Annotated in this window: 94 protein-coding genes and 1 tRNA gene (1 of these 95 cut by a window edge); 54 read left to right on the top strand and 41 right to left on the bottom strand. The window is 62.7% G+C overall.

Annotated elements, in window-relative coordinates; genetic code table 11:
- Positions 1 to 49 precede the first annotated feature (49 nt).
- From HD883_RS20170 to HD883_RS20140, 7 genes are all read left to right on the top strand, one after another.
- Positions 50 to 1,078 carry an amino acid ABC transporter substrate-binding protein gene (locus HD883_RS20170; RefSeq protein WP_179582168.1) on the top strand — a complete coding sequence of 343 codons (1,029 nt, stop codon included), beginning with the start codon at positions 50 to 52 and terminating at the stop codon, positions 1,076 to 1,078.
- 76 nt (positions 1,079 to 1,154) lie between these two features.
- Complete coding sequence (locus HD883_RS20165; protein ID WP_257022336.1) at positions 1,155 to 2,306, top strand: amino acid ABC transporter permease; 1,152 nt, start codon at positions 1,155 to 1,157, stop codon at positions 2,304 to 2,306.
- A gap of 2 nt (positions 2,307 to 2,308) precedes the next feature.
- A complete protein-coding gene (locus HD883_RS20160; RefSeq protein WP_179582170.1) occupies positions 2,309 to 3,406 on the top strand; it encodes an amino acid ABC transporter permease in 1,098 nt (365 codons plus the stop codon).
- Positions 3,407 to 3,473: 67 nt separating this feature from the next.
- Positions 3,474 to 4,199 carry an amino acid ABC transporter ATP-binding protein gene (locus tag HD883_RS20155; protein WP_218863307.1) on the top strand — a complete coding sequence of 242 codons (726 nt, stop codon included), beginning with the start codon at positions 3,474 to 3,476 and terminating at the stop codon, positions 4,197 to 4,199.
- Positions 4,200 to 4,205: 6 nt separating this feature from the next.
- Entirely contained in the window at positions 4,206 to 5,120 is a 915-nt protein-coding gene (locus tag HD883_RS20150) for a LysR family transcriptional regulator (RefSeq protein WP_179582174.1), read from the top strand.
- Positions 5,121 to 5,233: 113 nt separating this feature from the next.
- Positions 5,234 to 6,217: a Bug family tripartite tricarboxylate transporter substrate binding protein gene (locus HD883_RS20145; protein WP_179582176.1), complete on the top strand. Its 984-nt coding sequence runs from the start codon at positions 5,234 to 5,236 to the stop codon at positions 6,215 to 6,217.
- A gap of 6 nt (positions 6,218 to 6,223) precedes the next feature.
- Positions 6,224 to 7,174 carry a succinylglutamate desuccinylase/aspartoacylase domain-containing protein gene (locus HD883_RS20140; protein ID WP_179582178.1) on the top strand — a complete coding sequence of 317 codons (951 nt, stop codon included), beginning with the start codon at positions 6,224 to 6,226 and terminating at the stop codon, positions 7,172 to 7,174.
- A 489-nt stretch (positions 7,175 to 7,663) separates the two neighbouring features.
- Here HD883_RS20140 and ftsY read toward each other — a convergent pair whose 3' ends face one another.
- Complete coding sequence (gene ftsY / locus HD883_RS20135; protein WP_179588428.1) at positions 7,664 to 8,800, bottom strand: signal recognition particle-docking protein FtsY; 1,137 nt, start codon at positions 8,798 to 8,800, stop codon at positions 7,664 to 7,666.
- 2,204 nt (positions 8,801 to 11,004) lie between these two features.
- Between ftsY and rsmD the strand changes: the two genes are divergently transcribed.
- The 3 genes from rsmD to HD883_RS20120 all read left to right on the top strand — a co-directional run bounded on the left by rsmD (position 11,005) and on the right by HD883_RS20120 (position 12,810).
- Complete coding sequence (rsmD, locus tag HD883_RS20130; protein ID WP_179582180.1) at positions 11,005 to 11,610, top strand: 16S rRNA (guanine(966)-N(2))-methyltransferase RsmD; 606 nt, start codon at positions 11,005 to 11,007, stop codon at positions 11,608 to 11,610.
- 385 nt (positions 11,611 to 11,995) lie between these two features.
- On the top strand, positions 11,996 to 12,496 hold the full coding sequence (coaD, locus tag HD883_RS20125; RefSeq protein ID WP_179582182.1) for a pantetheine-phosphate adenylyltransferase: 501 nt from the start codon (positions 11,996 to 11,998) through the stop codon (positions 12,494 to 12,496).
- Positions 12,497 to 12,543: 47 nt separating this feature from the next.
- Complete coding sequence (locus HD883_RS20120; protein WP_179582184.1) at positions 12,544 to 12,810, top strand: YfhL family 4Fe-4S dicluster ferredoxin; 267 nt, start codon at positions 12,544 to 12,546, stop codon at positions 12,808 to 12,810.
- Positions 12,811 to 12,901: 91 nt separating this feature from the next.
- Here HD883_RS20120 and HD883_RS20115 read toward each other — a convergent pair whose 3' ends face one another.
- Both HD883_RS20115 and HD883_RS20110 read right to left on the bottom strand, forming a co-directional pair.
- Positions 12,902 to 13,774: an MOSC domain-containing protein gene (locus HD883_RS20115; protein WP_179582186.1), complete on the bottom strand. Its 873-nt coding sequence runs from the start codon at positions 13,772 to 13,774 to the stop codon at positions 12,902 to 12,904.
- Between the two features lie 23 nt (positions 13,775 to 13,797).
- On the bottom strand, positions 13,798 to 16,302 hold the full coding sequence (locus HD883_RS20110) for an AsmA family protein (protein WP_179582188.1): 2,505 nt from the start codon (positions 16,300 to 16,302) through the stop codon (positions 13,798 to 13,800).
- Positions 16,303 to 16,577: 275 nt separating this feature from the next.
- Here HD883_RS20110 and HD883_RS20105 point away from each other — a divergent pair, with 275 nt between their 5' ends.
- The 3 genes from HD883_RS20105 to HD883_RS20095 all read left to right on the top strand — a co-directional run bounded on the left by HD883_RS20105 (position 16,578) and on the right by HD883_RS20095 (position 19,276).
- Positions 16,578 to 17,456, top strand: a complete 879-nt coding sequence (locus tag HD883_RS20105) for a pirin family protein (RefSeq protein ID WP_179582190.1) — start codon at positions 16,578 to 16,580, stop codon at positions 17,454 to 17,456.
- A 15-nt stretch (positions 17,457 to 17,471) separates the two neighbouring features.
- Complete coding sequence (locus tag HD883_RS20100) at positions 17,472 to 18,380, top strand: DMT family transporter (RefSeq protein ID WP_179582192.1); 909 nt, start codon at positions 17,472 to 17,474, stop codon at positions 18,378 to 18,380.
- Positions 18,381 to 18,448: 68 nt separating this feature from the next.
- The gene (locus HD883_RS20095) at positions 18,449 to 19,276 is read left to right on the top strand and encodes a DUF72 domain-containing protein (RefSeq protein WP_179582194.1); all 828 of its coding nucleotides are present in this window, start codon (positions 18,449 to 18,451) and stop codon (positions 19,274 to 19,276) included.
- 106 nt (positions 19,277 to 19,382) lie between these two features.
- Here the strand turns inward: HD883_RS20095 and HD883_RS20090 are convergent, their stop codons facing one another.
- Together HD883_RS20090 and HD883_RS20085 are read right to left on the bottom strand one after the other, a co-directional pair.
- Positions 19,383 to 19,838, bottom strand: coding sequence for a MarR family winged helix-turn-helix transcriptional regulator (locus HD883_RS20090; RefSeq protein ID WP_179582196.1), 456 nt, complete (start codon positions 19,836 to 19,838; stop codon positions 19,383 to 19,385).
- Positions 19,835 to 21,730, bottom strand: a complete 1,896-nt coding sequence (locus HD883_RS20085; RefSeq protein ID WP_179582198.1) for an FAD-dependent oxidoreductase — start codon at positions 21,728 to 21,730, stop codon at positions 19,835 to 19,837. The genes HD883_RS20090 and HD883_RS20085 overlap by 4 nt, the downstream gene beginning before the upstream one ends.
- A gap of 388 nt (positions 21,731 to 22,118) precedes the next feature.
- On the opposite strand from HD883_RS20085, the gene HD883_RS20080 reads away from it, so the two are divergent.
- Entirely contained in the window at positions 22,119 to 23,732 is a 1,614-nt protein-coding gene (locus HD883_RS20080; RefSeq protein WP_179582200.1) for a methyl-accepting chemotaxis protein, read from the top strand.
- Between the two features lie 136 nt (positions 23,733 to 23,868).
- Here HD883_RS20080 and HD883_RS20075 read toward each other — a convergent pair whose 3' ends face one another.
- From HD883_RS20075 to HD883_RS20055, 5 genes are all read right to left on the bottom strand, one after another.
- A complete protein-coding gene (locus tag HD883_RS20075) occupies positions 23,869 to 24,603 on the bottom strand; it encodes a transporter substrate-binding domain-containing protein (RefSeq protein ID WP_179582202.1) in 735 nt (244 codons plus the stop codon).
- A 6-nt stretch (positions 24,604 to 24,609) separates the two neighbouring features.
- On the bottom strand, positions 24,610 to 25,383 hold the full coding sequence (locus tag HD883_RS20070; protein WP_179582204.1) for an MBL fold metallo-hydrolase: 774 nt from the start codon (positions 25,381 to 25,383) through the stop codon (positions 24,610 to 24,612).
- Between the two features lie 53 nt (positions 25,384 to 25,436).
- Positions 25,437 to 26,417 (bottom strand): Bug family tripartite tricarboxylate transporter substrate binding protein, encoded by a 981-nt coding sequence (locus HD883_RS20065; RefSeq protein WP_179582206.1) that lies wholly within the window; start codon positions 26,415 to 26,417, stop codon positions 25,437 to 25,439.
- Between the two features lie 117 nt (positions 26,418 to 26,534).
- A complete protein-coding gene (locus HD883_RS20060) occupies positions 26,535 to 27,584 on the bottom strand; it encodes an Ldh family oxidoreductase (RefSeq protein WP_179582208.1) in 1,050 nt (349 codons plus the stop codon).
- 93 nt (positions 27,585 to 27,677) lie between these two features.
- On the bottom strand, positions 27,678 to 28,688 hold the full coding sequence (locus HD883_RS20055) for a Bug family tripartite tricarboxylate transporter substrate binding protein (RefSeq protein WP_373563406.1): 1,011 nt from the start codon (positions 28,686 to 28,688) through the stop codon (positions 27,678 to 27,680).
- A 105-nt stretch (positions 28,689 to 28,793) separates the two neighbouring features.
- On the opposite strand from HD883_RS20055, the gene HD883_RS20050 reads away from it, so the two are divergent.
- Entirely contained in the window at positions 28,794 to 29,681 is an 888-nt protein-coding gene (locus tag HD883_RS20050) for a LysR family transcriptional regulator (protein WP_179582210.1), read from the top strand.
- Between the two features lie 89 nt (positions 29,682 to 29,770).
- On the opposite strand, the gene HD883_RS20045 is transcribed toward HD883_RS20050, so the two are convergent.
- The 3 genes from HD883_RS20045 to HD883_RS20035 are packed head-to-tail and all read right to left on the bottom strand — an operon-like array spanning position 29,771 to position 34,824.
- Positions 29,771 to 30,610 (bottom strand): phosphoadenosine phosphosulfate reductase family protein, encoded by an 840-nt coding sequence (locus HD883_RS20045; RefSeq protein WP_179582212.1) that lies wholly within the window; start codon positions 30,608 to 30,610, stop codon positions 29,771 to 29,773.
- The gene (locus tag HD883_RS20040) at positions 30,603 to 33,908 is read right to left on the bottom strand and encodes an ATP-binding protein (protein ID WP_179582214.1); all 3,306 of its coding nucleotides are present in this window, start codon (positions 33,906 to 33,908) and stop codon (positions 30,603 to 30,605) included. Before HD883_RS20040 ends, HD883_RS20045 begins: the two co-directional genes overlap by 8 nt.
- Positions 33,901 to 34,824: a DUF4007 family protein gene (locus tag HD883_RS20035; RefSeq protein WP_179582216.1), complete on the bottom strand. Its 924-nt coding sequence runs from the start codon at positions 34,822 to 34,824 to the stop codon at positions 33,901 to 33,903. The genes HD883_RS20040 and HD883_RS20035 overlap by 8 nt, the downstream gene beginning before the upstream one ends.
- Before the next feature lie 1,451 nt (positions 34,825 to 36,275).
- Between HD883_RS20035 and HD883_RS20030 the strand changes: the two genes are divergently transcribed.
- The 5 genes from HD883_RS20030 to HD883_RS20010 are packed head-to-tail and all read left to right on the top strand — an operon-like array spanning position 36,276 to position 52,640.
- The gene (locus HD883_RS20030; RefSeq protein ID WP_179582218.1) at positions 36,276 to 40,337 is read left to right on the top strand and encodes a protein kinase domain-containing protein; all 4,062 of its coding nucleotides are present in this window, start codon (positions 36,276 to 36,278) and stop codon (positions 40,335 to 40,337) included.
- Positions 40,338 to 40,339: 2 nt separating this feature from the next.
- A complete protein-coding gene (locus tag HD883_RS20025) occupies positions 40,340 to 41,974 on the top strand; it encodes a hypothetical protein (protein ID WP_179582220.1) in 1,635 nt (544 codons plus the stop codon).
- Complete coding sequence (locus HD883_RS20020) at positions 41,971 to 47,265, top strand: ATP-binding protein (protein WP_179582222.1); 5,295 nt, start codon at positions 41,971 to 41,973, stop codon at positions 47,263 to 47,265. Before HD883_RS20025 ends, HD883_RS20020 begins: the two co-directional genes overlap by 4 nt.
- A gap of 8 nt (positions 47,266 to 47,273) precedes the next feature.
- Positions 47,274 to 48,110: a hypothetical protein gene (locus HD883_RS20015; protein WP_179582224.1), complete on the top strand. Its 837-nt coding sequence runs from the start codon at positions 47,274 to 47,276 to the stop codon at positions 48,108 to 48,110.
- Positions 48,111 to 48,137: 27 nt separating this feature from the next.
- Positions 48,138 to 52,640 (top strand): hypothetical protein, encoded by a 4,503-nt coding sequence (locus tag HD883_RS20010; protein WP_179582226.1) that lies wholly within the window; start codon positions 48,138 to 48,140, stop codon positions 52,638 to 52,640.
- A 261-nt stretch (positions 52,641 to 52,901) separates the two neighbouring features.
- Here the strand turns inward: HD883_RS20010 and ychF are convergent, their stop codons facing one another.
- Both ychF and HD883_RS20000 read right to left on the bottom strand, forming a co-directional pair.
- Complete coding sequence (gene ychF / locus HD883_RS20005; RefSeq protein WP_179582228.1) at positions 52,902 to 53,993, bottom strand: redox-regulated ATPase YchF; 1,092 nt, start codon at positions 53,991 to 53,993, stop codon at positions 52,902 to 52,904.
- A gap of 247 nt (positions 53,994 to 54,240) precedes the next feature.
- Positions 54,241 to 55,377, bottom strand: coding sequence for a porin (locus HD883_RS20000; RefSeq protein WP_179582230.1), 1,137 nt, complete (start codon positions 55,375 to 55,377; stop codon positions 54,241 to 54,243).
- Positions 55,378 to 55,779: 402 nt separating this feature from the next.
- On the opposite strand from HD883_RS20000, the gene HD883_RS19995 reads away from it, so the two are divergent.
- The 4 genes from HD883_RS19995 (at position 55,780) to HD883_RS19980 (ending at position 59,748) form a co-directional block, all read left to right on the top strand.
- Entirely contained in the window at positions 55,780 to 56,766 is a 987-nt protein-coding gene (locus HD883_RS19995; RefSeq protein WP_179582232.1) for an ABC transporter substrate-binding protein, read from the top strand.
- 40 nt (positions 56,767 to 56,806) lie between these two features.
- The gene (locus tag HD883_RS19990) at positions 56,807 to 57,583 is read left to right on the top strand and encodes an ABC transporter ATP-binding protein (RefSeq protein ID WP_179582234.1); all 777 of its coding nucleotides are present in this window, start codon (positions 56,807 to 56,809) and stop codon (positions 57,581 to 57,583) included.
- A gap of 2 nt (positions 57,584 to 57,585) precedes the next feature.
- The gene (locus tag HD883_RS19985) at positions 57,586 to 58,515 is read left to right on the top strand and encodes an ABC transporter permease (RefSeq protein ID WP_179582236.1); all 930 of its coding nucleotides are present in this window, start codon (positions 57,586 to 57,588) and stop codon (positions 58,513 to 58,515) included.
- Positions 58,516 to 58,644: 129 nt separating this feature from the next.
- Complete coding sequence (locus HD883_RS19980; protein ID WP_179582238.1) at positions 58,645 to 59,748, top strand: helix-turn-helix transcriptional regulator; 1,104 nt, start codon at positions 58,645 to 58,647, stop codon at positions 59,746 to 59,748.
- 64 nt (positions 59,749 to 59,812) lie between these two features.
- Here the strand turns inward: HD883_RS19980 and HD883_RS19975 are convergent, their stop codons facing one another.
- From HD883_RS19975 to HD883_RS19935, 9 genes are all read right to left on the bottom strand, one after another.
- Positions 59,813 to 60,598, bottom strand: coding sequence for an SDR family NAD(P)-dependent oxidoreductase (locus HD883_RS19975; RefSeq protein ID WP_179582240.1), 786 nt, complete (start codon positions 60,596 to 60,598; stop codon positions 59,813 to 59,815).
- Between the two features lie 13 nt (positions 60,599 to 60,611).
- The gene (locus HD883_RS19970; protein ID WP_179582242.1) at positions 60,612 to 61,610 is read right to left on the bottom strand and encodes a CPBP family glutamic-type intramembrane protease; all 999 of its coding nucleotides are present in this window, start codon (positions 61,608 to 61,610) and stop codon (positions 60,612 to 60,614) included.
- Entirely contained in the window at positions 61,603 to 62,196 is a 594-nt protein-coding gene (gene pth, locus HD883_RS19965; RefSeq protein ID WP_179582244.1) for an aminoacyl-tRNA hydrolase, read from the bottom strand. Before pth ends, HD883_RS19970 begins: the two co-directional genes overlap by 8 nt.
- A 121-nt stretch (positions 62,197 to 62,317) precedes the next feature.
- A complete protein-coding gene (locus HD883_RS19960; RefSeq protein ID WP_179582246.1) occupies positions 62,318 to 62,962 on the bottom strand; it encodes a 50S ribosomal protein L25/general stress protein Ctc in 645 nt (214 codons plus the stop codon).
- Positions 62,963 to 63,108: 146 nt separating this feature from the next.
- The gene (locus tag HD883_RS19955; protein WP_179582248.1) at positions 63,109 to 64,059 is read right to left on the bottom strand and encodes a ribose-phosphate pyrophosphokinase; all 951 of its coding nucleotides are present in this window, start codon (positions 64,057 to 64,059) and stop codon (positions 63,109 to 63,111) included.
- Between the two features lie 108 nt (positions 64,060 to 64,167).
- Positions 64,168 to 64,244: transfer RNA gene (locus HD883_RS19950), tRNA-Gln, on the bottom strand.
- A gap of 143 nt (positions 64,245 to 64,387) precedes the next feature.
- Positions 64,388 to 65,359, bottom strand: a complete 972-nt coding sequence (ispE, locus tag HD883_RS19945) for a 4-(cytidine 5'-diphospho)-2-C-methyl-D-erythritol kinase (protein WP_179582250.1) — start codon at positions 65,357 to 65,359, stop codon at positions 64,388 to 64,390.
- An 87-nt stretch (positions 65,360 to 65,446) separates the two neighbouring features.
- Complete coding sequence (locus HD883_RS19940; protein WP_179588430.1) at positions 65,447 to 66,028, bottom strand: outer membrane lipoprotein LolB; 582 nt, start codon at positions 66,026 to 66,028, stop codon at positions 65,447 to 65,449.
- Positions 66,029 to 66,189: 161 nt separating this feature from the next.
- Entirely contained in the window at positions 66,190 to 67,995 is a 1,806-nt protein-coding gene (locus HD883_RS19935) for a tetratricopeptide repeat protein (RefSeq protein ID WP_179582252.1), read from the bottom strand.
- 344 nt (positions 67,996 to 68,339) lie between these two features.
- Here HD883_RS19935 and mutM point away from each other — a divergent pair, with 344 nt between their 5' ends.
- Positions 68,340 to 69,164: a bifunctional DNA-formamidopyrimidine glycosylase/DNA-(apurinic or apyrimidinic site) lyase gene (gene mutM / locus HD883_RS19930; protein ID WP_179582254.1), complete on the top strand. Its 825-nt coding sequence runs from the start codon at positions 68,340 to 68,342 to the stop codon at positions 69,162 to 69,164.
- Positions 69,165 to 69,294: 130 nt separating this feature from the next.
- On the top strand, positions 69,295 to 70,386 hold the full coding sequence (mutY, locus tag HD883_RS19925) for an A/G-specific adenine glycosylase (protein ID WP_179582256.1): 1,092 nt from the start codon (positions 69,295 to 69,297) through the stop codon (positions 70,384 to 70,386).
- 135 nt (positions 70,387 to 70,521) lie between these two features.
- On the opposite strand, the gene HD883_RS19920 is transcribed toward mutY, so the two are convergent.
- Entirely contained in the window at positions 70,522 to 71,487 is a 966-nt protein-coding gene (locus tag HD883_RS19920; protein WP_179582258.1) for a LysR family transcriptional regulator, read from the bottom strand.
- A gap of 150 nt (positions 71,488 to 71,637) precedes the next feature.
- Between HD883_RS19920 and HD883_RS19915 the strand changes: the two genes are divergently transcribed.
- From HD883_RS19915 to HD883_RS19875, 9 genes are all read left to right on the top strand, one after another.
- Positions 71,638 to 72,663 (top strand): amidohydrolase family protein, encoded by a 1,026-nt coding sequence (locus HD883_RS19915; protein ID WP_179582260.1) that lies wholly within the window; start codon positions 71,638 to 71,640, stop codon positions 72,661 to 72,663.
- Positions 72,664 to 72,894: 231 nt separating this feature from the next.
- The gene (gene cnbCb, locus HD883_RS19910; RefSeq protein WP_179582262.1) at positions 72,895 to 73,815 is read left to right on the top strand and encodes a 2-aminophenol 1,6-dioxygenase subunit beta; all 921 of its coding nucleotides are present in this window, start codon (positions 72,895 to 72,897) and stop codon (positions 73,813 to 73,815) included.
- A 32-nt stretch (positions 73,816 to 73,847) separates the two neighbouring features.
- On the top strand, positions 73,848 to 74,660 hold the full coding sequence (locus tag HD883_RS19905; RefSeq protein ID WP_179582264.1) for a tRNA U-34 5-methylaminomethyl-2-thiouridine biosynthesis protein: 813 nt from the start codon (positions 73,848 to 73,850) through the stop codon (positions 74,658 to 74,660).
- A gap of 215 nt (positions 74,661 to 74,875) precedes the next feature.
- Positions 74,876 to 75,667 (top strand): IclR family transcriptional regulator, encoded by a 792-nt coding sequence (locus HD883_RS19900; RefSeq protein WP_179582265.1) that lies wholly within the window; start codon positions 74,876 to 74,878, stop codon positions 75,665 to 75,667.
- A gap of 26 nt (positions 75,668 to 75,693) precedes the next feature.
- On the top strand, positions 75,694 to 77,088 hold the full coding sequence (locus HD883_RS19895) for an amidohydrolase family protein (RefSeq protein WP_179582267.1): 1,395 nt from the start codon (positions 75,694 to 75,696) through the stop codon (positions 77,086 to 77,088).
- Positions 77,085 to 77,828 carry an ABC transporter permease gene (locus HD883_RS19890; RefSeq protein WP_179582269.1) on the top strand — a complete coding sequence of 248 codons (744 nt, stop codon included), beginning with the start codon at positions 77,085 to 77,087 and terminating at the stop codon, positions 77,826 to 77,828. The genes HD883_RS19895 and HD883_RS19890 overlap by 4 nt, the downstream gene beginning before the upstream one ends.
- Positions 77,825 to 78,610, top strand: a complete 786-nt coding sequence (locus tag HD883_RS19885) for an ABC transporter ATP-binding protein (protein ID WP_179582271.1) — start codon at positions 77,825 to 77,827, stop codon at positions 78,608 to 78,610. The genes HD883_RS19890 and HD883_RS19885 overlap by 4 nt, the downstream gene beginning before the upstream one ends.
- 52 nt (positions 78,611 to 78,662) lie before the next feature.
- A complete protein-coding gene (locus HD883_RS19880) occupies positions 78,663 to 79,655 on the top strand; it encodes an ABC transporter substrate-binding protein (RefSeq protein WP_179582273.1) in 993 nt (330 codons plus the stop codon).
- Positions 79,656 to 79,671: 16 nt separating this feature from the next.
- Entirely contained in the window at positions 79,672 to 80,553 is an 882-nt protein-coding gene (locus HD883_RS19875; RefSeq protein WP_179582275.1) for an alpha/beta hydrolase, read from the top strand.
- A gap of 78 nt (positions 80,554 to 80,631) precedes the next feature.
- Here HD883_RS19875 and rodA read toward each other — a convergent pair whose 3' ends face one another.
- The 5 genes from rodA to HD883_RS19850 all read right to left on the bottom strand — a co-directional run bounded on the left by rodA (position 80,632) and on the right by HD883_RS19850 (position 86,311).
- The gene (rodA, locus tag HD883_RS19870) at positions 80,632 to 81,717 is read right to left on the bottom strand and encodes a rod shape-determining protein RodA (protein ID WP_179588431.1); all 1,086 of its coding nucleotides are present in this window, start codon (positions 81,715 to 81,717) and stop codon (positions 80,632 to 80,634) included.
- 73 nt (positions 81,718 to 81,790) lie between these two features.
- A complete protein-coding gene (mrdA, locus tag HD883_RS19865; protein ID WP_179582277.1) occupies positions 81,791 to 83,689 on the bottom strand; it encodes a penicillin-binding protein 2 in 1,899 nt (632 codons plus the stop codon).
- 18 nt (positions 83,690 to 83,707) lie between these two features.
- Complete coding sequence (mreD, locus tag HD883_RS19860; protein WP_179582279.1) at positions 83,708 to 84,250, bottom strand: rod shape-determining protein MreD; 543 nt, start codon at positions 84,248 to 84,250, stop codon at positions 83,708 to 83,710.
- Positions 84,251 to 84,260: 10 nt separating this feature from the next.
- Entirely contained in the window at positions 84,261 to 85,142 is an 882-nt protein-coding gene (gene mreC, locus HD883_RS19855; protein ID WP_218863070.1) for a rod shape-determining protein MreC, read from the bottom strand.
- 125 nt (positions 85,143 to 85,267) lie between these two features.
- Positions 85,268 to 86,311: a rod shape-determining protein gene (locus tag HD883_RS19850; protein ID WP_179582281.1), complete on the bottom strand. Its 1,044-nt coding sequence runs from the start codon at positions 86,309 to 86,311 to the stop codon at positions 85,268 to 85,270.
- Between the two features lie 211 nt (positions 86,312 to 86,522).
- Here HD883_RS19850 and gatC point away from each other — a divergent pair, with 211 nt between their 5' ends.
- The 4 genes from gatC to HD883_RS19830 all read left to right on the top strand — a co-directional run bounded on the left by gatC (position 86,523) and on the right by HD883_RS19830 (position 90,538).
- Positions 86,523 to 86,831 carry an Asp-tRNA(Asn)/Glu-tRNA(Gln) amidotransferase subunit GatC gene (gene gatC / locus HD883_RS19845; RefSeq protein WP_179582283.1) on the top strand — a complete coding sequence of 103 codons (309 nt, stop codon included), beginning with the start codon at positions 86,523 to 86,525 and terminating at the stop codon, positions 86,829 to 86,831.
- A gap of 3 nt (positions 86,832 to 86,834) precedes the next feature.
- On the top strand, positions 86,835 to 88,373 hold the full coding sequence (gene gatA / locus HD883_RS19840; RefSeq protein ID WP_179582285.1) for an Asp-tRNA(Asn)/Glu-tRNA(Gln) amidotransferase subunit GatA: 1,539 nt from the start codon (positions 86,835 to 86,837) through the stop codon (positions 88,371 to 88,373).
- 96 nt (positions 88,374 to 88,469) lie between these two features.
- Positions 88,470 to 89,933, top strand: a complete 1,464-nt coding sequence (gene gatB / locus HD883_RS19835) for an Asp-tRNA(Asn)/Glu-tRNA(Gln) amidotransferase subunit GatB (protein WP_179582287.1) — start codon at positions 88,470 to 88,472, stop codon at positions 89,931 to 89,933.
- Positions 89,934 to 89,935: 2 nt separating this feature from the next.
- Positions 89,936 to 90,538 carry a histidine phosphatase family protein gene (locus HD883_RS19830; RefSeq protein ID WP_179582289.1) on the top strand — a complete coding sequence of 201 codons (603 nt, stop codon included), beginning with the start codon at positions 89,936 to 89,938 and terminating at the stop codon, positions 90,536 to 90,538.
- A 144-nt stretch (positions 90,539 to 90,682) separates the two neighbouring features.
- On the opposite strand, the gene HD883_RS19825 is transcribed toward HD883_RS19830, so the two are convergent.
- Complete coding sequence (locus HD883_RS19825; RefSeq protein WP_179582291.1) at positions 90,683 to 91,396, bottom strand: IclR family transcriptional regulator; 714 nt, start codon at positions 91,394 to 91,396, stop codon at positions 90,683 to 90,685.
- A gap of 264 nt (positions 91,397 to 91,660) precedes the next feature.
- On the opposite strand from HD883_RS19825, the gene HD883_RS19820 reads away from it, so the two are divergent.
- Both HD883_RS19820 and HD883_RS19815 read left to right on the top strand, forming a co-directional pair.
- Complete coding sequence (locus tag HD883_RS19820) at positions 91,661 to 92,425, top strand: RraA family protein (RefSeq protein ID WP_257022333.1); 765 nt, start codon at positions 91,661 to 91,663, stop codon at positions 92,423 to 92,425.
- A 143-nt stretch (positions 92,426 to 92,568) separates the two neighbouring features.
- On the top strand, positions 92,569 to 93,624 hold the full coding sequence (locus HD883_RS19815) for a Bug family tripartite tricarboxylate transporter substrate binding protein (RefSeq protein WP_179582293.1): 1,056 nt from the start codon (positions 92,569 to 92,571) through the stop codon (positions 93,622 to 93,624).
- A gap of 56 nt (positions 93,625 to 93,680) precedes the next feature.
- Here HD883_RS19815 and pyrE read toward each other — a convergent pair whose 3' ends face one another.
- Together pyrE and HD883_RS19805 are read right to left on the bottom strand one after the other, a co-directional pair.
- Positions 93,681 to 94,352 carry an orotate phosphoribosyltransferase gene (gene pyrE, locus HD883_RS19810; RefSeq protein WP_179588434.1) on the bottom strand — a complete coding sequence of 224 codons (672 nt, stop codon included), beginning with the start codon at positions 94,350 to 94,352 and terminating at the stop codon, positions 93,681 to 93,683.
- 426 nt (positions 94,353 to 94,778) lie between these two features.
- A complete protein-coding gene (locus HD883_RS19805) occupies positions 94,779 to 95,561 on the bottom strand; it encodes an exodeoxyribonuclease III (protein ID WP_179582295.1) in 783 nt (260 codons plus the stop codon).
- Between the two features lie 196 nt (positions 95,562 to 95,757).
- On the opposite strand from HD883_RS19805, the gene HD883_RS19800 reads away from it, so the two are divergent.
- The gene (locus tag HD883_RS19800) at positions 95,758 to 96,072 is read left to right on the top strand and encodes a HigA family addiction module antitoxin (RefSeq protein ID WP_179582297.1); all 315 of its coding nucleotides are present in this window, start codon (positions 95,758 to 95,760) and stop codon (positions 96,070 to 96,072) included.
- Between the two features lie 92 nt (positions 96,073 to 96,164).
- Here HD883_RS19800 and HD883_RS19795 read toward each other — a convergent pair whose 3' ends face one another.
- The 4 genes from HD883_RS19795 to HD883_RS19780 all read right to left on the bottom strand — a co-directional run bounded on the left by HD883_RS19795 (position 96,165) and on the right by HD883_RS19780 (position 100,735).
- Positions 96,165 to 97,508: a hydantoinase/carbamoylase family amidase gene (locus tag HD883_RS19795; RefSeq protein WP_179582299.1), complete on the bottom strand. Its 1,344-nt coding sequence runs from the start codon at positions 97,506 to 97,508 to the stop codon at positions 96,165 to 96,167.
- A 20-nt stretch (positions 97,509 to 97,528) separates the two neighbouring features.
- Positions 97,529 to 98,515: a dihydroorotate dehydrogenase gene (locus HD883_RS19790; RefSeq protein WP_218863072.1), complete on the bottom strand. Its 987-nt coding sequence runs from the start codon at positions 98,513 to 98,515 to the stop codon at positions 97,529 to 97,531.
- On the bottom strand, positions 98,515 to 99,417 hold the full coding sequence (locus HD883_RS19785) for a dihydroorotate dehydrogenase electron transfer subunit (RefSeq protein WP_218863074.1): 903 nt from the start codon (positions 99,415 to 99,417) through the stop codon (positions 98,515 to 98,517). The genes HD883_RS19790 and HD883_RS19785 overlap by 1 nt, the downstream gene beginning before the upstream one ends.
- Positions 99,418 to 99,496: 79 nt before the next feature.
- Positions 99,497 to 100,735: an MFS transporter gene (locus HD883_RS19780; RefSeq protein ID WP_179588437.1), complete on the bottom strand. Its 1,239-nt coding sequence runs from the start codon at positions 100,733 to 100,735 to the stop codon at positions 99,497 to 99,499.
- Positions 100,736 to 101,055: 320 nt separating this feature from the next.
- On the opposite strand from HD883_RS19780, the gene HD883_RS19775 reads away from it, so the two are divergent.
- The 5 genes from HD883_RS19775 (at position 101,056) to HD883_RS19755 (ending at position 104,923) form a co-directional block, all read left to right on the top strand.
- Positions 101,056 to 101,940, top strand: coding sequence for a helix-turn-helix domain-containing protein (locus HD883_RS19775; RefSeq protein ID WP_179582301.1), 885 nt, complete (start codon positions 101,056 to 101,058; stop codon positions 101,938 to 101,940).
- A gap of 22 nt (positions 101,941 to 101,962) precedes the next feature.
- Entirely contained in the window at positions 101,963 to 102,637 is a 675-nt protein-coding gene (locus HD883_RS19770; protein ID WP_179582303.1) for an orotate phosphoribosyltransferase, read from the top strand.
- 81 nt (positions 102,638 to 102,718) lie between these two features.
- Positions 102,719 to 103,033 carry a hypothetical protein gene (locus tag HD883_RS19765; protein WP_179582305.1) on the top strand — a complete coding sequence of 105 codons (315 nt, stop codon included), beginning with the start codon at positions 102,719 to 102,721 and terminating at the stop codon, positions 103,031 to 103,033.
- Positions 103,030 to 104,301, top strand: coding sequence for a muropeptide transporter (locus HD883_RS19760; protein ID WP_218863076.1), 1,272 nt, complete (start codon positions 103,030 to 103,032; stop codon positions 104,299 to 104,301). Before HD883_RS19765 ends, HD883_RS19760 begins: the two co-directional genes overlap by 4 nt.
- Positions 104,302 to 104,350: 49 nt before the next feature.
- Positions 104,351 to 104,923 carry a trimeric intracellular cation channel family protein gene (locus HD883_RS19755; RefSeq protein WP_444964353.1) on the top strand — a complete coding sequence of 191 codons (573 nt, stop codon included), beginning with the start codon at positions 104,351 to 104,353 and terminating at the stop codon, positions 104,921 to 104,923.
- A 192-nt stretch (positions 104,924 to 105,115) separates the two neighbouring features.
- On the opposite strand, the gene HD883_RS19750 is transcribed toward HD883_RS19755, so the two are convergent.
- The 4 genes from HD883_RS19750 to HD883_RS19740 all read right to left on the bottom strand — a co-directional run bounded on the left by HD883_RS19750 (position 105,116) and on the right by HD883_RS19740 (position 108,587).
- Positions 105,116 to 105,550 carry an Abi family protein gene (locus HD883_RS19750; RefSeq protein ID WP_373563405.1) on the bottom strand — a complete coding sequence of 145 codons (435 nt, stop codon included), beginning with the start codon at positions 105,548 to 105,550 and terminating at the stop codon, positions 105,116 to 105,118.
- 22 nt (positions 105,551 to 105,572) lie between these two features.
- Positions 105,573 to 105,827: an abortive phage infection protein gene (locus HD883_RS27775; protein ID WP_257022332.1), complete on the bottom strand. Its 255-nt coding sequence runs from the start codon at positions 105,825 to 105,827 to the stop codon at positions 105,573 to 105,575.
- A gap of 202 nt (positions 105,828 to 106,029) precedes the next feature.
- A complete protein-coding gene (locus HD883_RS19745) occupies positions 106,030 to 107,514 on the bottom strand; it encodes an alginate lyase family protein (protein WP_179582311.1) in 1,485 nt (494 codons plus the stop codon).
- 134 nt (positions 107,515 to 107,648) lie between these two features.
- Positions 107,649 to 108,587, bottom strand: coding sequence for a LysR family transcriptional regulator (locus HD883_RS19740; RefSeq protein WP_179582313.1), 939 nt, complete (start codon positions 108,585 to 108,587; stop codon positions 107,649 to 107,651).
- A gap of 88 nt (positions 108,588 to 108,675) precedes the next feature.
- Between HD883_RS19740 and HD883_RS19735 the strand changes: the two genes are divergently transcribed.
- The 7 genes from HD883_RS19735 to HD883_RS19705 form a co-directional block, all read left to right on the top strand.
- The gene (locus tag HD883_RS19735; protein WP_179582315.1) at positions 108,676 to 109,863 is read left to right on the top strand and encodes an FAD-dependent monooxygenase; all 1,188 of its coding nucleotides are present in this window, start codon (positions 108,676 to 108,678) and stop codon (positions 109,861 to 109,863) included.
- A gap of 107 nt (positions 109,864 to 109,970) precedes the next feature.
- Positions 109,971 to 110,696 carry a class II aldolase/adducin family protein gene (locus HD883_RS19730; RefSeq protein ID WP_179582317.1) on the top strand — a complete coding sequence of 242 codons (726 nt, stop codon included), beginning with the start codon at positions 109,971 to 109,973 and terminating at the stop codon, positions 110,694 to 110,696.
- A gap of 96 nt (positions 110,697 to 110,792) precedes the next feature.
- Positions 110,793 to 111,785 carry a tripartite tricarboxylate transporter substrate binding protein gene (locus tag HD883_RS19725; protein ID WP_257022566.1) on the top strand — a complete coding sequence of 331 codons (993 nt, stop codon included), beginning with the start codon at positions 110,793 to 110,795 and terminating at the stop codon, positions 111,783 to 111,785.
- Positions 111,786 to 111,870: 85 nt separating this feature from the next.
- Positions 111,871 to 112,989, top strand: coding sequence for a Bug family tripartite tricarboxylate transporter substrate binding protein (locus HD883_RS19720; RefSeq protein WP_257022331.1), 1,119 nt, complete (start codon positions 111,871 to 111,873; stop codon positions 112,987 to 112,989).
- A complete protein-coding gene (locus HD883_RS19715) occupies positions 112,989 to 113,987 on the top strand; it encodes a 4,5-dihydroxyphthalate decarboxylase (protein WP_179582321.1) in 999 nt (332 codons plus the stop codon). Before HD883_RS19720 ends, HD883_RS19715 begins: the two co-directional genes overlap by 1 nt.
- A gap of 26 nt (positions 113,988 to 114,013) precedes the next feature.
- Positions 114,014 to 115,048 (top strand): gentisate 1,2-dioxygenase, encoded by a 1,035-nt coding sequence (gene gtdA, locus HD883_RS19710; protein ID WP_218863078.1) that lies wholly within the window; start codon positions 114,014 to 114,016, stop codon positions 115,046 to 115,048.
- A 97-nt stretch (positions 115,049 to 115,145) separates the two neighbouring features.
- On the top strand, positions 115,146 to 115,343 hold the 5' end (the start) of the coding sequence (locus HD883_RS19705; protein ID WP_218863523.1) for a fumarylacetoacetate hydrolase family protein. It continues 663 nt past the right edge of the window; the window shows 198 of its 861 coding nt (coding positions 1-198); it begins with the start codon at positions 115,146 to 115,148; its stop codon lies off the right edge, out of view.

Raw genomic sequence — 115,343 nt, 5'->3', positions numbered from 1 at the left:
CAGACGGGTGATTTATAGTCCACCCCCTGCACGCAGAAAGGAAAACGAGATGAAATTGTTGAAATCAGCCGTAGCCGCGATCGCCATGCTGGGCGCCGTCCAGGTGGTCCAAGTCGCGCATGCGGGCGCCACGCTGGACGCGGTCAAGAAAAAAGGCTTCGTGCAATGTGGCGTGTCCACGGGCGTGGCCGGTTTCAGCAATCCCGACAGCAAGGGTGTCTGGACGGGCATCGACGTGGACCTGTGCCGCGCCGTGGCGGCCACGCTGTTCGGCGACGCCACCAAGATCAAGCTGACACCGCTCAACACGCAGCAGCGCTTCACGGCCCTGCAATCGGGCGAAGTGGATGTCCTGCCCCGCAACACGTCGATCACCCTGCAGCGCGACACCGCGCTCGGCCTGAACGGCGCGGGCGTCAATTTCTACGACGGCCAGGGCCTGATGGTGGCCAAGAAGTTGAACGTGAAAAGCGCCAAGGACCTGAACGGCGCGGCCATCTGCATGCAGCCGGGCACGACCACCGAACTGAACCTGGCTGATTATTTCCGCGCCAACAAGATCACCTTCAAGCCGGTAGTGATCGACAAGTTCGATGAAGTCATCCGCGCCTTTGCCGCCGGCCGCTGCGATGCCTACACCACCGATGCATCGGGCCTGAACGTGATCCGCACCACCAAGCTGCCCAATCCCGACGACTACATCGTCCTGCCCGAACTGCTGTCCAAGGAACCGCTGGGCCCCATGGTGCGCCAGGGTGATGACCAGTGGCTGGATATCGTGAAGTGGACGCTGAACGCGATGATCGAGGCCGAAGAATACGGCGTCACGTCCAAGAATGTGGACCAGATGCTCAAGAGCCCGAACCCGAACATCCAGCGCCTGCTGGGCGTGGTGCCGGGCGTGGGCAAGAACCTGGGCGTGGACGAAAAGTGGGTCTACAACGTGGTCAAGCAGGTGGGCAATTACGGCGAAAGCTTCGAGCGCAACCTGGGCCAGGGCAGCCCCATGAAGATGCCGCGCGGCGCCAACGCGCTACATACCCAGGGCGGGCTGATGTACGCGCTGCCGCTGCGGTGATGCCCGTGTCGATGCGCGCACTGAACGCCGCAGCCGATGCCAGCGGCGCGGGGGCACCGTTCATCGCCGCCGCCTCATGCGCGTGAGCTGGAGCAACCCGGCGGTCCGCGCGATGGTCTATCAGATCGTCGCGGTGGCCCTGGTCGTGCTGGCCGTGGTCACGCTCGTGTCGAACACGCGGGCGAACCTGAACGCGCTCAATATCCAGTCGGGCTTCGGCTTTCTGGATGCCGAAGCGGGCTTTGCGATTGGCGAAACGCCGATCGCCTACGGCCCGCAAGACACGTACGCGAAAGCGATTGCCGTCGGGCTGCTCAACACCTTGCGCGTCGCCGCGATCGGCATCGTGCTGGCCACATTGCTGGGCACCCTGATCGGCATCGCGCGGCTTTCAAAAAACTGGTTGGTCGCCAAGCTGGCCAGCGGCTACGTGGAACTGTTCCGCAATGTGCCGCTGCTGCTGCAACTGTTCTTCTGGTATTCGCTGATTACCGAAAACACGCCGGGGCCGCGGCAGGCGGTCGCCCTGCTGCCCGGCGTGTTCGTGTCCAACCGCGGGATCAAGCTGCCTTTGCCGGCCGAAGCGCTGGCCTTTGACCTGGCGCTGGGCGGCTTCGCGCTGGCTATCGTGGCGTCGCTGGCGTTTGCGCATTGGGCGCGGCGCCGGCGGGATGCGGCCGGCAAGGCGCCGCCGGTGGGCCGCTGGGTCGTGGCGATGCTGATCGGCTTGCCGGTGCTGGGATGGCTGGCGGGCGGCGCGCCGCTGGCACTGGACATGCCGACGCTGCAGGGCTTCGATTTTGTGGGCGGCGCAACCCTGACGCCGGAATTTGCGGCGTTGCTGATCGGGCTGGTGATCTACACGGCCGCCTTCATTGCCGAAGTCGTGCGGTCGGGCATCCAGTCGGTCAATGCCGGCCAGTGGGAAGCGGCCGAAGCCATCGGCCTGCGGCGCGGCGCCGCGCTGCGTCTGGTGGTGCTGCCGCAGGCGCTGCGCGTGATCATCCCGCCCATGACCAACCAGTACCTGAACATCACCAAGAACAGTTCGCTGGCGGTGGCGATCGGCTATCCCGACATCGTATCGGTCGTGAACACCACGCTGAACCAGACCGGCCAGGCCATCGAAGGCATCCTGATCATCATGGGCGCCTACCTGGTCGTGAGCCTGACGATCTCGATGCTGATGAACTGGTACAACCGCCGCATGGCGCTGACCGAGCGCTAGCCATGGCCCCACCTTCGTCTTCTCCCGTCATCGACGCCACCGCGCCCACGCAACGCGTGTCGCCGCTGGCCTGGGTGCGCGCCAATCTGCTGTCGTCACCGCTCAACATCCTGCTAACGCTGCTGGGGGTGTGGGTCCTGGTCATGGTGCTGCCGGCAGTGATCGAATGGGCGCTGATCCGCGCCACGTTCGTCGCGCCGTCGGCCGACGCGTGCCGCGATACCGGCGGCGCCTGCTGGGCCTTCATCGCCGAAAAGCATCGCCTGATCTTGTTCGGCCTGTATCCGTACGACGAGCAATGGCGCCCACTGATCGCATCCATCGTGCTGATTGCGGCGCTGATCGTCAGTTGCCTGCGGCGGTTCTGGAACCGCTGGCTGGCCGTGATCTGGGCCGTCAGCATCGCGCTGGTCGCGGGTTTGATGTGGGGCGGCTTTCTGGGCCTGTCGTATGTCGAGACGACCAAGTGGGGCGGCCTGCCGCTGACCCTGATCCTGTCCACCGTGGGCGTGGCCTTTGCGTTTCCGCTGGGCGTGTTGCTGGCGCTGGGACGGCGGTCCAGCCTGCCGGTGATCAAGGCCCTGTGTGTCGTCTACATCGAACTGATCCGCGGCGTGCCGCTGATCAGCCTGCTGTTCATGTCGTCGGTCATGCTGCCGCTGTTCTTTCCGGAAGGCTTCGGGGTCGACAAGCTGCTGCGGGCGCAGATCGCCATCATCCTGTTCGCGGCCGCCTACCTGGCCGAGCTGGTGCGCGGCGGTCTGCAGGCGATCCCCAAAGGCCAGTACGAAGGCGCCGACGCCATCGGCCTGAGCTACTGGCAGCAGATGCGGCTGGTGGTCCTGCCGCAGGCGCTGAAGGTGGTGATCGCCCCGCTGGTCAGCCTGTTCATTGGCGTGTTCAAGGACACATCGCTGGTCGTCATCATCGGCATCTTTGACCTGACGCAATCGACCAAGGCCGCCCTGACCGACGCCGCCTGGCCCGGCTTTTCGACCGAAGCCTATGTGTTCGTCGCGGCCATCTACTTCGTCTTCTGCTATTCCATGTCCAAATACAGCCAGGCGCTGGAACGCCGATTGGAGAACCGTCGTGACTGATGTGCCCAAGCCGGCCGATGCCGACGGCGTCTCTGCTGACCGAGTTTCGGCCAACTCCGACAAGCCGCTGATCGAGCTATCCGGCGTCAACAAATGGTTCGGTCCCTACCACGTGCTGCGCGACATCGACCTGACGGTCGCGCGCGGTGAACGCATCGTGATCTGCGGGCCGTCGGGCTCGGGCAAGTCGACCCTGATCCGCTGCATCAACCGGCTGGAACAGCATCAGCAAGGCCGCATCGTGGTTGATGGCATCGAACTGACCAACGACCTGAAGCACATCGACGCGGTGCGCCGCGACGTGGGCATGGTGTTCCAGCACTTCAACCTGTTCCCGCATCTGACGGTGCTGCAGAACCTGACGCTGGGCCCGATCTGGGTGCTGAAGCAGCCGCGTGCCGAAGCCGAAGCCACTGCCATGCGCTACCTGGAACGCGTCCGCATTCCCGAGCAGGCCAACAAATATCCCGGCCAATTGTCAGGCGGGCAGCAGCAACGCGTGGCGATTGCGCGGTCCTTGTGCATGGCGCCCAAAATCATGCTGTTCGACGAACCGACGTCGGCGCTCGACCCCGAAATGGTCAAGGAAGTGCTGGATGTGATGACGTCTTTGGCCGACAGCGGCATGACCATGTTGTGCGTCACCCACGAAATGGGGTTCGCCCGCCAGGTGGCCGACCGGGTGCTGTTCATGGACCAGGGCCGGATCGTGGAACAGAACACGCCCGAGGCATTCTTTACCCACCCGCAGCACGAACGCACGCGGCTGTTCCTGAGCCAGATCCTGCATTGACGGGCCATGGACCTCAAGCTGTTTGAAGACCTGATCGCCCTGGCGCGCACGCAAAGTTTTGTGCGCGCGGCCGAACTGCGGCATGTGACGCATCCCGCATTCGGCCGCCGCATCCGGGCACTGGAAACGTGGGCCGGCGCGCCGCTGGTGGAACGCAACCGCACGCCGGTGCAATTGACGGCCGAAGGCGAAGTGCTGCTCAAGACCGCGGAACGCACGGTGGAAAGCGTGACCCAGGCGCGCACGCAACTGCAGCAGCATGGCGGCGCGGCCGATACGCGTGTCCGGCTGGGCACGGGCCGTACCCTGGCCCGCACGCTGGCCGCCGACTGGCTGGCGCGGCTGACCCACATGCCGCGCAGCCCGATCCGCGGCAAGGCCCAGATCGATATCCTGACCGGCGCCACGCAAGACCTGGCCGTGCAACTGGAACAGGGCAAGGTCGACCTGCTGTGCTGCTACGAACACCGCGCGCTGTCGATCCCGATCAACGGGCACCGGTACCGCCACCTGACCCTGGCCCATGAAAAGCTGGTGCCGGTCAGCATTGCCGATGCGCAGGGCGCGCCGCGTTTCGCCCTGGGTCATACCGAACGCGCCGCGCCGTTGATCTCGTACGGCCAGACGCTGGCCATGGGCCGGCTGCTGTCCGACCACTTCGAACGCAACGGCGCGCCCATCTCGCTCACCCCCTTCGTGCGCTGCGATTCGGCCGACGCCATCTACGAATTCGTCCGCAAGGGACTGGGTGTTGCGTGGTTGCCATGGTCGATGGTCGCCAGCGACTGCCGCCGCAAGACCATGGCGGTGCTGGGGGGACGCAGTGACGAAGTCCCCTTCGAAGTCCGCCTGTACCGGGCGCGGGCACGGCAGAGCGACATGCTGGAAGCCATCTGGGCCGCCACCGAATCGCATCGCTAGCCGCGGGGCCTGAACCGATACGGCACGGCATCGTGCCGAAACGGCACATTGGCAAAATCGTCCTTCGGCAGCATAGACGTTTCTGAAATCTGCCTTCCCCATCCGGAGTCCTCATGTCCCCCTGCTTTCGCCGCCGCGCGCTGGCCGTCGCCCTCGCCCTGACCTCCGTGGCTGCCGCCCCGGCCGCCTTCGCCCAGGGCAACTACCCCAGCCGCCCGATCACCATCGTGGTCGGCTATCCGGCAGGCGGCAGCACCGACCTGACGGCCCGCCTGTTCGGCGCCGAGCTGTCGAAAAAGATCGGCCAGCAGGTCGTGATTGAAAACGTCGGCGGCGCCGGCGGCGTGATCGGCGCCCAGCGCGTCATCAAGGCCGCTCCCGACGGCTACACCCTGCTGGTGGGTGCATCGAACGAAATGGCCATCGCCAAGCTGATCAACAAGGCCGTCAAGTACGACGGCCTGAAAGACTTCACGCCGATCGGCCTGATCAGCACCCAGCCGCTGGTGCTGGTGTCGTCGCTCAACTCGGGCGTCAAGACCGCGCCGGAATTCCTGGCACAGGTTCGCGCCAACCCGGGCAAGTACAGCTTCGGTTCGTCAGGCGTGGGCACCGGCCTGCATCTGGGCGGCGAAATGGTCAAGGAAGCGGCCAAGCTCGACCTGGTGCACGTGCCTTACCGCGGCGTTGCGCCCCTGACCAACGATCTGGTCGGCGGCCAGCTGCAATTCGGCGTGTTCGTGCTGTCGAGCGCCCTGCCCCAGATCCGCGCCGGCAAGGTCCAGCCGATCGGCCTGCTGCAGACCAAGCGCACCCCGCTCGCGCCTGAGATCCCCACCATGGCCGAAACGCCAGAACTCAAGAACGTCAACATCGACCTGTGGTTCGCCCTGTACGGTCCTGCCGGCCTGCCCGAGCCTGTCGCCCAGAAGCTGCAGCAGGCCCTGAACGAGGTCGTCAACACGCCTGAATTCCGCACCAAGATGCAGGAAACCGGCGCCAGCGTTGCCGCTGCCGGCTTCGACCTGGCCAAGTTCCAGGCTGCGGAAACCGCCAAGTACAAGCGCATCGTCGACGTCGCCAACATCCAGGAGTAACCCACCATGGCCAGCCACGAATTCCTGCTGCCCTATCCCGATCTGAGTGTCGAGCGGGCCGGCAACACCGGCGTCGACGGCGTCTGGCATTTCGACTCCGGCGTGCCTGGCCGCAACGTCATGATCAGCGCGCTGGTCCACGGCAACGAGCTGTGCGGCGCGTGGGCGATCAAGGACGCCCTGGCGCTGGGCCTGCGCCCCCGCCGCGGCACCCTGACCCTGGTGTTTGCCAACCTGGGCGCCTTCGACACCTTCGATCCGGCCCAGCACGACAAATCCCGCTTCCTTGACCAGGACATGAACCGGGTCTGGAGCGCCGACAAGCTGGCCGACCCGAACACCCGCGAACGCCAGCGCGCCGTGGCCCTGCGCCCATTCGTCGAAAAAGCGGACTGGCTGCTGGACCTGCATTCCATGCACGAACCGTGTGCGCCGCTGCTGCTGACCGGCATGCAGCCGCGCAACCTGGAACTGGCCCGCGAGATGGGCGCCCCGCGCCACGTCATCGTCGACGCCGGCCACAAAGACGGCGTGCGCATGCGTGACTTCGGCCGCTTCGGCGAACTGGAAGAGAACGGCACGCGCAGCCTGCTGATCGAATGCGGCTTTCACGGCGCCCTCGAAAGCCGCGACGTGGCCCGTGATCAGGTGGCGCGTTTCGTGAAAGCGTCCGGCATCGTGGACGACGGCGATTTCCCGGCCGACTGGTTCATGCCCCTGCCCGCCGAACAGCTCGCCATCCAGGTGACCGATGCGGTCGTGGCGCGCAGCATGGACTTCACCTTTTCACAGGACTGGCAAGGTCTGGAAGAATTGGAAAAAGCCGGCACCGTGATCGGCTGGTCGGACGGTGAACCCGTCGTGACGCCTTATGACAACTGCACGCTGGTCATGCCGTCGCTTCGGCAGCTACTGCCGGGCGTGACGGTGGTGCGGCTGGCGCGCCGCGTGGCGTGATGGTTTGATGCGTTGATGTTGTGATGCTTGATGCGTTGATGCTTGATGCTTGATGCGTTGATGTAGATGAGGCGGTTCAGGACCTTGCGTCGTGAACCGCACAGTTTCCCCAGGCCCTGGCGAGTCGTTCACCGACTTTCCGGGGCCGTCATGTTTTTGGGGACCGATTTGTGGGATCGATTCGGGGGATCGATTTGTGGGATCGATTTGGGGATCGATTTGTGGGACGAGGTCTGGGCGCTGGACGGCGGGCGCTGGACCCGCCAGGCCACGCACTGCGGCCAGCCGGATAGGGGCGCGGCACTCGCATAGGCATGACGGCTGAAGGCGGCGGCAAGCTGACCGGCGTGAGGGGCCTGAGGGGCCTGGAGGGCCTTGCTGGGCGAACTGCCGCCCGCACTGATTCACTGTGGCGACATGCCCGGCGCATACGGACAGCTTCTTGACGCGAGCAGCTTGGCCGCCAAGCTGGCTCGCCAATCGAGCCGTTTACAGCCCGAGCACCGCGCCCGCGAACTCGTCAGCCACGAACGGCTGCAAATCCTCAATCCCTTCGCCCACGCCGATCCAGTACACCGGAATCGGCCGCACGCCCTGCGCACCCGCCGCCACGGCGGCCAGGATGCCACCCTTGGCCGTGCCGTCCAGCTTGGTCACGATCAGGCCGGTCAGGCCGATCGCCTGGTCGAACGCCTTGATCTGCGCCAACGCGTTCTGGCCCGTATTGCCGTCGATCACCAGCAGCACTTCGTGCGGCGCGGTAGGGTCGGCCTTGCCGATCACCCGCTTGATCTTCTTGATCTCTTCCATCAAGTGCAACTGCGTCGGCAGCCGGCCCGCCGTGTCGATCATCACGACACCCATCCCGCGCGCCTTGCCCGACTGCACGGCGTCAAACGCCACCGCCGCCGGATCCCCGCCGTCCTGCGCGATCACCGTCACGTTATTGCGGGCGCCCCACTCCACCAGCTGCTCGCGCGCCGCCGCCCGGAACGTATCGCCCGCGGCCAGCAACACCTTCTTGCCCTGGTTCTGGAAGGTACGCGCCAGCTTGCCGATCGACGTCGTCTTGCCCGCGCCATTCACGCCCGCCAGCATCGTCACCACCGGGTAAGGACGGTCCAGCGCAAAGGTCTTTTCCAGCGGCCGCAAATGCGCCGCCAGCACTTCCCGCAGCACCACCTTCACCTGCTGCGCATCCTCGATCCGCTCCTGCTTCACCCGGGCACGCAGACTTTTCAGCAGCGACACCGCCGCATCCACGCCCGTGTCCGCCATGATCAGCGCGGTTTCCAACTCCTCGAACAGATCCTCATCGACCTTCACGCCAATGAACAGCGACGTGAAGTTCTGACCCGTGCGCGACAACCCCGTCTTCAACCGATTCAGCCAGCTCGCCTTGGCCGCCTTCGCGGCAGCGGGCGAAGGCTCGGGAACCGGGGTGGGCGGCACCGGCGTGATCGCGATCGGCGTCGACACGGCAGGCGCCGGCGCAACGGTCGGCGCGGGTGCCGGCACGGTCGGCGTGACCGCATGGTCCGGAAGCACCGGCGTCGGCGCTGCAACCGGCGGCGCTTCGCGCGCCGGTTCGGCCGACGGAGACAGCCGGGTAAAGAAGGAACGCACGGCGGAGACGGCGCCGGCGGGGGCGGGGGCTTGCGCCGGGGTGGGAGTGGGTGCGGGTGCCTGCGCCGGGACGCGCGCCGGAGTCGATGCAGCGGTCGCAGCCGGGCTGGGCGTGGGCGTCTGCGCCGGGGTCACTACAGGTGCCTGCGCCGGAGTCGATGCCGCAGTCGATGCCGCAGTCGCGGCTGGGTTCGGCGTGGGGACCGCCGTTGGCGCTGCTGCTGGGGCTAGCTTTGACGTGGCGGATGACGTCGACGATGACGTTGCGGCCGGAGCCGGAACGCCCGTCGAGGTTCGCGTCGCAGCTGGCGCAGGCGCCACCGGCGCGGCTGGCGTCGCTGTTACGGGCGGCGCCGAGTCAGCAACCGCGGCGGCCGACCGCTGGGGTGATGCGGGCGCTTGGACCGGGGCTACAGCCGGTGTTGCCGCTTGCCCGGGCCGCGCTGCGGCAGGAGCTGAAGGGGCTGCCGAAGGAGCCGAAGGCGCGACAGCCGGTGCCGGCGGTGCCATAGGCGGAGTACGAGCCGCCGGAGCCGCAGATGGCGCGTCCACACGGGGTGTCTGGGCCGGTGGCGCCGCAGGCGTCGGACGCGCCGTGGGGGCAGTCGGCGCAGAGGGTTCCGCACGCGAGGCGGGCGACGCAGGCGCAACAGGCGAAACAGGCGGTGCAACAACGGCCGGTTGCGCCGATGCCGGGGTCACGGGCTGAGCCGGCTGAGCGGGCGCAACGCGCGGGACTGAAGGCACCGGTTCTGCGGGCGCTGGCGCCGTTGGGGCAGCGGCACGATCCCCTTGCACCGGAGTCGCGGCGGGCGCAGCAGGCGCGGTCTGCTGAAACGGCGCAGCGGGGGCAACAGGCGCAACAGGAGTGGCGGGCTCAACGCGCGGCGGAGCCACCGGCGGTGTCGACGGAACGGGCTCGCTGCGTGCGAGTGGCGCATCCGGCGCGGCAGGTGCCGAGGGAGCAGGAGCAGAACCCGGTGTTGCCGCGGGTCGCGAAACTCCCGGTGTCGGTGCTGCGACTGGCGTCGCTGCGGGCGCGGATGCCGGTGTGGCTGTTGGCGTAGGTGCCGGCGTCGCTGCGGGCGCAGATGCCGGTGTTGCCGCAGGAGCAGCTGCGGGCGCAGGCACTGGCGTCGCGGCAGGCGCAGGCACTGGCGTCGCGGCAGGCGCAGACGCAGGTGGCACCGAGGGCGCTGCTGCCGGCGTGGACGTCGGAACGAAGGCCGACGGGGCCGGAGCTGCGACGGCAGGCGCTGCGGCCGCAGACGTGACGCTCGCCGGTGCGGGAACGGGAGGCGGGGCATGCACCGGGGCCGAGGTTGATGGCGCCGAAGGTGCAGGCGTCGGCGCGGCCGGTGGCAGGAAAGACTCGGTTGCCGGAACGTCTGGCAACGGCGAAACCGGCGGAAGGAAAGACTCCGTAGGCGCGACGATGTCAGGCGTGGGCGTCACCGGCGGCAAGAACGATTCCGCGGGTGCCTCGGCCGGCATGGGCGTAATCGGTGGCAGGAACGACGTCGGCGCTGCAGTCGGAGCCGGCGTCGGCATCGCAGTCGCGGGCGTAGCAGCCGGCATCACCGGAGAGGACCCGCCGGTCGCCAACCCGGCAGGCAGGCTAGTGGCGGCTGGCGCAGGGGCGGGAGCAGCGGCTGGCGGCGCCGTTCGCGTCAGTCCGGCCGGTGCGCCGTGTACGGCTGGCGCACCAGGCGAAGTCGCACTGCCCGTATCGGTCGCCGCACGCGCGGCAGGGGCACCCGGCGTCGCAGAGGCGGGAGCAGGAGCTGGGACTGGCGCCGCAGGCGCAACCGGTGCAGCACCCGGCCGCGGGCCTTCAGCAGCAGGGGCAGGGGCAGGCGCCGTAACTGGCGCGGGCGTCGAAGCGGGAGCAACCGTTCCCGCCGAAGCAGGAGTCGAAGCAGGCGCCGCCCCCTCACGCGCTTCCACCTCGCGCCGCTGCGCGTCCTGATCCTGAGTGACCTCGTCGGGCGCTTTGGGCTCCGGCGTATCGGTCTTGAAGATTTTTTTCTTGAAGAAACTGAACATGAAAACCTGTCTGATAGAGCGTCACGGCGGGCCTGGCGGGCGGCGGTCGCGGCGGATCAACCTGTCCGCGCCCCTACCCTCCGCCAGCCGCCCGGTCGTCGCGCCAGCACGCGCGGCGCATACGACATAGAATCCCCTGATTCTACCGGTCAGACATCATGCCACCATCCACCAAGCCGCGCGTCCGGCCAAAAGCGGTCATCCCGCACAAAATCCGCATCATCGGCGGCCAATTCAAACGGACGACGATCCCGGTCATCAATCGCGACGGCCTGCGTCCCACGCCCGACCGCGTGCGCGAAACGCTATTCAACTGGATCACCCATCTGTGGGACGGCGAATTCGACGGCCGGCAGGTACTGGACGCGTTCGCCGGCACCGGTGCGCTGGGGCTCGAAGCCGTGTCGCGCGGCGTGGGCAGCGTGGTCATGGTCGAACATGACCGCGGCGCCGTGGCCGCGCTCAAGGCCATCTGCGACAAACTCCACATCACGAACGTTACCCTGATCGCCGCCGATGCCATGGTCGCCATCCCGCGCCAGGCGCCGACCCGCTTCGACCTGATCTTTCTGGATCCTCCTTTTGGGGGAGACTGGCTGGAACGCGCGATCCCCAAGGCCTTGGCCGTGCTGGCCGACGACGGCCTGCTGTACATCGAAGCCGAATCCGTCATCCCGCCGCCCGCCGGCATGGAACTGCTCCGCATCGACCGCGCGGGCGCCGTGCATTCGCATCTGTTCCGCCGCGAATCAACGGCTGAGTAAGCACCCGCTATCAGCGATAGGCCCAAAGGCCGCCATCCGCTCAACGCGGGCCCCACGTCAGCACACCAAGTGGCGTCACCCTGCGCGGGCCTGCGGCGCAACGCTCCACCGACCGGGCGGTGTACTCCCCCGCCTGCGGACTGACCCTTATAGCGGCCCGGGGATGGTGCCGCCTTAACCCAATAGGTCTAGAATCTGCCGGATGGCGGGCCCGATTTGCTGCAACGCGGAAATAAGGAAATAATCCGGGTAAAGTGCTGACCGGCCCCTGACGGGTGTCCTGGCCGGTCATGCCCGAATCCGCCAAGCAGACGCGCCCACAGCGTCTTCATACGCGAGTCCGCATTACAAGAGGCAGCATGCCCCATCCCCTCGGAGCCTACGCATGATCATCGCCGTTTATCCCGGTACGTTCGACCCCATGACCCGCGGACACGAAGACCTCGTCCGCCGCGCCGCCGGCCTGTTCGACAAGCTGGTGGTGGGTGTCGCGGTCAGCCGCAACAAGGCGCCCTTCTTCACCGTGAGCGAGCGGGTGGAAATTGCGCGAGAGATCCTGGGCCATTACCCTAATGTGCAGGTCGCCAGCTTTTCCGGCCTGCTGAAGGATTTCGTCCGGGAACAGAACGCCCGTGTGATCGTGCGCGGCCTGCGTGCCGTGTCCGATTTCGAATACGAATTCCAGATGGCAGGAATGAACCGATACCTGCTGCCTGATGTCGAAACCATGTTCCTCACGCCGTCCGATCAATACCAGTTCATTTCCGGGTCGATCGTGCGGGAAATCGCGCAGCTGGGCGGTGACGTGAGCAAGTTTGTGTTCCCGTCCGTCGAGCGTTGGCTGCAAGCCAAGGTCACCCAGTTGGGCGGTCGCGAAATCGTCTGAATCCGCTTTCCGGATTCAGCAGGGATTGCCCCGAAGGATTGCCGCATATGGCACTGCTCATTACCGACGAATGCATCAATTGCGACGTCTGTGAACCCGAATGCCCCAACGACGCCATCTACATGGGCGAGGCGATCTACGAGATCAACCCTGGCCTCTGTACGGAGTGCGTCGGCCATCACGCCGAACCGCAATGCCAGGTGGTGTGCCCGGTCGAGTGCATCGAATTCAACCCGGCATGGCGCGAAGACCAGGGCCAGCTGATGGCCAAGTATGAACACCTGACGCAGCGGCTGGAACAAAGCAATCCCTGACGGGTGCAGGCGCGGGCCGCCCGCCAGGGCACCGGATGCGCCCTGATACCCCCTGATACCCCCCTGCGGGGCCGTTCCGGTCCGCGCCTCCTCAAAACTCCAGCGTCACCTCGACGGCATCGCCCACGGCAATGACGGCGTGCGCCGGCGCGTCCACGATCGCGTTTTCGCCAAACGTCACGCCCCCGCCCCGCTGGCTGCGAAAGCCGGTCAGGGTCGTCATGGGTTCGGCATGGCGCTGGCCGGTGACCTGATCGGTGTTGGGCACTTCGCAGCGCACGCAGGGCTTGACGAGTCCGAAGCGGATGTCGCCCACCTGCAGCATGGCCACGTAGTCTTCTTCGAAGGCATCCAGCCCGCTCAGCACGACGTTGGCCCGGAAACGGTCCATACCCACGGCGCCCTGCCCACGGTCGACCAGGCGGCGGTTCAGTTCCACCAATGACGCTTCATTGGCCACCAGCACCGGATAACCATCGGCAAACGCGTACACATGACGCGGCGCGAAGCCTTCCGTTTCCGGGTGGGCCGCCAGCCAGTCGCTGACATAATCCACGCCCGCCACCCGATGCGCCTGCGGATGCACCTTGACCAGACGGCAGGGCGTCTGCAGCGCGGCGCTGAACCATTGGGCCGCCAGATCGCCTTCGTCCACCGCGTCCACCGCATCGCGCCACACGGTCACCTGCAAACGAACACTGTCGTCGTCTTCGATCACGTCGATCGGCACGTCCAGCCGCGGCATGCCCGGGTAGGTGACCGTCAGGAACCCGTTCCGGATGTCGGTGCCGATGCGTGCCATGGCGGGCAGGCCGCGCTGTGTCAGGAACAGGCCGTCGGGCGTGGTGAGCATCCAGCGGCGATCGTTCTGCAGTCCCGCCATCCCGATGGCGCTCTGTTGCAGCGGGATGCCGCCGCACGACTTGATCGGATAGATGGTGAGCCCGGAAACGGTGACAGTCATGAATTCGCTGATGCCTGGTTCGCCTAACGATTGAAAAGACCCTTGAGCCGCTCTCGCAGCGGTTCACGGGATGGACTGCCGCCGTCCGTTGGCGCGCCATCGCCCTGGCCGCCCTGCCCCGCTGGCGCCGGCACGCCGTCGAGCAGCCGGTCGACGCCCGCGCCGAGGGCACCGCGCAGCGCGTTGCCCCCCACCTGGCTCCACCGGATACGGGTGGTCGGCTGGTCGATCGGCCCGCTGACCTGCACCGGTATCGCCAGGCCGCGCAATTGAGCCAGCTCCTTGCCTTCCTGGCCGGTCGACGTGGCCACGACATTGACGCGCAGCATCAGGTCCAGGGCGCCCGCCGGCACATCGATACGCGCCGGATCGCCTTCGGTCACCCGCAACAGCGGCGATTTCAGGTTCAGGTCGCGAACGGTGCCCAGGCCGTTGGCAAAGATCACGTGCGCGGTCATGTCCGTAAAGTCGGTGCGCCGGGCCGCGTCCTGCTGGGCCGTCATGTCGCCAGCGCCGGCCAGGCTTCCACCCCCTGCCAGCGCCCTGAATTCGCGCAGTGACTGGGCCAGGTTCACGCCCTGGATCGCCCCGTCGCGCACCTGGGCCTGCACGGTGCCTTCCAGGTTGCGTTTCAGGGCGCTGACGGTCTTGCCGGCCGCGGCCAGACTCACTGTCAGCGTACCGCGGCCCGCCAGCGTGTGGGTACCCGTCAGGTCAGACAGTAGCGGCTGCAGTTGCACATTGGTCAGGGATCCGGACGCACCCACCCGCTGCGCGTTGCTGTCCGCGAACAGGCTGCCATTCAGGCGTCCGCCATACATCGCCGCCCGCACACTGGACAGTTCGGCCCGCCCGCCGGCAATGCGCAGGTTGGCGCCGACCTCTTTCGCCTTGATGCCGCGCGCCACCAGAGACTTGAATTTGACCGATCCATTGACGGTCAGCCCCTGCAGGCCTGACAGATCCACCGGCTCGTCGACCTCGGGCCGGAGCGGCGCGGTGGCGGCGGCGGACGCCGTGCCGGCGCGGTTCCGCGCCCCGGGCCATAGCGCATCGAAGTCGAAGGTGTCGGCGATCATCGAAAAACTGATGCGCGGGGCGTCCCATTGCGCCGCGTCGGCCACCACGGAAAAGGCATCCTCGCCGATCCGCCCATCCAGCCTGGCAGCAAGCGCTTGCCTGCCGAGATCGCCCCGCAGCGTGCCGGTCAGCGGAATCTGCAGGGTCTTGGCGGGCAGCGCCGGGTCATCGATCTGCACCTGCGCGGCCACCGCCGGCAGCGTCAGGGTGCGCTGTTTCAGGCTGGCTTCGACCGGCGAATCGCCCGTCACCCGCACCACGCGCGGGCCTTGCCGGAATTCCGCATTCACATGAAATTGGTCCAGCTGCAGCTTGTCGCCGGTACCCGATATGCCCGCCAGGGAAAACCGGGCATCCATCCCGGGTTGGCCTGTCAGGCGGGCGCGGCCGGTAATGCCTTCGCCGCTGGCCTGCTGCTCGGTAATCGACAGGCGCGGCGCGCTCAGGGATGCCTCGAACGGGTCGTTGTCGGCCTTGCCCTGGGCCGTGACCGATAGCTTGTCCACCTCGAGCCGGCCGGCGCCCAGCTCGACGGCGGCGCGGGCTGCGTCGATGCGTGTTTCGATCCCGGTCAAGGGGGTCGTCCCGGCCACATCGCCCTGGAACAGGACGGCCACGTTGGTCGCGGCGATGGCCGACCGGCGCACGTCGTAGGTCACGTCGCCGCGCGCGGTGAAGGCCGTGGCGCGGACCGAGGGCAGCACGCCCGTCGCCCGGAAGTCGAGGTTGCTCACCGCCACATTGCGGCCCGACGGATCGAACAGCATCGTGCCCTGGCTTTCGACGGCGGCATCGAGCCGGGGCGATTGCCCCAGCACCCGGGCCGACGCATCGAACGCAAACGGCACGCCGGGGGCCATGCGCCCGGTCGTGGCGGCCACGCGCTCGAAGCGCAAGGACGTGCCGGTGGCAAAGTCGCGGTAAGCCAGTTCGCCGCCCGTAAAGTCCATGCCCGCCACGTCCAGCTGCACCGACGTGCCCTCGGCCGCGATCGCGCCTGCCGTGGCTTCGCGCATCGGCACGGGCGCCGTCTGCAGGTCGTTGTTCTGCGCCGTGGCGATCAGGTCGTCAAAATTGAATTTGCCGTTGCGGTTGCGGACGATGTTGGCCTTCAACCCGCTGACCCGGACATGGTCCAGGACGATCTGGCGCGACAGCAGCGGCCACAGGGCGACCGATACCCGCGCGGAATCAATCACGGCAAAGGTCTGGGCCGAGTGTGGTTCGGACAGCGACAGCTTTTCGACATACACGCCCAGCCGCGGGAACAGCGCCAGCTTCAGGTCGCCGTCGATCCGCAAGGTGCGGCCGTAGCGCTGCTTGATGGTATCGGCCACAGGCTTGCGATAGCTGTCGGGGTCGACCAGGACCAGCAGCGCAATAACGCCTATCGTCACGAGCACCGCTACCGCCACTGCGCCGATCGCGATGCGCCGGAACCACCGCATGAAATTCTCCAGGGTCAACGCGGGCCGGCGCCTTGCGCGCTCCACCCGGTGTAACCCCGAAATCATACCCACTTTCCATCCGGGCCCTCGAGCAGGGCCAGGACAAAGATGTCCGCCATGCCCGGCCGCCGTGAGAATGCAGGTATGCTTTTTCACTGGCAGCCACACGAACATGGTGACCACGGACTCTGCGGGTCCCCTGCGTGTTCACATTGCCGTCTTCCTATTTTCTTTACGATGGCGCCGCCCGTCGTACCCCCTCAGGAACGCCCGCCATGCCCTCTTCCCCGCAACGCCTGACCGCCCGCGAAGCCGACATTGGCGGTGGCCTGAAGGTGCACCGCCTGATTCCGTCCCGACAGCGCCGGCTGATCGGCGCCTGGTGTTTTCTTGACCATGCCGGCCCGGCGGTGTTCGAAACGGGCGGGGGCATGCGGGTCGGTCCGCATCCGCACATCGGCCTGCAGACATTCACCTGGATGCTGGAAGGCGAAGTCCTGCATCGCGACAGCCTGGGCAATGAGCAGGTGATCCGTCCGGGCCAGGTCAACCTCATGACGGCGGGACACGGCATCAGCCATACCGAAGAGTCGCTGCCCGACCAGGAACGCCTGCACGCCGCCCAGTTGTGGATCGCGCTGCCCTACGACGATCGCAATGTGGCGCCTGCCTTCGACCACTACCCCGACCTGCCGCAATGGACCGACCAGGGCGCCACCTTCACGCTGCTGGCCGGCGAAATGAATGGCGAACGCGCCCCGGCGCGCATCTATTCGGACCTGCTGGGTGTCGACCTGGCCAGCACCGACCGGGTCACGCTGACCCTGCCCTTGCGCACCGACTGGGAATACGGCTTTTTGCCGCTGCAAGGCGGAATCGAGATCGATGCCGACCCCTTCGGTCCCAATGAACTGGCGTTTTTGGCGCCCGGGACCGACCATGTCACCGTCACCCTGGCGCCGGGCTCGCGCATCCTGCTGGTAGGCGGCGCGCCGTTCGGTCATGAGATCGTGATGTGGTGGAATTTTGTCGGCCACAGCAAGGAAGAAGTGGCGGACGCGCAGCACGCATGGGAAGCGGAATCGCCCAGGTTTGGGACGGTCACGGGCTTTGACGGCCCCCGGCTGGTGGCGCCGCCGCTGGCCTGGCGCTGACGGGCCGAGGTCCCGATGTCGATATCGCATCCCGCCGCCCCGCGCCGTACGTCGTCCTGGCTGCCGCTGGCCATTCTGCTGCTGGTTGGCGTGCTGCTGGGCCTGAACGCGAGCCTGGTCAAATTGGGTATCGCGGCGGGTTGGCCGCCGCTGTCCTTCCTGTTCTGGGGGGTGCTGGGCGGCGGTGTGCTGCTGCTGGGCGCTGCCCTGGCCATGGGCGAGCGGCCCGGCACCCGGCCGCAAGATTTCGTCTACTACCTGATCGCCGCCCTGGTCAGCATGGCGCTGCCCAATGCCTTGTCCTACAGCGCCGTGCCGCATGTGGGCGCTGGCTTCGTCTCTTTGTGCATGGCGTTCCCGCCCTTGCTGACCTACGTATTCGCGCTGGGCCTGCGCATGGAAACGCTGCGCGTCGTGCGCGGCGTGGGCATCGTGCTGGGCCTGATCGGCGCGCTGATGCTGACCTTGGGCAAGGCGGGCCAGGGGCCGGTCGAACCGCTGTGGATGGCGGCCGCGATGGTCGGCCCGGTGTTCCTGGCGATCGGCAATATCTACCGCACCAAGTGGTGGCCCAAAGGCGCCAGCGCCATGTCGCTGGCGCCGGGCATGCTGCTGGGCGGCGCGCTGCTGGTGCTGCCGTGCGCGATCCTGACCGGTTCGCCCGTGCTCGACCTGCCCTGGAACGGCGCTGGCGTGGGGATCGTGATCACCCAGATGGTCACTTTTGCCACCACCTACGCCCTGTACTTCGTGCTGCAGAAGATCGCCGGGCCGGTGTACATGAGCCAGATCGGGTCGATCGGCGCGGTGTCGGGCGCAGCAATTGCTGTGTTCGCGTTGGGCGAACGGGCCAACGTGTTGCTGGTGCTGGCCGCCGTCGTCGTGCTGGCAGGGGTCGTGCTGGTCAGCCGCAAACCTGCCTGATATCGACGCCCTGATCATCAACACCCAAAGCATCACCACCCTAAGCATCACCAACCTGAGGACCTGCCATGGCTGCATCGCGTTCGTCTGCTCCCGCTCCGATTCGTGTCGGTATTGGGGGATGGACGTATGAGCCCTGGCGCGAGACCTTCTACCCCGACGACGTGTCGCAAAAAAACGAGCTGCACTTTGCCAGCCGGCAGGTGACCGCGATCGAGATCAACGGCACCTATTACAGCGGCCAGAAGCCGGAAACCTTTGCCAAATGGCGCGACGACACACCCGATGGCTTCAAATTTTCGGTCAAGGCGTCGCGTTATGCCACCAACCGGAAAGTGCTGGCCGAGGCGGGCGAATCCGTGGAACGTTTCGTCAACGGCGGGGTGACCGAACTGGGCGACAAGCTGGGGCCTGTCCTGTGGCAATTCGCGGCCACCAAAAAGTTTGACCCGGACGACTTCGGCGGTTTCCTGGACCTGCTGCCGGATCGGGTCGCGGGCGTGCCGATGCGGCATGTCATGGATGTGCGCCACGCCAGTTTCATGACGCCCGAGTACCTGGCGCTGGCGCGCAAGCACAAGGTGGCGACCGTATTTACCGACTCCGACGAATTCCCATCATTTGCGGACCCGACCAGCGACTTCGTTTATGCACGCCTGATGCAGGCGCAGAGCCGGCTCAAGACCGGGTATGGGCCCAAGGCGCTGGACCAGTGGACGGCCCGGGCCCGCGCGTGGGCGGCGGGGCCGTTGCCCGATGACGTTCCGTACGTGCCGGACGCCAAGCCTGCAAAGGCTGGCAAGCGTGAGGTGTGGATGTTTTTCATCAACGGCGCGAAGGAACGGGCTCCCGCGGGGGCGATGGCGCTGATCAAACGATTGGGGAAAGCGGGCTGAGCGGGGAGCGGGGAAGGCGGGGTGTTGGGAGGGGAGAGTGCGGGGGTGCGGGGTGTGCGGGCAATGCGGAACGCAGGCGGGCCGCCCCCCTCTGCGTTGCGCCCGGTCAGATCCCCCGCGGCGGCGTTCCGGCATAAATCGCCAGCCCGGCCTTGAACGCATCGTACCGGGTCGCGCCCAGCTCATGACGCACTTCGTCTTCGGCCGCTTCGACCGCCGCACGAAAGGCGGTCAGCCACGCCAGGCCTTCCGGCGTGAACGACACGATCCGGGCGCGGCCATCGGTCGGATCGTCGTGCCGCTGTACCAGTCCGATGGTTTCCAGTTCGGCCACCAGGGCGCCCATGGATTGTTTGGTAATGCCCGCCCGTGCCGCCAGATCGGTCAGGCGGGTGCCGTCGACATCCAGATTGCGGGTGACCTGGATGTGGCACGGTTTGCATTCGCGATGACCGGCATCCGCCATGAACGCCAGGATGCGGGATTCGAAACGCGCGACGGCATTGTTGAGAAGACGGCCGACGTTATGTCGACGCCATTGATCGGATCGAGGCGACGTCATCGCATGGCTCCGGGCGGGGTCCCAGCGTGGGCTGGAACGGCAGACGCGGGCGCGAAGGCGGAAGCCGCTGCGTCCGGGTGCGTGGCTGCTGATACGGATGCTGCGGCGGACGAGTGCGTGGCTGCTGATACGGACGCCGCGGTGGACGAGTGCGTGGCTGCTGGCACGGATGCCGCTGCGGCCGGATGCGCGGCTGCTGACACGGATGCCGCGCCGGACGCCACCTGACTACGCGCCGCCGCGCCCCCCAGCGCCTGCCCCAGCACCCCCGCCGCATCGGTGTCAGCGTTTCCGCGCCACGCCACGATCTGGTCAGGCCGGATCAGCGCCAGGTCGGCCCCGTACAGCGCGCGGGCGTCCGGGTGTTCGACATCCACCACATCCAGCGACACCCCCCGGCGTTCCGCCGCGTCCAGGAAGGCCTGGGCATTGGGCGCCGAGTCGCTCAGGCGCAGCACCGTCCAGTCGAAGCCGAACGTGTCGTACAAGGACCGCCCATCGTCCAACCAGAGATGCGGCGGACGGCCCCCCGGGCAGGCGGTGGGCACGTAATCGTTCGGCACATCAGGCGGCGGCGCGGTGCCATCGGACACGATGATCGGCGACCCGTCATATCGGCCTCCAAAGGTGATCCCGGGAATATTGAACTCGCGGCGCCCATGCTCGGACAGGTACGCGCCAGCGGTGGCGCGCGCCGCTTCGCCGGCAGCCGTGTCGTCTTCGATTTCAGCCGCGGGCGCGAACAATCCCAGCGAATCGGCAAACGTGCGGGCGTACGCAGTATTGCGTAGCGCCAGCGGACGACGCTCGATCGCGTAGCTGTCCAACAAGGCAGCGGGCGCCTGCCCCCGCAGCACCGCCGCCAGCTTCCATGACAGGTTCACGGCATCTTCAACCGCCGTGTTGTAGCCCAGCCCGCCCGTGGGCGTGAACAAGTGGGCGGCATCACCCGCCAGGAACACGCGGCGGGTCGACAACGCATCGGCCACCAGGCAATGCCCCGCCGTCCAGGTCAGCCGCGACAGAATGGTGACGTCGAACGTCGCTCCGGTCGCGGCGTGCAGCATGGCCTTGGCGTCGTCTTCGGTCAGTTCGGCTTCGTGCTCGTCCGCGTGCAGTTGCGTGTGGAACGCAAATTCACCCTTCCCGTCGACAGCCGCCATGAAGGCCCGTCGGTCGCGATTGAAACTCACGTTCATCCAGGCCGGCGCATGCGGCACCACCTTGTAAAAATCCGGCGCGCGAAAGTAGATGGCGTACATGCGCCCGCCCATGAAGTCACGCTGCACCCCGGTTTCGCCACCGTAGCGGATGCCCAGATGCTGGCGCACCCCGCTGCGGGGTCCGTCAGCGCCAATGGCATAGCGCGCGCGTACGGTCTGCCGGTGGCGGGTCGCGGTTTCTTCCAGGTCCACTTCGACGCCTTCGTCGTACTCGCGCAGCGCCACCATCCGCCATCCGTAGTGCACCGACACACCATCCAGGCTTTCGGCATGGCGCCGCATGACGGCTTCCACGTATTTTTGCGAGACGCGGTGCGGCAGTTCGGCCGCGCTCCAGGCGCCGCGCAATGACTTCACCAGGGTGGTGGCGTCGCGGGCAGAGGGCAGCCTGAAGCGGGCCAATTCATGCCGTGCGTAGCGCGTGAAGTAGGCAATGTCCGTAGGAAAGTCTGGCGACAGGCCTTGCTGCCGGACTTCGTCGGCAAAGCCCAGGCGCCGGTAGTGTTCCATGGTGCGGGCCTGCGTGGCATTGGCCTGGGGGTTGAAGGCGGTGCCGGGCTTGTCGTCGACCAGCAGCACACGGACGCCCCGGCGGCCCAGCTCGTTGGCGGCCATCAGCCCGCAGGGGCCCCCGCCAATGATCACGACTTCGGTCTGTGCTGGAACCATGGATGTCTCCGGTACGTGCCGGCCTGGTGGCCGATCTGGGAATGAATGCAGGTGCGGGCGGGCGCGACAGTGATGGGTCACTGCATCGCGACGTTCGCCGTGACCGTGATCGTAAGCCGATCTTATCAATATGCCCCACCGGGGGAACCCTCGATAGTGCCGCCGCTCGACGTCATGAGACCCCTGTCAGACCTGACAGCCTCATGTTTACGCCATGACGCCGCCGCAAGGGTCCGGCGGGCGCTGCGGCGACCCCTCGGTTTCCCCTTACTCACGTTCCCCAGCCAGGGGCCGACAAGCTGGAACACCCTGCAGGGCGCGCAACCGGCGCTGCCTCAGGCGCATCGTCCAGCCCCCGCCCGCCGGCGGACCCACAAGGCCTCTTTTCATGAAACTCAAACACCAGCTCTGTGCCGCCTTCGGCGGCATGGCATTGATGGTCCTGGCCACCGGCCTGCTCACCTACTGGAGCGTTGCGTCGATCGAAGCGCGCACCGTCGACATGGACGCGGCCGCGTCCAACACCCAGCTTGCCCTGAAGCTGCCCGACCAGATGGACCTGATCCGTGAACGCGGCATCAAGACCTTGTTCATCGACGACGCCAACGACATCCGCGCGCTCGACGCCCTGCGGGAAGCCGGGATCCGGCAGAACGACGCCACGCTGCAGGCCCTGCAGCGCTCCGTCACGACCGACCGGGGCAAGGCCCTGCTCGAGGCCGCCAGCGCCGCGCGCAAGTCGTATCGGGAACGCGAGACCACCCTGTTGCGCGGCGCCCGCAGCGCGGACCGCGACACCCTGATGGCGTCGATTGACCGGCAACTGGGCGACAGCGTCAAAGCCTATCGCACCGCCTTTGACGCGCTGAGCGAATTCCAGGCCACGCGCTTCCAGAACAGCCGTGATGCCGCGCATGCCACCGTCAACCAGGCCCAGACGCTGGCCGTCGCCAGCCTGCTGGCCTCGATCGTGATCGCGGTCATGCTGACCGCGTGGATCCTGCGATCAACCCAGCGCACCATCGGCGGCGACCCGCAAGACGCCGCGCGCAGCGTGGCCTTGATCGCCAGCGGCGACCTGGCCCAGCACATTCCGTCGGCCCACCCCGACAGCCTGCTCGCCAACATGGAAAGGATGCGGGTGGAACTGAACGCCGTCATCGGTCGCCTGAAGCTGAATGCCAAACAGCTCGTCAGCTTCGCCAATGAACTGGCGACGGCGTCCAACGACGTGGCCGCCGGCGCCGGGCGCGGCAGCGAATCGGCGTCCAGCATGGCCGCCGCGATCGAAGAAATGACGACCAGCATTACCGAGCTGTCCCACAACGCCGCAGCGGCCGCCACGTCTACCCAACAGACGGGAACCGTGGCTGCGTCCGGCAGCGCCAAGGTCATGCGCCTGTCCGACAGCATGACGGTCCTGACGGCCAGCGTTACCGATGCCGCCAGCAAGGTGACCGAACTGGGCGAACAATCCGAAGAAATCCGATCGATTGTGGACCTGATCAAGTCGATTGCGGATCAGACCAATCTGCTGGCGCTCAACGCGGCCATCGAAGCGGCCCGCGCCGGCGACGAAGGCCGCGGCTTTGCGGTCGTCGCCGACGAAGTCCGCATGCTGGCTGAACGCACCGCGCAATCCACGCAAGACATCTCGGCCAAGATCCGCAACATCCAGGGCAACGTCGAAAGCGTGATCGGCATGATGTCGGCCACGGTCGCCCAGGTCGCGCAAGGTGAACAACTTGCCACCGACGGCGCCAAGGCCATTACCGACATCGAAACCGCCACCCGCAGCGTCATCACGATGGTTCACAACATCAGCGACGCCATCCGCGAAAATTCCATGGCCAGCGAAGACATCGCCAAGACGGTGGAGCACATCGCCATGCAGTCTGAAGAAAACAGCCAGTCGTCGTCTGTCGTGGCGCGGACGGCCACACAGTTGAGTGGACTGGCAGGCGAACTGAACGACATGTCGGGGCAGTTCAAGACGCGGTGAGCGGTGGGCGGTGATCGATGAGCGGTGAGCGGTGGGCGGTGAGCGGTGATCTGTGGGCGCATTGACACGCTAAATGGAGCGCATGTCAAAGCGCTGCCTTCATGCCGCCCCGCTCCCTACGAAGCGCGGCGCAGTGTCAAACCAACGGCGCGACCGCGGCCCCTTCAATGCCGTGGCGTTTCAAAGCATCTGCCACGAAGCCGCTCGCCTTCATGGACTCGACAAATGCAGCCAGGTGCCGCGCCGCCGCCGCGTCACGCGACTTGGGCAAGCCCATGGCCTGCCGGATCTCCATGAAGCGCCCGGGCAGCACCCGCAATCCGCCCACGCGCTGCGCATCGCCTTCCAGTTGCTGCCTGACTCCGGCAGCCGCGTCGGCGCCTTCCGCCAGAAAGGTATCGACCACCGACGGCGACGTGGGGGCACGCACGATGCGCGCCTCCTTCAGCGCGCGGGTCAGGTACAGGTCGTACGCACTGCCCTTACCGACCACCACCGAATGCGCAGCCTGGTCGACCTCGTCATTGCTGTTCAGCGGCGATGCCTGGCGTACCAGGTAGCAGCCTTCGATCAGCACGTACGGTTCCGTAAAGGCGATCGCCTCGCCACGCAGCGGATCGACCGCAAAGAAGCCGACATCGGCCGCATTGGCCGATACCGCCGCGACGGATTCGCCGGCACTCTTGAATACGACCAGTTCATGCTCGACCCCCAATTGCCGGGCAAGCTCGCGGGCCAGGTCCACCGACACTCCGAACGGTTCTCCACTGGCCGGGTCCAGGTTGGCAAGAATCGGATTGCCGACGTTGATCGACACGCGCAAGCGGCCGGTCGGTGCAAACGCATGAAGCAAAGAAGCATCGATAGACATAAGAATTCATTCCACGGAAGGGGTCAGAAAACCGGGCCTGGGGCCACAGCACAAATCAATCGGTGTTGCCGTTTCCAGCGTTTCGGAAAACCAGGCAGATATCGCGGCCTGCCGCGTCCCCAGGTAGACAGGTTGTCCCTCGTCATCCAGGTTCATGCTCAGGTCGTGACCCGGGACAAGCACCGTGCCGTCCCGGCGGCGCCACCACTGCCAGATCGTGTCCAGGCTGTCGAGACTGCGGGCGCGGTCATCGGTATCCGCAACATTGCGCGACAGCAGCTCCGCGCGATTTTTGGCGGCATCGCCGGTGAACAGCACGTCGCCGGCGTCGCTCGTCCAATAGAACAGCAGGTGGCCCGGCGTGTGGCCTGGGGCGTCGATCGCCTGCAAGCCGGGCAGGAATGCGTCCCCGCCCTGCAGCCTGCGAACGGATGGCGATGCCTCCAGTTCCCGCACATACAGCTCGGGCAGCGGATTGAAACCCGGCGGTTGTTCGGCAGCCCACGCCAGTTCCCGCGCGCCGATCCATACCGTCGCGTTCGGGAACAGTACAAAGTTCACCGCATGGTCGTAATGCGCATGGGTCAACACGACATCCGTCACGTCAGCCGGCGCAACACCCCGCGCCTGCAGTTGTTTGAGCAAGGGCTTGCGCACGCCAAACGCCCCCACGTCGATCAGGATGACCCGCCCTTCGGTGCGCAGCAACGTGATCGTGCTCCAGCCCAAACCACCGTGGAACACGGCGCGGCCGGGGTAGCCCTGGATAAGGACGTCCATGTGTAGGGAAGTCGGGCTGGGTGCCCCGACGGGTGTCGGTGTCGCCGCCATCCTCATTCCGCCTTGATGCCGGCATCGCGCACCAACGTGCGGTACTGCGTCAACTCATCCCGCATCAGCTTCGCAAAATCCGCCCGCGTGCCGCCCACGATATCGTTGCCGCCCTCGTCCGCCAGCCGGCGAATCACGTCGGGGTCCTTCAAGGCGGCCACCGCGGCCGTCCGGATGCGTTCAAGAATCGCCGGATCCGTCCCGGCCGGCGCCAGCAGTCCCTGGAACTGCGTCACCTTGAAATCCTTGAAGCCCAGTTCCTTCATCGTGGGCACGTCCGGCAAGGCACTTGCCCGCGTCTCCCCCGTCACCGCAAACGGCCGCAGCTTGCCACCCCGGATATGCGGCACAGCCGTCACCACCGTATCGAAACCAAACGACAGCTGCCCGCCCAGCAGATCCGCCAGCGCCTGCGCGTTGCCCTTGTACGGGACATGCGTCATGCCGGCCTTGGCCGTCAAGGCCAGCAACTCGCCCGCCAGATGTCCGCCCGACCCGATGCCGGCCGACCCATAGGTCAACTTGCCCGGCTCGCGTTTGGCGGCCTCCACCAACTCGTCCAGCGACTTGATCGGCGACGCGACCGGCACCACCAGCACGTATTGGTAACTCGTCAGCTGCGTGATCGGCGCCAGGTCCTTGACCGGGTCGTACGGCACCTGCTTGTACAGCACCGGATTGACCACCAGCGGGCCACTCGCATCCATCAACAGCGTGTAGCCGTCGGGCTTCGCCTTCGCAACCTGATCCGTGCCGATCTGCCCATTGGCGCCCGGCTTGTTTTCCACCACAAAGGTCTTGCCCAGCGAGTCGGACATTTTCTGCGCAACCACCCGCGCCGTAATGTCCGCCGCCCCGCCCGCCACGTAGGGGACCACCACCGTAACCGGCTTGGTGGGATAGGTCGATGCGTCCGCTGCAACGCTGGTCGCGCTGGTCGCCGCGAGCGCCGTCAAAGCCACTGCCAACAGGCATGTCTTCATATCTTCCTCCGATGATGCTTATGATTCGTGCCGACGTGGATGTGCGGCATCGTGGTCGGGGGCAGGGACGACGCTTGACGACGTCGCCGCGCGCCCCGCCCCTGGCCCAGGTTCAGCTCACTTGGTCAACGCGGCGCATTCCTGCAGCTGCGCCAGCACGGCCGGATCGGGCACAAACCCTTCCGCGCGATGGCGCGCCAGCTTCTTCAGCTCGATCTCGCCCGGCACGATCACCGGCTTGTCCGCTTCCACCGCCGGGCTGCCATGCAGGATCGACGCAAAGTCATTCATGCGATCCGTCAGCCACGCCGTGGACCCCAGCACAGAGGTATCGATCAGAATGAAAAAGTGCCCCAGGTTCTGCGGCTCGTCGGGCGCATCGACCCACGACTTCACATGCGTCAGGTAGGCCGCGTTCGACAGCAGCCCGGCAAACAGGTCCACCATCAACGCCAGGCCATAGCCCTTGTGGCCGCCCACCGGCAACAGGAATCCATCCAGCGCCGCCTTGGGATCGGTCGTCGCGCGGCCGTCCTTGTCGGTCGCCCACGTGTCCGGAATGGCGGCGCCCTGCTTCAATGCATTGCGGATCTTGGCGCGGGCCACCACGCTCATGGCCATGTCGAGCAGGAAGGGTTGACCGCCCGGGTTGGGCACGCCAAAGCCGATGGGACTATTGCCCAGGCGCGCATCGCTGCCGCCCCACGGCGCAATGGTCGTGGTGGCATTGCTGCCGATGATGCTGGCAAAACCGGCCTCGGCCGCGATCAAGGAATACGGCGAGATCGGCCCAAAATGGTTGCTGCCGCGGGCAAACGCCACGCCCACGCCGCACGCCTTGGCCGCCTCCATGGCCGCCCGCAGGGCATGCATGCCCACCAGCGGGCCCACACCGTTGTCACCGTCAACCAATCGGATGGCCGACGCCACGGCGTTCACGCTGACCTGCGCGGTGGGATTGATGCCGCCCACCTTCAGCCGGTCGCCGTACGATTCGATGCGGCTCAAGCCATGCGTGCTGAGGCCGAACAGATCGGCAAGCACCAGCACCTTGGCCACGTCTTCGGCGTCCGCCTGCGGCAGGCCAAGGCCCTGGAAGGCACGCGTGCCCAGGGAAATAAGGTCGTGTTCAGACATCGCCGTCGCGGCGTTCGTTTGCGGAGTCATGGCATTTCCTGATGATCGATAGGTGACAGGGCGTCGTGGGCGTCGCAGCGTGCCGCGTGGCCAGGCCGACTTCCCTGGAAAGACGCGGCAGCGTCAGTTGGCTTGCAGGCGCGCGGCCTGGACCACCTTGGCCCAGCGCTCGCCTTCCGTTTTGATGAAAGTGGCGAATTCGGCGGGGCCCTGCCCCATCGTCTCGCTCGAATCGTGTTCCAGCCGGTGCTGAACCGCGTCCGACCGCAGCGCCTTCAGCGCTTCTGCGTTCAGGCGCGTGATCACCTCGGGCGGCGTATTGGCAGGCGCAAGCAGCCCGAACCATTGCGAACTTTCAAAGCCCGGATAGCCCAGTTCCGCCACGGTGGGCAGGTCAGGCAGCACCGGCAAACGTTTGGCCGACCCGACCGCAATCAGACGGATCTTTTGCGCCTGCACGTGGGGCAACAGCCCGGGCGTGCCCGCCGCCGCGGCATCGATGTGCCCCGCCAGCAGATCGGCAATCTGCGCCCCCGTGCCCTTGTACGGCACGTGCGTCACGTCAACCCCCGCGGCGGTCTTCAACATTTCAAATGCCAGATGCCCCGCGCTGCCATTGCCCGCGGACCCATAGTTGAGCGCCCCCGGCTTGGACTTGGCCAGCGTCACGAATTCCGCCAACGTGTTCGCCGGCGTGCCACTGGCGACGGCAAACACCATCGGCAATCGCGCCAGCAACGTGATCGGCGCAAAGTCCTTGTTCACGTCATAGCTCAGGTTGGGCATCGTCGCCGGGTTCACGGCAAACGTGCCCACATGGCCCAGCAGCAACGTGTAGCCATCGGGCCGTGCCCGCGCCACTTCCTGCGTCGCGATCGTGCCCTGCCCGCCGCCCTTGTTCTCCACGACCACGGCCTTGCCCAGCCCCTTCGCCATCTCGGTCGCAATGGCCCGGGCGATCACGTCGGAACTGCCGCCCGGCGCATACGGCACCAGCAAACGGATGGGGCGGCTCGGCTGCCACGTCTGCGCAACAGACGGCGCCGACACGCCGATGGCGGCGGCGGTGATCGCCGTCGCCACGCACCAGAAAGGAATGCGGCCATGGCTGGCCGTCACGGTTGAAACTTGCACTGTCGTCTCCAGAAAGCACCGGTCGAATCGGTTTGTGCAGTCATTCTCGGGACGGTCGAATATGCTGTAAAGTGCAAAGATTCGATCAACTCTTGTGCAAAACGCGTGAATTTCGATCTCGCCGATTTGCGGGCCTATCTTGCCGTGGCGGACCTGGGCAGCTTTCGGGCCGCGTCCGACGCCATGCATCTGTCCCAATCCGCGCTCTCCCGCCGCGTGGACAAACTGGAAGATGCCCTGGGCGTAAAGCTGTTCCAACGCACCACCCGGCGCGTCGAACTCACCACCATCGGCCGCGGCTTCGTCCCCAAAGCACGCAACGTGCTGAACGAGCTGGAGACGGCCCTGCTCGGCGTACAAGACGTCGCCGAAAAAATCTCGGGCGAAGTCACCATCGCCTGCGTCCCTTCCGCCGTCGCCTACTTCCTGCCCGACGTCATCCGCCAATATCACGCGCGCTACCCCCGCATCCGCATCCGCGTCATCGACGAATCGTCATCAGTCATCCTGACCGCCGTCGCGCGTGGCGAAGCCGACTTCGGACTGACGTACATCGGCACACAAGATGCCGATATCGACTTCCATTCCTTGTTGCGCGAATCGTTCGTCGTGGCCCTGCGCGCCGACCATCCGCTAGCGCGCAAACGCAAGCTGTCCTGGGCCGACCTGACCGGCCACGACTTCATCAGCCTGGCGCAAGGCAGCGGCAACCGTTTTCTGGTGGACCAGGCGCTCGCCAACAGCCCGCATCGGCCCAGATGGTTCTGCGAAGTGCAGCACGTGCCGGCGCTGGTGAGTCTGGTCGAGGCAGGGGTGGGAATCGGCGTCGTGCCGCAACTGGCCATGCCGCCCAAGGGGCATGCCACGCTGGCGACCGTGCCCTTGGTGAATCCGGACGTCAGCCGCGAGATCGGGCTGATACACCGGCGCGGGCGGGCATTGAGCCCGGTCGCGCAGTTGTTGTTTGATTTGTTGGTGGAGATGCGGCGGTGATGTATGGCAGCTGATCCTGTTGCCGCGCTAATACCCGATCGCGTTGCGGATCGCCTTCGAACCCCGCAAAACGTACGCCTGCTTCGCTGCTACTTGTGGCAAATGTTGCACGATCCGCCGCCCTCGTCCTCGCCATACAAATCATCGATGTCGATCGGTTCGTCCCATTGGCGCAAGGGATTCACGGGACGACGGGCCTTCTCTCGTTCTAAGCGAACTTCGTAGTCCTTCTTGATCTGTATGACTCGTGCCGGCTTTTCAAGCTCGGTCAAGGCCTCGCCTTGCGTCCACGTGAACGGCGAACCACTGTCCAGAGCGGTCTTTTCGTAGCTCTTAGCTTCCTCATACGCGTCGGGATGCAGTTCGCGCAGGCGCACCCATTCGATCTTCTGCTGGAAGAAGCAAAACGTGCAACCCGATCGGCTACGCCAATCATAGTACCTAGGCATACCCACGCCCGAGGATTCCAGAATCTCGATGACACCTGGCTTGTCTATGCCGGCCTCGCGGAATGGGAGTAAAACCTTGAGATTGGCCTGCTTTGCGGAATACCCCTCGCGGTAGTCCTCGTCGGAGCGAATCGCGACATACGAAAACACATTATCGCCTGCCGCAAGCATTGGCCGCACATACTGCTCGAACGGTGCGAGTTTCAGCTGCCGCGTGCACCACCGCGTTTGGGGCGAAGGCAAGAAATTACCGTACTCACGCAGCCAAAAATCAAAGTCGCGCCGCGGGTTCAGTCTGAGAATTGGCTTACCGAGATAGCCCTCGAGACGACCCAGGAACTCATATACCTCGGGTAGCTCCTTGCCGGTGTCGGTGAAGAAGTACTCGAACTCCACCTCGGGCATGGTCTGCCGCACGTGCACCGCCAGTGCAGCGCTATCACGCCCGCCTGACAAACCCAATACATGGCGTTCAGCCATTGTTCAATTCCTTTTCGTACAAGGCCGAACTGGCCTTGGCCAACGCGGCGAACAGCAGGTCGCCCTTCAGTCCCAGTTTCTCAAGACGGCTGAGCACGTCCAATGCGGCCTCTTCGACGACTCGCTTGTCGCGGCTCGCCAATTCAAAGGTCTTAGTTATCACCACGGAGACGCCGCCGGTTCCCACCACCACGGAGATCGCTTCGCGGCCGAGTGCACGGCCTTGAACATTTACAAGGGCTTCCGCCCGGCGGAAGGCCAGCGCCAGATCGGAGACGGCCAATAAAGCACTGTCGATGTCGAGATCGGTCCAGTCACGTGGCGGCTTGTTCGCCGCCAAGCTCAGAATGCCCTCGATCGCCTCGAGGGAGCCGTCTCGCTTCATCAAACGAGATGCAAAACTTTGGAGACGAAGATCGGCGCCCAGCTTCGAAATTGGCGCTGCGCGTTCGCGCAGTTCTAAGTCCTCACCTTCGTTTGTATCGAGCGCCTCGGCCATTGCCCTATCGACCCGCTGGAGCATCTGCGGATACGCATCGAGCAGCTCCTTCAACAGCAGCTCGATCATTGGCCCAACCTCGATCATTGGGACGCCGAGCGTCGTTGGCAGATCAATCATCAGAAGACGGTTGGGATCACTTGCACGCAGCAAAATATCGCGCACCGACTTTGCTTGTTTCGACACGTTGTGGGTGCGTTTGGCCCAAGCCGGCAAAGTAAACACCAGTTTGACAAGACCACGTGAAACGTCGAGAGGCGAGTGCCCAGCAGGCGGGAAACCACAGGCATTCAGCGCTGCCGCGATCGATTTAAGAGCGACGGCATGATTACTGTCTTTGTCGACCCAACGCAAATTAAAGCGGCGCGCATCTTGCAGAAGTTCATCTGCATCGACATCGGTCAATTTTGGCTCGAACATGCCGTCGCGGTAAACAGCGATATGATCGGAATGAGTTAGCGCGAACACAAGTAGCAAGACCGGCATTAAGCCAGCTTTGACGCCATGCGGTGCTTTACCCCAAGTATCATAGATCTCGGTAGCCGTAAGCCCCTTGATGCCGCCATCAACAATTAACTGTTTAGTCGCATTCCAAAGGCCGTACATGCACGCTTTGTCGTTTGGAAGGGGGGCCTTAAAACCCCAGGCATTTTCGCCGACTGCTCCGTGCAGTCCCGGCTCAGACAAAACTGTTTCATATAAACCGCGTTCAGCGGGGAAGCCTTCAATGCCTAGATGTTGTTGGTCGCCATTGTTGACCATTCGGTGCATGAGATCGCGTCGAGCTTTAACGCTGTTGGTGGACAACACGTCTCGATTGATCAGCTCACTCCAGACCTTCGGGCCCTCCGCGAATCGTGTGTTCGCCATATCAGAGGTCAGCGCGGCAAGACTTTTTACTCTTTCAGCCTTCTCTCCAAGTACCCATTGAGCCTTTGCAACCGCTTCGCGCAACGACTCTTCAAGCGCGCCTTTGACGGCCAACAGTCGAGCCGCTACTTCACGCCTTGCCACCGAGTCGCCATCGAGTTCGGGGCTCGTTTCTTCGACGATTCGCAGCGATAATAGTTCTGCCCCGAGGTCCGCAATAAGCTGGTAGTTAGGCGGCACTCCAAATACTACAGCCTTGTCTCCGTCTTTCTCCAAAGCGGCGAGTTTCGCTATCCCGTCTTGCTGGACCGATTGACGGTCGGGTAGCACCAAGGCAAAACGCCCAAACTCTCCCCCCTCGCCGGTATAGTTTTCGGCAAGGCGCTCGGCTTCTTGCAAGGTATGCAGGGAAACGCCCATCCACCGAAACGAGCCTGTCTGATGATAGTGCTGTTTGGCGACTACAGGATGCAAATTTGCCATCCCGGTCAAGACGGCGGTATCGACACCCACAAAGCTAGAACGCGCCTTTGCAACCGCTTGGTCTATATCAAAGTCGCTGCCCTCAAACACGGTCCACGAGGCGATGTGCTTCCTAAAGACCGCAACGCGCCAATGGCTCAGTTTTTCGAGTGCCGCAAGTACTTTTTTCTCAGGCGTTCCCGGGATGGCAGTGCGCAGCACGTCCTCAGTCGCCAGCAATCCAGATGTTCCACGGAAGATATCGATTAAAGCAAGAACCTTGGCCAGCGCCAACTCAACAACGTCAGCACCCTTGGCCTCGGCGCGCTCGACTGCTTCAACTGCTTGTGCCCAGCGATGGCCATCCGGAGACGCCAAAATCGCATGCTCAAGGTTCGCTCTCAAATAATCCCAGTGACGATCGGGACCGTATGCGGCCCTCCTATCCCACGTCTGCAAGAAATCTTGGAAACCATGCGGTTCGAGCGAAGACAAAAAACCGAAAACGCTGCGCTCATTCTGGCCAAACTGCCGACGAGAAGCAGGGCCGAGCAAGGCAGCTGTGATCGGATGCAGCGGCCAACACTGATCGAGCAGTTGGGTCATGCCCTCACCAACGCTAGGACGGCGATTGGCGATTGCTGCTGCGATGGTACGAGCGGTATCAACACTTAGAGGATGCTTGATGTGGCACTCGATCGCGTTGCCGATCAGTTGCACAACCTCGTCCCCGGAGCCAACAAAGGAAATATCGCCATACCGCCCCTGAATTTTCGCCCATTCCTCGCGTGCTTCAATGCCTAACCGAGAGGCATATTGGCGGAATGACTGGTGCAATAAGCCGACAATGACGAGCTTGCCTTTGCAGTGTCCTGCCTTCTCTGCAAGGTCCTGGAAGAAATGGATATCCTCACCACCGGCCGCGGCAGCTTCTAAGAATTTGCCCATCTCATCTACGAGTAACAGCACACCATCGAAACGACCTTCTTCAGCCAAGCTAACGAGTGTCGTTGTCACTTGGCTTGCTTCATGCGCTGCCGAACAAGGAAGAGCTTTGTCTAAAGCTTTTGCGACCTCGACAGCGATGCTGGCACGCTTACCGACGACCGGCAGAATGAGCCATCCCTTGGAGGAAACCGGAAAAGCCTTAGCAAAGCCCGGCACTTCGTTGGCAAGAATTGCGGTCGCGCGTGTACGTACCCCACTATTCGCCGACAATGCAGATGCCAGAACGACGGCCAAGGACGACTTGCCGCCACCGTAAGGTCCCGTCCATGTAAACGCACGATCTTTAGATCCATTGACTTGCCGACACATAATAGACAGCGCGTTGCAAGCGGTGTTGGTTAGCACATATCCATCGAGTGCGTCAGCCCGCCCAATATCCGCATCAATGCGCACAGAACGGCGATAATGGCGGGCAATCTGAACTGCTTGGCCTACTTGCATTTCCAGGGCTTTACTCATACGACTTTTCCATCATGGCCCGCTTGAAATTGCCGACATCTAATTCGCGCCGGTAGATTTGACGCAGTCCCGAAGTGTCCGACCAATTCAATCTACCTTCCGTTAGACTCGACAGTCCAAAAAGGCGCTCTGCGATCGACTCTTCATCTAGCTTAAATACCCGGCCGGGCGAACCTAGTCCATAAGCAATGGACTCAAAGGTTAAAGAAGTTTCGCCGGGATGATATCGGTCCCAAAAATCAATAAGAGCCCAAGCAAAGAAGGCGTCGGCAAGGGAGGACTTCGGACCACGGCGGAACGAATAGACGCCTCTGCGTTCTTCTTGGATCAGCCCCAATTCGGCGAGCATAGGCTCAGCCGCCTCCTCAACTGAACTAGAGGCCGAGCGCGGCGCGTATCCTCGAACGCAAGTTTCCAGGTCACGTGCAAGCGTCGCATGAGATAGGTTTTTTTTACCCGCAGAGATCGACTGAGCAAACCTCGCCAACGTTGGCATGATCTCGTCGCGCGTGAAGGTCTGCACATTCAGGACATTAAAAAGCCAAAACCATGTACTCGAACGAGTTCCACGCCCAGCGAGACACCAATGTGCATACCACGCCGTCGTTGGGTACTGCGAATACGGGTCGTAACCATCATCCACATAAATTTTGCGCGCAACGTCGTTGATGACGAAGTTTTTCTTCGAAGCTTCTTCACGCATCACTTCACAAGCGAGCGCCCAATGTTTGATGGATGAGACCATGTTTCGACCAACGCCAAAGGTGGCGATAGCCTTCTCATCAGAAAATGTCTCTTTAGAAACGGTCCATCGCGAATCGGCGCAGTCAAAAGCCTTCTTCAACCACATCTGACGAAGCGGAAAGGTTTCGTGCCCAGAAAAGTGGGCTTCGATTTGCGGTTCGTTATAGGCCATAGTTCGAATCATTTGTTGAACTGGAGAGCTAATCCAGTCACTTCACATGCGGACTGGAGACAAGCGCCAGTCTGATTGAATTGATTGTAGCTCGTCCTTAGGTACCTGTATGTATTTACAGTGAGTTCGATTAGTGGAACGCTTAGCCGACAGTAGAACGAGTGATAGGGGGCACTAACGCTGCCTAGCAACAGAGGTTTATAACGCTCGACTATCTCATCCCAGCTGCGATAGCCACATGCTACTCCTTCGCTGTCCAATTCACTACAGGGCATCTGCACGGCGGGACGACGATCCAATTTCTACATTGCAAGGTCATAAAAAATCCGTAGAAATGCGAATCAAATCGGCGTGACCGTAGCTTTTAGGACAGTCAACGCACGAGATTTCAAGCCGAAAAAATTGTTCGGATGTTCAGCAAAACACTGGTAGAGATGAAAAACGCAAGACGTCTTTTTCATCCCAAACCCGACTGGCCCCAGTGGGCCTACTTGAAAGACCAAAAACCGTATTTAGCTAGAGTAATTATTTGTGTCGCTGTCGCACACCGCTTGTCCGCCTAGTTAGCCAGCGTCGCAAGTGGGATAGCGTGGAGCGGGCGACTAACACCGCCGCGCTATCAAACGCAGAAAGGCGTAGCGTCTGTTCAACCAGCGCTTTACGTCTCACGGCCGAATGCTGCGCTCATAGCGTTTCCGCTCAGTGCTTAGCCTTTGACCCGGCAGCACATTCAACCTACAACAAGCGGCATCCCTTGTTGCGGCGACCTCTCAAAATCCACACCAACCAATGCGACGTGTACACCTATAGCTCATTGGCCATTAATGCTGTTGTTCCGCTCGTACAGCGAGTACAACAAATTAGTCAGCTGGAGATTCAGTCTTTCAGAAATTTATCGTAATATTGCTAATTGTAAGCGGATTTCCGCAGAACGAAAGTCTCGCTTTGGCGACACCCGCTAACTTGCAGCCACTTCTTCGCAGTAGAAAAATTGAAACGTTCACCTGAAGTTCTGCAATGAGGTGGGCGCATAGGAAAGGCAGGACCGCGGCGACCAATTTTCCATTGATCTACTTCGAAACGACCTAAGCAATGTTTGCTGGCTCGGCGGTGAGCATAGGCAATGGCGCGCTGTTTGCCGTACGAATGGTATGAACCATTCGCTCGCCTACTGCCCGAGCCTACTACGTGCAGGTTTTGGACGACTGTGCTTGCTGAAGACAACTTACGCATCAGGCCCGCCATCTTTGCGGTTTGTCCCTGTTTTTATCGCTCAAAGAGCGTTTCTATTAGCGCTCGGATGCAAGCTGTGATGCACGGCGTACCGCGACGGTCTAACCGCGGTTCTATCTGTAAGGTTTGGGCCGCAGCCCGACACTCATTTATGCTTATCTCACTGCAATTGGTCTCGCGCGCACGCGACTCCGATGAGCGGTAACGGAGTCAATCCAGTGATCCACGATTTCAGCCACTGTCAGCACGAAACGGAACGGAAAGTATTCGATTTTCTTGAACAAGCGTTGCCGAAGACGACTGATATTATCGTTTACCCGAATATCGAGTTGTACGATAGGTCAAGAGCTCTGTATGTCGAGTGCGACGCAATTGTGGTCACTAGGTCATTTATCGCCGTTGTCGAGCTTAAAGACTGGTTTGGCGAGATCATGGTGGGAGAACCGAAATGGCGTCGTGGCAGCAACTTCGTCGACAGCCCGCATGTCGTCAACAACCGCAAGTGCAAGGTCTTCAAAAGCTATATCCAGCACGTACTGAGCGGTGTTCCCGAACACAAACTGCCATTCGTTCAGTCTGTTGTTGCTCTGACGAATCAGAAAGCTAATGTCGACGGTGCTTCATCGGCTGGCCAGGCGAACTTGAACGGTGGCCTTATCACGCTGGACGGCATCGACGAGCTCGCGCAGTACCTTAAGCGACGCTTGCATTCTCGAGAGGAGCTTGACCGCGTGCTCACCGACAGTCAACTCCACCGTTTAATAGATCAGCTCAATAAAGACAAGCAAGCGGTTAGTGTCAGCTACGAAGACCAAATTCCTGGCTACCGCATCAGGGAAGACCGTGGATCCGCGCCCAACTACATCACCTATGTCGCCGAGCGAAACCCCAACTTCGACAACCGTCTCTATCGTTTACGCGTATTTGGTGAATTGAGCAAAGACGCGGCGACTGCAGAGATTCAGATCCGCAGCTTGAAGGCAGCCGCAGCCCTGCCCCATCACCCTTGCATTCGACCGGTTGCCGCACACCCGAACGACCGCAAGCTCATCGTTGAAGTGTCAGATTGGACAGACACGCACTCGCTCGATGATTTACTGGCAGAACAGGGTCGGCTCGACTGGCGTCGTGCGGCCGCGGTCGTTAGCGATATAGCACAGGCCCTGGATTGTGTTCATGAATCGACAGCTAGTCTCATTCATCGCAACGTCCAACCGCGAAGTATACTTCTTGGTGCAGACGGTCACGCCCAACTAACTGATTTCGATTTAGCCTTCGATCCTGGCGCTGACTTGTCGGTGCTCGGAGCCAACTACGAAGATCACCTTTTTGCGGCCTTTACAGCGCCCGAGCTCCTGCTGGGCCGTACAGACTTCAAATCGGACGTCTACTCGCTAGGTGCAGTGTTTTTCCGTGCACTCGTCGGAAAGAATATCGGCAGCAAAGTCGACCTCGAACATGAACTTGAGCAGGCCCTTCAAGATTCAGCAGGGGGCGAAGAACAGCACGCCCGATTGTGCGAGTTAGTCCAGGGCATGTTGGCTTCAGACCCGTCGGAAAGGCCGAATGCACGCGACGTGGTCGCGACCGTTGCGGTTCTGCTCAACACGATTCCCGACAAGCGCCACGATGTGCTTGAAGAGATGCCCGATTCGCCGGCCTATACCAGCAGGGCCCTCCTTGCCGAAGGTGCGACAGCGCAGGTTTTCCAGGTTGATAACCATGGCGAACTTTTCATCCATAAAATATTTAAGGCGCATGTCGCACGCGACCAAGCCCTACAAGAGCGCGACATATTGCGGCTTGTCGACCGTCTGGATCTGCCTGTGCTCTTTCCGCGGGTTCGACACTTCTCGGAGGTCGCAGGACATCGTTGGTGCCTAGCTACTGACTTAGTTCCAGGCAAATCTATTTGTGAATTGATCAGAGCTGGAACGCGGCCGTCCATGCATCAGTTCCTGAGCGTGGCGCGTGTCTTGTTGTCCGCATTGGCCACCCTACACGCCACGCGTCGGCAAGACACACAAGCAGTCATCCATAACGACCTCACGCCCCACAACGTCTTTGTCGATATGCAGAGTAATGCGGTCGGCATCATTGACTTTGGGTGCGCCTCTGGTACGGGCGTCGTCAGCCTGCGTGGTACACCGGGCTACGTGCATCCGGCCTTAGTCTCCCGAGGCGATATGAACGCATGTCCACAAGGCGACCTTTACGCAATTGGAAAGACCCTTAGCCAGTGGCTGCTTGGCAATTCTGAGCTGAGCGAAAAGGCCCCTGAGTTTTACCGCAACGAGGAGGCACAAAACGCACGTGTGTTGGCTTGGCTCGAAGGCGCGACGACGGCGGAAGGCGACTGCTACGCGGATGCCGACGCGATGCTTGCGAAACTGGACGCGGCCTTGGGTGTGCCCGAACCTCACGCCCCCTCTCTGATCGAAGCGCGAGGAGAGGCAAGCGAGGAATCGGTAGCGGCACCGACTTTGCAGGTTGATGCCCCCAAACGACCTGAGCCAGATGCCAACAGCTCCTACCTTGATAATCCGTTCGTCGACTATCTGAACACGTTACACAACATCGGCGCGGGCAACGCAAATGCACTCGCCGAGTACCAAGCCACGAACAAGTACTTCCCCACCATTTATGAACCCACGCAACTGGCAGCGGATATCTACCAGCGCCTCACCAGTGGCAAAGAGGTCGTCATTGTCCTTTCAGGCCACGCTGGCGATGGTAAGTCGACCGTAGCACTAGAGGTGCTTAAGCAACTGCGTCGCATGACGTCGGAAGAAACGCTTTCAAGCCCGCCGAAGCCGTACGAAGTCGAAAACATCGACGGCCTGCGCGTCTCAATTTTAAAGGACATGAGCGAGCACACCGCCGACGAGCGTCTCGCTAAATTCAAGGAAGCGTCAGTTGCCGGCAGTGGTAGTTGGCTGATAGTTAGCAATACAGGCCCCCTCCTCAATACCTTGAGCAGGATGCGAAATGCCAACGAGGAAATTGAGCAAGAAGTGTTGAACCTGCTCGACCGGCCTATCGTCGGCACGCTCAATGACTCGGCCCATTGCATCAGCAATTTCGAGAAGCCGATTTATATTGCGAACTTGAGCAAACTCGATAATGTCGAGACCGCAGTCAACGTGTTAACGAAGATTTCGAACCATTCATCTTGGCAGGAATGTGACGCCTGCTGCTTGCAAAGCGTATGCCCCATCCGCAAAAACGTGTGCGCGATTCAACAGGCGCCGCAACTGAAACAGCGTGTGTCATCCATGTATCGTCTGCTGACCGCCTATGAGCGACGGTTGACGATGCGGCAAATGACGGCCCACCTTGCGTACAGCATCACAGGCGGAGCAGGATGCGCAGAGGTGGCAGACAAGATTGACCAACACGGTGTCGACCCTACTTTACGACAACATCTGTTCAGCGAACTCTTTTTTGGGTTCTCGGATCGCCAACGCAGTTTGCAGACTAGTAGCCTGTATTGCGTCGAGCAACTAAATGCCCATGTCACCTCGGAACGCACCCGTCCGGCTGTTGAGCTCAAGCTTCAACATGAACCATTAAACAGCTTCGCACCGGTTCCTGAGGTAGTGCACCCTCCACTTCTGTATTGGCAAAGCAAATCGGCCGATGGGATTCATGGCGGAACGGCTCGTAGTGCGATTCGCCGTCTAGCCTTCATGTTTGGTACCCGGTTGGATAGTCGATGGTGGGAAAGTTTCACTCAAGATTTCAGCGGTTCGCCTGTTTTAGAAGCTTGGGAGAAATGGCATGTTAGCGGGTTCCAGCATACGTCCATTAGCGAGCGCCGGGCATTGGTTCGTCAAATACTGTCGGTGCTAAGCGAACATTGCATTGGCGCCGTACGCACCGCCAGCATCAAGGACAAGCTATATATCACGCTTCGCCGAGACGACATGGAGACTACGCAACCGGTTCAAGTTGTCATTGGTGAATACGATGAAAACGATTTCCGTATGGAGTTCAACGATTCAGAAAAAATGCCGCGCCTAGTATATTCTCCTGCCAACGGCGCAGTCTTTATGAAACTGCCCTTGCCCTTACTCGACTTCGTAAGCCATCGCAGCACAGGCGACTTCGGGCAAGACCTCGATCCGATCCATATTAATCAACTTGACCTGTTTTGTTCTCAGCTCGTCGCTTGCAAACGGCTTCCGGAAGATGACCTTCGTCTACTAAGTATTAGTATAACCGGCGAGCAAAATGTATATCGCGTAGCGATTGATAAATCTACAATGGAAATTTATTAAGCATGCCGCGATTCCCAAATTCTAGTCTCTCGGCAAAGTCACGAATTAAATCGGTCTCCATAGAGGACGATAACCCAGCCATTCAAGTTTTTGGCCGTCGATTTCATCGGGACCAAACACCGGTTGAATACCTAGCTGAATTTCTGTTGGTCTTTGCCGCCCCGAAAGATGACAACGAAGGGAATGCGTACGCGTTTCCCTTGTATGGATCTGCGCCCAGCAAGCTGTCCTACCACCCGCGCTGTCGCCTTGCACTCAAATTATTTTCTTTCCTGGGTGCATCCAAGCTTGAAACTCGCCACCAGAGTCATATCAATTCCTTCAAAGTGGGCATTGAAGAGCTAGAGCAGCGCATCAATTCCGGATCGAAAATTAGCGGCAATGACGCTGTCCGACTAATACAAGGCGTATTTTCCGGATTCGTTGGCGTGGCCGGTGATCGCACGTGGACTGCGCATACTTTCTTGCCGGCCTCCGAAACATTATTGGCGCGTGAAACCCTTTGGAAACATGGTGGCACTAAAGGTGCTGCGAAGACCCCCGGTTTGACCTGGGATGAAGCGGTCGATGGCCACTATTTCGACACCAGCGCACATAGTTTCATGGCCCGCGGCGGAGAGCTACTTTACTTGCAACTCGCCAGTCTGTTCAACACTCAAGAGGGTCTGGGGGGGCTACACACCTTGTTTTCATTCGGCGAAGGTGCAGCTTGCTACACCCACTTACGCAGTATTGCAGATCTCGAGACTTTGCGCGGGAGACTGCAATCGGGCCTTCAGCAAGTATTGCGTGAGAGCGAACAAGCAATCGGACCACTTGGGGAATTTGTAGATCAGACGTTTGCCGCCGCCGGCATAACAAGTGAAGGTAAGAGATTGCCAGCGGCCCTAGGGTGGGTGCCCATTGAAACGGCGACGGAAGCATCCTTATTTGGCTGGGAGATCGATAACATCTGTAGTGCACAACGCAGCGGTTTGCAAAAAATTTCACTGCTGAAGGATCTCTGCGTCCTGCACGTTATGCGAACCTTGTGCTTCCAAAGCGCACGCGTTACAGGTTCTTCGGGTACCAAACCATTCGTTGGAAACTACGCTTGGATTGTGAGTCCGTCAGGCGACCAAGCTGGTGATAATACAAAGAAGATCGCGGTCAATGCCTATGCTGAAATCGAAAATTTGCTTTACGAATCGCTTCGCGCTTTTGATGACTACGACACTGGCGTTGAAGGGGAAGTAGCCGCCACGCGCGAAGGCTGGCTGAACCGCGGCGATGACAACGTGCTGCGTTTGTTTCGCAAGATCGGCAAGCAAGTCGGCGTTATTGTCCCTCGGAACGGCTCCGGGATGCGTATTACGTTGCCGCCACCCATGGTGCGTTTGCTGGTTGCTGCGTTGGTGCCACCAGGAACAAGAATCCAACTCGACAAGTTCTACGAGCGAGCCTACGCCCATTTCGGTTTAGCTATTAATCAGGACCTGATACAGCTCGCGTTAGCAAGCTCTCGGACGCAACACGCATCAGACGCCTTCGGTATCGATTCTTCCTGGTTTGAAGAAGAGTTGCGTCGTGGTGGTTACCTGATCCCGCTTTCGGATGCCGTAGCGCTTGTACTTAATCCCTACGAGGCGAAAAAGTGAATTTGTTCGTCGATGAATTATCGCACTACCTCATTGGCAAGTGTACCGACGTGCTGGACGCAGACACAGGCCACTCGAATAAAGTTACGCTTGTTGTACAGAGCTTGCCGTTAGCTGAGACTCTGGCCGTTTTCAAACGAGTTGACGATTTTTTCCTCACTCAGTTTCCCGGTACAGAAAAAACTTTAAAAATATCAAAAGGTCTCTGGCAAAGCTGGAGCGCAGCAGAAAAAGCAGCCTTAGTACAAGCGAATATTATTCAAGAAAACTGGGTCGATATGGACGACCAGTTGACAACCTTTCGTAACAAGGGGCACTGCGTCTTCTTTGGTTTTGACCACGCATCTGATAAAGGAAGCTTGAAAGATTTTCACCTTGTCGGCGAAGACTTATTATGGCGCCGCGTCCTAGAGCAGCGCTACCGCATTTGGGTGGAACGTATTGCTGAGCATCTTTGTGACCAAAACACGTCAGCCATCGATGCCCTAGTGGGATTTTTGGATACTGTTGAAAAATTTAATGCGGGCCGCCTATTGCGCGTCGCCAACTTTTTCCAAGACATATTAGCTCGTCGCCCCGACAATTTACGCGACGTTGTCGCCGAATGTTATGCAAGTTTGGCGAGCTGGGGGGCACTGCCGTTGCTAAACGTGCCGATAGGTCGCAACTCGGCAAAAGTCCATGGCTTTATTGACCTGGGACATCGATTTGCAATGCACACGATGTTCGCGTCCAAAGCAGAGCGGGACAAGACGTTAGGAAAGTTAGCAGCAGCGGAAACGGGCGATGACGCCATACCACCATTCGCGCTTCCCGATCCTGTAATCGAAGGGCAACTACCGTACGATACGGCGGCCGAATATCTAGCTGACGTACGTACTTTCGTACTCGATAACAATAAGGATGCTCTTACTCGTCTGCGCCAGTCTGACGCTCGCCCTTTGCTGACACTGCTTCAAAAACGCGTGAAAAAGGAGGGCAAGGCGGAGCCCAAAACGGCCACATTAAAGGGCTATAGCGACGTCGTTTTTTTACAGGCGATTAAGCTTACGATCCAACGATGGTTCGATAGTTACGGCAATCAGGCGGAACACCTTGACAACATCAAAATAAGAATAAATCTTTACGAAGCCGATGTTCACGATCCCGAGCGCGATCTAAACCGACTCCTGAATGGCATTGTCGGTGCGGTCATCCCTGAAAGGCTGAATTTACCCGAGGCGCAACAAGAGATCCCAGTGACGCTTGAAGGCCTCGACGAGCCTGTCGTTCGCAATGCCAAGGCTATGGCAAAGATCTCGTTCACCGTCGAGATCAATTCGAGTATGGACGTCGATCCGTTCGAACAGCAATATGTGTGGCCGATTCCGACCTCCCACCCTGAGCGCATACGTTTAGTCCTGGCTGAGCTCGCATTGCGTTCGTTGTCTGCGTTGCCGGCACCGCGCTTGCCTGCCTTTCGGATCGGTGGCTTTGATGAGTTGTTCTCGGCAATTGATGAACAAGACGCCCATCGCCTTTTGATGCTTGGGATAAACGAGTTCCGAGTTGCGAACGTGTTTGACGACGTCGCCAGGCATCCGCACTTTGCGGGGCTGATCTCGAGCTGTACGGCACTGACCAGTCGCTACAAAGAGCACTTAGAGGCAATTCTTGACGACGGGTTCTATGCGGCCAACTCGAAGATTCATCTCGTCATAACGGCGTATTCTCAGGTCGTGCGTCAGGTGATTGAGCGTCAAGCTGGGGCGGAGTATGTCTTGCCCTGCCTATATCGCGCCTTCTTGGCTGTACGGAGCACGGACACACCAACCCAGCCCTTTCTGAGCGCGGCCGTGGCACTTCCAGTGTCGCCGTTTGTACTCGAGCTTTCCAGCGCACGGGCCGTGTTCCTTAGGGATGGTTTTAGTGAAGTAGTAGCAGAACTCTTCAGCAACGGCAACGCTACTACCTCTGAGCATCGCTGGCAGCGATTGGTGGAGCTTGCCGAATTGCGCCGCCCTATCGCAGCGCTAGTCGCAGACCCCAACCTGTCGTTGACGACGGCATCACAAGCGTTCGGACTGACCCACTTGATCGGTATTGCTGATCGCGGAGCCTTACCCGTGGCGTCGCAGAGTTTGATGCGGCAAGAGACGTTCGATGATGATGATCTTAGCCAGAAGCTGCAACCATCCGGCAGAGCACGAATTTATGAAGATTTGATTCGCGCTTATCAATCCTTACATAGTCATTCGCACGACCAGCTCAGTCTTCTGTTCACAAATATCGCAGAAATCAATATCGTTCTCTCCGGTGTTGATAAGTGGCTAAATCGCTACCTGACGGAAACCGTAGAACAACCGACCCCGTTCCACCTTACCTTAAAGGTGATCACAACAGGCGTGGCGACGACCACTGCCGTCAACATGCTGGTCGCATGGAAAAACGCATGGACTGAGGGCGGTTTTTCGAAGCAGCGTCAGTGTTCGATTCACATCGGTCATCGACACGCGACAAAGCCGGCTGAACTCGAAGAGATTCTTCTTGTGGAACAAGACCTTCGTTTTGACTTGGGCGTGATCGCGCACTTTCTCGACGATAAGCACGATGGCGACCAACTGGAGCCAGTCGAACCGTTTGATGCCGTGGCTAGCTCAGTCTTACGTCAGTTTCCGCTAGCCGAGTATCCACGCCCGGTTCGCCAACTCTCGGCGCAAAGCCAACGACAAATGTCGATCAGCAATCGACGCGTGCAAATGGCGAGCGCACACACCGAGATCGCAGCACGTCTTAAAATTTCGTTTACGGCAACTTCGACCGAGCATGAGGTCGTCACGCAGATTGACTTTACGCCTTGGAAGAAGACAGTCGAACTACTGCATCGAAAAGCGGTGTGGGTATCGTGCGTGGATCGACACGTCGATAACAATCTCCTCGCTGCTGCCACGATTGGGAGTATTAATCAAGATCGACGGATTGTAGGCTTCTCGTGTGGCTTGGGCAATTACGGTGAGCTAAATAAGACTATCTCAACAGAAGTGAGTGACTTTGCGACCCTGACAAAAGCGATTGCCAAGCGGCTGCGGCAACATTTACAAGCCCTTTCCATCGAGCAGGCGAACCTGGCGGCCCATAACGTCATCAACGCGGCCTGCGAGATTCCAGGTTTGTCGTTGGTGCGCGCCATCGGCCGCGATGAATACATCCGTGATGTAGTCGGGTATTCACTGATCAGCCGCCAACTTGGCAGAGATCCGACAACAATCTTGCAAGCACTTCTTCCGCTTGATAGCTTCCGGCACTGGTTCCGCGACCGCGAGGATCCAAATATTCCCGATCTGCTCTTCCTGTCGGCCAAGGTGCTAGACGGAAGACTAAGCATAGATGCGACGGTTATCGAATCTAAGTTCGCCTATGAGAGCGTTGGCCATGCGGAGACTGCGTTTGCTCAAGCAAGCTCTGGTATCCGACAACTCGTGCGAATTTTTGCTCCTCAGGGCGCACCGATAAGAACAATTGTCTTTGAGCGCAAATATTGGTGGGCCCAGCTACATCGTGCGCTGTCGAGTCGTGCGGTGGTAATGCTCGCTCAAGATGAGTATCGAGCGTTGTGCGGTGCCCTCGATCGATTGAGCGAAGGCGATTTCACCATCGCTTGGCGTGCCGTTGCTTCGACATTCTGGACGAGCAAGGCGACGGTGCCGACGCTTGAGGCGCAATCGTTCATGGGGCCAGTCGACGTGTCCATGGATCTCCCGCTTCCCAATGGGTTCGGTGTCTACCAACTACAGTACGGCACTGAAGACGTCATTCGGCTATTGACTGAACAAACTCCGGCACCTTTCGCTATTCCGGGGACACCACTTGTGCTGTCTTCCGCTGAACGCCCGGCCAAGAAAGTACCAACTGCACAGCTTTCGGCGATGGAGATTGGGCCGATCCCAGCGATTGGCGCAGAGCCGTCTATTGTTGCGCAACCTACAGCAGCGGAAATTCCCGATCTGCGCGCAACGTTGAGCACAGAACAGCAAAGTTCGTCGTTCCGTAAGGTGCATTCAGCGCGTCCTATGGACATGCCGGTTTGCACCGTGGCGGTCGAGACGCCGCTAATTCAAGCATCCACGACGCAGCAGCCTTTTGTAGCACCGCCGCTCCCAGATCACGCTTCTTCGTACGCATCCGTCTCGGGCGCGACTCCGGTAACGTCTATTTGCCGTCTGCTGATTGGCACAGACAGCCGCGGACAGAATGTCCACTGGGAATATGGCGACGCAGAGCTCGAAAATCGGCACCTGCTCATATTCGGTGGTTCAGGTTCGGGAAAAACCTACGCCATCCAATGCTTGCTGCTTGAAATGATTAAACAGCGCCAGCATGCAGCCATCATCGACTACACCGATGGGTTCTTACCAAGCAAGCTCGACCAAACGTTTGTCGACCGTGCGCAGCCACAGACGCACGTTCTGGTACAAAAACCGTTTCCAATCAACCCGTTCCAACGTCTCGAGCGCGAGGAGCCTGGTATCGGCCACTTGCAGGAACAGTCGCACAATGTTGCTAGCCGGGTCGCCGACGTGTTCGCTTCGGTTTACACCATTGGTGAGGTGCAGCGCGCTGCACTCGCTCGGCACATAGAACAGGGCTTGTCGGCAAATATCCAGTTTGGGCTCGAGGATTTGCTAGGGGCTCTAGAATCTGACAGCAGTGCGCCCGCCACTCTCTCTGTCAAAATAGCTGAGTTCGTTAAGCAACGGCCATTTTCACTCGATGAAGGTTCTGGTTGGAAGCAAATCTTTCGTGGGGAACTGCCAGCACATATCCTGCAACTGGTAAATATTTCCAAGGATATGCAACGCCTGATCACGGAATTTGCCTTGTGGGATTTCTTTGCCTATGCCTCGCGGAACGGCAGCAAGGACTCGCCGCTTCCTGTGGTTCTCGATGAGGTCCAAAACCTCGATCACCGTAGCGATCGTGCGATCGATAAACTCCTACGTGAAGGGCGAAAGTTCGGGGTTAGCATGATTCTCGCCACGCAAACCATCTCCCAGTTCGACAAAGAACAGCGGAGCCGCTTGTTCCAATGTACTGAAAAGTTATTCTTCAAGCCTGTCGATACCGAACTTAAAGAATTCGCACAGATTTTGGCAGAATTATCCACGAGTCGTTCTCGGGATGAATGGATAACGGAGCTGAGTAAGCTTGCCAAGGGGGAATGTTGGGCAATCGGGCCGCATCGCATAATCGATGGAAAGCCGATGCGTAGAGAGCCAGTGAAAGTCAAGATCACCTCTTTAAATGCACGATAGCGCAAATTATGCAACGAACAATCCAGGGCTTGCCCCCAAGCTTTCACGAAACGTTTTTCCCGGATAGGCGACACCTTTCGGCTCTGCTGAAGCTGGCGAAGAACGGATACAGCGGCACGATCGACACGATTTCTGCCGACTCGGGTATCCCCACGGGAAGAAGCTCGGGGAAGGTTCTGCCACACCTCAAATACGCGCACGCGATGGGCATCACAACTGCGTCGGCTGGCAGCAATGGTGTCTACACGCTGCAACTCACTCCGTTAGGTCGACTGTTTGCCGTCGAGGATCCGTTGTTACATGAGCCACTTACTCAGCTCATCTTGCATCTGATGTTGTCACGGCCAATTGGCGGCGCAGCCGCGTGGCATGTTCTTTTTGGACGCTCGCGATTGGCACTCGGGCGGGTGAGTAGTGTCGAGGCAGCGACAAGCTTTCTCGTACAAGAGCTCGGCAACAGTTCATCCCTGCCCGGGCCACTGTTCACCACGTACCGTGAGGAGGCGAGCTTCGCACGAACCGGCATGCTGACTGTCGAAAAAAATGTTGTTCTACGTGGAGCCCTACCTATGCTCGAGGAATTCTATTGGGCATATGCATGTACATGGCTGGCCCACTGGGAATTGACAGCGCCCGCAATGCAACAGTTGCCCCTTTCGGAGCTAGAGAATCTCTCCAGGTTTTTCGAAAGCAGTGGTTGGATGGATAAAGCAGTCGATGATTTTCTGGCTTGGACAACTGCACAAGGCATTACAAGTGTCGACCGACAAACCGGCGCACCGTTGATCATGAAAATCAAGAGCAGCGACGAACTAATTGCATACATCTACAGTGATTTACTGTAAGCACGACAATTCCTACAAGAGTTCATCATGAAAGTTTGCGATCTAGTTCAGTTTCGTTCGGACTTGTTTTTTGATGGTGCTGTCCAGTTACTGTGGGCAGAAGACCAAATTGAGCGTGCAGACGAGGCAGCAAAAAGTTTCGTGTTTCACGGTCCGCGCTATCACGGAGTCAAGAAGGACGCTCAGGGCGACGAGATCTACCGGCTAACTGACACAGCGACGCTAATAGCCGATCTCCTTACTCGTATTGCCGACGACACCGCGGCACACAGCAATCCGTTCTCGCTCGCGATCGCAGGCTACGGCTCAGGTAAATCGCACTTTGCGTTGGTACTCGCCCGTATGCTACGTGAGCCGCACTCGGTGCTCAGTGAGCACATCGTGTCTAACCTTACGCTTGCGGAACCTAGGGCGGCTGAAAGCGCACGCCAAGCCTTGGGAAAGATTGAGAAGCCGGCCCTCGTGATTACGTTGGATGGCACCGGAAACTTCAACCTAGGCAATGCGTTAAGCGCATCACTCTTCCGTTCGCTTAAGGAGCATCGGATCGAGGACTTCGCCTTGCGTGAATTGTCTCCGCGCTTTGATGACGCCGCGAACTTCGTGAAGCGAAATTACGCTCTACGAACCAGTGAGTTCGCGGCTCGGTTCCCAAATCGAACACAGCAAAGCATTACCGATTCGCTCGAAGCGCGAGATGAAGACGCCTACGCGCTTGTCGATGCGCTGTACTGGGAGGCGAATGGCGCCCATATTCCAGTCTCCGGACGCGAGTCCATCCAGGATCTCATCACTGTGTTTTGCGAAACCTATTGCTCACAGAATGGACCGTTTTCGCGTTTGGTTATCCTATTCGACGAGTTTGGTCGCTTCCTAGAATACGTGGCTGAGCGTCCCGCGCTCGCGGGCGACTCAGCGCTACAACAGATCTTCCAAGGTATCCAGGACAATGCATCGCAAGCACACTTCCTCGGTTTCATTCAATATGAACTGAAAGCGTATCTGGCACGATTGGGCAACCGCGATGCTATGCATATTCAGAAATACATAACCCGCTTCGACGTCGCTAAAAAGTACTATGTGTCATCGAATCTGGAAACCATTATCGCGCATCTGCTTGAAAAGAAGAACGAAGCGGCGTTAGAAATGAGCCTTACTCGACAACGGCCAGCCCATCAAGCTCTGCACAAGATGATGGCGGCGCTGCTGCCAGGATTAAGACAACTACCGGTATGGAGTGATCCCGACGAGTTTGAACGGGTGATCGTCCGCGGCTGTTGGCCGCTCCACCCTCTGGCTACTTGGTTCCTGACACGCCAACAAGACATTGTCCAATCGCGCTCAGCAATTACTTTCGTCAAGAACGCGGTCGACGCCACCCTCGACCGCGCTGCGATCGAAGGGAACAACCTGACAAGCATTTCTGCCAGCCGGATTCTCACGGGCGAAATGCTGACAGAGATGCTCGCAGCAGAGCGTGCTCACGGCGGTGTCAGCGTGGACAATCTCATGGCTGCGCTAACGAAATATGACTCTCAGATTGATGAAATCGATCGAGGCCTGCTAATTGCTATCACCTCAACTAAGAAAATGCGGGTGATCTCGAGCGAACAAGATAGTTATAACCGTCTGCTTGTGGAATTCGTTGGCAGACCGATCGACGCATGCCTATCACATCTAACGCGACTTGAGCAAGTGTTAGGTGTGATCGCGTGGAGCAAAGAACTTAAGCAATATGAGATTGTCACTGACGCGGCTACCCGGGGGCAGTATCAGAAGGACTTAGGCGGGAAACTTGCTCGTGTTGGTTCGGCTGAGGTCCAAGAGATTTTCCTCACTCGGGCAAAAGCATGGAGCGAAGACCTCTTCAATGATATCTCGACTACATGTGGGTATGAGTTCGACGTTCCCACGCTTGAGTGGAGTTTTACAGCACAGCTCACGAACGATCAACGCGTTAGCGCTAGCGTCCAAAACGCGTTCAACGACTGGCGTCAGGCGGTTAAACCCAGTCAGCCGAAAGGTCAGATCCTTTACTGCCTGACTAGCCCCGAGGCGGACGTAGCGGCATTACAACTGCAAATTGAGGACGTCTACAGTCGAGAATTAAAAAAATCTGGCGTAACGACCGCGCCTGTGTGGACAGTTGTACTCTCCGATCGTTCGGCACGGGTTCACCAGTATCTGGCGACCCTGTATGTTCTGGAAGATAGCTTTGACCACATCGAACAAGAGCGGTACGCACGCTTTATTCCAGAAGAGCGCGAGCAGGCCACGCTAGGTCTCCGCACATCACTACGCGATGCTATCAAAGACCGTGTGTCACTTGTCGCAGGCACTAAAGTCGTTCCGGGCCGGCTGAATGCCGAGGCTAGCGCGATTTTCAAAAACGTGTACCCGAAAGCTCTTCCCTTTCCCTTTGACGGGTTCAACACGCTCAACGGTACTGGCAGTGCTGACGTCGCGGTACTGGCGCGCGCCTTGTTTGGCGGAGAAGTATCGCAAGCTTGGCTGGCAGTACAACAAGTTAAGTTACAAAACCGCGTGCGTGCCGTTCTGGGAACCTCTTGGGGCGTCCTCTCGCGAGATGCGCAGATAAAGTCAGTCCCTGAAAACCTGCAGATCCGAGCAGTCTTACAGCACCTAGAGGACGCCCATAAATCGGATCCGCAGCGAACCTTGTTAGATAATCTTGCGATGCTGACCAAGCCGCCATTTGGCTGCAGCCTTGCATCGGCGTCTCTGCTGATCGCACTATTCGTTGGAAAATCAGTGCCACCGCGCGCAATTCAGTATCAGCGAAGCGGAATCTCTCTCAAAGACTGGCTGGTAGCAGCGTACGGGACTACCAGTAGGTATTTGTCGGAGTTAGCACTCCAGAAGACGACCATTCTGTTCTTGACCGAGGACGCGATAACCCGATGGCAGCTCCTCATGAACACCTGGGAGACCGAGACGACTTTTGAAGGCAACGTAAAGCGTTGGAATGAGGCCGTACGCATGCGTTCACACGATCCACTTCCCGAACAGCTTGAAGGAAACTTTAAATTCTTGTGTCAGAAGGCGGAGGCAGACCATGAACAGCTGCGTAGTTACGCTAGCGTACTCGAGGCGCTAGAACTCCGTCTTGAAGACGCGTTCAAACACAAAAAAACCCAAGAATACGTTGCTGTTGCTGAGAAATACCTAACGAGGCGTAAAGAAATGACTGCTCAGAAGGGTAAGTGGTCTGAGCAGCAGCTCGCAAAAATTAACGGATTATGCGATGAGATGGCGACCTTGGTTCGGGAAGTCATGCCAAAGTGGATTCCTCTGCAAGCGTGTAACGCGCTGGAACAGATACCAGATTTCAGAGCAAAAATGATTCGCGTGCAGCGAACCCTAGAAGGTTTAGGAATCAGGGATCAATCACGCGCCGTCGAGCAGCATACGCAGGAGATGATTGCGCACGTACAGGAACGTTGCAAATACACCACCGCTTTGGATAGCGCCAGCAATTTAATCGGAACGCCGAATCCGTCGGCGTCAATGCCGCTTCGTGAGGTAAGCGACCAGATCGAAAGAGCACAAGCAATAGTTAGTCTTCTGACTGAGGCACTTAGCACGCTGTCGAAAGCAGATGATATAAAAGCCTTAATCGCACAACTTCAGGAGAAGCAGGAGAAACTACGAGACTTCCGGAAAGAGCGGCAACGAGTATATGTTGAGCTCCTTAATATGGCACCTGCCACCAGCCAGAGCGCCCTTGATGTACTGCACCGTCTCAACCTTATGGGTCAGCAATTCTCAGGCACTCGTGACGCCGACGGTATCCAACACCGGAGAAAAAGCTGCACTGACCTAGTAAACTTGCTCGCAGAGTTCGACAAGATTTCGGGCCCTGCGGACAATGTCGCGCATCTGTTGGAGGTAGCGTATGCGTCGTCGGCCGTTGGCGTCGCAATCGCTCCGGATACAGATGACAATGAAGAGCTCGACGAAGAAAACGAATGGATAAAAACTTGTGTTACCCACTACATCGAAGCACGGGATGCGCTAGCGAAGCAGCGTTCTAGCGTCTGGACCGTCGCAGCAGTGGAAGAACTAGCAGCCCTCCAGGGCAAGCCAGCCCAGCTTGCTAATGAGGGAGTTCCCGCAAAATTCGTTTCGCTGCCTGCAGAGCTTTCGAGTGCAGACCGTGCTCGTGTCACTGCGAAGCTTGAAGAGCTGGACACTCTACGTGTTCAAGCGCTGGAACACGAAAGAGCGGTCGCGTCAGCAGCATGGGTCGCTCAGTTGCATGAACATGTCGCCTCGCTTTCGACGTTATCGGGGCGAGGGTGCACTGAGCTACTGTCGATGATGGACGCCTGCCCTTCTTACGTGTCTGCTAACGACTTCGACCAAGTGGTAGAGCTTAAAACGCGTATTGAAAACAGACTCGACGAGCTGGACATCTCTGCGTTGGTGGATCGCATTAAAGAGATGGCGCCTGAAAAGCGCGCCCAGGTTTTGAGCCGTCTCCTTGCATTTGAACAAATAGTTGTTTGAATCTTCTACGCTCAACACCCCTCTCGGATTAACTGTGAGAGGGAAATCTGTCCTGAACGAAATAGGACAAAAATAATCGTTCATCATCGCCCGCTAGGAGCAAATGAAGTACGCGCCGCTTGCTGAGCGGTGCTGATCGCACGCAGATTCAGCTATGACGGATTGCGACCGAAATGGAGGCATACTTTTATCAGAGGCCAAGGAAAACGTTCTTGAGGACTCTCCGAGAAACTGTGCAACCTTCAGAAATACATCGACGAATCAAACGTTGAACAGGAAGTTCATCACGTCGCCATCCTGCACGACATAATCCTTCCCTTCTGCGCGCATCTTGCCCGACTCCTTCGCCTTCTGTTCCCCACCCAGCGAGACGAAATCGTCATACGCAATCGTCTGCGCACGGATATAGCCACGTTCAAAGTCGGTGTGAATCACACCTGCGGCTTGCGGGCCGGTGGCGCCGATCGGCACGGTCCAGGCGCGCACTTCCTTCACGCCAGCGGTGAAGTAGGTCTGCAGGCCGAGCAGCTTGAACGCCGCGCGGATCAGGCGGTTTAGGCCGGGTTCTTCCATGCCCATGTCGGCCAGGAATTCGGCGCGGTCGGCTTCTTCCATCTCGCCCAGTTCGGCTTCGATGGATGCGCAGATCGCCACCGTGGGGGCGCCTTGCTTGTTGGCGTATTCGGTCAGGCGGTCCAGCAACGGGTTGTTGGTAAAGCCGTCGTCGGCCACGTTGCCGACGTACATGGCGGGCTTGGCGGTGATGAAGCACATTTCGCGGATCAGGAACAGTTCGTCCGCCGACAGGCCCATGCCGCGCACGGGCTTGGCTTCGTTCAGCTGGGCAATGCAGCGTTCCAGCAGCGCGACCAACTTCGCGGCGTCCTTGTCGCCCGACCGGGCCTGCTTGTTGAAGCGGTGCAGGGCCTTTTCGGCGGTCTGCAGGTCGGCCAGGGCCAGTTCGGTTTCGATGACTTCGATGTCCGAGATCGGATCAACCTTGCCGGCCACGTGGATCACGTTCGGGTCTTCGAAGCAGCGAACAACGTTGATGATGGCGTTGGTTTCGCGGATGTGGGCCAGGAACTGGTTGCCCAGGCCTTCACCCGTGCTGGCGCCCGCGACCAGGCCGGCGATGTCGACGAATTCCACGGTGGCGTGCACGACGCGTTCGGGGTTGACGATCTTGGCGAGCGCGTCAAGGCGGGGGTCCGGCACTTCGACCACGCCCACGTTCGGCTCGATCGTGCAGAACGGATAGTTTTCGGCGGCGATGCCAGCCTTGGTCAAAGCGTTGAAGAGGGTGGACTTGCCGACGTTGGGCAGGCCGACGATGCCGCATTGGAGCGCCATGGGAAATTCCTTAAAGTAATCAAGGCACTGCCCAACGCAAGCGGGGGCCAGGTGCAAAATGGGGCCGGACAGCAGGCACCGGATACCACCGGTGCCGAACACTGAAGCGCTGCGCCGGAAGCCGGCGGCGCTTGGGGGAGACGGATCAACGCGGCAGATTCCGGTGTGCCCGGATCCTGCCAACCAGCGATTGTATCGTCCCCGGCCCCTTGACTCCAAAAGCGGCGTCCCTGCGGCGGTAGTGATGTCAGAAAAAGTGGAACATGCCTGCCAGCAAGGCCGTCTGCGACTTACCCTGTGATGCTCCCGAATCGCTGCTGTACAGCACGTAGGCGTTCCGGGCGTCGCCTGCCGCGCGTTGATGCGTGGTAGCCAGCTGCAGGATCGTGCGTTTGGACAGCGAGTAGTTGGTCATCAGGTGCACCTGGTGATACTTGGGCCTGAAGCGCGTCGCCGCCACGTCGCCGGTCGTGTACGCATAGCCTGCGCCCAGCATCCAGTTGCGGGTGGCGTCGAAGGACACGTTGGCTTCCAGGTTGCGGAACCGCACGTCGGACACGGGCAGGCCGATCGCCGTGCTTGCCAGCGCATCGAAGCGGGTCTGGGTGTAGACCACCGCGTACTTCAGCTTGTCCGCCTGATAGTCGGCGCCGATACCGTACGTGGTCATGGCGTCCGGGCGCAGCGCGGCGGGCGTCATGGCCGACGTCGGCGTGACCGCGGGGAATAGGATCGTGTTCCAGTTGCCTTCAGAGACGGACGTCGCTGGATTGTTGACGCGCAGGTAGCCCGCGGCCGCCGAGAACCCGCCCTGCCGATAACGCAGGCCGGCGCTGCTGGCGCTGTTGGGCTTGCCCGAGCCGGCCGATTCCCCCATCGCGTAGACGGCGCCGGCCTGGAAGCCCGCGATTTCCGGACTGACGTACTTGATGCTGTTGTTCAGGCGGAACTGGTAGTTGAGGTTGTCGTTGTCGCCGATGTGCGCCATGTAGCCGTTCCACTTGCCCGTGGCCGCGTAGGGCGCCAGAAAGTCGGCCACCATGTCGTACTGCCGTCCGGCAGTCAGCCGGCCCACCGCCGCGTCGGACACGCCAACGAAGGCCTGGCGGCCGAACAGCCGGCGGCCCTGAAAGGAAGACCCGCTGCTCAAGTCGAAACCGCTTTCCAGCACGAAGAGGGCAGAACGGCCGTTGCCCAGCGATTCCGTCCCCTTGATGCCCCACCGCGACGGCCCCGTCGCAAGCCCGGTCACGCTGTTGCCGCCGCTGTCGTTCACGTGGCGCAAGCCGGTGTACAGCAGTCCGTACAGCGTCGTGGTGGATTCGGCTTGCGCCGCGCCCATACATGCGATGGCGAGCCCCGCCCCCATAAGCCATGTGTTCATGTTTTCTGTTCCCCGTAAGTCCATTTGCAGAACGGCAACTGCCATCCGCCAATGCAGCCTAGAGGGACTCAAAACATGTAACAAGACGGGCCGGAGACTTCGTTCGGATCGCCTCACTATCCGGATTACATCGCCACAATTTGCACGGATTTCGCATGTCCTGACAACGATCCAGGCACAGTGATCGGGCGTGTTCGGGCAACAAAAACGGTAGCGGAAAACCATGACAGCCAACCGGCTGAAACACCCTCCGCATAGGCATTAGAGCAAGAACAAAGAGGCAATCGGAACTCGTGATTGCAAGGGTGCGCCAGCACACAAGCCCGATGCTACAAAGCGATCACCTGCAGGCACTTTTCCCCTCCACTGCGCCCTGCGGCGCATCCTCTGTCGAGACCCGCCATGCCCTATCCGCTTGCCGCGGCGCGCCATGTTCTGCGCGCCCTTGTTTTTGCGTCTGCCCTTTCCTTTGCACACGCCGCGCAGGCCGACACGACCATCGCCATTGCCAATCTCGGCCCGCATCCGGCGTTGGCGCAAGCCGTGGCCGGATTCAAGGAACAGATGGCCCGCCACGGGTATGTCGAAGGCACCAATACCAAGTACCTGTACAGCGACGCGAACTTCACGCCTGCCCTCATGCCGCAGATGTTTTCGCAACTGGCGGGCGCGTCACCCGACCTGATCGTGACGATCACCACCTCGGTATCGCAGACGGCGATTTCGGCGGTCAGCGACCGCAAGGTGCCGCTGGTCTTTGCCCTGGTCACGGACCCGGTCAAGGCGGGTCTGGTGCCATCGTGGGACAAAGGCAGCGCACGATTTGCGGGCTCGTCGGACCTGCAGGATTTCGACGCGGTGCTGGCCATGGGCAAGCGCATGTTCCCGCACGCCACCTCGTTCAGCACGTTGTTCAACCCGGGTGAAGTCAACGACGTGGTGACCACGCAGTTGATGAAAGAAGCGGCGGCGCGGGCCGGCCTGGGGTTCACGGCGATCAGTGTCGATGCCGTGGGCGACATTCCGCAACGCGCGCAGTTGATGCGCGGCACGGGCTTCGTCTACATCACGGGGTCCAACCTTGTGCAGTCGGCGATTCCCGCGGTTGCCGCCGTTGCCAAGCAGCTGAAGGTGCCGGTCTACAGCGCCGAAACGGAGTTCGTGAAAACCGGCATGGCGGCGGCCAATTTTGCAGTGTCGCTGAAGTCGGTTGGCGCCAATGCCGCCCATGTGGCCAACCAGATCCTGAAGGGGACGCCCCCGTCGCAGATCGCCGTGATCCGCCCTTCCCCGGACGACTACATCACGACCATCAGCCGGAAGAAGTTTCGTGAACTGGGCTTGACCGTGCCTGCCAGTTTCGATGACTGCAACTGCTTTGCCGACTGACATCGCAGCCATTCGCCGACCCTTTTCAAGACACCTTCCCATGCTCACTGTCCAGCACCTTCAGAAGCTGTTCTACGCCGGCACGGCCCACGAACGTATCGCCATCGACGGCGTCTCGTTGACCCTGGCGCCCGGCGATTTCGCCGTGGTCGTCGGTGGCAACGGCGCCGGCAAATCCACCTTGTTGAACATGCTTGCGGGTGAATTGTCGTCGGACGCCGGCGTCATCCGCATCGACGATCACGACATCACCCACCTGCCCACGCACCAGCGCGCCCGGTACATTGCGCGCGTGTTCCAGGACCCGGCAATCGGAACGGCCGCCGCCCTCAGCATCGAAGAAAACCTGGCCGTCGCCGCCCAGCGCGGCGCGCGGCGCACCTTCGGCTGTGCGCTCTCGGCGTCGACGCGGCGGGACCTGCAAGCGCGACTGGCCTCGTTCGGGCTGGGGCTGGAAGGCCGCATGAAAGCCCAGGCCGGGCTGCTGTCGGGCGGGCAGCGCCAGGCGCTGTCGCTGCTGATGGCGGTGTGGCGGGAACCGCGCCTGTTGCTGCTCGATGAACACACCGCGGCGCTCGATCCCAAAACCGCCGAGACCGTCATGCGGGTGACTTCGCAAGTCATTGCCGAGACCGGCATAACGACCCTGATGGTGACGCACAACATGCAGCATGCCCTGACCTACGGCAACCGGCTGATCATGATGCAGCACGGCCGCATCCTGGCGGACCTGTCGGGCGACACCAAAAAGGGGCTCACGGTAGAGCGCCTGGTGGCCGCCTTTGATGATGCCACCCACCTTTCTGCTGCGGCCTGACCATGACCATTCTGTCCACCTTCCTCAACCTGATTCCCATGGGTCTGATGCAGGGCCTGATCTACGCCCTGATCGCCGTCGCAGTCATGATCCCGTTCCGCATACTCAACTTTGCCGACATGACCGGTGAAGGCACCCTGGCGTTCGGCGCGTGCGTGTCGGCCAAGTGCCTGATCCTTGGCATGGAGCCCGTGTCCGCGCTGCTGATCGGCGCGATGGCAGGTTTTGCCGGCGGCGCACTGACGGCGGCCATCCATGAAAAGGTCAAGATCAACTCGCTGCTGTGCGGCATCCTTGTGCTGTCGATGCTGTACTCGGTCGACATCCGCGTGATGGGCCAGCCCAACATCGCCTTGTTCTCGGTCACCAGCCTGTTCGACTACCTGCCAGGCACCGAAGGCGGCCTGCCCCATCGCATCGGACTGCTGGCGGCGATTGACGTGCTGCTGGTGGCGGCGATCATCTGGTTTCTTGGCACGCAGCACGGCATGGCCATCCGCGCGATCGGATCGAGTCCCGCCATGGCTCGCGCGCAGGGCATCAACGTGAAGGTCTACACGCTGGTCGGATTGGGGCTGGCGAACCTGATCGCCGCGCTGGGCGGCGGTTTGCTGGCGCAGAACCAGGGCTTTGCCGACGTCAACATGGGCTTCGGCACCCTGATCAACGGACTGGCGTCCCTGCTGGTCGGCGAAGCCATCATCGGCCACCGCACCTTGCTGCGGCAGGTGGTCGCGCCGGTGATCGGGTCGGTCGTGTACTTCCAGCTGATTTCGCTGGTACTGGCCTGCGGCTTCCAGCCTTCCGACCTGAAGATGGTCACCGCAATGTTCGTGCTGATCACGTTGTTTGCGCTGGCACGACGCAAGCCGGCGCGGGGCAAACCCATACCGGGTACCGCGCGAGCGTCCGAGGCCAAGGCGATCGTCTAAGGCCAACAAGAGGGGAATACGCAATCATGAAAAAGTCCATGGGATCGTATTTCCCCTCCTGACGACGGGCTCCTGCACCGGCATAGGATGACAACCTTGGCCTGTAACGCGTCCGCAGGATGAAAGCTCATGCACACTTCCTTTCCATCCGACATTCACGACGGACTGTTCCGGACTCGTCTCGCCGGCCTCGGCGCGACGACCACAAGCACCTTTGCCCGTCTGCGCCACGACACCCTTCCCGCTGCGCCCGCCGATCCGTTTGCGCCCAGCGCCGGTCTGTACGGTTGCCGCGTTCCGGTATCCGACAACCCCGCCGAAGGGCATTGGGAGATGATGAGCCTGAATGACGACGCCTACCTCGTCATCTCGGAATGCCATTACCTGCGCGCACGAACCGAAATCGTTCCACCCGAAGACTTCGTGGAATTCCACTTTTATCTGAAGGGGCCGGCGCATGTGTCGATTCCGGAAGCGGGCGACGTCCATATCGACGGGCCCACGCTCACGATCGTCCAGCAAGGCAGCGTGTGCTGTCAGGTGTCCTGCAAACCTGGGGTCTGGCGCGCGGTCAGCCTGTACGTACGGCGCCGCCGGTTCGAACGCTTTCTGACTGCGTCGCTGGGCCCCGATCATCCGCTACACGCGCGGCTGCATCCCATCGGCAGCGCCCATCTGTCGTATCTGCACCTGCCCGTGGGTGCCGACGCGCTGCATGCTGTCGAAAAGCTGATGGGCAACCCGTATACCGGCCACCGGCGCCTGATGTACGCCGAAGCCAAGGTCTGCGAAATCCTGTGTGCAGGGCTGGATCAGTGGGAAGCCTTTGCCGACGCACATACTTCGGAGCACGTGTTTTCAGGCCGGGACCTGCGGCTGATCGAAAAGGCGCGTGACATCCTGTTGGCCGACATGTCGCACATGCCGACAATACCCACGCTGGCGCGCGCGGTCGGCACGAATACGTCCAAGCTCAAGCGCGGCTTCAAGTTCATGTACGGGCAGACGGTGTTCAAGCTGGGGCAGACCCGGCGCATGGAACATGCGCTGGACCTGCTGATGGACAGCCGGATGTCCGTCAGCGAAGTGGCGACTGCGGTCGGCTATCAACATCAGACCAGCTTTACGGCATCCTTTCGCGACCACTTTGGCTTTGCGCCGCGGGACGCGCGGCGCATGCGGCAGGCGCAACTGGTGGTGTTGCCATCGAGAGAGGACAACGCCCCACCTTAGTGGTGCGTGGTGCGTGGGGCGTGGTGCGTGGGGCGTGGGGCCGTCCAGGGGCCAGGGCCCAGGCCTACAGCACCGACGATTCGCACCCGTCCATCGGAATGATCGCGCCCGACACGTAGCTCGCCATGTCGGACGCAAGGAACACCGCCACGTTCGCGACTTCCTCAGGCTGCGCGATGCGGCCCATCGGGATGCCGGCCACCTGCTCGGCCAGCAGTTCGTCTGCGGGCCGGCCGGACGCGCGGGACTGGACGGCCAGGCCTTCGTCGACACGCGTGGTGTGCGTCAGACCGGGATTGATGCCGTTGACGCGCACGCCGAAGGGCGCGTAGGCCTTGGCGTAGCCGACGGTGGCCAGCATGAGGGCAGCGTTGGCGGACCCGCCGGCGATGTGCATGATGCTGGGGCTGCGGCCGCCCTGGCCGATGATGTTAACGATGCTGCCCTTCTTGCGCGCCACCATCCGTTTGGCGACGGGTTCGAGCAGGTGCATGTAGCTGAAGTACTTGGCGTCCATGGCCTGGCGGAAGGCGTCGGAGCTGAGTTCGGCGGGGGCGTTGCGGCGGGCGGCGCCGGCGGAGTTGACCAGCACGCCGATGGGGCCGACGTCACGTTCGATGGCGTCGACCACGGCAGCGGCGGCGGCCGGGTCGGTCATGTCGGCGGCGTACACCGCCATGTCCTGTCCGTCGGCCTGCATTTGCGTGCGGGCGGCGGCCAGGTTGGACTGACTGCGCGAGATGCCGACGACGCGCGCGCCTGCCGCGGCAAAGGCCTGCGCACACGCATAGCCGATACCTTTGCTGGCACCGGACACCACGACCACGATCCCTTCGAACGACAACACCATATCCACCTCCGTTTCAGGCCTGCAGCAGGCCGGGCGCCCAGGTCCGCAGCGCCACGATCAGCAGCATGGGCCCGGCATTGAATGACGCGTGCAAGGCAATCGACGCGCCGATGCCAAATCGTACCCGCATCCAGCCCAGGACGAGTCCGGTGATCCATTGCGGCAGCACCAGCAAGGGCAGCAGCGCGAGCCATGCCCCGCCCAGCGAATAGTTGGCCAGGTGCAGGCAGGCGAACACGGCGGTCAGGCCGTGAAAAATGAAAGGGAAGCGGCGGCTGTAGCGCCGCAGCCGGCCGAAGCGCCAGCGGTGTCTTTTCAGGGCCAGGATCAGCGCAATGCCGCCCGCGGCAATGACGACGCCGGCCACCACAAAGGGACGCGGCCCCAGCAGCAACCCAACGAACAGCACGGGCGCCAGCCACACGGCCTGGGCCGGCCGGCGCATGCCCAGGCGGAACAGCAGTTCTTCGATCACGGGCGCCCAGCCGACCACCAGGAACCACGACAGCACGCCTGCGGGCAGCTTGCGTTCGGTGCCTGACAAGGTCGCAACTGAAACGGCGAGTGGTCCCAGCACCAGCAGGTTGATGGTCCAGAGCAGCAGCAGCCAGAACGCCAGCCGGCTGACTGACAACCCACCCAGCCATTCGGCGCGCCAGGCAGGCTGCGCGACGCGAGGTCGATGTGGCGTCAGCTGCGGGCGGCGCACGAAGCGCAGCAGGTCCAGGAATTCTTCGGAAAATCGGGTGGCGCGCAGCCGGGCGGTGCTGCGCGGACTCCGGGAATCGCGGGAGTTGATGACGTTGCCGAGATGGCTGCGGTCTTCGGCATTGCCGGGGCCGCCGCAGTCATCGGTGGCCCTGGGGTGAACTGAATTTCCGCCGTTGCTGGGGTCGCCGGCGTCGCCAACAGTGCTGGGCTGGCTGCTCTCACGGCCGGCGATGGCGTCGCCGGAGTCGCCGTTATCGCCAGGCCGGCCATCCGACCCCGGCCCGCCGTCCCCGTCAGGCATTACCACTATGCAGCTGCTGCATGGCCTGGTCGAACTCGCCCTTCAGCAACGCCGGGATCACCGCGCGCGAGCGCGTCAGGGTGTCGTCGATCTTGTCCTGCTCTTCGCGCCGCGGCTGGTGCAGCACGAAATCGATCACCTGCTGCGCCAGGCCCAGCGAACGCGGATGGCCAATGCCCAGGCGCAGGCGCCAGAACTGCGGCGAGCCCAGGGCGGACTGGATGTCCTTGAGCCCGTTGTGGCCCGCGTGGCTGCCGCCCTGCTTGATCTTGGCCTGTCCGGGCAGCAGGTCCAGTTCGTCATGGACGACCAGCACCTGCTCGGGCACCAGCTTGTAGAACCGCGCCAGCGCACTGACGCTTTGCCCCGACCGGTTCATGTAGGTCATGGGCTTGAGCAGCAGCACGGCCGCGCCGTCGTGGCGGGCCTTGCCGACGTGGCCAAAGAAGGCCTTGTCGGCGGTAAAGGGCGCGCGCAGGTCATCGGCAAGCTGGTCGAGCAGCCAGAAGCCGGCGTTGTGGCGGGTACGTTCGTAGTCGGGGCCGGGATTTCCCAGGCCAACGATCAGGCGGATAGGTTCGGGCATGACTCAGACGGTATCGTGCGGACGCTGAAAAATCAAAAGCCCTGGTGTGCAGGGCACATCCAGGGCTCGTGAAACGCTGAAGCCGATCGGTCCGGCAGGCCGGACCGTGGGCAAAGCCAGATTACTTGGCTTCTTCTTCGCCAGCGCCGGCAGCAGGCAGGTCTGCTTCGTCGGCGACTTCGTCTTGCGTCATCACGTTGGCGGCGCCGCCACCAACCAGTGCGGTCACGATCACCGGATCGTCACCCGAGTGCGACGAGAACGTCACGCCCTTGGGTGGCTTGATTTCCGACAGGTGAATCGACTGACCGGCAACCAGTTGGCCCAGGTCCACTTCGATGAACTGGGGCAGGTTGGCAGGCAAGCAGTTCACTTCGATTTCGGTGAACACGTGGCTGATCGTGGCCGAGCTCAGCTTCACGGCAGGAGACGTTTCCTGGTTCATGAAGTGGAACGGAACCTTGGTGTGCAGCGCCTTGCCAGCCGCAACGCGCTGGAAGTCGATGTGCATGACTTGTTGCTTGTACGGGTGCCACTGAACGGCGCGCAGCAGAACCTGGCTGCTCTTGCCTTCCAGTTGCATGTCGAGGATCGATGCGTGGAATTCTTCCTTGCGCAGGGCATGGAAGACTTCGTTGTGATCGAGCTCGATGTTCAGCGGTTGTGCGTCCGCGCCATAAACGATGGCGGGCACGCGGCCGGCGATGCGCAGGCGGCGGCTCGCACTCGATCCCTGTTCGCTACGCGGTGTGGCGTTGAATTTCATGGTTTTCTCCAAAGGGCGGCAGGCTCAAGCCTGCACGCGACGCACAGGACGCGACAACCGCGTCCCGTCCGACAATGCCGCGACCAGCACCGCCGGTTTACCCGTCGCTTCTGAAGCCCAGAAGCGATCGGGAAAATAGGGTTGTGTTACTCGACGAACAACGAGCTGACCGAGTCAGCGCGCGAGATGCGAAGCATCGTTTCGCCAATCAGTGCCGCGCACGACAGGTGGCGGATACGGCCACATGCGCGGGCAGCGTCGTTGGGCGGAATCGTGTCGGTCACGACGAGTTCGTCGAGATCGGATTCGGCGATGCGGCCAATGGCCCCGCCCGACAGCACGGCATGCGTGCAATACGCATACACGGCGACGGCGCCACGCTGCTTGAGCACCTGGGCGGCCTTGCACAGCGTTCCCGCCGTGTCGACCATATCGTCCATGATGATGCAGGTGCGACCATCGACGTCGCCGATGATGTTCATGACTTCCGACACGTTGGCCTTGGGCCGACGCTTGTCGATGATGGCCAGGTCGGCTTCAAGCCGCTTGGCCAGCGCCCGGGCCCGCACCACGCCGCCGACGTCCGGAGACACGACGATCAGGTTGGCCAGATTGCGCTTCCAGATGTCGCCCAGCAGGATCGGGGCGGCATAGATGTTGTCGACCGGGATATCGAAGAAGCCCTGGATCTGGTCGGCATGCAGGTCCATCGTCAACACGCGGTCGACACCGACGACCTGGAGCATGTTGGCAACGACCTTGGCCGAGATCGCAACACGCGCGGAGCGCGGGCGGCGGTCTTGACGGGCATAACCGAAGTAAGGGATGGCTGCCGTGATACGACCCGCGGATGCCCGACGCAGGGCGTCGACCATCACCATGATTTCCATGAGGTTGTCGTTCGTCGGGGCACAGGTGGGCTGCAGAACGAAGACGTCTTTACCGCGGACGTTTTCGTTGATCTCCACCATGACTTCGCCGTCGGAGAACCGACCTACGCTCATCTTGCCCAGTGGCATGCCAAGATGGCTGGCAACGTCTGCTGCCAGCCGGGGATTGGCCGTCCCCGTGAAAATCATGAAATTTTCTTGCGCCATGACGCATCGCCCGTGGCTATGGCTCTAGGAGCCGATCGACAAAACAACAAAGCTGTTGATACCAACGGAGTGATCCGAGGGCATCAACAGCTTTTCGGTCAAGAGCGGTGGCTGGGGAAGAAGGATTCGAACCTTCGCATGCCGGAATCAAAATCCGGTGCCTTAACCAGCTTGGCGACTCCCCAACACTTGGCCCTGATCAAGCAAACTTCATCAAGGCCGTAAAAACTTGCAGCGTACGTTTCCCGGCTGTGTCGGCAAACATCGCGTGTAGCGGACGGCGATTTTCATCAGCGCGATCGCTATTTTACCTCATGATTCGATCTGTTCAAGCCACCCATTCTAGCAGGGGATGGACAGCGAGGCCGGCACATACACGGTTGATCCTCACGTAGGGCAGATCGGTCATGCTTTCTTCGACTGCTGCGCTTTCAGCATTGCTACCTTCAGCATTACTGCGCTGGCGCATTCTACCGGCGATTTGTTCAACCGCCCAGCTTGCCTGTTCCGGCGTGTCGCATTCCACGAACAGACATGCACCCGACCCGGACATCCTGACCTTGCGGCCTGGACTGAGCACGTTGGACTGCATCCCATTTGCCAACACTTCGTTCACCACGCCCGCGATACGGGCCACTTCGGGGAACCTGGCAAATGCGACCGGCTCAAGGTCGTTCTTCAAACTGGAAGAAGTACTGCTCCCAGAAAAGTCCGCTATTCTGACCGGAGCAGAATCCCTTGTCAACTCGGGGGCGCGAAAAATCTCTGGCGTCGGCACGCTGGCGTCCGGCTGCACGATCACATACCAACGCGGCGGCAGGCTGAGCGGGCTCAATTGCTCGCCCACGCCTTCGGCAAACGCATTGCGGCCGAACACAAACACGGGCACGTCCGCGCCCAGCGGCAGCGCCAGTTCCATCAGTTGTTCGCGCGTCAATCCGCAGTCCCACAGACGGTTCAAAGCGAGCAGCACGGATGCGGCGTCGCTGGATCCCCCACCCAATCCGCCGCCCATCGGAATATTTTTGACCAGCTCGATTTCTGCACCCAGCGTGCAGCCCGTTGCAGCCTGCAGGGACCGGGCCGCGCGGATCACCAGATCGTCGTCTTCGGGCACACCGGGAATGTCATTGATGCGTGTGATGCGGCCGTCATCGCGCGTGGCAATGTGCAGCGTGTCTTGCAGATCAATGAAGCGGAACGCCGTCTGCAGCAGGTGATAGCCGTCGGCGCGGCGGCCGGTCACGTGCAGGAACAGGTTGATCTTGGCCGGGGCCGGAATGTCGCGCAGAGAAGGCATGGGTGCGGAAGCAGGAGTGGATGGCTGCGCGGTCAAGGCAATCAGGCCAGACCGCGCCTGACCCATACGCAATACGGCGCCAGACGACTACGGCGTGTTGATCACCAGCCGAAGGTCGACATTCTGCCCGGTGGGTTCTTGCCGCTGCAAGGCCATGCGCGTCGGGCCGGCGGCGTCGTACTGCGACGCCTGCACCTGCCAGCCGGCTTGTTCGAAGGCCGTGGGGCGGCCCTGGGCGTCTTTTTCGGTGACCGTGGCGGGTGGGCTGTCGGGCAAGGCGCCGCGCAGCCAGTCGCGCATGCCGGCAACCGGAATGCGGCTGCCAAGCACCAGGGCAACCAGCGCGTCGGGATTCAATGCGTGGGTTTCGGTGCCGTTGGCTTCGCGCAGCATGGCGCCTTGCGGGCCGGCTTCAACGCGGGCCAGCGTTGCGCCGAGGGGCGACACCAGATCGAGCACCAGGCTTTGGCCATCATCGCGCCAGGCAAAGCCGCCCTGCACGGCGTTCTGCTTGCCACCGACTTCATCGACCCGCAGGGCGAATCGGCCGACCCGGGACAAAGCCGCGGCGGTCGGCGCTTCTGAAGCGCCACCAGGCACAGGGATAGGAACGGGCACGGCGCAGGCAGAGAGTGCGCCGATCAGAATTGCCGGGAACAGAAGCCGCATCAGCCCGGAACGGATCTTCGCGCAACGGATCTTCACGGAACTCCTCGCTATCGACCGCACCGTGCCGGGCTTCAGCCCCCCGGAACGCATCAGCGGCTGGCGCGGCGCCCCAGAGCGCGACGCCTTTGATCTCATTGCTGCCGAACGCATCACCCCTGCCTTCAAAGCGTCGCCTCCAGGCGCGCCAGCGTCGTCCGCAGGGCTTCGTTGCCCGGATCCTTCTGGCTGACGTCGCGCCACAGCTGGCGGGCCTTGTCCTGCTGGCCCGAGGCCCACAGCACTTCACCCAGGTGGATCGCGATTTCGGCGTCGGGACGCAGGCTGTAGGCACGTTCCAGGTAGGACAGCGCCCTGGCGTTGTCGCCCATCCGGTAATAGACCCACCCCATGCTGTCGATGATGAAGGCGTCATCAGGCTGCAGGTTCAGGGCGCGTTCCACCAGCGCCTTGGCTTCAGGCAGACGCAGCTTGCGGTCGGCCAGCGAGTAGCCCAGCGCGTTGTAGGCGTGCGCATGATCCGGCTTGACCGCGATCACCCGGCGCAGCAGCGTTTCCATCTCGGCGATCTTGCCTTCGCGCTCGTTCAGCATGGCAAGGTCGTACATGATCACGGGGTTGTCGGGGTACTTGGTGTTGGCATCGGCCAGCACCTTGGTGGCCTCGTCCATCTTGTTCGCGTCGCGCAGGATCTGCGATTCGGTCATTGCGACCTGCACCCCTTCGCGGGTGTCGCGCGGGTCCAGGATAGCCAGCACCTTGCGGGCATCGTCCAGACGGCCCTGCTTGGCGCGGATCACGGCCTGGCGCAGGCGGGCCGGGAACGCGGCAGCCGGGTCCTGAATGCCTTGCAACAGCTCGTAGGCGTCGTCGTAGCGCTTCTGTTCTTCGGCCACCTGCACACGCAGCAGCAAGGCGGCGTTGCCTTCAGGCGGCGTCGGCACGGGCTGGCCAGCGGCGGCGCGCTGGTCTTCGATTGCCGAATACTGCTTCAGGTACTTTTCGGCATCGTCGAGCTGGCCCGTCTGGTAGGCCAGCGCGCCCTGCATGTACAGCACTTCGAAGTCTTCGGGATTGGCGCGCGACATGGAATCGAGTTCGGCGCGGGCACCGTCCACGTCCTGCACCTGGGCCAGCGCGCGCACCAGCAGCACACGCAGTTCGCGAGCCTTGGGGTGCGATGCAATGAAGGCGCGGGTGGCGGCAATGACCTTGTCGGGCTCGCTTTCAATACCGGTCTGCAGCACCAGGGCTGCGGCGGCTTCGGAATCCGGCTGGGCCGCCTGCGCGGCGCGGGCTTCGCGCAAAGCGCGCGGCGCGTCGTTCGCGGCAGCGGCGGCGCGGGCCAGGGCCATGCGGGCTTCCGGCAGTTCGCGAACGTCGGTCAGGGCTTCATCAAGAATGTCGAGCGCGCGGCGGCGGTCTTCCAGCCGGCCCAGTACCCGGCGGGCTTCGACGATGGCAGCAGGCTTTTCGGCCGCACTGGCCGTGGCGATGCGCGACCGCAAGGCGGCGCCCAGGCCTTCGATACGGCCGGCGGCGGCAGCCAGCGACAGCGAGGTCTGGCGGGCTTCGACATCGGCCGGATCCAGTTCGACCCAGACCTGCGCGGCGTCAAGCGCGCGCACCAGGTCGCCGGAAGTCAGCGCGAACTCCACCGCGCGGCGCGCCAGTCGGGGATCCCGGGTGAAACGGGCCAGTTCCAGCGACGTGCCCGTCGCGGCCGACAGCGCGCCCCGCTGGGCGGCGACTTCGGAAGCCAGGACCTGGAACAGGATTTCGCCAGTCAGTTCAACTTGCGGCAGCGCCTTAGGCGCACCGGTGCGCGGCCCCTGGGGCGACACGCTCAATCCGGGCACCAGGAAGCCGTCGGACGGTTCTTCACCCCCCGACTGTGCAAAGGCCATCGTGCTTGCCAACAGGCCCAGCCCGAGTGCCGCCAACTTCCTGCGATACGTGTTTGACAACATGGCACAATTCCTCGGCGCATCAGAGGCGCCAGCCCGACAGTGGGGATGTTAGCACTGGGTTCCTGACGATCAGGCCCCACTTGGTTTCCAGCCGCGGACACATTTCGGTCCGGTAACGGGTCCCGCCGCGGCAGGTGCAATAACGCGGGTCGACAACTTGCGGACGGGTTCAGCATAGCGGGTCCACGGCAGGTTCTATCGGACCGCGGCCGCGTCCGGCGGTTCAATGGCAGCCCAGGTTCGCCTGACCTGTCGCGGTTCCCGATCGACGGGCCTGCAGCGTCGCCCGGCGTTGCCTTCGCCTCAATCCCACAGTAATTCCGGAAACAACTCCAGCAACAACTATGCCAGAACTCCCCGAAGTCGAGGTCACACGACGCGGTATCTCTCCGACCGTCGATGGCCAGGTGCTGCGTCGCCTGGTGGTTCGCGAATCCCGGTTTCGCTGGCCGATTCCCGATGACCTGTCCCGGCAGGTCGACGGCCGCAGCGTGTCGGCGGTGGCCCGGCGCGGCAAATATCTGCTGCTGCCCTTCGAGACCGGCACGATGATCGTCCACCTGGGCATGTCCGGATCGCTGCGCCATGTGCATCCGGACGAAGCCCCGCGCAAACACGATCATGTCGACTGGGTGTTCGACCGCGGGGTGCTGCGGCTGCACGATCCCCGGCGTTTTGGTGCGGTGCTATGGCATCCGGCGTCCAGCGGCGATGTGTTGACTCACCCTTTGCTGGGCCACCTGGGAATCGAACCCTTTGACCCGAGGTTTGATGGCGGATGGCTGCATCGGCTGACGCGCAACCGCAAGCAGGCGGTGAAACAAGTGCTGCTGGGCGGGGATATCGTGGTCGGGGTCGGTAATATTTACGCGTCCGAAAGCCTGTTTCGGGCGGGCATTCACCCCCGGACCATCGCATCCAAGATCGGGCCCAGGCGTTATGACAAGCTGGCCGAGGCAGTCAAGGCCACCCTGGGCAGCGCCATTGAAGCCGGCGGCAGTTCGCTGCGGGATTATGTCGGCGCGGGGGGCGAGTCCGGCTACTTCCAGATCGGGGCCTACGTCTATGACCGGGCCGGGCTGCCCTGCCGGGTATGCGCAACGCCCATCCGCAAGATCGTGCAGGGTCAGCGGGCGACCTACTATTGCCCGCGCTGCCAGAAGCCATGACGGCCCGAACGCCGGACCACTGCGGCGTGACGCCTTGCGACGGGCCGCGCCGTGTCTGCCTGGTTCCCGCGGCGTCCCGACCAAGGCGTCTTGCACGATTCTTCTCTTCACCGCTTTCTATCCCCATCCCATGAGCACGTTTTCCGAGCACGTCGTCACGTGGCAGCGCCAGCATGGCCGCCACGCCCTTCCCTGGCAGAACACGCAGGATCCCTATCGCATCTGGCTGTCGGAAATCATGCTGCAGCAGACGCAGGTGGCGACAGTGATCCCTTACTACGAACGTTTCCTGGACACCTTTCCGACCGTGGCCGACCTGGCGCGCGCGCCGGCCGAAGACGTCATGCAGCTGTGGGCGGGGCTGGGCTACTACACCCGTGCGCGGAACCTGCATGCCTGTGCTCAGCAAGTGCTGGCCAACTGGGGCGGGCAATTTCCGCCCACGGCGGCGGATATCGAGACGCTGCCGGGCATTGGCCGATCCACTGCGGCAGCCATTGCGGCGTTTGCGTATGGCGAGCGCAGCCCGATCCTGGATGGAAACGTGAAACGGGTCTTCGCGCGGCACTTCGGGATCGAGGGCGACCCGTCGAAGCGGCCCGTGGAACTGATCATGTGGGGACTGGCGGGCGAAAACCTGCCGGTCGTGAGCAGCACGACGGCGGACGACATGCGGTCGTACACGCAAGGGCTGATGGATCTGGGCGCGACGGTCTGTACGCGAGGGGCCCCAGACTGCGGGCGGTGCCCGGTTCGGGGAACGTGCGTGGCGCTGCGGGAAGCGCGTCAGCACGATTTGCCGACGCCCAAGGTGCGCAAAAAGTCGCCGGAACGGGACACCGGAATGCTGGTGCTGGAGCGTGACGGGTGTGTGCTGTTGAAGATGCGGCCATCACCCGGGATCTGGGGTGGGCTGTGGAGTCTGCCGGAGTTTGCGCTGGCGTCGGGCGCCGAGGCGGCTTGGCGGGAGCTGGGAGTGAAGGCGCAGGAAGCGTTTGAATTGCCGGTGTTTTCGCACACGTTCACGCATTTCAAGCTGCATGTGACGCCCTGGCATGTTCGGGTGGACGAGGCGGCTGCCGCCGATGGCGCCGCGCCTGGTACGGGACTGGACAAGGCCGAATGGTGGTGGATGCCCGTGGCGCGGGCGGGGGATGCGGCGTTGCCCGCGCCGGTCAAGAAATTGCTGGCGGGGCTGTTCGTGGACGGCGGGCTGTTTTAAGGCGGCTGTTTTGAGGCGAGTTGCTTCGAGGCGGTTTGCTTCGAGGCCGGTTGCTTCGAGGCGGGAAGTCTTGAAGGGGCCGGATTTTGGGGCGGGCTTATTCCACATTCAGCCTGCCAGGCGGATCCCCTACGACTACGCAGGAATCGGCTCGTTAGCCTCGGTGGCGCGTGGCCGGGCCGCGTTGCCTGGCTGAAGCGAAGCCGCCGCAATTTCGGATTGCGCCAAGGCGACGAACCTCGCTGCCAGGTCGGTCGGGTTGTCGTTGTGGTGCGCCAGGAAAAGCGGACAGTTGGTCGTGCGCGCAGCAAGCCGGGCGTAGTGGATGCCGGTGGTCTGCAGGCTGGCGTACACATCGGGCAGCAGCGAAATGCCCACGCCAGCAGCCACCAGCCCGACGATGGTGACCGCTTCGCGGGCCTCCTGCCCCAGGTGCGGGACGGTGCCGGCGTCGTTGAACAGCTGGGTGATCTGCTCGTGCAGGCCGCAGCTGATGTCTCGGGGGAACAGGATCAGCGGTTCGTCGGCCAGTTCCTTGATCGCCAGCGGGCGGTTCAGGGCGGCCAGGGGGTGGTCCGTGGGCATGACGACCCGCAATTCGTTATTCCACAGCTGGACAAAGCGCAGGTGCGCGGGCGGCTGGAACTGCGGCGCGGGGCGCATCAGGCCAATGTCGATGCTCCGGTCTTCCAGCGCCCGCAGCTGCGGGCCGGTCGGCATGTGGACGATTTCCAGACGGGCAAGCGGGTACTGCCGGCGGAATCGTTTGATCAGCTGGGCAAAGCCCGGGATCAGCGGAACCGAATTGGTAAACGCAATCCGCAGCAATCCCGTCTCGCCCTGCCCCGCCAGCTTGGTCAGGCGCACGGCGCTTTCCATCTGGCTTAGCGTCAGCCGCGCCTGCTCCAGGAAGACAACGCCCGCTTCGGTCAAGGTAATGGTGCGGTGCGTGCGGTCGAACAGGCGAGTGCCCAGGGCATCTTCCAGCGCCCGAATGTGCATGCTCAGTGGCGGCTGGCTGATGTTCAGATTGCGCGCGGCCACCGTAAAACTCATGGCCTCGGCCACGGCCACGAAGTAACGCAGTTGACGTAAATCCATCGTGCTGTCCCGGAAAGCCTTGCAGTGCAGCATAACCCATTCAAATTTCGATATGGGTCGGCGCGAAAACATATATTTGACCGCTAGTCGCACCGTCTTGCAACATGGCGTACGTATGAGTCCCACCGCGAATCTTTACTGGAACCCGCAATGATCATCGATTGCCACGGTCACTACACCACCGCCCCCAAAGCGCTTGAAGACTGGCGCAACCAGCAGGTCGCCGCCTTCAACAACAAGACGACGCCGCCGAACCCCGCCGACCTGAAGATCAGCGACGACGAACTGCGCGAATCGATCGAAACCAACCAGCTGCGGATCATGAAAGAGCGCGGCCACGACGTGACGATCTTCAGCCCGCGCGCGTCCTTCATGGCGCACCACATCGGCGACTTCCAGGTGTCCGCCACCTGGGCCGCGATCTGCAATGAAATCTGCTTTCGCGTGGCCGAACTGTTCCCCGAACACTTCGTGCCCGCCGCCATGCTGCCGCAAAGCCCCGGCGTGGACGTCGCCACCTGCATTCCGGAACTGACCCGTTGCATCGAAGAATTCCGCAACGTCGCCGTCAACCTGAACCCGGACCCTTCGGGCGGCCACTGGACCGGCAAGCCGCTGAGCGACCGCTCGTGGTACCCGCTGTACGAAAAGCTGGTCGAATATGACGTGCCCGCCATGGTCCACGTCAGCCAGAGCTGCAACGTGTGCTTCCACACCACCGGCGCCCACTACCTGAACGCCGACACCACCGCCTTCATGCAGTGCCTGGAATCCGACCTGTTCAAGGACTTTCCGTCGCTGCGCTTCATCATCCCCCATGGCGGCGGCGCCGTGCCCTACCACTGGGGTCGCTTCCGCGGCCTGGCCCAGGCCCTGAAAAAGCCCGAGCCGCGCGAACACCTGCTCAAGAACATCTTCTTTGACACCTGCGTCTACCACCAGCCGGGCATCGACCTGCTGACCGAAGTCATCCCGGCGGAAAACATCCTGTTCGCCAGCGAAATGATCGGCGCCGTCCGCGGCATCGACCCGGACACGGGCCACTACTTCGACGACACCCGCCGTTATGTCGACAACACCGACATCACGACCGACACCCGCCAGATGATCTTCGAAGGCAACGCCCGCCGCGTGTATCCGCGTCTGGATGCGCTGCTGAAATCGCAGGGCCGGTAAGCAGCAGGACCCGGTACGCCACTTCCTGTCCGGGTCTGCCATCGCGGCAGACCCGGCAACCGCCCAGCGCCCGCTGTGCGACTCCCCCTCCCTTGCAAAATTTGTGCTGGCCAGTCCCGCCATCGAGGACTCGACCTTGTTGCCCGACCCACATCGGCAAAGAATGGGTCATCGCTTGCTGCCCCGCTGTCCTGATACCCCTTCTCGGCCAAGCGACTTCGAGGAGCCATCATGCAACAAGGATCCATCATCGGCGGGTTTCTTGCCCCGCATCCCCCGCACCTGGTCTATGGCGAAAATCCCCCGCAGAACGAACCCCGCTCGCAAGGAGGATGGGAGCCCCTGCGCTGGGCCTACGAGCGCGCACGTGCTTCGCTGGACGCGCTGAAACCTGACGTATTGCTGGTCCACTCGCCCCACTGGATGACGCAGGTCGGCCACCACTTTCTGGGTGTGCCACGACTGGCCGGCAAGTCCGTCGATCCCATTTTCCCCAACCTGTTCCGGTACGAGTTCGGCCTGGATGTCGATGTCGAATTGGCCGAAGCGTGCTGCGACGAAGCGCGGGCAGGCGGACTGGTGGCAAAGATGATGCGCAACCCGGACTTTCGCGTCGACTACGGGACCATCACGACCCTGCACATGATCCGGCCGCAGTGGGACATTCCCGTGGTGGGCATTTCGGCGAACAACTCGCCGTATTACCTGAACACCGAAGAAGGACTGCAGGAGATGGACATCCTGGGCAAGGCCACTCGCCGCGCGATTGAAAAGACAGGACGCAGGGCGGTGCTGCTTGCCTCGAACACCTTGTCGCATTGGCATTTCCACGAAGAGCCTGCGATCCCGGAAGACATGTCGAAGGAACATCCGGAAAACTTCGAGGGCTACAAGTGGGACATGCGTGTCATTGAAATGCTGCGCCAGGGCAAAGTGGATGACTACTTCAAGCTGCAGCCCCAATTTATCGAAGAAGCCTTTGCCGAAGTGAAGTCCGGCGCCCTGACCTGGATGTTTGCTGCGATGGGGTATCCGAACATTCCTGGCGAGCTGCATGGCTACGGGTCGGTCATTGGCACCGGCAACGCCGTCATGGAATGGAATCTGGTCAAAGCCGGCCTTGCCGCGCCTGTAGAAACGATCCCCGCCTGACCCCTTGCGGACACCCATCAAGAGAGAATGTCATGACGATAGTGAGTGCATTCCTGGTGCCCGGCACCCCCTTGCCCATGCTGCGCGAAAGCAATCCCCCGTGGCGTCCGCTGGCCGACGCCTACCGCCAGGCAGGTGCGGCGCTTGCCGCGAGCAAGCCGGATGTCGTGCTGGTGTATTCCACGCAGTGGATCGCCGTGCTCGATCAGCTCTGGCAGACGCGGCCCGCCATTTCAGGTTCCCACGTGGATGAGAACTGGCACGAGTACGGCAAGCTGCCGTTTGATATCCAGGTGGACACGGCGCTTGCGCAGGCGTGCATTGCGTCCACGGCCGCGTTTGGCGTGCGGTCCCGCGACGTCGACTACGACCACTTCCCGATCGATACGGGCTCCATCGTTGCCGCGCACTATCTGTTGAAGGATGCGAAGACACCGGTGGTCCTGACGTCCAACAACCTTTACCACGATGGGGACATGACGGCGCGGCTTGGCGCGGCCGCCGTGGCCTGCGCCGCAGAACAGGGCAAGCGGGTCGCTGTCGTGGGCGTAGGCGGACTGTCGGGTTCGGCATTCCGTGAAGACATCGATATCGCGACCGACCATCTGCTGACCGAAGCGGATGACACGGCCAACCGCCACATGCTGGGACTGCTTGAAGGCGGCGATCTTGCCGCGGTCAAGGCCCAGGCGCCTGCCTATGCCAAGGCGGCCAAGGTCGACATGGGGTTCAAGCATCTTCACTGGATTCTTGGCGCACTCGGCGACCGGTTCCAGGGTGCACGAACGCTCGGCTACGGCCCGTCGTATGGCAGCGGCGCCGCCGTCGTCGAATTTCGCATCTGACCGTTCCTTGACGGCTTCGGGCCTGCTTTCTGCGGAAAGACAGGCCCGGCCCCCGCACGCCTGCATGCTGATTCACGACGCCGCGATCTTTTGCGGCTGCTGGAAATAAACCCCGCTTCAGTCCCTCAGGGTGGGACTATCCGTTGCTCTGCGTCTGGCATTCCTTCCATGATGTACACGACGTCCAACGCTCCGGGAATCCAGAGGAAGTGGCCATGACTGATCGAAGCGAACTCAATGCGCGGTACCCGTCGTTCGAACGCATCGTTGATATGTGGCTGGCGTTCGTCAAACCCGATGTGGTGCTGACCGCATCCGCCATTGCCCGGAAGTTCGGCACCTCGCGCAGTTCAACCTACCGCTATCTGCAGATTCTGCGCGACAGGGGCCTGATCGAAGACATCGATGGCAATGGCACCTACCGATTGGCGTCCGGCTTCGTGAATCTGGTGCGGACCTGCGAAGACCCGGCATCGTCGGCCGCGATTGCCGAGGTCTACATCAACCAGCTGGCGGCGGCGACCGGTGAAACCGCGTTGTTCACGACGCGAATGGGAGACCGCGTGTTCTGCTCGCTCTCGGTCGAAAGCCGGCAGGCGGTCAGGGTGTCGGCCGAACCCGTCAGCAACACACCTTTGTTTGCCGGGTCGTCCGCCAAGGTTCACCTTGCCTACATGACCGATGCGGAACGGGCACGCATGCTGCCTCGTCATCGCCTGCCCAACCAGACAGCGGTAGAACCCAAGACGCTGGAGCAATTGCTGCAACGCATCCGCGACCAGGGGTACGCCATCAGCGACGGCGAAATCGAAGCGGGGGTGCGCAGTGTGTCCGCGCCCGCGTTCTTCCCATCGGGCGCCCTGCTCGGCGCCGTCACCATCGCCGCCCCCGCCTACCGATTGCAGGACGCCGCACTCAAGCAGGCCGTCCTGCATGTGGTGGCCGCCGCCCGCCACATTACCGAAGTTGCCGCCGGCTCGCCGCTTCATCGCGCCAACGCCGCCTGATCCTGTTTCCTGCCTGAAGGAGCGCCATGTCGCGCCTACTGATCGAAAACGGCACGGTCTTGACCATCAATGACCGACACGACATCTTCGACTCGGGCTGTGTGCTCATCGAAGATGACCGCATTTTGTATGTCGGCCCGCGGTCGGGACTGCCCGAGCAGGTCGATGCCGATCGGATGGATGCCACCGGCAAAGCGGTCATGCCGGGGCTGGTCAATTGCCACACCCACCTGTGCATGATTTTCGGCAGGACCCTGGCGACTGATGTCGACCTGCTGACCTGGCTGGATCGGCAGATGCCGGTCATGGCTGCGATGGACGACGCAGCCATGCTGCATGCCCAGTTGCTGGGATGTGTCGAAAACCTGAAGAACGGCAACACCACGGTCGTGGAAAATCTTTTTGCGGCCCGGACCGACACGTTTTCCCCCGAGACGCTTGCGTTTGAAGCGATGCGCCAGGCAGGCCTGCGCGGCATGGTGGCGCGCGCGTTCGAGGCGCGCCATTTCGACCCTGCCTTTGCGGAAACGCCAGCGGAGCAGACGCGCCGGGTCACCGCGCTGGCGCGGGACTGGCACGGCGCCGACAACGGCCGGCTGCGTCTGGCGATCGGCCCCCTGCTGCCATGGGCGGTGGACGAATCCATGCTGCGTCATACGCGTGCCCTGGCCAATGACCTGGGCCTGCCGCTGCACATGCACGTTGCGGAATCACAGGAATTCAACCGCGTCATCGCCCGTCATTACGGCCGCCCTGTCCGCAATGTCGAACTGCTGCACGAAACAGGATGCCTGGGACCGGATGTCCAGGCGGTGGGCGTGTCCGACCTGTCGGCGCATGAAATCGAACTGCTCGTGGACTCCGGCACGTCGGTCGTGCTCGACCCGCAGACCCGCCTGTTCTGGGGCACCGGCTTTCCTTCGCTGAAACCCTTCCTGGATGCCGGTGTGACCTGTGGCCTGGCGACGAACGGACCGGCCGCCAATTGCGGGCAGGACCTGTTCGAGAGCATGAAATATGCATGCGCCACGGCCAAGACCGCGGTGGGGGACCCGTCCGTGCTGCCCGCGCGGCGGGCCCTGCGCATGGCAACGATCGAAGGCGCGCGGGCGCTGGGCATCAGCCATCAGACCGGGTCGCTGGAAGTGGGCAAGCGCGCCGACGTGATCACCCTGGATCTGCGCCAGCCGCACCTGACGCCGGCGTCCAATCTGGATGCCTGCCTGGTCTTCAGCGCGCGGGGCGCCGATGTGCGCGACGTGATTGTCGACGGCAGCGTCCGGATGCGGGACCGGCGCCTGACCTTCATCGATGAAACTGCCCTGCTTACCCGCTGCAATGACCTGGCGAACGCGTGCCTGGAACGTGTCGCCCATCGCCAATCCGATTCCCGTCCTTCCGTTTCCCGAGAGATCTCATGAAGATACGACTTGCTTCGGTCCTGGTCGCCATTGCGTTATGGGCAGCCATTTCCGCGCTGATGACACCGGAAGTCCTGCCGGGTCCGCTGCTGACCACGCAGACCCTGATCGCCGACATTGCGGCAGGCAATGTCATGACCCACCTGGGCATGACGCTCTGGCGGGTGATCGGCGGTCTGGTGCTCGCCATGCTGATCGGCGTGCCGCTTGGCGTCTTCATGGGTCTGTACTACCGGGTCGAACGGGCATTGGACCTGTGGGTCATGATCGGGCTGACGATACCCAGCCTGTGCTACGCGCTGATCTGCTTCATCTGGCTGGGCCTGAACGAAGTCGCCACCATCGTCGCGATCGGCATTACCGGTGCGCCCTCCATCGCCATCAATCTGTGGGAAGGCGTCAAGAGCATCGACACGAAGCTGGTGAACATGGCGCGCGTCTTCGAAGCCAATCGTGTACTCATCTTTCGCCGCGTCATCCTGCCGCAAGTGCTGCCTTACGTGATGGCGTCGGTGCGGTTCGGCCTGGGCGTCATCTGGAAGATTGCCGTGCTGATCGAACTGATCGGCCGCCCCAATGGCGTCGGCTTCCAGTTGTTCTACTGGTATCAGCTGGCGGACATGACCCAGGTGCTTGCGTGGACGCTGCTGTTCACCATCGTGATGCTGATCATCGAACTTGCCATTCTCAAACCGATAGAGGGCCGTCTCTTTGCCTGGCGCCCAAGGGTGAACCTATGACCGATACCGTGGCTTTTTCCGTTCGCAATCTCGTCAAGGAATTTCCTGGCCGCAACGGCGCGCCCCCACTGCGTGTCATCAAGGGCCTGGACCTGACCGTCCGCCAAAGCGAGTTCATCTGCATCCTGGGACCCTCGGGCTGCGGCAAGTCGACCTTCCTGAACATCCTGTCGGGCCTGGACCGGCAGTACGGCGGCGAAATCGACGTGGGAGGCAAGACGTTCCGGGGCGGCAAACCGCCCATGCGCATCGGCTATCTGTTCCAGGAACCCAGGCTGCTGCCCTGGCTGACCGCGGAACAGAACGTCGATTTTGCGATGACCAGCTGCAATGTGGCCCCCGCCCGGCGCAAGGAACTGAAAGACCGGTATTTCGTGCTGGCCGGACTGACGGCGTTTCGCGGCCACTATCCGCATCAGATGTCGGGCGGCATGTGCCAGCGGCTCGCGCTGGTGCGCGCGCTGTGCGTCGAGCCGGACATTCTGTTGATGGACGAACCGTTCAGCGGGCTGGACGAGCTGACCGCGCGACGCATGCGGGTCGACCTGCTCGATATCTGGCAGAAGACACGCAAGACCATCATCTTCGTCACCCACAACTCGTACGAAGCCTGCTACCTGTCGGACCGCATCCTGATGATGTCGCAAGGCGAAGTGCAGGAAGAAATCCCTGTCCCGATCCCGCGTCCGCGCGATTACGACGACCCTGCCATTTTTGACATCAATCGTGGCGTCGTGACGCTGTTCCTGAAAGTGGCGGAAGCCGCCGCGCCCCAGCACTGACCGTTATTTGCCGTACTCGCACTAGTCCACCTCCCAACATCAAGGAACTGAGATGACGCATTCGCTCGTTCGTTTTCTGTGCAAAGTCGGCGCCGTCGTGGCGACCGGAATGCTGACGCTGACAGCGCAAGCTGCCGAGCCCGTGACGATACGGCTGGGCGACCTCGCGCAGTCGGTGAACGGCATTGCGTCCGGCGTGATGGTCAAACAGGGCATCGACAAGAAATACGGCCTGAAGGTCGAGTATTCGGTGTATCCGACCCTTGACGGGCTGTTCACCGCCATTCGTGGCAAGCAGGTGGACGTAGGATTCGGCGGCTGGACGGCGTTTGCCCAGTTCCGCTCCAAGGGCATGCCGGTCACCATGATCTATCCGGTGGGCCGCGGCGCGTCGCTCGACGTCCTGGTGAAGGCCGACTCTCCGGTCCGGTCGCTGGACGATCTGAAAGGAAAACGCATCGGCTCGTACGCAGGTGCGGCGGGCACCGCGACCGTGTTGCTGCGGGTGCTGACCAGCCAGTATTACGGCTACGACCCGGCCGCCAACGGCACCTTGCAGTACGCAGGCCCGGGCCTGCTGCCTTCCCTTCTGGACAAAGGCGAGATCGACGCGGCGCTGTTGTTCGATCCGCTGGCAGCCAAGGCAGTGGCATCGGGCAAGTTCCGGTCCGTGGCCAAGCTGGCCGACGTCTACAAGGAAAAGACAGGCGAAAACTTTCTTTGGACCGGCTACGCGACCAACGACGATTTCATGGCGGCCAACCCGGAAGCCCTGACCAATTTCACGAAAGCGTGGATCGAGGCCGTCCAGTACGTCAAGAGTCACCCGGAAGTGTTCGTCGAGGTCGGCAAGCAATTCGGATTCGAGCCGAGCACGGTGGGCATCCTGCGTGACCGCGTCAACGACGATTACGTGCTGACCTGGGATCAGCAATACATCGACTACCTGGGCAACTTCGCCAAACGCGCCAACCAGGTGATGGGGAAAGGCTTCCTCGACGATGTCCCTCAGAAAGCGTTTTCCACACGCTTTGCGCCCAAGTAACCGAACAGGATTTCCCATGGCTTTCAATGATCTGCCGCCCCAACCTCCGGTGTACCCGCCGGAGGCGGAGGACTACGCACGCAAGGCGCTGGCCCTTTCCTTGAAGGTGGCGCAAACCACGCGCTGCACGCTGGACATTCCCTATGGCGCGGACTACTGGCAAAAGGTGGACGTCTATGTTCCCGACGACGCACCCGCGGATCTGCCCGTGCTGGTGTTCGCGCACGGCGGCGCGTGGACGCATGGCTACAAGGAATGGATGGGCCTGATGGCCCCGCCCATTCTTGCAGCCCCCGCCATCCTTGTGTCGGTGTCGTATCGCCTGGCTCCGTCCTCGCGCTTTCCGGTGCCGCTGGAAGACTGCCTGACGGCGCTGCAGTGGGTCCATGGCAACATTGCGCGTTTCGGCGGCGACCCGAATGCCATCTACGTCGGGGGGCACTCGGCCGGAGGGCACCTGTATGCGCTCCTTGCGCTGAGCCCGGAACGGATCCAACACGCCGGACTTCCGGCCGATGTGATCAAAGGCTGCTTCCCGGTCAGCTCGCAGCTCAATCTGGTGTTCAGCAACCCGCCGCCAGGGAGCGGCGAAGCCCGGATCTACGAGATGTTCCTGGCGGATGCCATGGACGCTGAAGCCGCAAGCCCGCTGCATCAAGTGAAGGGAAACGGCGTCCCGTTTTTTGTCAGCTACGGCGGCAACGACTTTCCGCGCATCATTGCCAGCAACCTGCTGTTCATCGATGCGCTGCGGCAGCAGCCTGCGCCCTTGCGTACTGCGGTCTATGCGGACCATACGCACTTCGACACGGCGCTTGCCATGGCCGATGCGGAACATCCATGGGTCAAAACCGTGGTCCAGTGGATGCAGACGGGTCACCCCCCTAAGGGGGATTGATCTGCGGATCCGTGTTTTCGGGAAAAAAAAGCCCCCGACTGCATCGGGGGCTTTTTTCATTCAAACGGGGCGCAGACGCTAGGTCTGCACCAGCGTTCGATGCCGGTTGATTCCCATCAGGATCCCCGCCGCACAGCCCAGGGTCAGCAGTGCGGTGCCGCCGTAGCTCATGAACGGCAGGGGGACGCCCACCACGGGCAGGATGCCGCTCACCATCCCCATGTTCACGAACGCATAGACGAAAAACACCATGGTCAGCGCCCCGCCCAATAATCGGGAAAAGAGCGTGGGCGCGTTGGCGGCGATGGTCAGCCCGCGGATCAGCAGCAGCAGGTACAGGAACAGCAGCACCACGTTGCCGACCAGGCCGAATTCTTCCGCGTAGACGGCAAAGATGAAGTCGGTGGTCCGCTCGGGAATGAAGTCCAGGTGCGTTTGGGTGCCCTGCATCCATCCCTTGCCCAGCGTGCCGCCGGACCCAACGGCGATGGTGGACTGGATGGTGTGGAAGCCCTTGCCCAACGGGTCGGACCCCGGGTTCAGCAACGTGCAGACGCGGTGTTTCTGGTAGTCGTGCAGGATCACCCAGTCCAGGTCGCCTTCACATAAGTCATGTTCGAAGGTGACCAGCGATCCCAATGCCAGGGTGACGACGACGGTGACCGGGATCAGCAGCTTGAATGACAGGCCGGCAAAGAACAGCACGAAAAAGCCGGCGCCGAAGACCAGCAGGGCCGTCCCCAGATCGGGTTGCAGCACGATCAGCGCGAAGGGCACGCCCATCAGCAGGCCGGCCACGACAAAGTCGCGCACGCGCAGCCACCCCTGGTGGCGGTGGAAGTACCAGGCCAGCATGAGCGGCACGGCGATCTTCATCATTTCGGACGGCTGGATGCGGGTGACGCCCAGTTCCAGCCAGCGGGTGGCGCCTTTGCTGGTGATGCCGGCGACTTCGACCGCGACCAGCAGCAGCACGCCCAGCACGTAGACCGGGACGGCCAGGCGCATCAGCGCGTGGGGAGAAAACTGCGCCAGCAGCCACATGGCGGCCAGGGCCACGCCGTAGTTGCGCAGCTGGTCGGCAAAGCGGCCGTCGAAACCGCCGCCGGCGGAATACATGGACATCAGGCCGATGGATGCCAGCGCCATGAGCACCAACAGCATGGGGACGTCGAAAACCAGGATCGCGCGGGCGATGGTTTCGCGCCACGAACGGCGATTGCCAAATGGCGAACGTTCAATCAACCTCGACTCCCCGGTTGGGTGGCGTGGCCGGCGCGGGCTCGCCCGGCTTTTTGCCGAGCAGCCAGTAATCGAAGATCTGGCGGCCCAGCGGCGCGGCAATCGACGCGCCCCAGCCGGCGTTTTCGACGATCAGCGCGACGGCGATGGTGGGCTGTTCCAGGGGCGCAAAGGCCATGAAGAGTGCGTGGTCGCGCAGGCGTTCGTCGATGCGGCTGGCGTTGTAGCGCTCGCCGGCTTTCAGGCTGTAGACCTGGGCGGTGCCGGTCTTGCCTGCCGCCTGGTAGGGCGCGCCGGCAAACGACTTGGCGGCGGTGCCGACCGTGGTCACCGCGGCCATGCCTTCCTTGACCACCTTGATGTTGGCGGGCTTGAGCGGGATGCGATAGCTTTCCTTGCTCACGGTCAGGGTTTGTTCGCCGGTGCCGCTGTCTTGCAGCGCCTTGACCAGGTGGGGCTTCATGTAGATGCCGTTGTTGGCAAGCACCGACGTGGCCTGCGCCAGTTGCAGCAACGTGAAGGCGTTGTAGCCCTGCCCCACGCCGACCGACAGCGTTTCACCGGCGTACCAGCGCTGCTGTTCGGGCCGCTTGTAGGCCTTGCGTTTCCAGGCGGTGGACGGCAGCACGCCGGTGCGCTCGCCCCCCAGGTCGATGCCCGTGATCTGCCCGAAACCGAAGGGCTTCATGAAGTCGTGGATGGTGTCCACGCCCATTTCGCTGGCCAGCGAGTAGAAGTAGGTGTCCGACGAGACGGCCAGCGCGCGTTTCATGTCGATGTGGCCGTAGTGCGCTTCGCCGGCGTTGCGGAAGCGCCGTCCGCCGAATTCGAAGTAACCCGGGTCGTACATCGTGGCGTAAGCCGAACGCGTCCCGGTTTCCAGTCCGGCCAGCGCCATGAACGGCTTGTAGGTCGACCCGATCGGGTAGGTGCCGTACAGGGGGCGGTTCAGCAGCGGCCGGTCGGGCGATTCGTTCAGCGCCTTCCAGCTTTCCACGTCGATGCCGTCCACGAACAGGTTGGGGTCGAACGACGGGCGCGACACAAAGGCCAGGATGTCCCCGGTCTTGGGTTCGATGGCGACCAGGGCGCCCCGGCGATTGCCAAAGGCTTTTTCGGCCACTTTCTGCAGTTCGATGTCGATGGACAGGATCAGGTTCTTGCCCGACACGGGGGGCGTGCGCGACAGGGTGCGCACCGCGCGGCCGCCTGCGGTCACCTCGACCTCTTCGACGCCCGTCTTGCCGTGCAGGGTGTCTTCGTACGACTTTTCGATGCCTTCCTTGCCGATGTGATCGGTGCCCCGATAGTTCGAGCTGACGCCCTGCTCTTCCAGCCGCAGCTGGTCGCGCTGGGCGATGCGGCCGATATAGCCGACCACATTCGCCGCGGAATCGCCTTCTGGGTACTGGCGCAGCAAACGCGCCTTGACCTCGACCCCCGGAAAACGGAAGGCCTGGGCCGAAAAGCGGGCGACTTCTTCGTCGGTCAGCCGGCTGCGCAGGGGCAGGCTTTCAAAGCGGCGGGATTCGCCCACCAGTTGCTTGAAGCGGCGGCGGTCGCGCGGTTCGATGGCGATCACCTTGGCCAGCGCGTCGATGGTTTCGTCCAGCTTGCCGGCCTTGGATGGGGTGATTTCCAGGGTGTAGGCGGAATAATTGCGCGCCAGCAGCACCCCGTTGCGGTCGACGATGATGCCGCGATGGGGCGTGACCGGCACGATCGAAATGCGGTTCTGTTCGGCGCGCGCGGCATAGTCGTCGTGCTTGTCGACCTGCAGATACCAGAAGCGCCAGGTCAACAGGCCAAAGCAGATCAGCACGAAGCCCACCGCGACCAGCAGGCGCAGCCGGAAGCGGTGAAGATCCCGTTCGGTGTTCTTGAGTTCAGTCATGCACGGTGCCGCCGACCATCAGATCGGACGGGTGTCGTCAGGGTCGACCGGGCGGCGCTGGGGCGCCTGCAGGATCCAGCCCGCGATCGGCCACAACAAGGCGGCGACCACACAATTCAGGGCCCACCACCAGCCGGGCCAGGTGCCATCCAGCCAGCCGCGCAGCAGCAGCACGATGAATTCGGAAAAGAAGAACAGCGGCAGCACGTGCAGCGCCTGCGACCAGGGCGAAAACCAGGCCAGGCGGCGGTGCAGCAGGATCGCAAAGAACGACAGCAGGGTGTAGGACAGCGCATGTTCCCCCAGCCGGGCGGCGCCATGCACGTCCATCAGCAGGCCGAAGCAGAAAGCGGCCAGCATGCCGACGCGCCGCGGTTCGTGCACGCTCCAGAACACCAGGCAGATCGCCAGCACGTCGGGCACCCCACCCACTTGGCCCCACGGCAGCAGATTGATCAACCATGCGACAAACAGGGTTATCCAGATGAAGCTTGGCTGGACCGGCAGCAGCAGGTGTTCAGTGCGTGTGCGGGGACGCGGAAGCGTAGAAGGCGCTTTCATTGCAAGCCAATCAGGAAGGGGGTGCTGCCGGTTCGTCTTTATTCGGCGCCGCGAGTTCCGGAGCGAGGGACTGCAACACCAGAAAATGCCGGTATCGATCAAGACCCGCCACCGGTTTGCACACGACACGGGCAAAACCGAAGCTGGCGTCGCGCTCGACGGTTTCCACCTTGGCAACAGGAAGGCCTTCGGGATACACCCCGTCAAGGCCACTGGTGACCAGTGTATCCCCAACCTGGATGTCGGCATCGGCGGCCATGAAGCGCAGGCCCAGCCGGCCCCCTGCTTCGCCCCCGCTGGTGACCCCACGCAGGCCGTTGCGCAGCACCTGCACCGGGATCGACTGGACCCGGTCGGTCAATAGCGCCACTTCGGAACTGACCGGGGTGGTGCGGATCACCTGGCCCACCACGCCGCCGTCGTCGATGACCGGCATGCCGGCCTGGACCCCGGCACGGGTGCCCTTGTCGACGATCAGCCGCCGATTGAAGGGGTCGCGCGCTTCGAACAGCACCTGCACCAGCACGGCCGGCACCTGTGCCCGCTCGCTGGCGCCCAGCAGTCGCCGCAGCTGGGCGTTTTCTGCCGCCAGCTGCGCGGCCTGGGTCGTGACCTGGGCCATTTCGATGCGCTGGCGCTGCAGCAGTTCGGCTTCCTGCTGGCCGGTGCTGCTGATTTCAAAGAATTCGGCAATGTGGCGGATGCCGTCCCGCGGCAGCATCATGGCCCGCTGGAAGGGGTAGACGGCCACACTGACGACTTCGCGCATGGCGTCGAGCGCGCGCATGCGGCTGTCGACCACCAGCAGCACAATCGAAATGAACGCAAAGAAGGCGAGCCGCACCCAGGCGGGCGGACCTTGCTTGAAGAAGGCGGGGGGACTGTATTGCATGGAGATCGAGGGTACCGCGTCCTGCAATAGAGGGCTTGGCACCCTGGGGATTCAGGAAATCCCGCCCTGTCTGGACCAGAAGGACGGGACCCGAGGCCCGGCGGCAGACTGCTTGTGCGTACTGCTTATTCGTACGTGAAGATCGCGCCGAGCTTGTCCATTCTTTCGAGCGCCTGACCGCAGCCACGGACCACGCAGGTCAGCGGGTCTTCGGCGACGATCACGGGCAGGCCGGTTTCTTCCTGCAGCAGGCGGTCGAGGTCGCGCAGCAATGCGCCACCGCCCGTCAGCATAATGCCTTTCTCGGTAATGTCGGCGCCCAGTTCCGGCGGCGTCTGTTCCAGGGCGATCTTGACGGCGGACACGATCTGGTTGAGCGGGTCGGTCAAGGCTTCAAGGATTTCGTTGGACGAGACCGTGAAGCTGCGCGGAATGCCTTCGGACAGATTGCGGCCCTTGACTTCCATTTCCTTGACTTCGGACCCCGGGAAGGCCGAACCGATGGCCTTCTTGATCAATTCGGCGGTAGGTTCACCGATCAGCATGCCGTAGTTGCGGCGGATGTAGTTGACGATGGCTTCGTCGAACTTGTCGCCACCGACCCGGACCGAGCCCTTGTACACCATGCCGCCCAGCGAAATCACGGCCACTTCGGTCGTGCCCCCGCCGATGTCGACCACCATCGAACCGCTGGCGTCGGAGACCGACAGGCCGGCGCCAATGGCCGCGGCCATCGGTTCTTCGATCAGGTACACGTTGCTGGCCCCGGCGCCCAGCGCGGATTCGCGAATGGCGCGGCGTTCCACCTGGGTCGAGCCGCAAGGCACGCAGATGATGATGCGCGGACTGGGCGCGAACAGGCCCTTGGGATGCACCATGCGGATGAACTGCTTCAGCATCTGCTCGGTCACGGTGAAGTCGGCGATGACGCCGTCTTTCATCGGACGGATGGCTTCGATGTTGCCTGGCACGCGGCCAAGCATCTGCTTGGCTTCTTTGCCGACCGCCTGAATGGTCTTTTTGCCATTCGGGCCGCCTTCTTGACGAATCGCGACGACCGACGGCTCGTTGAGGACGATGCCCTTGCTGCGGACATAGATCAACGTGTTGGCCGTGCCAAGGTCGATCGCCAGATCGTTGGAGAAGTAACTGCGAAGGAAACCGAACATGGGAATCTTTTTGAAGAGCGGTGCGCGGGGGGCGTTCCGGTAAACACGAAATGATAACTTATAATCGACAGCAAATACCCCGGTAACTGCATCAAAGTCTTGCATAAGCGGTCTAATTTGCGGACTACCCCGTGCATCCGGGACGATTCACCCAGCATGACGACAGTCGCTTTCCGGACCGCCGTCTGCCATCGTCCTACCCCCTATTGCCATGGCGCTTATCGAAAACGACGTGACGCGCATTGCGCGGCTGGCCCGACTGGATCTGGCGGCTGACCAGCGTCCCCAAGTCCTGAATGACCTCAACGGCATCTTCGGCCTGATCGAGCAACTCCAGTCGGTCGACACGAAGGGCGTCGAGCCCCTCACCCACCCCATCTCGGCGATCGAAGACGTCGTGCTGCGCCTGCGCGCCGACGCGGTCACCGAGACGTCCGGTGTCGACGCTCGCAGCAGCCTGATCGCCAACGCCCCCGCCATCGACGACGGCCTGTTCCTGGTGCCCAAGGTGATCGAGTAAGCCATGTCCCTTCCCTTGCATACCGAATTCGACGGCATCGCCGCGCTGCGTATCGCGCTGGCCGAGCGCCGTATTTCCGCGGTCGACCTGGCGCAAAGCGCCCTGGCCGCGATCGACGCGCGCCGCGACCTGAATGCCTTCCTGGATGTCGACGCCGACCTGACGCTGGCGCAGGCCCGCGCGGCCGACGCGGCGCTGGCGGCAGGCCAGACCGCGGGTTCCCTGGCCGGCATCCCGATTGCCCACAAAGACGTGTTCGTGACGCGCGGCTGGAAAACGACGGCCGCCAGCAAGATGCTGGAAGGCTATGTCAGCCCGTTCGACGCCACCGTGGTGGAACGCCTGAACGCGGCCGGCGCGGTCACGCTGGGCAAGCTCAACTGCGATGAATTCGCGATGGGCTCGTCCAACGAAAATTCGGCCTATGGCCCCGTGCTGAACCCCTGGGACACCCGTGCGGTGCCAGGCGGATCGTCGGGTGGGTCGGCCGCTGCGGTGGCTGCCGGACTGGTGGTGGGCGCCACCGCCACCGATACGGGCGGCTCGATCCGCCAGCCGGCGGCGTTCTGCGGCGTGTCGGGCATCAAGCCCACCTATGGCACCGTGTCGCGCTACGGCATGATCGCCTACGGGTCCAGCCTGGACCAGGCCGGCCCGATCGCCCGCCACGCGCGCGACCTGGTGGAATTGCTGGACCCGATCATGGGCTTCGATCCCCGCGATTCGACCAGCCTGGAGCACTGCGGCGACAAGCCCAATGCGTCGGGCCGTCTGCGTGACGAGTTCGACGCCTTTGTGGCCCAGGCGCAGGCCAAGGGCGACAAGCCGCTGCAGGGGCTGCGGATCGGCATCCCGCGGGAATTCTTTGGCACCGGCCTGGACGCCGATGTCGCCATGGCGGTGGACACCGCCCTGCAGCAGTTCGAAGCGCTCGGCGCCGTGCGGGTGGACATTTCCCTGCCACGCACCGAACTGTCGATCCCGGCCTATTACGTGATCGCGCCAGCCGAAGCGTCCAGCAACCTGTCGCGTTACGACGGCGTGCGCTACGGCCACCGTGCCGACCAGTACACCGGCCTGGCCGAGATGACCAGCCGGTCGCGCGCCGAAGGGTTCGGCCCCGAAGTGCAGCGGCGCATTCTGCTGGGCACCTACGTGCTGTCCCACGGGTATTACGACGCGTACTACCTGCAGGCGCAGAAGCTGCGCCGCCTGATCGCCGACGACTATCAAAAGGCGCTGGGCAGCCAGTGCGACGTGATCGTCGGGCCGGTGGCGCCGTCAGTGGCGTGGAACCTGGGCGAAAAGTCCAACGACCCCACCGCCATGTACCTGGCCGACATTTTTACGCTGAGCCTGAACCTGGCGGGCCTGCCAGGGGTGTCCATCCCTTGCGGCTTTGGCCAGGGCGCCGTCAATGCGCAGCGCCCGGTGGGCCTGCAGATCATCGGCAATTATTTCGACGAAGGCCGCCTGCTTGGCATCGCCGACGCGTTCCAGAAGGTCACCGACTGGCACACGCGTCGTCCGGCAACGGTTTAATGCCCGGGCCGTCTGGTAAATCCAGGCGGCGCCCCGATATGCTCTACCTGGGCGCGTTGGTTTTGTGGCGCCCCTACTTACACACAGGTTCATCGAATGTCTGGCCAGTCCTGGGAAGTCGTCATCGGTCTCGAAACGCACGTGCAGTTGTCCACGTCGTCCAAGATTTTTTCGGGCAGCAGCACCCGTTTCGGCGCCGCGCCCAATACCCAGGCCAACGCGGTCGACCTGGCCCTGCCCGGCACCCTGCCCGTCATGAACCGCGGCGCGGTCGATCGCGCCATTGCGCTCGGCCTGGCCCTGGGGTCGACGATCCCGACGCGGTCGATCTTTGCGCGCAAGAACTACTTCTACCCCGACCTGCCCAAGAACTACCAGATCACCCAGTTCGAGATCCCGGTCGTGCAGGGCGGCCAACTGAGCTTTTTTGTTGGCGAAACCGAAAAGACGATCAATCTGACCCGGGCGCATCTGGAAGAAGATGCCGGCAAGTCGCTGCATGACGACTTTGCGGGCCCGCATGGCGAAAAGTCCACCGGCATCGACCTGAACCGCGCGGGCACCCCGCTGCTGGAAGTCGTGACCGAACCCGAAATGCGGTCGGCCGACGAAGCCGTGGCCTATGCCAAGGCGCTGCATGGCCTGGTGGTGTGGCTGGGCATTTGCGACGGCAACATGCAGGAAGGCTCGTTCCGGATCGACGCCAACGTGTCGGTGCGCCCGGTCGGCCAGAAGGAATTCGGCACCCGCACCGAGGTCAAGAACGTCAACTCGTTCCGCTTCCTGGAACGCGCGATCCAGTACGAAATCCGCCGCCAGATCGAACTGATCGAAGACGGCGGCACCGTGGTGCAGGAAACCCGCCTGTACGATCCGGATCGCGACGAAACGCGCAGCATGCGGTCCAAGGAAGACGCGCACGACTACCGCTATTTCCCGGACCCCGACCTGCCCCCGCTGGTAATCGGCCAGGACTGGATCGACCGCGTGCGGGCCGAGATGCCCGAACTGCCAGCCGCCAAGCGGGCCCGCTTCGAAGCCGACTACGGCCTGACGCCGTACGACGCCGCGCAGCTGACCGTGTCGCGCGCCACCGCCACCTACTTTGAATCCGTGGCCCAGGCCCTGCCGGCCGGCCAGGCCAAGCTGGCCGCCAACTGGGTCATGGGCGAGCTGGCCGCGGCCCTGAACCGCGACGAACGCGACGTGGCCGACAGCCCTGTCACCCCCGCGCAACTGGCCAAGCTGATCACCCGCATTGCCGACGGCACGATTTCGAACAAGATTGCCCGCGAAGTGTTCGGCGCGATCTGGGCCGGCGAAAACGGGGGTGACGCCGATGCGATCATCGACGCGCGCGGCCTGAGGCAGATCAGCGACACCGGTGCGATCGGCAAGATGATCGACGACGTGCTGGCGGCCAATCCAGCCATCGTTGCCGAATACCGCGCCGGCAAGGAAAAGGCGTTCAATTCGCTGGTCGGCCAGATCATGAAAGCCGCCAAGGGCAAGGCGAACCCCACCCAGGTCAACGAATTGTTGAAGCAGAAACTGGCCTGAGCATGCCCCCGTCCCCCGTCTGGTTGATCCGGCACGGCGAAAGCACCGCCAACGCCGGGCTGATGACGCGCAATGCGTCAGCCAGTCCGCTGACGGCGCGGGGGCGGGAACAGGCCGAACGCACGGCGGCCAAGGTGGTGACGCGGCCCGATCTGCTGGTCGTGTCGCCCATGCAGCGCGCCATCGAAACCGCCGCGCCTATCGTGGCGCGCTGGCCGGACGTGCCGCAGGAAACCTGGCCGATCCAGGAATTCACGTACCTGTCGCACGCCAAGGTGCACGGCCTGAACGTGGCCGGCCGCCGCCCGATGGCAAGCGCTTACTGGCAGCGCGAGAACCCCGATTATGTCGACGGCGACGATGCCGAGTCCTTCACGCATTTCGCGCGGCGGCTGCAGGCGTTCCATGAACGCTTGCTGCAGCAGACCGGCTTTGTGGTGGTGGTCGGACATGGCCAGTTTTTCCATGCGTACAAGACCGCCCTGGCGCGCGGCCTGGAAGTGTCGCCGCAGTGGATGCGGGAATTCCGGCGGGCGGACCTGGTGACGCCGCTGTCCAATGGGGAAATCCTGGTGGTGGAGCCGGCGGGGATCGTGCTGGCTTGAGTGTGCTGGCTTGAGTGTGCTGGCGCGCGGTCGGCGGTGGCATCTGCTTCCGTGATGCGGCTTTCCGGGTCGGCTACACCATGGTCCCTGGGTCATTGCCATGGTGATTCCTGGCAAGGATATGCGGGTGGATGCCGACGTCCTTCAGTCGCCGTGCCGTCCGTAGATCGTGTCGCACCACGATTCCGAGGCGCCCAACGCCGCCGACAACGTCCTTCCGTGCTTCATCAGGGTCGCCTTGTGCCGCCCTGCTTCGGGTTCCACCCGCGGCGCCAGCCCGGTTAGCGTCAACGCTCCCACGAACTGATCCTGATCGCCAAACACTGGCACGGCCCATGACGTCGTGAAGGGGCTGTACAGGCCGCTGGAATGGGTCGGCAGTTCATCCGGCGTCGCCATCCGCCTGTCCCCCCGCACCCACACATGGAAGATCTGGCCCGTCGCGCTGTCGTCGATGTCCAGCAGGCTGCCTGCGACCAGCTGATCGTGCACCCCTTCGGTCGGTTGCAGGCGGAACAGGCACAGGCGCTGCCCTTCGCTCGGCACGTAGTACGAGGCGGTCTCGCCGCTTTCCTTCGACAGCGCCTTCAGCTGCGGCACCACCACGTCGCCCAGGCGAAAGCTGCGTTCGTACACCCTTCCCAGATACAGGACACGCGGCCCCAGGGCATAGCGGCCGTCGTCATGGCGCACGACATAACGCGTGCGGACCAGGGAGTTCAGCAGGCGAAAGATGGTGGTCTTGTGCAGCGGCAGGCGGGCTGACAGGTCCGCCAGGCTGAGGCGGTCGGCGCCCAGCTTGAAACAGTCCAGCACGGCCATGGCCCGTTCCACTGCGGTGACGCCGTCGTTACTCATGAAGCGTGATGTCCTTGTTCGTTTCAGCGGGGGCTCCGGCTGGGTGCGCGCTACCCCGGTACGTTCTTGCGCTAGGCCCCGACCTGCCGTTGCGTTGTACTGTGTACAACGCAATTGTATATAGTAAATTGCCGTGAAACAGCGCTGTACACGCACAGTCCGCGTTGTGGACCGACGATCGGCGGGTGGCACATCCCGCATGGATTCCGGTCGACATCGCGGCGTCCGACTCCCGCAAGTCGACATAACGAGAGACCCCCGCCCATGACCTCCCCATCGACCTCCGCCTCGCCTGCGGCTGCAGCTCGCGGCACGGACCCTGCCCCGTCGACCGTTGCTCCGTCGACCTCTGCATCGTCCGCCTCTACGAAACCAGGCGATCGCCCGCTGGCCGACCTGCCGCTGGCCGACCTCGACTGGCTCACGTCAACCCTGCTCGCGGACGTTGGCGCGTTCGCCATGGCCAGCCGCATCAATCCGGTCGATCCCGAAAGCCGCGCGTACGGCCCCGCGCTGACCGTGTCGGTGCCGCCGGGCGACAACCTCGCCATCCACCTGGCGCTGACCCTGGGACGCCCGGGTGACGTGCTGATCGTGGACGGCCAGGGCTTTACGGAACGGGCGTTAATGGGCGGCATCATGTGCACGCAGGCCAAGGCCACCGGCTTTGCGGGGGTGATCGTCGACGGCGCCATCCGCGACCAGCTGGAATTGAAGAAGCTGGGCCTGCCGGTCTTCGCGGCCGCCTCCCACCCTGCCGGCCCGACCAAGAAAGGCGACGGCGCGGTGCTGCAGCCCGTCGTGTGCGCCGGCGCGCCCGTGGTGCCCGGCGACTGGATCTTTGCCGACGCCGACGGCGTGGCCGTGCTGCCCGCCGCGCGCAAGGGCGAACTGCTGGCCAAGGCCCGCGCCAAGTTCGACCGCGAGCAAGCCCGCATGGAAGCAATTGCTGCCGGCGCGCTGACCCCGCCGTGGCTGGAAGGCGAACTGGCCAAGGCCGAGATCAGCGTTGGCGAACGGCCAGCGTAAGCCTTCGACAGGATGGATCGCTGCTGCGACCCGGACGCCTCAGGCGCGTGACCGCCTTGACTCACGCAACGCACCACCCGAAGCCGCCTGACCGCGGCGCGTGACCGACTTGATTTGCGATACCTATAACACTGGAGACGACCATGACCTTCCCCGTTACTCGCCCTGCCCGGCGCGCCATCTTGCGTAACCCGCTGAGCACCACACTGAGCACGACACTGCGCACGACACTGCGCACGACCCTGGGCGCCACGCTCGCCCTGGCCGGCCTTGCCACCTTCGGCATCAGTACCGCCCACGCCCAGGCCTTCCCCAGCAAATCCATCCGCATGGTCGTGCCCTTCGCGGCGGGCGGCCCGGCCGACGTAGTCGCCCGTGAATTGGCGCAAAAGCTTGGCCAGCAACTCGGACAGACCGTCGTCGTCGAAAACAGCGGCGGCGGCCACGGCGTGCCGGCCATGAACGCCGTCGGCCGCGCGCCGGCGGACGGCCACACCGTCCTCATGGCGGCATCGGGCAACGTCACCATCCAGCCGCTGACCATGCGCAGCAGCGCCGAAGCCATGACCAAGCTCGTTCCAGTCGGCCTCGTCTCCAGCAGCCCCCACGTGTTCGTCATCAGCGCCAAGCTGCCGGTCACCACCTTTTCGGAATTCCTGGCTTACGCCAAGGCCAACCCAGGCAAGGTCAACATCGCGTCGGCCGGCACCGGCGGCGTGGCGCACCTGGGCATGGAATTGATGAAGTCGCTCAGCCGCACGCAGATCGAACACATCCCGTACAAAGGCACGTCGCAAGTCATGGTCGACCTGACGTCGGGCCAGGTGCAGGGCCTGTTCAGCAGCATGCCCTCGCTCAAGTCCAGCATCGACAAAGGCACCATCCGCGCCCTGGGCCTGACGGCCCCCAGCAAGGCGGCCGACGCCGCCAACATGCCGCAACTGTCCGCCACCCTGCCCGGCATGGAATACACGACCTGGTACGGCCTCTACACCACCGCCGGCACCCCGCCCGCCATCGTCCAGACGCTGAACGCCGAACTGCGCAAGGCCCTGACCGACACGGCCCTGGTGGCCAAGCTGCGCGACCAGGGCGTCGACTTGATCGCCAGTTCGCCCGAAGAACTCGAAGCCCGCACCCGCACCGATACGGCCAAGTGGGGCAAGCTGATCAAGGATGAAAACCTGAAGCTGGATTGAGGCGGGAAGGATAAAAAAAGGCGCCCATCGGGGCGCCTTTTTTCAACTCGATCCGTTTACAGCACGCCGTACTTGGCGCGGTAGCTCAGGACCGCTTCGCGGTGCTGTTCGAACTCGCCGTCGTGCGTGTTCTGGATCACGTCCAGAATGTCGTCCAGCGACGCGATGCTGACCACCGGGCAGCCGTGGGTGTGTTCCACGTCCTGCACGGCGGAATGCTTCGACAGTTCGTCGTCGGCGCCCACGCGTTCCATCCGGTCCAGCGCGATCAGCACGGCGGCGGGGGTGGCCTTGGAGGCCTGGATCAGCTTGACCGACTCGCGCACCGATGTGCCGGCCGAGATCACGTCGTCGATGATGACGACGCGGCCGGTCAGGGGCGCGCCCACCAGCGATCCGCCTTCGCCGTGGTCTTTCGCTTCCTTGCGGTTGAACGCGAAGGGCACGTCGCGGCCGCGGGCGGCGAGTGCGATCGCCGTGGCCGTCACCAGCGGAATGCCCTTGTAGGCCGGGCCGTACAGCATGTCGAATTCGACGCCCGACGCCAGCAGCGCCTGCGCGTAAAACTCGGCCAGCTGGCCCACGGCCGCGCCCTTGTTGAACAGGCCGGCGTTGAAGAAGTACGGGCTCAGGCGGCCGGCCTTGGTGGTGAACGTGCCGAACCGCAGCACGCCCTGTTCCGTCGCGAAGCGGACGAAATCAGTGCGGAAGCGGCCGGGATCATCCAGGCTGGCGTTGGTTTGCGGCAGGCCGGATTCGGCGGCGCGGGAGGGGTCGATTGAGTTCTGGGGCACGGCGGTCACGGTACAGGATCACTACGGCGCGGAAACAGGTCCGGCGGCACTCTCGGCCAGCGCGGCGGCGCTGCGGACGCGGCGGATGCACTGACGGAGACTGGCGCGTACCTTACAACATTTGCCCGTCCGCGTCGCGTCCAGCGGGCATTTTTTCGGGGGAGGGAAGCAAACTTTCCCGGGAAAAAGGGTCACAAACCTGACGTGAACGCAGCTTTAACCTCGGCGTGGAGACGGGGCGGAGACGGCATGACGACGGCCTGATGACGCCTCGATGGCGGCCCTGCAGCCCGCCCCGGCACCTGGCCACGGCGATGCGGCTGGAGAATCAGAGCGCTGGAAAATCAGACCGCCGGAAAATCAGACTGCGAAGTCGTAATCAACCGTCAACGGCGCGTGGTCACTAAAGCGTTCATCTTTATAAATCGCCGCGGCCTTGGCGCTGCCGGCAATCTCCGACGTCGCGATCTGGTAATCGATCCGCCACCCCACGTTCTTGGCCCAGGCCTGGCCACGATTGCTCCACCACGTGTAGGCCTCGCCCGTGGTTTCGGGGTGCAGCTGGCGGTACACGTCGACCCAGCCCAACTCTTCAAAAATCCGCGTCAGCCACGCACGTTCTTCGGGCAGAAAGCCGCTGTTCTTCAGATTGCCCTTCCAGTTCTTCAGGTCGATTTCGCGGTGCGCAATGTTCCAATCGCCGCACAGCACGACCTGGCGGCCGCAGCGGACCAGGTCGGCCAGGTGCTGGAAGAAGTGCTCCATGAACGCGAATTTGGCGCTCTGGCGGTGCTCGCCGCTCGATCCCGACGGCAGGTATAGCGAGATGACCGACAGGCCCTCGTAGACCAGCTCCAGGTAGCGCCCTTCGGCGTCGATCTCAGGCACGCCCAGGCCCTGGATGACCTGATCCGGCTGCTTGCGTGCATACACGCCCACGCCGCTGTAGCCCTTCTTTTCGGCGTAGTGGAAGTAGCCGTACAGGCCCGGCGGATTCAGCATCTCGACCGTCAGGTCCGCCGCCTGCGCCTTCAGTTCCTGCATGCACACAAAGTCGGCATCCTGCGCGGCAAGCCAAGGCAGGAAACCTTTGTTGTAAGCGGAACGGATGCCATTGAGGTTGGCGGAGATGACGCGGAGCATGGGGCGAAAAATCCTTAAGTGGAACGACGGGCAATCGTGCGGTGCACTTATACACCGATCAGTGAGCAGCGTACGAAGGCGCGGCGAGAACGATGGTCAAGTAAGGATAGACAACAATCACTTATTAGTAACGCGTCACGTTATTATCATCGCCGTCCCATCTGCACTTCGTCTGACTCACATAGCCATAGACCCCATGACCAAGCTTCTCCCAGTCCACCCCGGTGAACTTCTGCTGCAAGAATTCCTTCAACCGATGGGGTTGAGCCAGTACGCGCTGGCGAAGGCGATTGAGGTGCCCCCGCGCCGCATCAACGAAATCGTGCATGGCAAGCGCGCCATCACGGCAGATACGGATTTGCGGATGTGCCGTTTCTTTGGTTTGTCCGAAGGCTATTGGCTGCGTGGCCAGGCTTATTACGATCTGGAGATCGCGCGGCAGGCCATTACCGATGTCCTGGCGCGCATCCAGCCGTACAGCGGCAACGTCGAACGGACCGTCGCCGATTGAACGCAGCAGCCACGATGCTGCTTGAAGCCCCGTGGTGAGGCCCTGTTGCGACCTTGCCAGGCCTTCCAATCGAGCCTCCTTACCGGAGGCCGTTACATCCGCAGCAACGCGTGATACAGCAGGTTTGTCCCAGCCATGAAGTCATCCATGTCCATGGCTTCTTGCGGGTTGTGCGACCCGTGTTCGTTGCGGATGAAGATCATGCCGGACGGGATACCGGCGTTGGCGAACAGGGCGGCGTCGTGGCCTGCGCCGCTGGCGACTTTTTCGACCGGCAACGACAGGGCGTCCGCGGTATCCAGCAGCGTCTTGACGATGCCGGTGTCCATCACCGCAGGGGCCGACGCGATGCGGCGGTCGAATTCGAAGCGCACGCCGCGCTGGCGGGCCACCGCGTCGCATTCGTCGCGCATGACCTTGTAGAAGGCTTCCAGGGTGTCGGTGCTTTCGCTGCGGACTTCAAAGCTGAAGTTGACCTGGCCGGGGATGCGCGAGACGGCGTGTTCGGCGGGGTCGGTGCCCATGATGCCGGACGTCACCACCAGGTCGTTGCCGCGTTCGAGCAGCACGCGCCAGTGTTCGTCCAGGCGCATCAGCAGGTCGGCCACGGCAAACACTGCATCCTTGCGCAGCCAGCGTGGCACGGCGCCGGAATGGCCGGGTTCGCCGATGCACGCGACGCTGTTGTGGCGCAGGTTCCCGCGGATGCCCGAGACGATGGCGGTGGGCCATTTGCGGGCAACCATGATGGGGCCTTGTTCGATGTGCAGTTCCAGATACGCGTGCACCTTCGATACCCAGGGCATGGGTGTGCCGGCGGCCACCACGTCAATGTCGACCCCCGCCGCGGCCATGGCTTCGCCCATGCTTTTGCCGTTGCGTTTGTTGACGAGCGCCAGGTCGTCGGCGGTCAGTTTGCCCAGGATGGCGCTTGATCCCATGTAGGCCTTGCCGAACCAGGCGCTTTCTTCGCCGCGCATGCCGGCGACCATCAGGGGGTGGGCAGGTTGCCGGCCTTCGTCCTTCAGGCGTTTCAGGCAGAGCAGGCCGGAGATGACGCCCGCCAGGCCGTCGAAGTTGCCGCCCTGGGGCACCGAGTCGACATGCGAGCCGACCACGACGTGGGCCGCATCGCCGCTGCCGGGCAAGGTGAAGAGGCGGTTGGCGGCGGCGTCGGTCACGACTTCCAGGCCTTGCTGGATGGCCCATTCCGTCAGGTAGTCCAGCGTGGCCGTTTCCGACGCGCCATAACTTTCGCGCGACACGCCCACGCCATCGAAGCTCAGGTCGCGCACGCGGTCGAACAGCGTGGCGGCCAGCACGTGGTCTTCCGCGGTAAAGGACGATGCCGCGGACGATACCGCGGATAATGCCGCGGATGGCGACGCCGATTCCGCGGCGGTTCGCACGGTGTTCTGCAAGGCGGTGTCTGTCATGAACTTCCTTCTGCGGGCCGTCAGGCCATCGCTTCGAATGGCACGAAGCCGGTGTCTTCAACCGCGCCGATCAGGCCGCGCAGATCGGTCATGCCTTGCTGCCGGCAGAACGCGCCCAGGCCGTCGATCACGTCGATCATGGCGGTGGGGCGAATGAAGGTGGCGGTGCCGACCTGCACGGCCGTGGCGCCGGCCAACATGAATTCCACGGCGTCATCCGCCGTCGAAATGCCGCCGCAACCAATGATCGGGATCGAGACCGCGCGGTGGCACTGGTAGACCATGCGCACCACGATAGGTTTGACGGCCGGACCCGACATGCCGCCCATGACGTTGCCCAGCTTCGGCCGGCGGGTGCGGATGTCGATCGCCATGCCCAGGATGGTGTTGGCGACCACCAGGGCTTCGGCGCCTTCGTCTTCGGCGGCCTTGGCCACCGCGGCGATTTCACCGGTGTTGGGCGTGAGCTTGACCCACAGCGGCAGGCGGGTGGCCGCGCGCAGGTTCTTCACGACCTGGGCCGTGGACCGCGCGTGCATGGCAAACGCCTTGCCGTCTTCTTCGATATTCGGGCACGAAATATTGGCTTCGATGGCCGCCACACCGGGCACGTCGGACAGGGCCGCCGCCAGTTCGGCAAAGCCGTCGCTGGTGGGGGCCGAAATGCTGACGACCAGGGGCGGCGTAAAGCCACGGTAAAAGGGCACGGATTCGCGAATGAAGTACTCGGATCCTTTGCTGGGGATGCCGATGGCGTTCAGCATGCCGCCCTGCACTTCGGCCACGCGCGGCACCGGGTTGCCGCTGCGCTTTTCGGCCGTGATCGTCTTGGTGACGAAGGCGCCAAGCCGGTTCAGGTCGATGGTGTTGGCCAGGCCGTCGGCAAACGTGCCCGACGCCGGCATGATCGGGTTCTGCAGGCGCAAGCCGCCTACGTCAATCGACAGGTCGACCACCGTGTCGTCAGACAGGCCAGTGCGCACCGTCACGCCGTCTCTTGCATTCATCACGTCACCTCCGCAAGCGGAAACACGGGGCCATCCCAGCAGACCCGTTTGCTGACCAGGTGATCGCCTTCACGGAAGGCGCGCACGCAGCAATAGCACATGCCGATGCCACAGGCCATCTGCTGTTCCATGGCGACTTCGCCGGGCACGCCCAGCTCGTTCCCCAGCCGCTGCATCAACGCGGTCAGGCGCTGCGACCCGCAGGTATAGAAGGCATCGGCCTTGCCGGCCTTGTGCAGTTCGCGCAGCAAGGCTTCCACCTTGTCGACCGAGCTGGTCAGGGCTTCATCCGTCACTTCGATCACGGTGGCGCCGGTGCCGCTGAAACGCGTCTGCGACATCAGGTTTTCGGCGTCGCGCGCGCTCAGGATCGCGGTCACGCCCACGCCTGCCGCAGCCGCCAGATCGGACAGCGGCGCCAGGGTGGCCAGCCCCACGCCGCGTCCCAGCACCACGATGTTGCGCGCACCGGGCGGCAGCGAAAAGCCCACGCCCAACGGGCCCAGCATCGGCAGCGTGTCATTCGGCTGCAGGGTCGCCAGGCCGCGCGTCCCGGCGCCCGTCACCTTGTACAGAAATTCCACGTGGCCCGTTGCAGGGTCCGCGCGGTAGGTGCTCATGGGGCGGCGAAAGAACGGCGAATCGTCGGCCGTGACCGGGCACAGCAGATGGAAGAACTGGCCGGCCACCGCCTGCGCGGCGCGGCCATCGGCCTGCAGCACCAGGTGCTTATAGTCGCGGTTGATCCAGTCGTTGCTGATGACGCGGCCGGCCGTGTCGGGCGCGGAGACGCCGCCGCCACAGCCCGACGCGCTGCCCGGACACGACGACGCGTCAGGCACCGGGTGGCCGGGGGCGGTGTGGCCGACCGGGATGTCGCCCTGCATGGAGGAAGTCTGCATGAGGATGTCCTGAAAACGGGGCGAGGGCCGGCGCTTGCGCGCGGGCCCCCTCCCCTTGCATCGAAGGTGCGCGGACGGATCAGTCCAGCGCGGCGCCCTTGCGTTCCGGGATCAGGAACAGGGTGGCAAAGATGTCGAGCACGTAGATCGATGCGAGCAGCGCAATCGCGGCGCTGAACGAATACTTGGAGGCCACCGCACCCACGGCAAGCGGACCAAAGCCGCCGACCGCGCGGCCGATGTTGAACAGCACGTTCTGGGCCGTGGCGCGGGCAGCCGTGGGATACAGCTCGGAGATCAGGGCGCCGTAGCCGCCGATCATGCCGTTCACGAACATGCCCATGATGGCGCCGCCGATCAGCAGCGCGTACTGTGATTCAAGCGCCGAGTACGCCAGCACCGTCACGATCGCGCCCACCTGGTAGAACAGGAAGATGGGGCGGCGGCCGACGCGGTCCGCCAGCTGGCCGAACAGCCAGATCCCGAAGGCCATGCCCAGGATCGTGACCGAGGTCCACATGGCCGACTTGGTCAGCGAATAGCCGAACTGCTTGCTCAGGTACGACGGCATCCAGATCATCACGCCGTAGTAGCCGAAGTTCTGCACCGACGTCAGGATCACCACGCCGATACTCATCTTGGTCGTGGCGGCGTCCGCCACCAGCATCTTGAACGAGTTCTCTTTCTTGGCGATCTTCTGGTTTTCAATGAAGATCTTGGGTTCGCCAATGAAGTGGCGAATCACGAAGGCCGCCACGGCAGGCAGCACGCCCACCGCGAACATGCCGCGCCAGCCGATCACCGGCAGCAGCAGCGGGGTCAGCAGCGCCGCGGCGAGCACGCCTGCCTGCCAGCCCAGGCCCACATACGACGACATGCGCGCACGCTGTTCCGGACGGCAGGCTTCGGCGGCCAGCGCCATGCCGATGCCGAATTCGCCACCCAGGCCGATACCGGCGATGGTGCGATAGATCAGCAGGTCCCAGTAGCCGGTGGCCAGCGAACACAGGCCGGTAAAGATCGCGAACAGCAAGATGGTCCAGTTCAGCACGCGCACGCGACCGTACTTGTCGCTGAGCCAGCCGAACACGACACCGCCGAACACCGCGCCCACCAGCGTCCAGGTAACCAGCGATCCGGCTTGCGTGCCGGAAAAACCCAGGTCGGCCGAAATCGCCGCCAGGATGAAGCCCAGGATCAGCAGGTCGAAGCCGTCCAGCGCGTAACCCACGGTCGACGCAATGACGGCCTTGCGCGCATAGCTGTCGGTCTCCACCAGATCGGGCGCGGCGGCGGGGGTACCCGGCTTGCCGGCCATGCTGGCTGTGTTGTTGCTCATGTCCACTCTCCGAGGGAAACGAATGTCAGGATCGAATTAGAAGATGGGAACGCCGGAACCCTGGCGGGCGCGTCTTTTTTTTTAGACTAAGACACTTTTTCTTACTTCTCAAGCGTTTTTTATCTAAGCTGATAAGACCCGGCGATATGTGGCGAAAGCCGCAAGACCTTTGCACCAAACCCAGGCAAAACCCTAGTAAACAAGCACTTGACCGGTGCGCCGCCCGGATTTATGCCCTGCCTTGGTTCGCGCCGCAAATCGCCGTGGCGCAAGTGCTTCTAATTTTTTAGACTAGGTGTATGGATACTGCCGTCATTCCCCATCAATCCGTCGACTTCCAGGCCATTGGCGAACGCCTGCGTGCCTATCGCCTGGGCGCGTCGTTGCGCGCCGAAACCGTGGCCGACCAGCTGGGCGTGTCGCGCGCGGCCGTCTACCGGATGGAGAAAGGTCATATCGTCAAGATCGAAACGCTGGAACGGCTGGGCGTCATCCTGAATACGTCGCTGGCGTCCTTGCTGGGCGTGGGCGCCGAGTACTACACGTCGCCGGTCGCCTATATCGAACGCATGCGCCAGCTGGAAACCGACGCGACGCGGATCATGGCGCACTTCGAACCGATTTCCTTCCTGCTGACGTCGGACGATTACGCCGCGCATCTGGAACAGATGCTGCGCGAAGCCAATCCCGACCAGGACGATCCACGCATCGCCGCGGTCATGAAACTGCTGAACGATCGCAAACGCGCGTTTTCACGCCGCCGCCCGCCCATCATCAGCCTGATCGGGCTGCGTGAAATCGAACGGTTCGTCCACTTCGGCCTGGTGGGCCGGATCGACCTGCCGCCGTCGGTGCGCATGGAACGGTCGCTGGCCGCGCGGCGCGAGGTCGAACGCATCATCGCGCTATTGCAGGAACACCCCATGGACATGCAGATCGGCATCGTCGACGGCAGCATGCCCAACGCCACCTTCCAGGTGTTCGAACGGCCGGGCGCATCGTTCGTGGCGGTCAGCCCCTTCCGGTTTGGCGAGCTGCCCAACATCACCACCGGCATCGCGCAGGTGACTGCCGCGCCACAGGCGGTCGAGCTGTATACGAAAATGGTGGAAGATCTGTGGCATCGATCCTATAAGGGACAGAAAGCCGCGGATCTTTTGGGTAGCATGCTAAAAGTTGTCTAATCTCACGCCACACGAAGAAGTCATGGAAGAAACCACTATCGGGCCCGTCGTCGCCAGGTTGTTGCTGGAGTCCGGCGCCGTCCACGTCACCGGCGGCAAGCCTTTCATATTGCGCTCCGGCTGGGCCAGCCCCGTCTATGTGGACGTCCGCAAGCTGATTTCGTCGGTCGCGGCGCGCACGACCTTGAATGAGGCGGCCCTGTCGGTCGTCAAGAACCGCATCGGCCTGAAAGAGATCGACGTCATTACCGGCGCCGAAACGGCCGGCGTGCCCTATGCCGCCTGGCTGGCCGACCGCCTGTCGCTGCCGCTGCAGATCGTGCGCAAGAAGCCGCTGGGCTTTGGCCGCAACGCGCAGATCGAAGGCGAAGTGGTGGCCGGCAACCGTGCCCTGCTGGTCGATGACCTGACCACCGACGGCCAGAGCAAACGCAATTTCTGCCTGGCGCTGCGCGGCGCCGGCCTGCAGGTGCGCCATCTGCTCAGCATCTTCTATTACGATACGTTTGCCGAAAGCCGCCGCACGATGGACGAACTGGATATCCAGATCCACGCGCTGGCCACCTGGCAGGACATCATCGGGCTGGCCAAGGCCGATAATTTCCTGACACCCGGCGATATCGACAAGGTTGAACTGTTCCTGTCGCACACGTCCGACTGGTCCAAGGCGCATGGCGGCATTGGCCGCCTGAATTGATCGCCACCCCTGATTGCCACCGCCTGATCCGTTTTTCCGATTCCCTTACCCGTTGCCTCTTGGTTTATGAACTTCTCTGAATTGATCCAACGTTTCGCCGCCCAGGTCCCGGGTACCGACAGTTTCCTGAAGGTCAAGGAAGGCACGCTGGCGCTGATCTCCAGCGACTCGGAACATGCGGGCGCCTACTTCCTGATCTACGGTTTCGCGCGGTCCTACGTGATCCTGTACGAAGACCAGGGTATCGATCCGGCATTCGCCGAGACCGCGAAGCAGCAGCTGCTGTCCTACATGAATCGCCTGAACGATGCGTTTGCATCCGGCAAGGCCGACGACATGGTGGCCGCGCAGAACTGGATCGTGCTCGACTACGGGCGCAGCGGTAAGATATTTTGAACCCGCCGTCCTCGCCGGATACCCCGGCGGTGGCTGCGTCGTCGCTTTACACCAACCGACGGGTCGCGCCGCTGCTGGCCCTCGGTTTCGCCAGCGGGCTGCCGCTGGCGCTCACTACCGGCACCCTGCAGGCCTGGGCCACGGTCGATGGCGTCTCGCTGCAGGCCATCGGCTTCCTGACGCTGGTCGGCTCCGCCTACACGCTCAAGTTCCTGTGGGCGCCCCTCATGGACCGCTACACGCCGCCGCTGCTGGGCCGGCGCCGTGGCTGGATGGTCCTGACCCAGATCCTGCTTGCGATCGCCATCATGGCGATGGGCGCGCTGTCGCCGCGCGAATCGCTGCTGCCGCTCGCATTGATCGCGGTATTCGTTGCGTTCTGCTCGTCGTCGCAAGACATTGCCTTTGACGCCTACCGTACCGATGTCCTGCGGACTGAAGAACGGGGCGCGGGCGCCGCCATATCGGTGCTCGGCTACCGGCTGGCCATGCTGGTATCGGGCGGTCTGGCGCTAGTGATCGCTGACTCCTGGCTGGGTTGGGGGCCGACCTACGTGGTCATGGGCGGGCTGATGGGCCTGTCGGTCCTGGCCACCCTGCTCGCCCCCGAACCCGACCACCCGGCCCGCGCGCCCCGCACGCTGGGCGAAGCCGTGACCGGCCCGCTCAAGGAATTCTTCAGCCGCAAAGGCGCGTTGACCGTGCTGGTGCTGATCGTGCTGTACAAGTTGGGCGATGCCTTTGCCGGCAGCCTGTCCACCACGTTCCTGATCCGCGCGGCCGGCTACAGCGCGACAGAAGTCGGCACCATCAACAAGCTGCTTGGCCTGGGCGCCACCATTATTGGCGCGCTGAGCGGCGGCGCGCTGCTGGCGCGGATTGGCCTGTTCCGGTCGCTGATGCTGTTCGGCATCCTGCAGGCCATTTCCAACCTGGGCTTCTGGCTGATCGCCGTCAGCGACAAGAACATCGTGCTGATGGCGTCCGCCGTGGGTGTCGAAAACCTGTGCGGCGGCCTGGGCACTGCCGCCTTCGTGGCCTTGCTGATGGGCCTGTGCGACCGGCGTTTCTCTGCCACCCAGTTCGCGTTATTGTCGGCCCTGTCGGCCGTCGGCCGCACCTACCTGGCCGGACCGCTGGCGCCGCCCCTGGTCGAAACCTATGGCTGGCCTACCTTCTTCATGCTGACGGTCGGCATCGGCCTGCCCGGACTGGCGCTGCTGTGGTGGCGCCGCGCGGACATTACCCGCCTCGACCGCACGGAGTAAGGCGATGCTTTTCGTCACGCTGTACGTGATCGCGATCACGGCGGAAGCCATGACGGCCGCCCTGTCGGCCGGGCGCCGCAGCATGGACTGGGTCGGCGTGTGCGTGATCGCCTGCGTGACCGCGCTGGGTGGCGGATCGCTGCGCGACGTGCTGCTCGGCCACTATCCCCTGACCTGGGTCAAACACCCCGAATACCTGCTGATCACCGCCGCCGCGGCCCTGCTGACCGCGTTTATCGCGCCGGTGATGCGGCGCCTGCGCGCGCTGTTCCTGCTGCTGGACGCGCTGGGGCTGGTGGTGTTCACGGTGATCGGCTGCCAGGTCGCGCTGGAGATGCAGCTGTCGCCGATCATCGTGCTGGTGAGCGGCATGATCACCGGCTGCTTCGGCGGCGTGATGCGGGACGTGCTGTGCAACGAGATCCCTCTGCTGTTCCGGCATGAGCTGTATGCCAGCGTGTCGGTGCTGGTGGGGCTGGTGTTCATCGGCACGCTGTACGCCGGCATGCCGCAGCAGGTGGCGGTGCTGGCGGCGATGGTGACGGGGCTGGTGGTGCGGTTGCTGGCGATCCGGTTTGATTGGCACATGCCAAAGTTTGTGTACCGCGACGACTGGAAGTAGTTGTCCCCCCCTAGGCGCTTCGCGCCTCCCCCAGGGGCGGCACCAGCGGACCGGAAGTAGAGGTCCCCCCAGGCGCTCTGCGCCTCCCCCGGGGGCGGCACTGGCGGACTGGCGGAGCCAGATCCGCGGTGTCCTGGATATAGGGTTTCTTGGCGCCAGCACGCGCAGCGCCTGGCGTTGCGATCAAGGCTTCTATAGCGGTTGGGTTTCCCAGCCGGCGGGAAAGCCCATGTCCGCCACGGACAAGCCCTGAATTGTCGGGAATGCCATCAATTCTTGCCGCAATCGCTTCGGCCATGACGAATTGGGACATACCGCGCGCAGCAAATGCAGCGTGATGCAAAGCACGACAAATAATCGGGTTGTCACGTCTGGAACACCAATGACGGCATCAAAATCCGGCATGGCGCCGGCTTTCGGCAGCTTGGGCTGATCGATCAGGTTCTTGTTCCAAAGCCGACTATGGTGAGCCGCAACGTTGCGCACGAAGTTCAGCGAGCGCAGCCAACTCTGCAGGAGTTGCCAGTCAGGGATGCCATATCTGGCCGCGATGGCGGATTGGTCCACTACCTTCATGCCTTTGAAGAATGTCGACAGCATGCCAAAGTCCCACAACTCGACAGACACCCAAATTGGCAGACGCGAACCATTAAAGGTGAATGACCTGCTGAAGATTGGTATCTGCTTTGAAATGGTCCAGGCGCTGCACGACCATGCGACCCGACGCAACGTGCGCGACCACCGTCGTTTCGCGCAGCGGGTACCAATACGCACTGAGTCGGTAATAAGCGAAACGCGACAGGCATGCGAGGGCAGCCACATCGTCAGACACTGACAGTCCTCGCGCTTTCAAGACTGAAAGTTGCTGCTCAAGCGTTAGAAAGGGCTTGGTGTAGAGAGACATGCACTCTACAAAATAGAAAACCCGCCCGTACGTCTTTCGACGCAGAGGAGCGGGCCGTGTTGAACAAATTGTACCGAATTAAGCACTGGAGACCTAGCAGCCAAGCCTGCATTGACGGAACTGCGCATACCGACATCTCGCGCGCAGTTCGCGACATGATGCATGCCGCCAATGCGACTGATCGACCCCCGCATGTCGCGCATCATGCGTACGGAACACCTTCGGGATAGCTGGCCGACAGGCTTCGAGTGACTTCGCCGAACAGCCAGCTGGGGTTGTAGCCGGGGAAGCGGTGCAGGTAGGTTTCGGTGGGGGTGTCGGCGCGGGCTTGGGCTCGGGCGTAGGTGCCCCAGCGGGGGTCGTAGGCGTCGGCGTAGGGGAAGGGCAGGCCGGGGTCGAATTGCCAGGGTTTGCCGAGCTGGTTGATGTGCAGGCTGGTCTTGTCCGGGGGGTACTGGCTGTTGACGTATTCCAGGTGCACGCGGGTCTTTTCGATGTACGGGATCAGGAAGGCCATGGCGGTGGCCATGCTGCCGTTGCCGGCGGTGGACGCTCGGTAGTCGTACAGCGACACGCCGTGCACGTTCATGGCTTGGGCCAGCAATACCAGGCCGCGGAGGCTGTAGCAGTGGTAGCCCAGGGCGTCCCGGCCGCGGAAGTCGACGGTTTCGCCGCCGGGTTCGATGTGTTCGCCCAGGAAGACACGGGCGGCGCTGGCGACCCAGTCCAGGTCGGTGCGCGAGTCGATGGCGAGGGCGCTGACGGCGATGTTGCACAGGCCATGCGACATCCAGTTGTTGCGTCCGGCCTTGCGGTCGGCCGTGATGCGTTCGAACCAGATACGGTTGCGATCCACCACTTTGCGCAGCCAGGGCTCGATGATGGCGCGGTCGGCGTCCGACAGGGCTTCGCGGATGTGGAAGTAGGCGACGGCGGGGTTCAGCAGGGTTTCGTCGATCAGGGGATTGCCGTAGGGCTCGTGCACTCGCGCCCAGGCGAGCAGCATGTTGCGCAGGACCAGCAGCGTTTCGGCGCGCCGATGGCAGCGCCAGTCGAAGGCGGCGGCGCGGATGCTGGACAGGTTCTGCTCGGCCAGGTGGGCGGCGGCGATCTGCGCGGCGCTCATGGCGGGCACGCCGATGGGTTGATGGTCGGTTCTGGAGCCGGCCAGGTAAGCCACGGGCGTGGGGGTGATCTTGGCGAATTCGTCGGCATGGCGCTTGAGCTGGCCTTGCATCTGGCGGATCAGGGCGTCCCCCGCCGCCATGCCGAGCAGCCGGTCCCAGCCTTTGGCGGTCAGGAATTCGCCGATGCCGCCGGCGGCCGCGCTGTAGCGTGGCGCGGGGCCGCGCGTGTCGGGGGACGTATCGGGTGGAGTGGCGCCTGGAGGGGTCACTGGCGGCGTCACCGGGGCCGTGCCCGGTGTTGACTCCGGCGCGGGCGTCACCGTCGTAGCCGGCGGCGCGCCATCCGCCGGTGGCAGCGCCGGCATCACATCATCGACCTCCCCTGCCCCGCAGCCAGCGAGCAACAAGGGCGAGACAGCCAGCGAGGCCCCCGCGGACAGCAGGCGGCGGCGGGACGCGGAATCAGGTCCCCAAGATTCGCCGACCGCGAGTGCGTCGCGGCCCTCACGCAAAACGTTCTTGGTGGTGGAAAGGCGGGACAGCTTGTCAAAGCGCGTCATGGGCGGTGGACCAGTAGGAAGCGGGAAATGCACCCGTGACCGGATGCGCGAGCAACCCGTCAACCTATCTGCTACCTACCGCCGTCACCACTGTCAGCTCTGCCAGGGGGGGGGCGCGGAGCGCCCTGGGGGGATCAATAACTCGGTAGACCGCGTTCCGACAGCAGATCATGGAACAGCCCCTGCATCGACTCCCTCAGCCACTTGTTCACCGGGTCGTGATGATACCGGCGGTGCCAGTGTTGCCGCAGTGCGAAAACGGGCGATGGGAAGGGCAGTCGGTGGACGCGGATGTTGCTGGCGTGCGTGACGGCGTGGGCGGCCTCCAAGGGCACGGTCGCTATCAGGTCGGATTGGGCGACGATGCCGAGCAGTGCGATGAAGTGCGGCACGCGCAGTTTGACGCGGGGCTGCTCGGCGCCGGACGCCAATAGCGACCGGTCGAACACCTCCATGCTGCGCAGCGCGGTGTGGGCGGCGATGTGGGGCGCGTCGAAGTAGCGCTTGGCGGTCAGCCGTTTGCCGACGTGGGGATTACCCGCCCGTGCGATGCAGACGAAACTGCTGGTGCCCAACTGCTGCTGGAAGAAATTGTCTTTGCTCAGGTCGGGAAAATAGCCCATCGCCAGGTCGACGTCGCCGTTGGCAAGCGCGGCTTCGAGCCGGTCGGGCGTGAGCGACAGCACGCGAAACGTCATGTTTGGCGCGACGGTATCGGCAAACCGGAGGATGCGCGGCAGGAAATACATCTCGCCGATATCCGCCATACAAAAGCGGATTTCGCGGTCGGAAGTGGCCGGATCGAAGGTTCTGGTGTCCAAAACCTCCTTTTCCAGCGTTTCCAGGATCAAACGGATGGGTACGGCAACAGCTTGCGCGCGGGGGGTGGGCCGCATTTCGTTGCCGATCCGAACAAAAAGCGGGTCGTGCAGCAGCGCCCGCAACTTGTTCAGGCCGTAGCTCATCGTGGGTTGGCTCAGTCCCAGCGATTCGGCCGCTGCCGTCACGCTGCGGGTCCGCAAGACGGCTTCGAAGGTCTTGAAGAGCTGGAAATCGATGCCATCCAGATTCATTTTTTAAATACCTTCTATCGAAACTATTGGATTGAACAATTCGGGTAGCGCTCACTAAGATAGCCCAAAATATTCTAGAGAGGCTGTCATGGAGACAAGATCCGACACGACGTCCGGCGAGTTCATCGTCGCGGGCGGTGGCATCGGGGGCATCGCAACGGCGCTGGCCTTGGCCCGTCAGGGGCGCAAGGTGCGCGTGCTGGAACGTGCCGCCGAGCTGGGCGAGATCGGCTATGGCCTGCAGCTGGGTCCCAACGCCTACCGCATGCTGGAACACATGGGCGTGGCCGATCAGTTGAAGGACCGCGCGTTTTTCCCGAACAACCTGGTCATGATCGACGCGATCGACGGCCGCGAACTGACGCGCATGGCGCTGGGTTCGGATTTCCAGGCCAAGTTCGGCTACCCCTATTCCGTGATTCATCGCAGCGATCTGCACCAGATGCTGCTGGACGCCGTGCGCGACATGCCGGGCGTCAGCATCGAGACGTCCAAGGGGGTGCAGGGTTTTACGCAGAACAAGGACGGCGTGGAAGTGACCTGTGAAGACGGCAGCGTCTATCACGGCACCGCGCTGATCGGCGCCGACGGCCTGAAGTCGCGGGTGCGCGCCGCCCTGCTGGACGATGGCGCGCCGCGCGTGGCGGGCCAGGTGGCGTACCGCGGCGTGGTGCCGATGGAAGAGATCACGGACACCACCCATGCCGACGACGTGGTGCTGTGGGTCGGCCCCAATCTGCACATGGTCCAGTACCGGCTGCGCGGCGGCAAGGTCATGAACAACGTGGCCGTGGTCGAAAACGACGACCTGCGCCTGGGCCGCACGGACACCATCGGGCCGGACGAGATGGAACGCATCTTTGCGCCGTGTACCGAGAACGTCCGCAAGAACCTGGGCTATGTGCGCAAGGACCGGAACTGGGTGCTGTACGACCGTGATCCGAAAGCGGGCTGGTCGCAAGGCCGCGCCACGCTGCTGGGCGACGCTGCCCACCCCACCCTGCAATACATGGCGCAGGGCGCCTGCATGGCGCTGGAAGACGCGGCCGTGCTGGCGAACAAGATCACCACGGTGCCCAGCCTGGACCAGGCGCTGCTCGATTATGAGCATGCTCGATATTTGCGCACGGGTCGCATCCAGCTGACGTCACGCTTTTTCTGCGGCATCTGCCACGCGGTGGGTGGCGCGCGCGACGTGCGCAATAGCCTGGTCGAAAGCCGCCCCAAGGGCAGCACGTTCGAAATCGACTGGCTGTATAGCGGCATCGAACTGTAAGACGTTTCCAAGGCCGTTGCCCGGATCGATCCGGCAGCGGCCTTGCGCGCATCCGCCAGCCGGACGCGCGCCTTCCTTTTTTGACCTCCCTTTCCAGGACCCGCCTGATGGCCATCCCGCTTCCCGATTCCGACCTCGTCGACAAACTCGTCTACGCCAACCGCATTCTGTATGACCACGGCATTGTCGATGGCCTGGGCCACGTCAGCGTGCGCCATCCGACCGAACCCGGCGTGTTCCTGCTGTCGTGCAACCGCGCGCCGGCCATGGTGCGCCGGCAGGACATCGTCTGCTATGACTTCGACGGCAACACGGTGTCGGATTCCAAAGAACGTCCTTACCTGGAACGCTTCATCCACGCCGAGCTGTATCGCGCGCGCCCGGACGTGATGTCGGTGGTGCACAGCCATTCGATGAGCGTGATCCCGTTCGCCATCACCAAGCACGCACTGAAGCCGGTGTTCCACATGTCCAGCTTTCTGGGCGCGGGGTCGGCCCACTTTGAAATCCGTGATGCCGGTGGCGATACCGACATGCTGATCCGCGACAAGCACCTGGGCGAAGCGCTGGCCAAGTCCATGGGCGATTGCAATTGCGTGCTGATGCGCGGCCATGGATCCACGGTGGTGGGTGGATCGATCGAAGCGGCCGTGTTCCGCGCGATCTATACCGAGATCAACGCGCGCCTGCAGCTGGAAGCGCAGGGCCTGGGCGAGATCACTTTCCTGAATGGCGAAGAAGCGCGCCTGGCCACCGAAATGAACGAAGGGCAATTGCCGCGTTCGTGGAATCTGTGGATCAAGCGGCTGGGCAACGTCGATCTCGACCAGTGAGACAGCGGCAGCAGATCGTTGCCGATATCAACAGAATGATGGACGGGCACAACGATGCCCGGACCTACCGCGTAATGCGAGGAGACTGACGTGGCAATGAACCTTTCGATCGGCAAGCCCTGGATCACGACCGCCCTGGTGACGGTCGCGGCAGCCGGCGCGCTGGCAGGCGCAGCAGCGCACGCCGCCGATGCCTATCCCAACAAGACCGTGCGGCTGGTGGTGCCTTATGGCACCGGCGGCGGATCGGACATCCTGGCGCGCCAGATCGGCGCGGGCCTGGCGCCCATCTGGGGCCAGGGCGTGGCCGTGGAAAACAAGGCAGGCGCATCCGGCAACATCGGCAGCCAGGACGTGGTTCGCGCCCCGGGCGACGGCTACACCCTGCTGCTGCAGAATTCGACCATGGTCAGCAACCTGGGCCTGACGGGCAAGCTGCCCTACGACGCCGAAAAGGACCTGACCCCGATCATGATCCTGGGCGTGACGCCGATCGCGCTGGCGGCGCATCCGTCGGTCAAGATCAGCAACGTCAAGGAATTGATCGCGATCGCCAAGGCCAAGCCGGACTCGCTCAGCTACGGGTCGTGCGGCATCGGGACCCCGCAGCATTTCGTGATGGAACTGGTCAAGCAAAAGGCCGGCATTACCGCCACGCACGCCGGCTACAAGGGCTGCGCGCCCGCGTTGCAGGACGTGCTGGGTGGCCAGGTGCCGCTGGCGATCGTCAGCGCGAACCTGGTCGCGCCCTATGCCAAAAGCGGCCGCCTGAAGGCCGTGGGCGTGTCGACCGCGCAGCGGTACGCGCTGATGCCCGATACACCCACGTTTGAAGAACAAGGCCTGAAGCCCTTCGACTTTTCGATCTGGTATGCGCTGATGGGCCCGGCCAAATTGCCGGCTGACGTGGTCGCCAAGATCACTGCCGACGTGACCAAGGTGCTGGCCGATCCGAAGGTGCAAGAGAACCTGTCGAACGCCGGCGTGGAAGTCACGAAGGGATCGGCGCAGGACCTGACCAAGCTGATCAAGGAAGACACCGCGCGCTACATGCAGCTGGCCAAGAGCGCCAACATCCAGGCCGAATGAGCGCAGGCTGAGCAACACACCGCGATATGACGCAGGCAACAGACCTGCGCGACGCACCCCTTCAATGAAGGACGGAGGAGACAGCATGACCGATGGACGTTTGAATGCCGGCCGCACGATGAATCCAACCCCGACGACGCACGACGCATCATCCCCCACGCACGCCACTTCGGCGCGTTCGCAAACGGACACGTCGGCGCGTGTGCGCCTGGCCTTGTATGTTGCGGCTGCGGTGGCCGGGGCGGCCGTGCTGGCGGTCGCCGCCACGTACGCGCCCGCGGCGCGCGCGGCGGACCGCAAGGCTGACGCCTACCCCGACCATCCGATCCGGCTGGTCGTGCCCTTCCCGCCCGGCGGCGGCAACGACACGTTGGGCCGCCTGGTGGCGCAGCGCTTGTCGACCACGCTGGGCCAGACGGTGGTGGTGGAAAACCGCGCGGGCGCACTGGGCAATCTGGGCACGGAACAGGTCGCCCGCGCCAAGCCCGACGGCTACACGCTCACGCTGGGCTTCGTGGCCAACTTTGCGATGACGCCCAGCCTGAGCAAGGCAGGCTATGACCAGAACAAGGACTTTGCGCCCATCAGCATGGTTGCGCAGGGCTACCAGATCCTGGTCGTGAATCCGCAATTGCCGGTCAAGAACGTGGCCGAACTGATTGCCCTGGCCAAGGCCAAACCCGGCGAACTGAACTATGCGTCGGGCGGCAACGGATCGCCCCTGCACCTGGTGGCCGAGCTCTTCAAGATGCAGACGGGTACCGACATCCAGCACGTGCCCTACAAGGGCAGCGCGCCGGCCGCGGCCGCGGTGATCAGCGGGGAAACCCAGATGGTGTTCGGCGGCGTGGTCTCTACCCTGCCCTTCGTGCCGACCGGCCGCCTGCGCGCCCTGGCCGTCACGTCACCGAACCGCATTGCCGCGGCGCCGGATGTACCGACCCTGAACGAACTGGGCTACCCCGGCATCGAAGCCAGTTCCTGGTATGGCCTGTTCGCGCCCGCCGGCACGCCGCCCGCGATCGTTGCAAGACTCAACCAGGAAATGGTCAAGCTTGCGAAAGATCCGGACTACCGCGAACAACTGAACAAGCAAGGACAGGAAGCCATGTCCAGCACCCCCGACGAACTCGCGCGCTACGTCCGGTCCGAATCCGAGAAGTGGGGCCGTGTGATCAAGACCGCAAACATCAAGGCCGATTAATGAATCCCCTCCCGCTTACCCTGGCGCTTGGTCCCTACGACCATACCCGCGACGTGACCGACGGGTCGATCCCTGTCGAAGGCGTTGCGCTGCGCACGCTGAACCTGCCGATCGAAGAAATCTTCTACCGCTTCACGCTGCATCGCGAGTGGGACATTTCCGAGATGTCGATGGGCAAGTACATCGCGCTGCGCTCGCAGGACGACCCGGGCATCCAGGCGCTGCCGATCTTCATTTCGCGCGCCTTTCGCCACTCCATGTTCTACGTGAAGGAAGGCAGCGCCATCCAGCGTCCGGAAGACCTGGCGGGCAAGCGGATCGGCGTGCCCGAATGGGCGCAGACGGCAGGGGTGTATGGCCGCGGATTCCTGAGCGATTACCTGGGCATCGACCTGAAGGGCATCACCTGGGTGCAGTCCGGCGTGAACCAGGCCGGCCGCGCCGAAAAGGTAAAGCTGCATCTGCCCGACGGCATGCAGTACCACCCCGTCAAAGACAAATCGTTGAACGAGATGCTGCTGTCGGGCGAACTGGACGCGATCATGTCGGCCCGCCCGCCCATCGCCCTGGGCAAGGGCGTGGTGCGCCTGATGCCCGACTACCAGGCGGCCGAAGAACAGTATTTCCGCGACACGAAAATATTCCCGATCATGCATGGCCTGGTGGTGCGCGGCCCCGTGCTGCAGGAACACCCCTGGGTTGCCATGAACCTGGTCAAGGCCTTTACGCAGGCCAAGCACCAGTCGATGGAACGGCTGTCGGACGTGACCGCGTCGCACGCACCGTTCGCGTGGATGGCAGAGTACGCCAACCGCATGAAGTCCATTTTTGGCGAAGACTTTTTCCCGTACGGCATCGGGCCGGATGCGGGCGGACAGATCAACGTCGCTACCCTCGACGCCTTTTGCAAGTTTGGCCACGAGCAGGGTATCTGCGCGCGCCGGCTGTCGGTCGAGGAATTGTTCCCGAAAAACGTGCTCAGCTCGTTCAAGGTATAGCGCGCGAGCCGAACCGGAGAGATCCCATGAATGACATGAACGTGTATTACAAGACACTGGACCAGCAGCATCTGGCTCCCTTGTGGGTGGTGCTGAAGGGCCTGGTGCCGGCGGAGCCCAAGTCGAAAGCCGTGCCCTTCCAGTGGCACTTCGACGAGGTGCGCCGGCCCCTGCTGGAAGCCGGTGAACTCATTACCGCCGAAGAAGCCGAACGGCGCGTGCTGGTGCTGGAAAATCCCGGCTGGGCCGGCAAGTCGCAAATCACCGACACGCTGTATGCGGGCCTGCAGCTGATCCTGCCGGGCGAAGTGGCCCCGGCCCATCGCCACACGCAATCGGCACTGCGCTTCGTGCTGGAAGGTTCGGGCGGCTACACCGCGGTGGATGGCGAACGCACCACCATGCACCCCGGCGACTTCATCATCACGCCATCGTGGACCTTCCACGATCATGGCCATGACGGCACCGATCCGGTCATCTGGATGGACGGCCTGGACGTGCCGCTGGTGTCCTTCCTGAAAGCCGGCTTTCGTGAAGAAAACGAGTCGGCATCGCAGACCATTGCACGGCCGGAAGGCGATGCCCTGGCGCGGTATGGCAGCGGCCTCTTGCCGATCCGCAACAGCCGCAAGACGCACACGTCGCCGGTCTTCAACTACCCCTACGACCGCACGCGCGAAGCGCTCGGCCAGATGGTGCGCTTCGAAGACATCGACCCGCATCGCGGCCTGTGCCTGCGCTACGTGAACCCGACCAGCGGCGACTGGGCGATCCCGACGCTGGGCACCACCATGCAGCTGATCCCGGCGAACTGGCAAGGCAAGACTTACCAGTCCACCGACAGCGGCGTGCTGGTGGTGATCGAAGGCGAAATCACGATCGAAATGATGGGCGCCGACGGCACGGCCGCAGAGCGCTTCACGCTCAAGCCGCGCGATGTGTTCGCGCTGCCGGGCTGGGCGTCGCACCGCATCGTGGGCGGCGCGTCGGACTCGGTGGTGTTCGCCTTCAACGATCGCCCGGTGCAGGAAAAACTTGGCCTCTGGCGCGAAAAGCTGTAGGCACGCCGCTTCACGCAGTTCGTTTTACCCGTCATCCCTTTCACCGGCCGCGTCGTTACCGTGCGGTCGGCTTACCTCGTTTTTCCAGGAGAATCCCTTGACCATCATCGCCCGCTTCAACGACAACCGCCTTGGCGTGGTGCAAGGTGACGTCATCAAAGACGTGACATCGGTCCTTGACCGGCTGCCCGCCCATCACTACCCCCTGCCGACCCACGACATCTTCATCGCCGCCCTGCCCGAATTGCTGGGCGCGATCGAAGGCGAAGCCGACAAGGCCGAAGGCATTCCGCTG

This window comes from Pigmentiphaga litoralis, assembly GCF_013408655.1.
In the GTDB taxonomy this organism is placed as follows: domain Bacteria; phylum Pseudomonadota; class Gammaproteobacteria; order Burkholderiales; family Burkholderiaceae_B; genus Pigmentiphaga; species Pigmentiphaga litoralis_A.
Note: the sequence above shows the minus strand (reverse complement) of the source record. Positions and strands in the feature narration are given on the sequence as shown.

Excerpts from the sequence above, each read along its gene's own strand:
- HD883_RS20170 (WP_179582168.1), top strand. The coding sequence starts at position 50 with ATGAAATTGTTGAAATCAGCCGTAGCCGCGATCGCCATGCTGGGCGCC.
- HD883_RS20165 (WP_257022336.1), top strand. The coding sequence starts at position 1,155 with ATGCGCGTGAGCTGGAGCAACCCGGCGGTCCGCGCGATGGTCTATCAG.
- HD883_RS20160 (WP_179582170.1), top strand. The coding sequence starts at position 2,309 with ATGGCCCCACCTTCGTCTTCTCCCGTCATCGACGCCACCGCGCCCACG.
- HD883_RS20150 (WP_179582174.1), top strand. The coding sequence starts at position 4,206 with ATGGACCTCAAGCTGTTTGAAGACCTGATCGCCCTGGCGCGCACGCAA.
- HD883_RS20145 (WP_179582176.1), top strand. The coding sequence starts at position 5,234 with ATGTCCCCCTGCTTTCGCCGCCGCGCGCTGGCCGTCGCCCTCGCCCTG.
- HD883_RS20140 (WP_179582178.1), top strand. The coding sequence starts at position 6,224 with ATGGCCAGCCACGAATTCCTGCTGCCCTATCCCGATCTGAGTGTCGAG.
- rsmD (WP_179582180.1), top strand. The coding sequence starts at position 11,005 with ATGCCACCATCCACCAAGCCGCGCGTCCGGCCAAAAGCGGTCATCCCG.
- coaD (WP_179582182.1), top strand. The coding sequence starts at position 11,996 with ATGATCATCGCCGTTTATCCCGGTACGTTCGACCCCATGACCCGCGGA.
- HD883_RS20120 (WP_179582184.1), top strand. The coding sequence starts at position 12,544 with ATGGCACTGCTCATTACCGACGAATGCATCAATTGCGACGTCTGTGAA.
- HD883_RS20115 (WP_179582186.1), bottom strand. The coding sequence starts at position 13,774 with ATGACTGTCACCGTTTCCGGGCTCACCATCTATCCGATCAAGTCGTGC.
- HD883_RS20110 (WP_179582188.1), bottom strand. The coding sequence starts at position 16,302 with ATGCGGTGGTTCCGGCGCATCGCGATCGGCGCAGTGGCGGTAGCGGTG.
- HD883_RS20105 (WP_179582190.1), top strand. The coding sequence starts at position 16,578 with ATGCCCTCTTCCCCGCAACGCCTGACCGCCCGCGAAGCCGACATTGGC.
- HD883_RS20100 (WP_179582192.1), top strand. The coding sequence starts at position 17,472 with ATGTCGATATCGCATCCCGCCGCCCCGCGCCGTACGTCGTCCTGGCTG.
- HD883_RS20095 (WP_179582194.1), top strand. The coding sequence starts at position 18,449 with ATGGCTGCATCGCGTTCGTCTGCTCCCGCTCCGATTCGTGTCGGTATT.
- HD883_RS20090 (WP_179582196.1), bottom strand. The coding sequence starts at position 19,838 with ATGACGTCGCCTCGATCCGATCAATGGCGTCGACATAACGTCGGCCGT.
- HD883_RS20085 (WP_179582198.1), bottom strand. The coding sequence starts at position 21,730 with ATGGTTCCAGCACAGACCGAAGTCGTGATCATTGGCGGGGGCCCCTGC.
- HD883_RS20080 (WP_179582200.1), top strand. The coding sequence starts at position 22,119 with ATGAAACTCAAACACCAGCTCTGTGCCGCCTTCGGCGGCATGGCATTG.
- HD883_RS20075 (WP_179582202.1), bottom strand. The coding sequence starts at position 24,603 with ATGTCTATCGATGCTTCTTTGCTTCATGCGTTTGCACCGACCGGCCGC.
- HD883_RS20070 (WP_179582204.1), bottom strand. The coding sequence starts at position 25,383 with ATGGACGTCCTTATCCAGGGCTACCCCGGCCGCGCCGTGTTCCACGGT.
- HD883_RS20065 (WP_179582206.1), bottom strand. The coding sequence starts at position 26,417 with ATGAAGACATGCCTGTTGGCAGTGGCTTTGACGGCGCTCGCGGCGACC.
- HD883_RS20060 (WP_179582208.1), bottom strand. The coding sequence starts at position 27,584 with ATGACTCCGCAAACGAACGCCGCGACGGCGATGTCTGAACACGACCTT.
- HD883_RS20045 (WP_179582212.1), bottom strand. The coding sequence starts at position 30,610 with ATGGCTGAACGCCATGTATTGGGTTTGTCAGGCGGGCGTGATAGCGCT.
- HD883_RS20040 (WP_179582214.1), bottom strand. The coding sequence starts at position 33,908 with ATGAGTAAAGCCCTGGAAATGCAAGTAGGCCAAGCAGTTCAGATTGCC.
- HD883_RS20035 (WP_179582216.1), bottom strand. The coding sequence starts at position 34,824 with ATGGCCTATAACGAACCGCAAATCGAAGCCCACTTTTCTGGGCACGAA.
- HD883_RS20025 (WP_179582220.1), top strand. The coding sequence starts at position 40,340 with ATGCCGCGATTCCCAAATTCTAGTCTCTCGGCAAAGTCACGAATTAAA.
- HD883_RS20015 (WP_179582224.1), top strand. The coding sequence starts at position 47,274 with ATGCAACGAACAATCCAGGGCTTGCCCCCAAGCTTTCACGAAACGTTT.
- HD883_RS20010 (WP_179582226.1), top strand. The coding sequence starts at position 48,138 with ATGAAAGTTTGCGATCTAGTTCAGTTTCGTTCGGACTTGTTTTTTGAT.
- ychF (WP_179582228.1), bottom strand. The coding sequence starts at position 53,993 with ATGGCGCTCCAATGCGGCATCGTCGGCCTGCCCAACGTCGGCAAGTCC.
- HD883_RS20000 (WP_179582230.1), bottom strand. The coding sequence starts at position 55,377 with ATGAACACATGGCTTATGGGGGCGGGGCTCGCCATCGCATGTATGGGC.
- HD883_RS19995 (WP_179582232.1), top strand. The coding sequence starts at position 55,780 with ATGCCCTATCCGCTTGCCGCGGCGCGCCATGTTCTGCGCGCCCTTGTT.
- HD883_RS19990 (WP_179582234.1), top strand. The coding sequence starts at position 56,807 with ATGCTCACTGTCCAGCACCTTCAGAAGCTGTTCTACGCCGGCACGGCC.
- HD883_RS19985 (WP_179582236.1), top strand. The coding sequence starts at position 57,586 with ATGACCATTCTGTCCACCTTCCTCAACCTGATTCCCATGGGTCTGATG.
- HD883_RS19980 (WP_179582238.1), top strand. The coding sequence starts at position 58,645 with ATGCACACTTCCTTTCCATCCGACATTCACGACGGACTGTTCCGGACT.
- HD883_RS19975 (WP_179582240.1), bottom strand. The coding sequence starts at position 60,598 with ATGGTGTTGTCGTTCGAAGGGATCGTGGTCGTGGTGTCCGGTGCCAGC.
- HD883_RS19970 (WP_179582242.1), bottom strand. The coding sequence starts at position 61,610 with ATGCCTGACGGGGACGGCGGGCCGGGGTCGGATGGCCGGCCTGGCGAT.
- pth (WP_179582244.1), bottom strand. The coding sequence starts at position 62,196 with ATGCCCGAACCTATCCGCCTGATCGTTGGCCTGGGAAATCCCGGCCCC.
- HD883_RS19960 (WP_179582246.1), bottom strand. The coding sequence starts at position 62,962 with ATGAAATTCAACGCCACACCGCGTAGCGAACAGGGATCGAGTGCGAGC.
- HD883_RS19955 (WP_179582248.1), bottom strand. The coding sequence starts at position 64,059 with ATGGCGCAAGAAAATTTCATGATTTTCACGGGGACGGCCAATCCCCGG.
- ispE (WP_179582250.1), bottom strand. The coding sequence starts at position 65,359 with ATGCCTTCTCTGCGCGACATTCCGGCCCCGGCCAAGATCAACCTGTTC.
- HD883_RS19940 (WP_179588430.1), bottom strand. The coding sequence starts at position 66,028 with ATGCGGCTTCTGTTCCCGGCAATTCTGATCGGCGCACTCTCTGCCTGC.
- HD883_RS19935 (WP_179582252.1), bottom strand. The coding sequence starts at position 67,995 with ATGTTGTCAAACACGTATCGCAGGAAGTTGGCGGCACTCGGGCTGGGC.
- mutM (WP_179582254.1), top strand. The coding sequence starts at position 68,340 with ATGCCAGAACTCCCCGAAGTCGAGGTCACACGACGCGGTATCTCTCCG.
- mutY (WP_179582256.1), top strand. The coding sequence starts at position 69,295 with ATGAGCACGTTTTCCGAGCACGTCGTCACGTGGCAGCGCCAGCATGGC.
- HD883_RS19920 (WP_179582258.1), bottom strand. The coding sequence starts at position 71,487 with ATGGATTTACGTCAACTGCGTTACTTCGTGGCCGTGGCCGAGGCCATG.
- HD883_RS19915 (WP_179582260.1), top strand. The coding sequence starts at position 71,638 with ATGATCATCGATTGCCACGGTCACTACACCACCGCCCCCAAAGCGCTT.
- cnbCb (WP_179582262.1), top strand. The coding sequence starts at position 72,895 with ATGCAACAAGGATCCATCATCGGCGGGTTTCTTGCCCCGCATCCCCCG.
- HD883_RS19905 (WP_179582264.1), top strand. The coding sequence starts at position 73,848 with ATGACGATAGTGAGTGCATTCCTGGTGCCCGGCACCCCCTTGCCCATG.
- HD883_RS19900 (WP_179582265.1), top strand. The coding sequence starts at position 74,876 with ATGACTGATCGAAGCGAACTCAATGCGCGGTACCCGTCGTTCGAACGC.
- HD883_RS19895 (WP_179582267.1), top strand. The coding sequence starts at position 75,694 with ATGTCGCGCCTACTGATCGAAAACGGCACGGTCTTGACCATCAATGAC.
- HD883_RS19890 (WP_179582269.1), top strand. The coding sequence starts at position 77,085 with ATGAAGATACGACTTGCTTCGGTCCTGGTCGCCATTGCGTTATGGGCA.
- HD883_RS19885 (WP_179582271.1), top strand. The coding sequence starts at position 77,825 with ATGACCGATACCGTGGCTTTTTCCGTTCGCAATCTCGTCAAGGAATTT.
- HD883_RS19880 (WP_179582273.1), top strand. The coding sequence starts at position 78,663 with ATGACGCATTCGCTCGTTCGTTTTCTGTGCAAAGTCGGCGCCGTCGTG.
- HD883_RS19875 (WP_179582275.1), top strand. The coding sequence starts at position 79,672 with ATGGCTTTCAATGATCTGCCGCCCCAACCTCCGGTGTACCCGCCGGAG.
- rodA (WP_179588431.1), bottom strand. The coding sequence starts at position 81,717 with ATGCTGTTGGTGCTCATGGCGCTGGCATCCATCGGCCTGATGTCCATG.
- mrdA (WP_179582277.1), bottom strand. The coding sequence starts at position 83,689 with ATGACTGAACTCAAGAACACCGAACGGGATCTTCACCGCTTCCGGCTG.
- mreD (WP_179582279.1), bottom strand. The coding sequence starts at position 84,250 with ATGAAAGCGCCTTCTACGCTTCCGCGTCCCCGCACACGCACTGAACAC.
- mreC (WP_218863070.1), bottom strand. The coding sequence starts at position 85,142 with ATGCAATACAGTCCCCCCGCCTTCTTCAAGCAAGGTCCGCCCGCCTGG.
- HD883_RS19850 (WP_179582281.1), bottom strand. The coding sequence starts at position 86,311 with ATGTTCGGTTTCCTTCGCAGTTACTTCTCCAACGATCTGGCGATCGAC.
- gatC (WP_179582283.1), top strand. The coding sequence starts at position 86,523 with ATGGCGCTTATCGAAAACGACGTGACGCGCATTGCGCGGCTGGCCCGA.
- gatA (WP_179582285.1), top strand. The coding sequence starts at position 86,835 with ATGTCCCTTCCCTTGCATACCGAATTCGACGGCATCGCCGCGCTGCGT.
- gatB (WP_179582287.1), top strand. The coding sequence starts at position 88,470 with ATGTCTGGCCAGTCCTGGGAAGTCGTCATCGGTCTCGAAACGCACGTG.
- HD883_RS19830 (WP_179582289.1), top strand. The coding sequence starts at position 89,936 with ATGCCCCCGTCCCCCGTCTGGTTGATCCGGCACGGCGAAAGCACCGCC.
- HD883_RS19825 (WP_179582291.1), bottom strand. The coding sequence starts at position 91,396 with ATGAGTAACGACGGCGTCACCGCAGTGGAACGGGCCATGGCCGTGCTG.
- HD883_RS19820 (WP_257022333.1), top strand. The coding sequence starts at position 91,661 with ATGACCTCCCCATCGACCTCCGCCTCGCCTGCGGCTGCAGCTCGCGGC.
- HD883_RS19815 (WP_179582293.1), top strand. The coding sequence starts at position 92,569 with ATGACCTTCCCCGTTACTCGCCCTGCCCGGCGCGCCATCTTGCGTAAC.
- HD883_RS19805 (WP_179582295.1), bottom strand. The coding sequence starts at position 95,561 with ATGCTCCGCGTCATCTCCGCCAACCTCAATGGCATCCGTTCCGCTTAC.
- HD883_RS19800 (WP_179582297.1), top strand. The coding sequence starts at position 95,758 with ATGACCAAGCTTCTCCCAGTCCACCCCGGTGAACTTCTGCTGCAAGAA.
- HD883_RS19795 (WP_179582299.1), bottom strand. The coding sequence starts at position 97,508 with ATGACAGACACCGCCTTGCAGAACACCGTGCGAACCGCCGCGGAATCG.
- HD883_RS19790 (WP_218863072.1), bottom strand. The coding sequence starts at position 98,515 with ATGAATGCAAGAGACGGCGTGACGGTGCGCACTGGCCTGTCTGACGAC.
- HD883_RS19785 (WP_218863074.1), bottom strand. The coding sequence starts at position 99,417 with ATGCAGACTTCCTCCATGCAGGGCGACATCCCGGTCGGCCACACCGCC.
- HD883_RS19780 (WP_179588437.1), bottom strand. The coding sequence starts at position 100,735 with ATGGCCGGCAAGCCGGGTACCCCCGCCGCCGCGCCCGATCTGGTGGAG.
- HD883_RS19775 (WP_179582301.1), top strand. The coding sequence starts at position 101,056 with ATGGATACTGCCGTCATTCCCCATCAATCCGTCGACTTCCAGGCCATT.
- HD883_RS19770 (WP_179582303.1), top strand. The coding sequence starts at position 101,963 with ATGGAAGAAACCACTATCGGGCCCGTCGTCGCCAGGTTGTTGCTGGAG.
- HD883_RS19755 (WP_444964353.1), top strand. The coding sequence starts at position 104,351 with ATGACGGCCGCCCTGTCGGCCGGGCGCCGCAGCATGGACTGGGTCGGC.
- HD883_RS27775 (WP_257022332.1), bottom strand. The coding sequence starts at position 105,827 with ATGTCTCTCTACACCAAGCCCTTTCTAACGCTTGAGCAGCAACTTTCA.
- HD883_RS19745 (WP_179582311.1), bottom strand. The coding sequence starts at position 107,514 with ATGACGCGCTTTGACAAGCTGTCCCGCCTTTCCACCACCAAGAACGTT.
- HD883_RS19740 (WP_179582313.1), bottom strand. The coding sequence starts at position 108,587 with ATGAATCTGGATGGCATCGATTTCCAGCTCTTCAAGACCTTCGAAGCC.
- HD883_RS19735 (WP_179582315.1), top strand. The coding sequence starts at position 108,676 with ATGGAGACAAGATCCGACACGACGTCCGGCGAGTTCATCGTCGCGGGC.
- HD883_RS19730 (WP_179582317.1), top strand. The coding sequence starts at position 109,971 with ATGGCCATCCCGCTTCCCGATTCCGACCTCGTCGACAAACTCGTCTAC.
- HD883_RS19725 (WP_257022566.1), top strand. The coding sequence starts at position 110,793 with ATGAACCTTTCGATCGGCAAGCCCTGGATCACGACCGCCCTGGTGACG.
- HD883_RS19720 (WP_257022331.1), top strand. The coding sequence starts at position 111,871 with ATGACCGATGGACGTTTGAATGCCGGCCGCACGATGAATCCAACCCCG.
- HD883_RS19715 (WP_179582321.1), top strand. The coding sequence starts at position 112,989 with ATGAATCCCCTCCCGCTTACCCTGGCGCTTGGTCCCTACGACCATACC.
- gtdA (WP_218863078.1), top strand. The coding sequence starts at position 114,014 with ATGAATGACATGAACGTGTATTACAAGACACTGGACCAGCAGCATCTG.